At 64.9% G+C, this 112,585-nt stretch carries 103 protein-coding genes and 2 pseudogenes (1 of these 105 cut by a window edge); 43 read left to right on the top strand and 62 right to left on the bottom strand.

Features of this window, described 5'->3' with window-relative positions:
* Both betT and N7640_RS04880 read right to left on the bottom strand, forming a co-directional pair.
* Positions 1-1,073, bottom strand: partial view of a choline BCCT transporter BetT gene (gene betT / locus N7640_RS04885; protein ID WP_220812531.1) — the 5' portion only. It extends 904 nt beyond the left edge of the window; only the first 1,073 of its 1,977 coding nucleotides appear in the window; it begins with the start codon at positions 1,071-1,073; its stop codon lies off the left edge, out of view.
* Between the two features lie 113 nt (positions 1,074-1,186).
* Positions 1,187-1,834: pseudogene (locus tag N7640_RS04880) on the bottom strand (ATP-binding protein); the annotation flags it as partial.
* 260 nt (positions 1,835-2,094) lie between these two features.
* Here N7640_RS04880 and N7640_RS04875 point away from each other — a divergent pair.
* The 4 genes from N7640_RS04875 to N7640_RS04860 all read left to right on the top strand — a co-directional run bounded on the left by N7640_RS04875 (position 2,095) and on the right by N7640_RS04860 (position 7,993).
* A complete protein-coding gene (locus N7640_RS04875; RefSeq protein WP_347815581.1) occupies positions 2,095-2,640 on the top strand; it encodes a TnsA endonuclease N-terminal domain-containing protein in 546 nt (181 codons plus the stop codon).
* Positions 2,637-4,559: a Mu transposase C-terminal domain-containing protein gene (locus tag N7640_RS04870; RefSeq protein ID WP_279902944.1), complete on the top strand. Its 1,923-nt coding sequence runs from the start codon at positions 2,637-2,639 to the stop codon at positions 4,557-4,559. Before N7640_RS04875 ends, N7640_RS04870 begins: the two co-directional genes overlap by 4 nt.
* The gene (locus N7640_RS04865; protein ID WP_279902943.1) at positions 4,556-5,446 is read left to right on the top strand and encodes a TniB family NTP-binding protein; all 891 of its coding nucleotides are present in this window, start codon (positions 4,556-4,558) and stop codon (positions 5,444-5,446) included. The genes N7640_RS04870 and N7640_RS04865 overlap by 4 nt, the downstream gene beginning before the upstream one ends.
* A 1,584-nt stretch (positions 5,447-7,030) precedes the next feature.
* A complete protein-coding gene (locus N7640_RS04860) occupies positions 7,031-7,993 on the top strand; it encodes a hypothetical protein (RefSeq protein ID WP_279902942.1) in 963 nt (320 codons plus the stop codon).
* On the opposite strand, the gene N7640_RS04855 is transcribed toward N7640_RS04860, so the two are convergent.
* From N7640_RS04855 to N7640_RS04815, 9 genes and pseudogenes are all read right to left on the bottom strand, one after another.
* Positions 7,965-9,707, bottom strand: a complete 1,743-nt coding sequence (locus N7640_RS04855; RefSeq protein ID WP_279902941.1) for a hypothetical protein — start codon at positions 9,705-9,707, stop codon at positions 7,965-7,967. The two genes, N7640_RS04860 and N7640_RS04855, sit on opposite strands and share 29 nt — an antisense overlap.
* Positions 9,704-9,946, bottom strand: coding sequence for a DUF6527 family protein (locus N7640_RS04850; protein WP_279903089.1), 243 nt, complete (start codon positions 9,944-9,946; stop codon positions 9,704-9,706). The genes N7640_RS04855 and N7640_RS04850 overlap by 4 nt, the downstream gene beginning before the upstream one ends.
* A 111-nt stretch (positions 9,947-10,057) precedes the next feature.
* Positions 10,058-11,434, bottom strand: coding sequence for a ThiF family adenylyltransferase (locus tag N7640_RS04845; protein WP_279902940.1), 1,377 nt, complete (start codon positions 11,432-11,434; stop codon positions 10,058-10,060).
* Entirely contained in the window at positions 11,434-12,522 is a 1,089-nt protein-coding gene (locus N7640_RS04840) for a multiubiquitin domain-containing protein (RefSeq protein ID WP_279902939.1), read from the bottom strand. Before N7640_RS04840 ends, N7640_RS04845 begins: the two co-directional genes overlap by 1 nt.
* A gap of 684 nt (positions 12,523-13,206) precedes the next feature.
* The gene (locus tag N7640_RS04835) at positions 13,207-13,767 is read right to left on the bottom strand and encodes a winged helix-turn-helix transcriptional regulator (RefSeq protein ID WP_279902938.1); all 561 of its coding nucleotides are present in this window, start codon (positions 13,765-13,767) and stop codon (positions 13,207-13,209) included.
* Positions 13,768-13,787: 20 nt separating this feature from the next.
* Positions 13,788-14,906: an ATP-binding protein gene (locus N7640_RS04830; RefSeq protein ID WP_279902937.1), complete on the bottom strand. Its 1,119-nt coding sequence runs from the start codon at positions 14,904-14,906 to the stop codon at positions 13,788-13,790.
* A 147-nt stretch (positions 14,907-15,053) separates the two neighbouring features.
* Positions 15,054-15,551, bottom strand: coding sequence for a hypothetical protein (locus N7640_RS04825; RefSeq protein ID WP_279902936.1), 498 nt, complete (start codon positions 15,549-15,551; stop codon positions 15,054-15,056).
* 138 nt (positions 15,552-15,689) lie between these two features.
* Positions 15,690-16,541 (bottom strand): annotated as a pseudogene (locus N7640_RS04820) (magnesium chelatase domain-containing protein); the annotation flags it as partial.
* Between the two features lie 34 nt (positions 16,542-16,575).
* Positions 16,576-16,839, bottom strand: coding sequence for an accessory factor UbiK family protein (locus N7640_RS04815; protein ID WP_279902935.1), 264 nt, complete (start codon positions 16,837-16,839; stop codon positions 16,576-16,578).
* Between the two features lie 409 nt (positions 16,840-17,248).
* Between N7640_RS04815 and glnK the strand changes: the two genes are divergently transcribed.
* The 5 genes from glnK (at position 17,249) to sutA (ending at position 21,286) form a co-directional block, all read left to right on the top strand.
* Positions 17,249-17,587 (top strand): P-II family nitrogen regulator, encoded by a 339-nt coding sequence (glnK, locus tag N7640_RS04810; RefSeq protein WP_021700071.1) that lies wholly within the window; start codon positions 17,249-17,251, stop codon positions 17,585-17,587.
* A gap of 37 nt (positions 17,588-17,624) precedes the next feature.
* A complete protein-coding gene (locus N7640_RS04805) occupies positions 17,625-18,941 on the top strand; it encodes an ammonium transporter (RefSeq protein ID WP_279902933.1) in 1,317 nt (438 codons plus the stop codon).
* A 95-nt stretch (positions 18,942-19,036) separates the two neighbouring features.
* Complete coding sequence (locus N7640_RS04800; protein ID WP_279902931.1) at positions 19,037-20,287, top strand: ammonium transporter; 1,251 nt, start codon at positions 19,037-19,039, stop codon at positions 20,285-20,287.
* A gap of 145 nt (positions 20,288-20,432) precedes the next feature.
* Positions 20,433-20,858: a secondary thiamine-phosphate synthase enzyme YjbQ gene (locus N7640_RS04795; protein ID WP_279902929.1), complete on the top strand. Its 426-nt coding sequence runs from the start codon at positions 20,433-20,435 to the stop codon at positions 20,856-20,858.
* Positions 20,859-20,956: 98 nt separating this feature from the next.
* Positions 20,957-21,286, top strand: coding sequence for a transcriptional regulator SutA (sutA, locus tag N7640_RS04790; RefSeq protein ID WP_279902928.1), 330 nt, complete (start codon positions 20,957-20,959; stop codon positions 21,284-21,286).
* Positions 21,287-21,330: 44 nt separating this feature from the next.
* Here sutA and N7640_RS04785 read toward each other — a convergent pair whose 3' ends face one another.
* From N7640_RS04785 to N7640_RS04695, 19 genes are all read right to left on the bottom strand, one after another.
* Complete coding sequence (locus tag N7640_RS04785; RefSeq protein ID WP_279902926.1) at positions 21,331-22,590, bottom strand: glycosyltransferase family 4 protein; 1,260 nt, start codon at positions 22,588-22,590, stop codon at positions 21,331-21,333.
* Positions 22,587-23,786: a glycosyltransferase gene (locus N7640_RS04780; RefSeq protein ID WP_279902924.1), complete on the bottom strand. Its 1,200-nt coding sequence runs from the start codon at positions 23,784-23,786 to the stop codon at positions 22,587-22,589. The genes N7640_RS04785 and N7640_RS04780 overlap by 4 nt, the downstream gene beginning before the upstream one ends.
* A 28-nt stretch (positions 23,787-23,814) precedes the next feature.
* Positions 23,815-25,731: an asparagine synthase (glutamine-hydrolyzing) gene (asnB, locus tag N7640_RS04775; protein ID WP_279902922.1), complete on the bottom strand. Its 1,917-nt coding sequence runs from the start codon at positions 25,729-25,731 to the stop codon at positions 23,815-23,817.
* A 91-nt stretch (positions 25,732-25,822) separates the two neighbouring features.
* Positions 25,823-30,028, bottom strand: coding sequence for a D-glucuronyl C5-epimerase family protein (locus N7640_RS04770; protein WP_279902920.1), 4,206 nt, complete (start codon positions 30,026-30,028; stop codon positions 25,823-25,825).
* Positions 30,028-31,371 (bottom strand): glycosyltransferase, encoded by a 1,344-nt coding sequence (locus tag N7640_RS04765; RefSeq protein WP_279902918.1) that lies wholly within the window; start codon positions 31,369-31,371, stop codon positions 30,028-30,030. The genes N7640_RS04770 and N7640_RS04765 overlap by 1 nt, the downstream gene beginning before the upstream one ends.
* Before the next feature lie 29 nt (positions 31,372-31,400).
* Positions 31,401-34,193: a methyltransferase domain-containing protein gene (locus N7640_RS04760; protein ID WP_279902917.1), complete on the bottom strand. Its 2,793-nt coding sequence runs from the start codon at positions 34,191-34,193 to the stop codon at positions 31,401-31,403.
* Positions 34,190-35,959 carry an ABC transporter ATP-binding protein gene (locus N7640_RS04755; protein WP_279902915.1) on the bottom strand — a complete coding sequence of 590 codons (1,770 nt, stop codon included), beginning with the start codon at positions 35,957-35,959 and terminating at the stop codon, positions 34,190-34,192. Before N7640_RS04755 ends, N7640_RS04760 begins: the two co-directional genes overlap by 4 nt.
* Entirely contained in the window at positions 35,952-36,734 is a 783-nt protein-coding gene (locus tag N7640_RS04750) for an ABC transporter permease (RefSeq protein ID WP_279906182.1), read from the bottom strand. Before N7640_RS04750 ends, N7640_RS04755 begins: the two co-directional genes overlap by 8 nt.
* Before the next feature lies 1 nt (position 36,735).
* The gene (gene wecB / locus N7640_RS04745; RefSeq protein WP_279902912.1) at positions 36,736-37,824 is read right to left on the bottom strand and encodes a UDP-N-acetylglucosamine 2-epimerase (non-hydrolyzing); all 1,089 of its coding nucleotides are present in this window, start codon (positions 37,822-37,824) and stop codon (positions 36,736-36,738) included.
* Positions 37,821-38,909 (bottom strand): DegT/DnrJ/EryC1/StrS family aminotransferase, encoded by a 1,089-nt coding sequence (locus tag N7640_RS04740; RefSeq protein ID WP_279902911.1) that lies wholly within the window; start codon positions 38,907-38,909, stop codon positions 37,821-37,823. Before N7640_RS04740 ends, wecB begins: the two co-directional genes overlap by 4 nt.
* Positions 38,906-39,490 carry a UDP-2-acetamido-3-amino-2,3-dideoxy-D-glucuronate N-acetyltransferase gene (gene wbpD / locus N7640_RS04735; protein WP_220812514.1) on the bottom strand — a complete coding sequence of 195 codons (585 nt, stop codon included), beginning with the start codon at positions 39,488-39,490 and terminating at the stop codon, positions 38,906-38,908. The genes N7640_RS04740 and wbpD overlap by 4 nt, the downstream gene beginning before the upstream one ends.
* 3 nt (positions 39,491-39,493) lie before the next feature.
* Complete coding sequence (locus N7640_RS04730; protein WP_279902910.1) at positions 39,494-40,444, bottom strand: Gfo/Idh/MocA family oxidoreductase; 951 nt, start codon at positions 40,442-40,444, stop codon at positions 39,494-39,496.
* A gap of 56 nt (positions 40,445-40,500) precedes the next feature.
* Positions 40,501-41,814, bottom strand: a complete 1,314-nt coding sequence (gene wbpA, locus N7640_RS04725; protein ID WP_279902908.1) for a UDP-N-acetyl-D-glucosamine 6-dehydrogenase — start codon at positions 41,812-41,814, stop codon at positions 40,501-40,503.
* Between the two features lie 301 nt (positions 41,815-42,115).
* Positions 42,116-42,808, bottom strand: coding sequence for an HAD family hydrolase (locus tag N7640_RS04720; protein WP_279902906.1), 693 nt, complete (start codon positions 42,806-42,808; stop codon positions 42,116-42,118).
* On the bottom strand, positions 42,805-43,707 hold the full coding sequence (gene xerC, locus N7640_RS04715; protein WP_279902904.1) for a tyrosine recombinase XerC: 903 nt from the start codon (positions 43,705-43,707) through the stop codon (positions 42,805-42,807). Before xerC ends, N7640_RS04720 begins: the two co-directional genes overlap by 4 nt.
* Positions 43,708-43,776: 69 nt before the next feature.
* Entirely contained in the window at positions 43,777-44,469 is a 693-nt protein-coding gene (locus N7640_RS04710; RefSeq protein WP_279902903.1) for a DUF484 family protein, read from the bottom strand.
* Positions 44,466-45,296, bottom strand: coding sequence for a diaminopimelate epimerase (gene dapF / locus N7640_RS04705; RefSeq protein ID WP_279902901.1), 831 nt, complete (start codon positions 45,294-45,296; stop codon positions 44,466-44,468). Before dapF ends, N7640_RS04710 begins: the two co-directional genes overlap by 4 nt.
* Before the next feature lie 10 nt (positions 45,297-45,306).
* Positions 45,307-46,554, bottom strand: a complete 1,248-nt coding sequence (lysA, locus tag N7640_RS04700; RefSeq protein ID WP_279902899.1) for a diaminopimelate decarboxylase — start codon at positions 46,552-46,554, stop codon at positions 45,307-45,309.
* Between the two features lie 9 nt (positions 46,555-46,563).
* Positions 46,564-46,701: a lipoprotein gene (locus tag N7640_RS04695; RefSeq protein ID WP_220812506.1), complete on the bottom strand. Its 138-nt coding sequence runs from the start codon at positions 46,699-46,701 to the stop codon at positions 46,564-46,566.
* Between the two features lie 162 nt (positions 46,702-46,863).
* Here N7640_RS04695 and N7640_RS04690 point away from each other — a divergent pair, with 162 nt between their 5' ends.
* From N7640_RS04690 to rnk, 4 genes are all read left to right on the top strand, one after another.
* Positions 46,864-47,916: an AraC family transcriptional regulator gene (locus tag N7640_RS04690; protein ID WP_279902898.1), complete on the top strand. Its 1,053-nt coding sequence runs from the start codon at positions 46,864-46,866 to the stop codon at positions 47,914-47,916.
* A gap of 10 nt (positions 47,917-47,926) precedes the next feature.
* Positions 47,927-48,259, top strand: a complete 333-nt coding sequence (gene cyaY, locus N7640_RS04685; protein WP_279902897.1) for an iron donor protein CyaY — start codon at positions 47,927-47,929, stop codon at positions 48,257-48,259.
* Positions 48,231-48,434, top strand: coding sequence for a DUF1289 domain-containing protein (locus tag N7640_RS04680; RefSeq protein WP_279902896.1), 204 nt, complete (start codon positions 48,231-48,233; stop codon positions 48,432-48,434). The genes cyaY and N7640_RS04680 overlap by 29 nt, the downstream gene beginning before the upstream one ends.
* A gap of 126 nt (positions 48,435-48,560) precedes the next feature.
* Positions 48,561-48,968 carry a nucleoside diphosphate kinase regulator gene (gene rnk, locus N7640_RS04675; RefSeq protein WP_220812502.1) on the top strand — a complete coding sequence of 136 codons (408 nt, stop codon included), beginning with the start codon at positions 48,561-48,563 and terminating at the stop codon, positions 48,966-48,968.
* A gap of 113 nt (positions 48,969-49,081) precedes the next feature.
* Here rnk and N7640_RS04670 read toward each other — a convergent pair whose 3' ends face one another.
* From N7640_RS04670 to N7640_RS04655, 4 genes are all read right to left on the bottom strand, one after another.
* Positions 49,082-49,531, bottom strand: a complete 450-nt coding sequence (locus N7640_RS04670) for a YaiI/YqxD family protein (protein WP_279902894.1) — start codon at positions 49,529-49,531, stop codon at positions 49,082-49,084.
* A gap of 1 nt (position 49,532) precedes the next feature.
* The gene (gene rhtB, locus N7640_RS04665) at positions 49,533-50,165 is read right to left on the bottom strand and encodes a homoserine/homoserine lactone efflux protein (RefSeq protein WP_279902893.1); all 633 of its coding nucleotides are present in this window, start codon (positions 50,163-50,165) and stop codon (positions 49,533-49,535) included.
* A 75-nt stretch (positions 50,166-50,240) separates the two neighbouring features.
* Positions 50,241-50,786, bottom strand: a complete 546-nt coding sequence (locus tag N7640_RS04660; RefSeq protein WP_279902892.1) for a mechanosensitive ion channel family protein — start codon at positions 50,784-50,786, stop codon at positions 50,241-50,243.
* Entirely contained in the window at positions 50,786-52,708 is a 1,923-nt protein-coding gene (locus N7640_RS04655) for an ATP-binding cassette domain-containing protein (RefSeq protein WP_279902891.1), read from the bottom strand. Before N7640_RS04655 ends, N7640_RS04660 begins: the two co-directional genes overlap by 1 nt.
* A gap of 50 nt (positions 52,709-52,758) precedes the next feature.
* Between N7640_RS04655 and N7640_RS04650 the strand changes: the two genes are divergently transcribed.
* Complete coding sequence (locus tag N7640_RS04650) at positions 52,759-53,196, top strand: TIGR02444 family protein (protein WP_279902890.1); 438 nt, start codon at positions 52,759-52,761, stop codon at positions 53,194-53,196.
* Here N7640_RS04650 and N7640_RS04645 read toward each other — a convergent pair.
* Entirely contained in the window at positions 53,193-54,254 is a 1,062-nt protein-coding gene (locus tag N7640_RS04645; RefSeq protein WP_279902889.1) for an AlgP family protein, read from the bottom strand. The genes N7640_RS04650 and N7640_RS04645 overlap by 4 nt on opposite strands.
* Before the next feature lie 115 nt (positions 54,255-54,369).
* On the opposite strand from N7640_RS04645, the gene N7640_RS04640 reads away from it, so the two are divergent.
* Positions 54,370-55,008, top strand: coding sequence for an FKBP-type peptidyl-prolyl cis-trans isomerase (locus N7640_RS04640; RefSeq protein ID WP_279902888.1), 639 nt, complete (start codon positions 54,370-54,372; stop codon positions 55,006-55,008).
* A gap of 122 nt (positions 55,009-55,130) precedes the next feature.
* Here the strand turns inward: N7640_RS04640 and rsd are convergent, their stop codons facing one another.
* The 8 genes from rsd to N7640_RS04600 all read right to left on the bottom strand — a co-directional run bounded on the left by rsd (position 55,131) and on the right by N7640_RS04600 (position 62,415).
* On the bottom strand, positions 55,131-55,607 hold the full coding sequence (gene rsd / locus N7640_RS04635; RefSeq protein WP_279902887.1) for a sigma D regulator: 477 nt from the start codon (positions 55,605-55,607) through the stop codon (positions 55,131-55,133).
* Between the two features lie 176 nt (positions 55,608-55,783).
* Positions 55,784-56,275, bottom strand: coding sequence for a disulfide bond formation protein B (locus N7640_RS04630; RefSeq protein WP_220812493.1), 492 nt, complete (start codon positions 56,273-56,275; stop codon positions 55,784-55,786).
* Between the two features lie 155 nt (positions 56,276-56,430).
* Positions 56,431-57,663: a heme biosynthesis HemY N-terminal domain-containing protein gene (locus tag N7640_RS04625; RefSeq protein WP_279902886.1), complete on the bottom strand. Its 1,233-nt coding sequence runs from the start codon at positions 57,661-57,663 to the stop codon at positions 56,431-56,433.
* The gene (locus N7640_RS04620) at positions 57,660-58,778 is read right to left on the bottom strand and encodes a uroporphyrinogen-III C-methyltransferase (RefSeq protein WP_279902885.1); all 1,119 of its coding nucleotides are present in this window, start codon (positions 58,776-58,778) and stop codon (positions 57,660-57,662) included. The genes N7640_RS04625 and N7640_RS04620 overlap by 4 nt, the downstream gene beginning before the upstream one ends.
* Before the next feature lie 15 nt (positions 58,779-58,793).
* Complete coding sequence (locus N7640_RS04615; RefSeq protein WP_279902883.1) at positions 58,794-59,576, bottom strand: uroporphyrinogen-III synthase; 783 nt, start codon at positions 59,574-59,576, stop codon at positions 58,794-58,796.
* Positions 59,573-60,493, bottom strand: coding sequence for a hydroxymethylbilane synthase (gene hemC, locus N7640_RS04610; protein ID WP_279902881.1), 921 nt, complete (start codon positions 60,491-60,493; stop codon positions 59,573-59,575). Before hemC ends, N7640_RS04615 begins: the two co-directional genes overlap by 4 nt.
* A gap of 93 nt (positions 60,494-60,586) precedes the next feature.
* Positions 60,587-61,336, bottom strand: a complete 750-nt coding sequence (locus N7640_RS04605) for a LytTR family DNA-binding domain-containing protein (protein ID WP_220812488.1) — start codon at positions 61,334-61,336, stop codon at positions 60,587-60,589.
* Positions 61,333-62,415 carry a sensor histidine kinase gene (locus N7640_RS04600; RefSeq protein ID WP_279902880.1) on the bottom strand — a complete coding sequence of 361 codons (1,083 nt, stop codon included), beginning with the start codon at positions 62,413-62,415 and terminating at the stop codon, positions 61,333-61,335. The genes N7640_RS04605 and N7640_RS04600 overlap by 4 nt, the downstream gene beginning before the upstream one ends.
* A 205-nt stretch (positions 62,416-62,620) precedes the next feature.
* On the opposite strand from N7640_RS04600, the gene argH reads away from it, so the two are divergent.
* From argH to N7640_RS04585, 3 genes are read left to right on the top strand one after another with little or no spacing between them, the layout of a single operon-like run.
* Positions 62,621-64,015 (top strand): argininosuccinate lyase, encoded by a 1,395-nt coding sequence (argH, locus tag N7640_RS04595; RefSeq protein ID WP_279902878.1) that lies wholly within the window; start codon positions 62,621-62,623, stop codon positions 64,013-64,015.
* 1 nt (position 64,016) lies between these two features.
* Entirely contained in the window at positions 64,017-64,571 is a 555-nt protein-coding gene (locus N7640_RS04590; RefSeq protein WP_279902877.1) for an AAA family ATPase, read from the top strand.
* 32 nt (positions 64,572-64,603) lie between these two features.
* On the top strand, positions 64,604-65,083 hold the full coding sequence (locus N7640_RS04585; protein WP_279902875.1) for a GNAT family N-acetyltransferase: 480 nt from the start codon (positions 64,604-64,606) through the stop codon (positions 65,081-65,083).
* A 7-nt stretch (positions 65,084-65,090) separates the two neighbouring features.
* Here N7640_RS04585 and N7640_RS04580 read toward each other — a convergent pair whose 3' ends face one another.
* Positions 65,091-65,750, bottom strand: coding sequence for a glutathione S-transferase (locus N7640_RS04580; RefSeq protein ID WP_279902873.1), 660 nt, complete (start codon positions 65,748-65,750; stop codon positions 65,091-65,093).
* A gap of 130 nt (positions 65,751-65,880) precedes the next feature.
* Between N7640_RS04580 and N7640_RS04575 the strand changes: the two genes are divergently transcribed.
* The 4 genes from N7640_RS04575 (at position 65,881) to N7640_RS04560 (ending at position 70,314) form a co-directional block, all read left to right on the top strand.
* A complete protein-coding gene (locus tag N7640_RS04575; protein WP_279902872.1) occupies positions 65,881-66,153 on the top strand; it encodes a hypothetical protein in 273 nt (90 codons plus the stop codon).
* 78 nt (positions 66,154-66,231) lie between these two features.
* Positions 66,232-67,077 (top strand): transporter substrate-binding domain-containing protein, encoded by an 846-nt coding sequence (locus N7640_RS04570; protein ID WP_279902871.1) that lies wholly within the window; start codon positions 66,232-66,234, stop codon positions 67,075-67,077.
* Complete coding sequence (locus N7640_RS04565) at positions 67,056-67,298, top strand: TIGR02647 family protein (protein ID WP_220812481.1); 243 nt, start codon at positions 67,056-67,058, stop codon at positions 67,296-67,298. Before N7640_RS04570 ends, N7640_RS04565 begins: the two co-directional genes overlap by 22 nt.
* A gap of 151 nt (positions 67,299-67,449) precedes the next feature.
* On the top strand, positions 67,450-70,314 hold the full coding sequence (locus N7640_RS04560) for a class I adenylate cyclase (protein ID WP_279902870.1): 2,865 nt from the start codon (positions 67,450-67,452) through the stop codon (positions 70,312-70,314).
* A gap of 183 nt (positions 70,315-70,497) precedes the next feature.
* On the opposite strand, the gene N7640_RS04555 is transcribed toward N7640_RS04560, so the two are convergent.
* On the bottom strand, positions 70,498-70,872 hold the full coding sequence (locus N7640_RS04555) for a hypothetical protein (protein WP_279902869.1): 375 nt from the start codon (positions 70,870-70,872) through the stop codon (positions 70,498-70,500).
* 258 nt (positions 70,873-71,130) lie between these two features.
* On the opposite strand from N7640_RS04555, the gene N7640_RS04550 reads away from it, so the two are divergent.
* Complete coding sequence (locus N7640_RS04550; RefSeq protein WP_279902868.1) at positions 71,131-71,367, top strand: helix-turn-helix transcriptional regulator; 237 nt, start codon at positions 71,131-71,133, stop codon at positions 71,365-71,367.
* A gap of 164 nt (positions 71,368-71,531) precedes the next feature.
* Here N7640_RS04550 and elbB read toward each other — a convergent pair whose 3' ends face one another.
* Complete coding sequence (gene elbB, locus N7640_RS04545; protein ID WP_279902867.1) at positions 71,532-72,197, bottom strand: isoprenoid biosynthesis glyoxalase ElbB; 666 nt, start codon at positions 72,195-72,197, stop codon at positions 71,532-71,534.
* Between the two features lie 162 nt (positions 72,198-72,359).
* Here elbB and N7640_RS04540 point away from each other — a divergent pair, with 162 nt between their 5' ends.
* From N7640_RS04540 to ppk1, 3 genes are all read left to right on the top strand, one after another.
* Positions 72,360-73,589: a sterol desaturase family protein gene (locus N7640_RS04540; RefSeq protein ID WP_279902866.1), complete on the top strand. Its 1,230-nt coding sequence runs from the start codon at positions 72,360-72,362 to the stop codon at positions 73,587-73,589.
* Positions 73,590-73,705: 116 nt separating this feature from the next.
* The gene (hemB, locus tag N7640_RS04535) at positions 73,706-74,719 is read left to right on the top strand and encodes a porphobilinogen synthase (protein ID WP_220812477.1); all 1,014 of its coding nucleotides are present in this window, start codon (positions 73,706-73,708) and stop codon (positions 74,717-74,719) included.
* Positions 74,720-74,741: 22 nt separating this feature from the next.
* On the top strand, positions 74,742-76,955 hold the full coding sequence (ppk1, locus tag N7640_RS04530) for a polyphosphate kinase 1 (protein ID WP_279902865.1): 2,214 nt from the start codon (positions 74,742-74,744) through the stop codon (positions 76,953-76,955).
* A gap of 203 nt (positions 76,956-77,158) precedes the next feature.
* On the opposite strand, the gene N7640_RS04525 is transcribed toward ppk1, so the two are convergent.
* Positions 77,159-77,650: a DUF523 domain-containing protein gene (locus N7640_RS04525; RefSeq protein ID WP_279902864.1), complete on the bottom strand. Its 492-nt coding sequence runs from the start codon at positions 77,648-77,650 to the stop codon at positions 77,159-77,161.
* 46 nt (positions 77,651-77,696) lie between these two features.
* Complete coding sequence (locus N7640_RS04520) at positions 77,697-78,305, bottom strand: 2OG-Fe(II) oxygenase (protein WP_279902863.1); 609 nt, start codon at positions 78,303-78,305, stop codon at positions 77,697-77,699.
* Between the two features lie 61 nt (positions 78,306-78,366).
* On the opposite strand from N7640_RS04520, the gene N7640_RS04515 reads away from it, so the two are divergent.
* Positions 78,367-79,122: a hypothetical protein gene (locus tag N7640_RS04515; protein WP_279902862.1), complete on the top strand. Its 756-nt coding sequence runs from the start codon at positions 78,367-78,369 to the stop codon at positions 79,120-79,122.
* Between the two features lie 66 nt (positions 79,123-79,188).
* Here N7640_RS04515 and N7640_RS04510 read toward each other — a convergent pair whose 3' ends face one another.
* On the bottom strand, positions 79,189-80,148 hold the full coding sequence (locus tag N7640_RS04510) for an alpha/beta hydrolase (protein WP_279902861.1): 960 nt from the start codon (positions 80,146-80,148) through the stop codon (positions 79,189-79,191).
* A 91-nt stretch (positions 80,149-80,239) separates the two neighbouring features.
* Between N7640_RS04510 and N7640_RS04505 the strand changes: the two genes are divergently transcribed.
* Positions 80,240-80,806: a DUF6436 domain-containing protein gene (locus tag N7640_RS04505; protein ID WP_279902860.1), complete on the top strand. Its 567-nt coding sequence runs from the start codon at positions 80,240-80,242 to the stop codon at positions 80,804-80,806.
* Between the two features lie 4 nt (positions 80,807-80,810).
* Here N7640_RS04505 and N7640_RS04500 read toward each other — a convergent pair whose 3' ends face one another.
* Positions 80,811-81,563 (bottom strand): NRDE family protein, encoded by a 753-nt coding sequence (locus N7640_RS04500; protein WP_279902859.1) that lies wholly within the window; start codon positions 81,561-81,563, stop codon positions 80,811-80,813.
* Between the two features lie 107 nt (positions 81,564-81,670).
* Here N7640_RS04500 and N7640_RS04495 point away from each other — a divergent pair, with 107 nt between their 5' ends.
* From N7640_RS04495 to N7640_RS04480, 4 genes are all read left to right on the top strand, one after another.
* Positions 81,671-82,453 carry a sulfite exporter TauE/SafE family protein gene (locus N7640_RS04495; protein WP_220812470.1) on the top strand — a complete coding sequence of 261 codons (783 nt, stop codon included), beginning with the start codon at positions 81,671-81,673 and terminating at the stop codon, positions 82,451-82,453.
* A 9-nt stretch (positions 82,454-82,462) separates the two neighbouring features.
* A complete protein-coding gene (gene lgt / locus N7640_RS04490; protein ID WP_279902857.1) occupies positions 82,463-83,251 on the top strand; it encodes a prolipoprotein diacylglyceryl transferase in 789 nt (262 codons plus the stop codon).
* A 141-nt stretch (positions 83,252-83,392) separates the two neighbouring features.
* Positions 83,393-84,187, top strand: coding sequence for a thymidylate synthase (locus N7640_RS04485; protein ID WP_279902856.1), 795 nt, complete (start codon positions 83,393-83,395; stop codon positions 84,185-84,187).
* A 32-nt stretch (positions 84,188-84,219) separates the two neighbouring features.
* Entirely contained in the window at positions 84,220-84,495 is a 276-nt protein-coding gene (locus N7640_RS04480; RefSeq protein WP_279902855.1) for a hypothetical protein, read from the top strand.
* A 139-nt stretch (positions 84,496-84,634) separates the two neighbouring features.
* Here the strand turns inward: N7640_RS04480 and N7640_RS04475 are convergent, their stop codons facing one another.
* The 6 genes from N7640_RS04475 to N7640_RS04450 form a co-directional block, all read right to left on the bottom strand.
* Positions 84,635-87,679 carry a type I restriction endonuclease gene (locus N7640_RS04475; RefSeq protein WP_279902854.1) on the bottom strand — a complete coding sequence of 1,015 codons (3,045 nt, stop codon included), beginning with the start codon at positions 87,677-87,679 and terminating at the stop codon, positions 84,635-84,637.
* A gap of 154 nt (positions 87,680-87,833) precedes the next feature.
* A complete protein-coding gene (locus N7640_RS04470; RefSeq protein ID WP_279902853.1) occupies positions 87,834-88,967 on the bottom strand; it encodes a Fic family protein in 1,134 nt (377 codons plus the stop codon).
* A 12-nt stretch (positions 88,968-88,979) separates the two neighbouring features.
* Positions 88,980-89,579, bottom strand: a complete 600-nt coding sequence (locus tag N7640_RS04465; RefSeq protein WP_279902851.1) for a hypothetical protein — start codon at positions 89,577-89,579, stop codon at positions 88,980-88,982.
* Positions 89,570-90,841 (bottom strand): restriction endonuclease subunit S, encoded by a 1,272-nt coding sequence (locus N7640_RS04460; protein ID WP_279902850.1) that lies wholly within the window; start codon positions 90,839-90,841, stop codon positions 89,570-89,572. Before N7640_RS04460 ends, N7640_RS04465 begins: the two co-directional genes overlap by 10 nt.
* Positions 90,841-93,129 carry a class I SAM-dependent DNA methyltransferase gene (locus N7640_RS04455; RefSeq protein WP_279902849.1) on the bottom strand — a complete coding sequence of 763 codons (2,289 nt, stop codon included), beginning with the start codon at positions 93,127-93,129 and terminating at the stop codon, positions 90,841-90,843. The genes N7640_RS04460 and N7640_RS04455 overlap by 1 nt, the downstream gene beginning before the upstream one ends.
* 71 nt (positions 93,130-93,200) lie before the next feature.
* Positions 93,201-94,103 carry a LysR family transcriptional regulator gene (locus N7640_RS04450; RefSeq protein ID WP_279902848.1) on the bottom strand — a complete coding sequence of 301 codons (903 nt, stop codon included), beginning with the start codon at positions 94,101-94,103 and terminating at the stop codon, positions 93,201-93,203.
* An 88-nt stretch (positions 94,104-94,191) separates the two neighbouring features.
* Between N7640_RS04450 and N7640_RS04445 the strand changes: the two genes are divergently transcribed.
* Complete coding sequence (locus N7640_RS04445; RefSeq protein ID WP_279902847.1) at positions 94,192-95,070, top strand: EamA family transporter; 879 nt, start codon at positions 94,192-94,194, stop codon at positions 95,068-95,070.
* On the opposite strand, the gene N7640_RS04440 is transcribed toward N7640_RS04445, so the two are convergent.
* A complete protein-coding gene (locus tag N7640_RS04440) occupies positions 95,059-96,432 on the bottom strand; it encodes a DUF3482 domain-containing protein (protein WP_279902846.1) in 1,374 nt (457 codons plus the stop codon). The genes N7640_RS04445 and N7640_RS04440 overlap by 12 nt on opposite strands.
* A complete protein-coding gene (locus N7640_RS04435) occupies positions 96,425-97,810 on the bottom strand; it encodes a DUF2868 domain-containing protein (RefSeq protein ID WP_279902845.1) in 1,386 nt (461 codons plus the stop codon). The genes N7640_RS04440 and N7640_RS04435 overlap by 8 nt, the downstream gene beginning before the upstream one ends.
* A 122-nt stretch (positions 97,811-97,932) precedes the next feature.
* On the opposite strand from N7640_RS04435, the gene N7640_RS04430 reads away from it, so the two are divergent.
* The 6 genes from N7640_RS04430 (at position 97,933) to N7640_RS04405 (ending at position 104,552) form a co-directional block, all read left to right on the top strand.
* Positions 97,933-99,117: a GGDEF domain-containing protein gene (locus N7640_RS04430; protein WP_279902844.1), complete on the top strand. Its 1,185-nt coding sequence runs from the start codon at positions 97,933-97,935 to the stop codon at positions 99,115-99,117.
* Positions 99,118-99,166: 49 nt separating this feature from the next.
* Positions 99,167-99,679, top strand: a complete 513-nt coding sequence (locus N7640_RS04425; RefSeq protein WP_279902843.1) for a dihydrofolate reductase — start codon at positions 99,167-99,169, stop codon at positions 99,677-99,679.
* Between the two features lie 83 nt (positions 99,680-99,762).
* A complete protein-coding gene (locus N7640_RS04420; RefSeq protein WP_279902842.1) occupies positions 99,763-100,410 on the top strand; it encodes a YitT family protein in 648 nt (215 codons plus the stop codon).
* A gap of 70 nt (positions 100,411-100,480) precedes the next feature.
* The gene (locus N7640_RS04415) at positions 100,481-101,020 is read left to right on the top strand and encodes an RNA polymerase sigma factor (RefSeq protein ID WP_279902841.1); all 540 of its coding nucleotides are present in this window, start codon (positions 100,481-100,483) and stop codon (positions 101,018-101,020) included.
* The gene (locus N7640_RS04410) at positions 101,017-101,940 is read left to right on the top strand and encodes a FecR family protein (RefSeq protein WP_279902840.1); all 924 of its coding nucleotides are present in this window, start codon (positions 101,017-101,019) and stop codon (positions 101,938-101,940) included. Before N7640_RS04415 ends, N7640_RS04410 begins: the two co-directional genes overlap by 4 nt.
* A gap of 170 nt (positions 101,941-102,110) precedes the next feature.
* The gene (locus tag N7640_RS04405) at positions 102,111-104,552 is read left to right on the top strand and encodes a TonB-dependent siderophore receptor (RefSeq protein WP_279902839.1); all 2,442 of its coding nucleotides are present in this window, start codon (positions 102,111-102,113) and stop codon (positions 104,550-104,552) included.
* A 22-nt stretch (positions 104,553-104,574) separates the two neighbouring features.
* On the opposite strand, the gene N7640_RS04400 is transcribed toward N7640_RS04405, so the two are convergent.
* Together N7640_RS04400 and ilvD are read right to left on the bottom strand one after the other, a co-directional pair.
* Positions 104,575-105,036 carry a metallophosphoesterase family protein gene (locus N7640_RS04400; protein ID WP_279902838.1) on the bottom strand — a complete coding sequence of 154 codons (462 nt, stop codon included), beginning with the start codon at positions 105,034-105,036 and terminating at the stop codon, positions 104,575-104,577.
* 116 nt (positions 105,037-105,152) lie between these two features.
* Complete coding sequence (gene ilvD / locus N7640_RS04395) at positions 105,153-106,991, bottom strand: dihydroxy-acid dehydratase (protein WP_279902837.1); 1,839 nt, start codon at positions 106,989-106,991, stop codon at positions 105,153-105,155.
* Between the two features lie 451 nt (positions 106,992-107,442).
* Between ilvD and N7640_RS04390 the strand changes: the two genes are divergently transcribed.
* The gene (locus N7640_RS04390) at positions 107,443-108,285 is read left to right on the top strand and encodes an alpha/beta hydrolase (protein WP_279902836.1); all 843 of its coding nucleotides are present in this window, start codon (positions 107,443-107,445) and stop codon (positions 108,283-108,285) included.
* Positions 108,286-108,321: 36 nt separating this feature from the next.
* Here N7640_RS04390 and N7640_RS04385 read toward each other — a convergent pair whose 3' ends face one another.
* Complete coding sequence (locus tag N7640_RS04385; protein WP_220812454.1) at positions 108,322-109,518, bottom strand: class I SAM-dependent rRNA methyltransferase; 1,197 nt, start codon at positions 109,516-109,518, stop codon at positions 108,322-108,324.
* 59 nt (positions 109,519-109,577) lie between these two features.
* A complete protein-coding gene (locus N7640_RS04380) occupies positions 109,578-110,117 on the bottom strand; it encodes a type 1 glutamine amidotransferase domain-containing protein (RefSeq protein ID WP_220812453.1) in 540 nt (179 codons plus the stop codon).
* A 195-nt stretch (positions 110,118-110,312) separates the two neighbouring features.
* On the opposite strand from N7640_RS04380, the gene N7640_RS04375 reads away from it, so the two are divergent.
* The 3 genes from N7640_RS04375 (at position 110,313) to N7640_RS04365 (ending at position 112,488) form a co-directional block, all read left to right on the top strand.
* On the top strand, positions 110,313-111,125 hold the full coding sequence (locus N7640_RS04375) for an HDOD domain-containing protein (RefSeq protein WP_279903088.1): 813 nt from the start codon (positions 110,313-110,315) through the stop codon (positions 111,123-111,125).
* Between the two features lie 44 nt (positions 111,126-111,169).
* A complete protein-coding gene (mutM, locus tag N7640_RS04370) occupies positions 111,170-111,982 on the top strand; it encodes a bifunctional DNA-formamidopyrimidine glycosylase/DNA-(apurinic or apyrimidinic site) lyase (protein ID WP_279902833.1) in 813 nt (270 codons plus the stop codon).
* A gap of 173 nt (positions 111,983-112,155) precedes the next feature.
* Positions 112,156-112,488 carry a multidrug transporter gene (locus N7640_RS04365; protein ID WP_220812451.1) on the top strand — a complete coding sequence of 111 codons (333 nt, stop codon included), beginning with the start codon at positions 112,156-112,158 and terminating at the stop codon, positions 112,486-112,488.
* The last annotated feature ends 97 nt before the right edge of the window (positions 112,489-112,585 follow it).

Genomic DNA, 112,585 nt, shown 5'->3' with positions numbered 1-112,585 from the left:
AAGGCGGTCGGCACCAGCATCACCCCGGTGACGAACTCGCGCACCGTGCGCCCGCGCGAGATGCGCGCGATGAACAGCCCGACGAAGGGCGACCAGGCCAGCCACCAGCCCCAGTAGAACAGGGTCCAGCCGCCGATCCAGTCGTTTGGCTCGTAGGCGTACAGGTTGAAGGTGGTGTTGACCAGGTTGGACAGGTAGCCGCCGGTGTTCTGCACGAAGGTCTGCAGGATGAACACGGTCGGGCCGAGCACCAGGATCAGCAGCAGGAGCAGCACCGCCAGGCCCAGGTTGAGTTCGGACAGGCGGCGGATGCCGACGTCCAGGCCACTGACTACCGAAATGGTGGCCAGCGCGGTGGTGCCGACGATCAGCGCGATCTGCACCGGCACGTTGATCGGTACGTCGAACAGGTGGTTGAGGCCGGTGTTGATCTGGGTGACGCCGACGCCCAGCGAGGTAGCGACGCCGAGCACGGTGCCGAGGATGGCGAAGATGTCCACGGCATGGCCGATGGGGCCATGGATGCGCTCGCCGATCAGCGGATAGAGCGCCGAGCGCAGGGTCAGCGGCAGGCCGTGGCGGAAGGAGAAGTAGGCGAGCACCAGCGCAACGATGGCGTAGATCGACCAGGCGTGCAGGCCCCAGTGGAAGAAGGTGATGCGCATCGCCTCGCGGGCGGCGGCGATGGTGCCGCCGTCGCCCACCGGCGGTTCGATGAAGTGCATCACCGGCTCGGCGACGCCGAAGAACATCAGGCCGATGCCCATGCCGGCAGAGAACAGCATGGCGAACCAGGTGGTGCGGCTGTAGTCGGGTTCGCTGTGGTCGGGGCCGAGCTTGATGTCGCCGTAGCGGCTTACGGCGAGGAACACCACGGCGATGAGGATCAGTGCGACCGAGAGGATGTAGACCCAGCTGAGGTTGCCGATGATCCAGCCTTGCAGGCGGGTGAAGAGGTTCTGGGTGGCTTCCTGGAACAGCACGCTGAACAGCACCAGGGCCAGGACGAGAATCGCGGAGCCGTAGAAGACCGGCGGGTTGAGGGTGGAACGCGAAGACGAAGATGCCTCCATTGAGCTAGCTCTCCTTGTGATCGGATGGCCGCCAAGGGCGGGAGGCGGCGCATTCTAGCACGGTTCGATAGCATAAATCTCTGGTTGGTTCAGGTTCGATAGATTCGCTTGTGTCACGCGTCGCTGGCGGGGCGGTACTGCAGCGCCTCGGCCAGGTGCGGACGGGCGATGCGCTCGGCGCCTTCCAGGTCGGTCAGGGTGCGCGCCACCTTGAGCAGGCGGTGAGTGGCGCGCAGGGACAGGCGCAGGCGCTCGGCGGCCTGTTCCAGCCAGCGTTCGTCCGCCGCCTCCAGCGCGCAGTGCCGACGCAGGCCGGCCAGATCGAGGAAGGCGTTGGCGCAGCCCTGGCGCCGTTGCTGGCGCTCGCGCGCCTCGGCTACCCGTTGAGCGACCCGGGCGCTGGCGTGCGAGTGGTCGGGCCCGGCGCCGAGCGAGGTGCTCTCCCGTGCCACCGTGAGGTGCAAGTCGATGCGGTCGAGCAACGGGCCGGACAGCTTGTTGCGGTAGCGTTGGATCTGCTCCGGCGTGCAGCGACAGTGGCCGCCGGGGTCGCCCAGGTAGCCGCAGGGGCAGGGGTTCATCGCGGCGACCAACTGGAAGCGGGCAGGGAAGCGCACCTTGTCCCGCGCCCGGGCGATCACGATGCTGCCGGACTCCAGCGGTTCGCGCAGGACCTCCAGTACCTTGCGGTCGAACTCCGGCAGCTCGTCGAGGAACAGCACGCCCTGGTGCGCCAGGGTGATCTCGCCGGGCTGTGGTTGTCCGCCGCTGTCGGCTTTCGAAATAGCTGCAATGGCCTATTTTAGAGCTATCGATGAGGCGTCTAGCTTTTCTGAAATGGATGCGAATTATTTATCAAATAACTGCGACAGGATTTTTTATGAGCAGTAATAGCTGCGACCAGCCTAAACAAGTAAGGCGCATCAAGCCGACCCGACGCAGTGTTTCAGGGCTCCTGCCGTTTCGAGGAGTAGGAGGCGTGCCTTTTGAGTCGCTGCTTGAGCGCGATTTCCTCAAAAGGATGAGGTTCTCGCATCGCGTGTTGTCAGTAGTCGCTCAGCCTGTTGCGATTGACTTCCTCGACTCGCTGGGACGTGCTCAGACCTATACACCGGATTACTTGGTGTACTACCACCAAGGCGATGCGGGCTATCAGGACTACATCAAGCCGATGTTGGTGGAGGTCAAGCCTGCTTACGAGTGGCGTGAGCACTGGCGGAGTTGGGCGCGAAAGTGGAAAGCTGCCCGCCGCTATGCACGTCAGGAGGGGTGGAGTTTTAGCATCTACGACGAGTCACGTATCCGTGGTTTGCCGCTGGAAAACATAGTGTTCTTGGAGCGATTCGAGCGCCTAGTTTTTGATCCGGAAGACATCGAAATGGTGTTGAGTACCTTGAAAGGCATGGAGGTCGCTCCTGTGCACTACCTTCTCGCCAGGCACTTCAAAGGCATTTATCGCGAGCGAGGCGTCGCGTTGCTCTGGCATCTCATTGCAACGGGCCGCGTTGAATGCGACATCACCGAACCCCTGGACCAATACCTTGAGCTTTGGGTGGCTGCACCATGAACCTATATGAAGTCGATACTGAGGCGCACCTGATTCCGTTCGAGCCAACCAGGGCTCGAGTCGCCATCGAGGTTGGTGCCGTGGTGTGTCGAGGAAAACAGATTTTTAGGATCGTCCAGCTCTTGGACTTCCAGAGCGTTATCGGGGTTGAGGTCGAGTCGGGACAAAGTGCCTCGCTGCGTGTCTCCGAGCTGAGTGCTGTGGAGCAAGAGAAGGTCGATGGTCTTTACGCGAACTACGACATTTCGACCATCAGCTCGGATGAATGGGCGATTGCGCAGCAACGATTCTCTGCAATCAAGCCGTTTATCAATAATGTGGTGACGCCCAAAGACAGTGTTGAGAAGCGGGCCAAGGAAGTTGGCGTTGATACAGCCACTCTCTATCGATGGTTGGAGAGATACCGAAATTGGAATGAGGTGCTTGCGCTTGTGCCGCGGAAGCGAGGTTGGAAGGCGGGAAGCAGTCGGTTGACGATCGAGGCTGAAAAACTCATCCAGGAGGTTATCGATCAGCACTACCTCAGCATACAACGGCCTACTGTCCAGTCCGCGATCGCGGAGGTCGAGCGGCGTGCTAGAGTCTTGGGGATCAAGCCGCCTGGAGCGTCAGCAATCCGAGCTCGCATCCAGCGAATACCTGAGAAGCACTCCTTGCGGAAAAGGGGATTCTCTGAAAAGGCGAAGAACAGGCACACCCCTTCAGTCGGCAAGTTCCCAGGAGCTGATTACCCTCTCGCAGTCGTCCAGATCGACCATACGCCGATAGACCTGATTATTGTTGATGACCAGCATCGCAAGCCGATCGGGCGGCTGTGGTTGACCCTAGCGATCGACGTTCACTCTCGGATGATCGTCGGCTACTACCTATCGCTAGAAGAGCCTTCGGAGATTTCAGTCGGTATGTGCATTGCGCACTCTGTCCTTCCGAAAGAGGCCTGGCTGCATATTCACCATGTCGAGGGTGAGTGGCCGATATGGGGTTTTCCCCGAGTTATCCACTCCGATAACGGACCCGACTTTCGGGCTGAAAATATCCGTCGCGCATGCTCGAACTACAACATCGAGAATGTCTTCAGGCCCGTGAAGGTGCCCAAGTACGGCGGTCACATCGAGCGGATGCTCGGATCCTTCATGCGCATGGTCCATGAACTTCCTGGAACGACCTTCAGCAACACGTTCGCCCGAGACGGCTACGACTCTGAGAAGAATGCTGCTCTGACTATGGGCGAGTTCGAAAAATGGTTGGTAAGGGCAATTCTTCGGTATCACCAAGAGCCTCACTCTGCGCTCTACATGAGCCCTGCACGTAAATGGCAGCTTGGTTTCTTCGGAAACCGAGAGCTGGATCCTCTGGTCAGCATTCCCCCTAGGCCGACGGACCCGCTGACGGTGCAGCTTGATTTCATGCCTTCGTTCGCTAGAACGATCCAGCACTATGGTGTGCAGATCGACGTGTTCTACTACTCCGAGGCACTCCGGCATTGGATCAATACGAAGGACCCGGAGACTGGGTTGGCGAGGAAATTCATCTTCCGACGGGATCCGCGGGACATCAGCGTTGTATGGTTCTATGACCCTGTGCTGAAGCAGTATTTTCGCGTTCCAGTCGCCAACCAGGCATTTCCGGCCGCTACCGTTTGGGAGTTTAGGGCGGCCAAGCGGAAGGCAATTGATGAGGGGCGTAAACACATCGACGATGTCTTGATCGCGAAGCTGATCATGGAAAATCGACAGCTAGTGCAGAGCGCTTCTGAGCGGACCAAGAAGGCGCGCCGAGACGCTCAGCGCCACCGTGTCCATAGCAAGAATGTGACCCCGGCGGTGCCCAAAAAGCCCATTCTCAAGCCGCTCGAGGAAATACCGTCCACCGATGGGCTGCTGCTCGATGACGTTGATCTGATCGGTGATATCAAATGAGTGACTATTCGCACCTTCTTGCTGATTTCAGGCCTGTATTGCAGCTATCTGATCGTGAGCGGATTCGTTTCCTGAGTGAGCCGCGTTGGATTGGCTATCAGGCTGCGCACAACATTCTCGATACGCTTGAGTGCCTCTTTGACGCCCCCAAGCGGCCGAGAATGCCCAACTTGCTGATTGTGGGTGAACCCAACAACGGGAAAACCACCATCGTTCGGCAGTTCATGAAAACTCACGGCGAGGGCTACGTCGATGACAACGCTGATCCAAACAGGCCAGTGATTCTGGCGGAGGCTCCTCCTTCTGCTGACGAGAAGGATCTCTACGTAGCGATTCTCGAAACCCTCTGGATGCCCTATAGAACGACAGATTCGAAATTGACTCTGCGGTATCAGGTCATTCATTCGTTGCGCGAGCTCAAGGTTCGCATGCTGATCATTGACGAGATCCACTCAATGCTGACGGGGTCTGCAATCAAACAGCGTGAGGTCATGAACGCGCTCAAGAAGCTTTGCAATGAGTTGGTGATTCCCATCGTTGGTGTCGGCACACCGGATGCGGTTCAGATACTCCATCTCGACCCCCAGCATGCCAGTCGTTTCGATGTTGTTAAGCTGGACACGTGGAAATTGAATGCCGATTTTCAACGGCTGTTGAAGGCATTTGAAGCGGTGCTTCCACTGAAGCGTGCCTCCGGGTTGTTCAAGCCAGAGCTGGCACAGCTCATCTACTCGATATGCGGAGGCAATACAGGTGATCTTCATGGTTTGCTGATCGAGTGTGCAAAGGAGGCAATTGTCTCTGGTAAGGAATCTATCGACCGACAACTCATCGAGAGTAAATCGTGGGTTCGCCCTACTCGTGGCATCCGGGAGCGCGTTGTCTAGCGCCACACTGGCCGCTCTCGAAACCTTTGTTGGCTGATGAGCTGTTCTCATCTTGGTTGGTGAGAACGGCTCTGGCCCATGGGTGTTCACCTTCGGCCCTAACCTATGCCGCTTGGCCGGGCTTTCGTGCATGGACTCGCGATCTTGATCGAGGGCCAGGCCAATGCCGGCTTATGGCATTGGCTAAAACTACTGGCATTTCAGTTCAAGAATTGTCAGCAAGCACGCTCAGGCCTGTCGCCCAGTCATTGCTCACAGCTGCGGAGACTCTTCCTGTTGGAGTTTGGCCTTGGATTTTGCCGTTGGGCTGTCGCAACCGATCACATGCAGGGGGGCTTCAGTGCTGTCCTGATTGTATAGGGCAGTCAGATCCGCATTACTTAATTCAGAGCCGATTGGCATGGCATACCTCTTGCCAAAGACATGGTGTGCAGCTGATCGACCGTTGCCATTCTTGTTTCGCACCACTCCAGCCAGCCTTGTTGCGTCCTGGGGGCAGTCTTGCTCATTGTCACCGCTGCGGGAGGCCTCTTGGTTCATGCCAACGGGTGGCGCTCTCACCTCATGCGCTTGCTTTTCAATTGTTCGCTGACGACTCCCGCCACGGACCTGTAGCCTTTGGCCAGACCAAGCTGAGCTTTTCCGAGTGGATGTTAATCGCTCGCGTCATGATTGGGTTTCTACAAGCGGCAGCACGCTACTTATCTGCCGGTGCACTCCACTTTTTTCAGTCGATGGGGGTGGATGTTGCTGCGCTTCGCCCTACATCACTAGGGCTGCCGTTTGAATACTTGGGGCCTGGTGAGCGCGCGGGGTTGCTTGGAAGCGTCTGGGTAATAATGCTGGCCGGACCGGAGCAGTTTATGGACTTGGCGGCTGCCGCTTCTCTTCCAGCCTCCTCTTTAGAGATCCCAGCGAAGGGGGGACCCGAGGTTTTAATCCGTATGGCCTCTGTCCTTACGTCACACGCAAGAATCACACCCGACCGACATCCCCGAGAGCACTCTCGTAATCAGCTTGAGGTATTGCAAATGTGGCGGCGGTTGCAAAGAAGGATGCGTAGAAATGGCATTGCATGAGCACGTCGAAGATTGTGGATGTCATTCGTGTGGGCGGGCGATGGGCAAGGCCTCGAAGATCCACAAGGGTAAGCGCTATTGCGCTACTTGTTACTCGCGCCTTTTCAAAAAGCGTATATGCACGGGATGTGGAAACCTTGCCAGGTTGCCCGTTTTCGATTTGGCAGCGCAATGCGGTGCATGCGAACGCAATGGTCCTTGTGTTCGGTGCGGAAAAACGGAATTCAAGATTGGCATGCGCTCGCCCTTTGGTCCGGTGTGCAAGACGTGCCTACCTTACTTTCGGGAACCGACACCTTGTGAGGTATGCGGGGTGCTTTCCCAGCGGCTGGCTCGCAACACAAAGACGGGATTACGCACCTGTCCTAAATGCAATAGTCCTGCCGCCGCCACATGCCCGAGCTGTAAACACTATCGGGTGTTGGTTGTCGGGCAGGATGGTATCCAGCGTTGCCGAGCTTGTTCCATTCAGGGGCCTCGCTCGTGTGGAGTATGTGGCGAAGAAATGCCTGCAGGTCGTGGCCATGAGTGCGAGAAGTGCTACTGGACCAAGACCTTCGAGAAACGTCTAGCGATCAACCTCAAGGGCTTCAGCTCGGCTCAGTTCGAACAGCTCTTCGAGCGTTTTGGGCAATGGCTTTTTGAAAAGAACGGGCCGTCGAAGGCCGCGATGAGAATCAATCGTTATTACACATTTTTTCGGTCGATTGAGACCCGGTGGGGAGGTATCCCATCCTACGGTGAGTTGCTCGAATACTTTACCGTTATCGGCTTGCGACGGGCTGAAACCCCTATGCGGTGGTTATCAGAAGTGAAGGCAATTAGCGTCAATGCTGAGCTTCGGGAGCAGAGTTCCGAGGAGCGCCGGCTTCGGTCGATTTTGGTTGAGGTTGGTGAGCCTTGGTCGCAGCAACTGCTGAAGGGCTATTTCGCCATGTTGAACGCTCGGATGGAAAAGGGTGGAACGGATCTTCGCTCAATCAGGCTGGCGATCCGTGCGGCAGCCAATATGTTACAGAGTGCTCAACTCGCAGTAGGTGCGTTACCCACGCAGAAATCCCTCGAATTGTTTTGGCGCAGTTCGCCTGGACAGGTCGCCGCACTGGCTGGGTTCGTTGGTTATCTGAACAAAAGCTTCAAGCTTCAATTGGAGTGGCGGCCGAATGACCGCTGGCTAATGAAAGCGAGAAAGGACAAGGCAGAGCGAGAGCTGGTTGCACTACTTGGGGAGGGGGCGCAGGCACCTGATTTCGAGGCTAGGTGGATAGTGAAAGGCCTTGCCTACTTCCACAGCATCCGGCGGGTTAGTCGCAAGGGTTTGGTCTACCACGAAGAGAGCTATCAGGGCGTTAATGGTTTCAGAATTGAGTATGGTGGCGAAACACTATGGGTTCCTGGTGTAACCAGCTACGAAGGTGGGGTTGCAGAGTGCGACAATCTCACTTTAGCTCAACCTCCAGGCTCTTGAATACGTTGATTAATCTGTTTTTGTATAACACTTTCTGGTCTTTCTGAGTGTGCTTAAAGATCTTGGTTTTTACTGGGAAGCTTGATCGCATATTTTTAAACCTGCCCATTGCGTAGCGCACTCTGGAGCAGATTTTTTTAACAAAATCCTCAAATTCTTTTGGAGTTAAAAAGTCGTCTTTCATGAGTACGCCAGAGTAGCCAGGGACTGCTTTTTCGCCATCAGGCTCTTCACGTTGAACTTCAAAGCAGAAGTAATTTTTTCCATCCACTTTGATTCGTAGCACCATGAGGCCACGTCGCTGGACGGTTTCGCGACCTAGGTAAACCCATGCCTTAACTGTGTTTGCAATAGATGTATCTACTATTGGGGTGAGTAGGATTATTTTTGGGCTGCCATGAATGTTAAAGCCGTGATCTGGCGTGTACCAACTTACTTCCGACACCCTTTCTGGGTTGTCCTCTTGTATTGATTTGAACGCATTCCAGATGTCACGCAGGAAGCCCTGAGATTCGAGCTCGGCTTCTGAGACATGCTCAAGCTTGCCGGTATTCTTGCCAGCACCCGTACCGTCTCCATTGGAGTGGGTCTCAGCACTCGGTGGCTGGGGACCCACTCGGCTGCGGTCTGCTTCGACAGTGTGTTTGGTTTTCTTGACCTTGCGCTCTTTGCCGAGAAGTCTGAACGGAGGAGCCTTCACCACTGTGATTTCAGCGTGATTATCGGGTTCGGCATGGGACGTTTCGGTTAATAATTCATCTGCAGCTGCTGTCCTCACTGGTCTAGGGAGTACTAGCCGTCCTGCCCCATCCACGCCGCCGGAGCTATCAAACTTTAATCTCTGCCATTCGATCTCTTGCCCGTCGGGCTGGTTGGAACCGATCAGGTCTAAGCCTAAAAAAGTATTGCCCTGGTTAATCCATTTTCCACGGCACAGAATTTGACCTGATCCAGTAAACCAAGGCTCTGCCTCCAAGAGGATCTTGTCTCGTGGGGATTTAGATATGAACTGTGCGTTGATACGCTTGACGCGCATTGCTGCGTAGTCATCGTACAGAAGGTGGGCGAGGAAGACTGCATCATAGTTGCGCATCCTAGGCGTTGGCCTGACCAGCCAGCTGTATTCACTGCGCACAGGATTTTCGAATAATACAGACAGCACATCTGGCCACGTTAGCGTTGCTAACGCTCGGCAGACATCCATATTTCTGGCATAGGCACGAACGAAGTACTCAGTGCAGGGGATAAGCAGATTCTTATTTTGGGGAAGGTGGAAGTTAATTAGCTTGCATTGGTCTCGGTTTCCCCATTTCAGAGGATAGTCATCATCGGGAAAAATATGAGACATTCCTTCGTCATGGAGTTGTGCCCTAGATGTTAGAGACCAACCATCCGGCGAAAAATTGACCTCGAACTTTTCCTCTTCCAGTTCGGTGTCAGAAATACACTGACCTTCACGCCAGATGGTGCCCTTGCGGTAATGAGGTAGGCTGCTTAAGGGTACGTCTACATAGGAAATTGCCCCAGGGATATCACCGTACAGCCGTCGAAAACTCACCGTCACCAATGGAATGGATTTGGCGTAGGGGCTTTTCTGAATGGGGCCGTACCACCAGACCAAATTGTCACCCTTGAGTCGTTGGACCCCGCTGTCAGGGTGTCTCAAGTCGGAGCGTTGATACGAGAATTCGATGCGCTTTACTGGTTTGGTCAAACTGAAGTCTCCGTCCAGTAGATCCTGCCTTTTCTCAACCAAAAATGGGATTTACAGCCGGTCTGAAGCCATACCGATGGATACAGGGAGGGGCGGCCTTGGTCGTCGACACGATAATCCCAGCGAGGCCTAGCCTCCTTGATCAGAAGGAGCTCGATCGTGCGACCACAGCCACAGGGGCATTGGAAACCGACGCACCAGTCTTCTTGGCCATCTCTGGCCAAGACAACGGTGCGCATTGGAATTTCTGCGGGTAATGAATCGCCCTCGATAACAACCAGCTTTCTCGGGGGGAGTAGCGGCTCGGCTTTGCGCTGGAGATATCGGTACAGCTTTTCTAGCATCTGCATTTACCTTGCTCCCAAGTCGGGGATGCCTAAGAGAGGCTCTTTGCAGCCAGTCGCGATCCTTTGGTTTGGGGATTTTGTGAAGCGGCTTTCGGAGAAATAATCCTCTTCACAGCCGGCGAGGCTAAAGATCGTTTGTGCGTAATGACTGTTGTCGTCCTCACGGAACGGAAAGGTTCTGGCGATGAGTTCCGAAACGCATGCCGAAGCTGCGCGCATGTTCAGAGTGATCACTGAGGGAGCTTCCTCCTGGATGCCGGAAATGTAGCCTCGCTCCAGTTGATCGGCATACGCCCCAGGATCTGACTCATGCAGAGCTTCTTGTTGCAGGGACTCGGGCGTGTAAATGCCCCGGTCACTGAGGGTCGACCCGCCTGGTTTCACGTAATCAATGCGCCCCACTACGTCGGTGATGACTCGCCCCGCACTGCCCTTGACGTGCGTGGGAATCCTTACCCCAACATCGAAGAGTGGTATGAGGAATGCGGAGGAGATGAGGTCTGCCAGCAATCGGCCCCGATGGGTGTCGACGCACGAAAAGATCAGGTCGGCTTCGGCTACCGCAAGAATCGCCTCTCGCGATCGAAGAGTGTTGTGAATGGGGCGTGCAATCTGGTCGCCGCGGATGCGCTCGACAGCGGCGGAGAACATCTCGACTTTCGAACGGGCAGCTAGGGCATCCGCAAATGTTGAGTTGAGAATCCTATTGAGGTTCTTCTCTTCCACATGGTCGTGATCAACCAAGATAAGCTCGCCAAAACCAAGCCTGGTGAGTTGCTCTGCCACAATCGAGCCTGTTCCAGAGACACCAATCACGGCCACCGTGAGGCGGCCGAAGGTTTCGGTCATCCCTGAAGTGAAGGCCATGGTTGGTTGCTGAGGCTCATCCGTGCCATTCCACCAGTAGTGGATGTCATCACCGGCGACTGTCACTAGCTCGAGCGGTCGACAATGTTTGCCCTTCTCGTAGAGCCGAGCCCGCATCTCACCCGTCGAGACCATGATGGCTGAGCCGTGGATGGCTTCGACTCCCAAGTACAACGACAACATGGTCTGCTCATCACTCTGGTCATCCAAGTCAGAGAAGGCCAGGAAGCCTCCTGGGTGCGAATGCACTAGGATGATCGACATTGAGTCCGGCTCAGCCTGGTCGATAGCCTTTTCCAAGTAGCTGCCCGGCCAGGTAATGGAGTTGATGGTGCGTGATTTGCATTCGTCGTGCGGAACGAGGATCAGTTCCTTAGCCAGCAGCTTGAGGCGCGATCCTTCAACGCGGTTGCAAAGTAGGATCGCTGCCGCCTCTTTACCGTCGCCCGGGAACAAATGTTCCCGGAGCATGGCATGGACTGCCTCTGTCAGTACCAAGCGTGAGCCGGCCATCACTGGCCGACCTCTTTGAGGAGGCAACCATCGACCATGGCCAACTGCGAGATGATGGTATCGGTCGCAGGGTTCCAGGGGCGATGACGGGACCAGCCTTGAAAGGTAACGTTGTCGACGTTACCCGTAACTTGGGTAGCTGGGATGCCAGCCCCATTGGCTAGGCTCAGTGGCGGATAGACGTAGAACATGTCCACCTGAGCCATGGGGTAGTCCGAGGGAACCAGCAGCGCCATCTCCACTTTGTCGTGGCTGTACCCTTCAGGCAGCTCGTAGTCGTGAATGAGCAGCCAGCGGTTCGTACCATTCAGAACCGTTTCCCAACGGTAGCCGCGAGCGCTCAGATACTGCTCATCACCAGGCAGCAGGCTGAAGCCCCGGCGGGGCGCCTGAGGAGCCTCGCCGTTACCTACATCACGAGTGGTGAGGCGAAGTTTCTCGATGCCCGGCGTGCGCAGGTTGATAACATCATTGATGCTCAGCTCCTGCTTCGGCTGGCCCGCTACCTTGAGGTAGATATGCCACGGCTGGTCGGGGTTCATGCCAGCCTTGATGATGGCATCGCGCACAGGGACATCTGGAGTGTCGAACTCGTAGTTGTCGCCCTGCACGTTAAGCTTCCACTTGCGGCTGCGAGAAATGAAGCGCTCGATCTGTGGCTGGTCGAGGTCTACGAACTGGTCGTCCTGAATTTCCAGGTCGGCTTCATCCTCCTGTTCCAGCAGGAGCTTTTTGTCCTCAGCGACACCGGCTAGCTTCCGCAAGGTTTGCCCGGTGATTAGGCTACACGGCCACTCCAGACGGGCACCGTCAACGGTGATCAGGTAGTTGCGATCGGACTCGATGACGATGAAGCGGTTCACTCCTGCTTGGAGGGTAACTACCTCATCTGGACGGATGTCCTCCAGAGATCCCGTTGCCAGGACTTGAAGTACCACTGGTAGCTGGTCGGGGCTGAATCCGGCAGCTGCTGCGATTTGGGCGCCGGTGGGCGTATTGTCGACTACGGATACCTGACGGTAGGCGAGGGTCTGATTAGCCACTTCCACCGAGGATTGGCTAGGGTGTTGCGAGTTGGTGTGTTGCATTGAAAATATCTCCGTAACGTTCCGCGAGCGTGCGGGTACATGGGCTTCAAAAGTCGCCCCGTTTGTCGTTGAGGGAGAGGGTTCCCAAGTCAGCTGTTGACTGGGGAGGTGCGTGCGAAGATACTTTCGGTTCCACAGGCATCTTCGGCCTCAAACCGTGCGCAACGGCCATTGCGCTGGTTTCCCCCCAACGATGAATTGCATGCGCTTTCATCTGCGTTTCTCTGTTTTTTCTTATCTCCTCTTTACTGGGTGTGGTCTTGAATGACTGCAGTCGGTGCGTATTTCTTGATTGCCTGAATCCTCGACTCGCGCAGCTCCGCAGAGCAGCAAGGCATGCTTTGCCCGAGAACCCGGTTATTCGCGGCCTTCAGTTGGAAGGCCTGCTGGGCGCTGCCTGCTATCCCTCGCACATAAAACCGGTCAAAGGGTGCGTGCTCTCTGCAGGATGCAATCCCGTTCATGCACCCGGCGGGCGTCTGGTAGGTCTCGCTCTGCAGTAGAACCTGGCCGTCCGGGGCCTTCAGCTGAAATCTCCGCCCGCCATCCCTGCTCCAGCTGATTTCGTATCGTGCTCCCATGGCTGCCTCCTTGATTTTCTTCTTAACTGAAGCCGTTTAACAGGATGCGTAAAAAAAGGACCTGCACACAGTGTAGATCCTTTTTCTCGTTCATGGAAGGGGTTTAAGCGGACTGACCTATGACCTGGTACACGAACTCCTTTCCGCCGGTCTCTGCGGCGGCCTCGGATCGCAGGAGGAAGCCTTCGTCAGAGAGGCGTTTCAGTCTGGTGCTAGCATTTTGGACGCTGATGTCGAGGGCTGCGGCTGCCTCGGCGGTCGTTGCCTCTCGATTGTCGATCACCAGCTCCAGGAGGGCCTTACTAGATGCTGAGGGTTTAGGGCCGACGAATCTACATTCCTTTCCGACCCAGCAGGTGAGGCGAAAATCGCCAGAGTCGGCTGCGCCATCTAAGTTATCGAAGATGTCCTCATCCTCAATCCCGCAAACAAAGAACGAAATCTGTTTGCTGTAGCGTTTGGCTGTATAAATAACGGCCTCTCGGAAGAAGGAGATATCTGCTGACTCAATATTCGAAAGTGAAATACCGATAACTGGAATATTGGGAATTGAGTCGATATGGGCTAGAAGTCTGGAATGAGCTTTACGCCCTTTGGCTGCGCCGTAAGGGTGTTTTTCGCCCACAAACTTGAAGAGGTCAAGGATGTGAATTTTCTCGTTCATAGTTCCAGTTTAACCAGAAGTTAGTTTTTTGTCAAGTTGAACTCAAACACAATATGAGTTCCATGGAGCTTAGGCAGGTCTAATGTAAATTTAGAGCCTTCCAGAGTGCCTGCTCGATAAACCATTAGAACCGAAAAGTTTTCCTGTCTAATTGTAACTTTGGCATCTAATTTTTCTGCTATTCCATGGCTCGCATGAAGGCCTGCTCCCTGACCCTTTCCGAGCCTGCTTAGGCCTCGGTGCAGCATGATATGACGGATAAGTTTAGGATCAGCTGCTTCAACTGAAGGTTCAAATTTCTTTGCAATCTCAGGGAAATGCTTATGGAGGCCAGGGCGCAAGGTCGCGCAGATGCCTTTTCCGGAGTCGGAGATCACAAGCACTACTGTCTGATTGGAGTCACGGCCGTATGCCTGAAGACCTGCAAATCCAGGAATGGCAGTCTCAGAGTGTTCTTGAACATTTCCAACAAGCTCTCCAGCAACAGTGAATAGCTTGTTGGCATTCTTGCTTCCGAATACTTCAGAAAAACTCTCTTTGATGCGGTGTGGAACGCTCGGTCCCACGTCGAAGGTGTCGTCGTTTTTAGGAAGGGCTTCTATTTCAAGAAGTTCAACTAAGCCAATGTTGTTAGCCATGAAACGCTGCGCGGCTGAACTTGATGGGCGCTGGGGCACAACACTTACAGATTTCTCAAGGCGGTCAAAGAAACCTGCACGGTCCAAGTAGGAAATCGTGCCCTCATTGTTCGTGAAATCTAGCCCCACCTTCTTGCCGGATGCAGCCAGCTGGTTGGCTAGTGAGAGGATCCTGGCTGCAGCGCATAGTAGGACCTTGCGCTCATCAGTGACTTTGATAACTACATTGCTATGGTCCGTATCTAACGGCGAGCCAGATTTTAAAAGAATCTTTTCGAAGTGATCTTGCGTGAGCCACGTTCGGCTTGAGGTCAGCTCAAGTACAAAATGCGTATTGGCCAAAAGTGACCACCCGAACGTCTCGGGATCTTGGACGAAGGTGTCTAGGTTCTTATAAAGGAAGCTGCTAACCGCTTTTCGGTCGAGTTCGAGCTCGCGAGCTATCTCGCGCCCTTTCAAACCAGGGTTCTCATCCAGAAGTCGAGTGATCCGATTCTTCATGTCTGTCGATGCGGTTGCCTGGGCCTTGAACCCGAGGTGCACGCTAAATGAATGTCTGTTGATGGTGCATTTAGATTCTACAAGGCTGCAGCCTGATGATGGAATCATATCGCCATCTCGTGCTCTGTGACTTATGGATAGACTGGCTTACAGCGGATCACCTACCAGCACGGCGTCACCTACATCTCCGTCGCAACCTGCTTCGGCTGGACCAGGCCCCCACTTTAGGCGAGCCTGCTTAGCTGGGAGATCCACGAGAAGATGCCGAGTTAGGCAGCCCATGGTTCGATCAGCTACTGCCTCAACCTCAAGCTCTGTCCAAGTTTGCACTGCGTAATCGAACACTTGGGCTTCCAAATCTTCGCCCTCACTGTGGTGGAGTATGGAGGCATAAGCCTCGGTGCAGCGACCGCTCGCTTGATCGCAGCGAATCTCGATGGCATTGGTTCCTGGTGCCTCATACCCCTTTTGGGTTTCCCACGCACCCCAGATCAGCAGTAGCCCGTTCTGCTGCTCCACTTTTAATGGCGGACGCACAACGGTATGCGGAGCTTCAATGGTGCGGGGGGCTACGAGCCAGCAAGCTGCGTAAGCAGAAAGCAAAGCAGATGCGAGGGCAATGCCGAGATATTTAAGAAAACGCATGATCGAGCTCCATTCGTATGAGATGCCATCCTGGCGGGCGAGAGTGTAGGAGAGGATGCAGCGCTTGTGGGGTGGGGTGTCTACAAGGCTGGGCGATTTTTCGCATTAATTCTAAAAAAATCGCAGCTATTTCGAGATCCTACAGCCGCCACCGACCAGCGCCGCGGCGGAGGCGCTGTGGTGCGGCGTCCTGAACGGCCGCTGCGGCCAGCGTTCCAGCGGCGCCAGGCTGGCCACCGACTGGATGGAGGCGACCTCCAGGGCCTCGTCTTCGCCGAGCGGCGGCAGCAGGCCGGGCAGACGGCTGGCCAACAGGGTCTTGCCGGTGCCGGGCGGGCCGCTGAGCAGCAGGTTGTGGCCGCCGCTGGCGGCGATCAGCAGGGCGCGCTTGGCCGCCAGCTGGCCCTGTACGTCGGCCAGGTCGGGGTAGTCGGGCGCGGCGCGCAGCAAGCCGCCGGCCTGGTAGGGCGGCAGCGGCGTGTGGCCATTGAGATGGGCGGCGATTTCCAGCAGGTGGTCGGCGGCCAGTACGACCAGCCCGGAGGCCAGGCAGGCTTCCTCGGCGTTGGCCCTCGGCACCACCAGGGTGCGTCCGGCGGCGCGAGCGGCCAGCGCCGCCGGCAGCACGCCGCGTACCGGCCGCAGTTCGCCCGACAGGGCCAGCTCGCCGAGGCACTCCAGCGTGATCAGGGTTTCAGCCGGCACCTGTCCGTTGGCGGCGAGGATGCCCAGGGCGATAGCCAGGTCGAAGCGCCCGCCATCCTTGGGCAGGTCGGCGGGCGCCAGGTTGAGGGTGATCCTGCGGGCGGGAAAATCGAACCCGGAATTCTGGATCGCGCTGCGCACGCGGTCCTTGCTTTCCTTGACGGCGGTCTCCGGCAGGCCGACCAGGGCCATGCCTGGCAGGCCGTTGGCCAGGTGCGCCTCGACCGAGACGGCCGGCGCTTCGACGCCCACCTGGGCGCGGCTGTGGACGATGGCCAGGGACATGGATCACTCCTTGATCGCATGCCCGCCGATGGGCTTATTCGGCGGGGGGTGTTGTCTGTTGGGCTTCCAGTTCCGCCAGCCGGGCTTCCAGCGCCTCCAGGCGGGCGCGGGTGCGGGCGAGCACGGCCATCTGGCTGTCGAATTCCTCGCGGCTGACCAGGTCCAGCTTGCCGAATGCGCTCTGCAGCAGGGCCTTGAGCTGGGCCTCGATCTCGCCGCGCGGCAGCGGGATGTCGCCGCTGAACAGGCGCGAGGCATGGCTGGCAAGGGTGTCGAGGATGGCTTTGGGCGGCAGCATGGCGGATTCCGTTGGTAAACGGCGGCCAGTGTAGCACGCCCTCCCCGAGCCCCTTCGCCAGGGGGCGGTGCACGATTTTTGATCACCTTGGTGGTTGGCAATGCACCAATGTGGCGCACGGTGCGCCCGCCCGGTTTTCCCGGATTCCTCGCTGGAGCCGCCTAAACTCCTGAAAAAGTGGCCTTTTGGCATAGCTGGCAAGCTTTCTGCTTTACACCCCGTGACGCGTGCACCGATGCAGTACCGGTGGACAGGATGAGGCGGGGGAGTGCCTCACCGGATGCGGTTGGTGGCATCGCTCGGGCCGGACGCCGGTGCGGATGATGCGTTTCAAAAGCCAGACACTGCGCTTAGACTTGAGCCGGGTTCGTTTTCCTGGGGCGAGTCCATCAAAACGGGAGAGAGTTTCATGAAACTAGTCACTGCCATCATCAAGCCGTTCAAGCTGGACGACGTGCGCGAGTCGCTGTCGGAGATCGGCGTGCAGGGCATCACCGTGACCGAAGTCAAAGGCTTCGGTCGGCAGAAGGGCCACACCGAGCTGTATCGCGGCGCGGAGTACGTGGTCGATTTCCTGCCCAAGGTGAAGATCGACGTGGCCATCGCCGACGACCAGCTGGACCGTGTCATCGAGGCGATCACCAAGGCGGCCAACACCGGCAAGATCGGTGACGGCAAGATCTTCGTCGTCAATCTGGAACAGGCCATCCGCATCCGTACCGGCGAAACCGGCACCGACGCAGTTTAAGCCTCAGAACCCCCAACACGCCCCAGGAGAAAAACACATGACTCTGCGTAAGATCGCAGGGCTAGGAGCCCTTTTGTCCCTCGTAACCCCTGGCCTGGCCATGGCTGACGAGGCCGTCCTCAACTCCGGCGACACCGCGTGGATGCTGACCGCCACCGCGCTGGTGCTGTTCATGACCATCCCCGGCCTGGCGCTGTTCTACGGCGGCATGGTGCGTTCCAAGAACATTCTCTCGGTGATGATGCAGTGTTTCGCCATCACCGGCCTGATGAGCATCCTCTGGTTCGTCTACGGCTACAGCCTGGCCTTCGACACCACCGGCATGGAGCAGGGCGTCACCAACCTGAACTCCTTCGTCGGCACCCTGAACAATGCCTTCCTGAGCAACCTGACCAAGGACAGCCTGGTCGGTGCCTTCCCGGAAAGCGTGTTCATCACCTTCCAGATGACCTTCGCGATCATCACCCCGGCGCTGATCGTGGGTGCCTTCGCCGAGCGCATGAAGTTCTCCGCGATGCTGATCTTCATGACCGTCTGGTTCACCATCGTCTACGCCCCCATGTGCCACATGGTCTGGTCCGGCGACGGCGCGTTCCTGTGGGATGAAGGCGTGATCGACTTCGCCGGCGGCACCGTGGTGCACATCAACGCCGGTATCGCCGGCCTGGTGGCCTGCCTGGTGCTGGGCAAGCGCAAGGGCTACCCGACCACCCCGATGGCCCCGCACAACCTGGGCTACACCCTGATCGGCGCCGCCATGCTGTGGGTCGGCTGGTTCGGCTTCAACGCCGGCTCCGCCGCCGCCGCCGACGACACCGCGGGCATGGCCATGCTGGTCACCCAGATCGCCACCGCCGCCGCCGCCCTGTCCTGGATGTTCGCCGAGTGGATCACCCACGGTAAGCCGAGCGCCCTGGGCATCGCCTCCGGCGTGGTCGCCGGCCTGGTTGCCATCACCCCGGCCGCTGGCGCCGTGGGCCCGGTGGGCGCCCTGGTGATCGGCCTGGCCGCTGGCGTGATCTGCTTCTTCTGCGCCACCAGCCTGAAGCGCAAGCTGGGCTACGACGATTCCCTCGACGTGTTCGGCGTGCACTGCATCGGCGGCATCGTCGGCGCCATCCTGGTGGGCGCCTTCGGCTCCCCGGCCCTGGGTGGCTTCGGCGAGTTCGAGAGCATCGCCAGCCAACTGTGGATCCAGACCGAGAGCGTGCTGTTCACCATCGTCTACACCACCGTCCTGACCTACGTCATCCTCAAGGTCATCGACCTGGTGATGGGCCTGCGTGTCAGCGAGGAGTCCGAGACCGTCGGCCTCGACCTCTCCGAGCACAACGAGCGCGGCTACAACCTGTAAGCCCTGCTGCTGTACCAGACGCCCGGTTCGCCGGGCGTTTTTCTTTCCGCGCCAACGGCGGCGCACCTTGTGCAACCGGTACAACGGAGTACTCGATGGAAAGCACGGCTCTGATTCCCCTGCAGTATGCGCTGGATACCTTCTATCTCCTGATCTGTGGTGCCCTGGTGATGTGGATGGCGGCTGGCTTCGCCATGCTCGAATCCGGCCTGGTACGGGCCAAGAACACCGCGGAGATTCTCACCAAGAACATCGTGCTCTATGCCCTGGCCGCCGTGATGTACCTGCTGATCGGCTACTACGTGATGTATGGCGGGGCCGCTGGTGGCGTGCTGCCGCACTTCGGCTTCCTGATCGGTGCCGAGCACGCGGTGGACCTGGTGGCCGCCGGTGGCGAGGATGCGCCGGGATACTCGAAACGGGCCGACTTCTTCTTCCAAGTGGTGTTCACCGCCACCTGCATGTCCATCGTCTCCGGCGCGGTGGCCGAGCGCATGAAGCTGTGGGCCTTCCTCGCCTTTGCCGTGGTCATGTGCGGTTTGATCTACCCGATCGAGGGCTACTGGACCTGGGGCGGCGGCTTCCTCAAGCAGCTCGGCTTCAAGGACTTCGCCGGCTCCGGCATCGTCCACCTGGCCGGCGCCTCCGCGGCCCTGGCCGGGGTCATCCTGCTCGGCGCGCGCAAGGGCAAGTACGGCAGCCAGGGGCAGATCAACGCGATCCCCGGCGCCAACCTGCCGCTGGCGACGCTCGGCACCCTGATCCTCTGGTTCGGCTGGTTCGGCTTCAACGGCGGCTCCCAGCTCAAGGTCAGTAGCATCGAGGACGCCAATGCCGTCGCCAGCGTGTTCGTGAACACCAACATGGCCGCCGCCGGCGGCCTGCTGGCGGCGCTGGTGGTGGCCCGCGTGCTGTTCGGCAAGGCGGACCTGACCATGATCCTCAACGGCGCCCTGGCCGGGTTGGTGTCCATCACCGCCGAGCCGTCCACCCCTACGGCGGTGCAGGCGACCCTGATCGGCGCGGTGGGCGGTGTGCTGGTGGTGTTCAGCATCCTGATGCTGGAGCGCCTGCGCATCGACGACCCGGTTGGCGCCATCTCGGTGCATGGCACCAGCGGCGTCTGGGGCCTGATGGCGGTGCCCCTGACCAATGGCGGCGCCAGTCTCAGCGTGCAGATGCTCGGCGCGGCCTGCATCTTCGCGTGGGTGTTCGTGGCCAGCCTGGTGGTATGGGGCCTGATCAAGCTGGCCATGGGGCTGCGGGTCAGCGAGGAAGACGAGTACGAAGGCGTCGACATCGCCGAGTGCGGCATGGAGGCCTACCCGGAGTTCACCCGCAAGTGAACATCCGCAAGGGGCGCTTCGGCGCCCTTTCTTCATGTCCTCTGCGAGCGCTGCGGCAGATTGCAAATTTCCCGCTCGGGCCAGGTGAAAACGCCGCGCACAGTCACTAGAATGCGCCGCCAGTGATGACTGCAGGGAGCGGCCTATGTGGCTGCAACGCACGATCCAGTTGCGCGCCCGGGCGCGGGGCTTCCACCTGGTGACCGACGAGCTGGTGGCGGCGCTGCCCGAACTGGCGGGCTACCGGGTCGGCCTGCTGCACCTCTGGCTGCAGCACACGTCCGCCTCGCTGACCATCAACGAGAACGCCGATGGTGCGGTGCGACGTGACTTCGAGCGTTTCTTCAACCGTCTCGTGCCCCAGGGCGAAGGCGGCTACGAACACGACTACGAAGGGCCGGACGACCTGCCGGCGCACTTCAAGTCCAGCCTGCTGGGATGCCAGCTGAGCCTGCCGATCGGCGAAGGTCGGTTGAACCTCGGCACCTGGCAGGGCATCTATCTCGGCGAGCATCGCGATCATGGTGGTGCCCGTCGGGTGCTGGCGACCCTGCAGGGCGAGCTGCGCTGATGGCGCGGCCGCCGATGACGTTTTTTTCCAGCGGCATTTTTGCAATGAATGCGGCTGGTCTATAAGTAACCTGCTCTGCGCAAGTCATGAGGTAGAACATGAGCGACGAAGAACTGGAACAGGACGAGCTGGAAGGCGCCGACGAGGAAGAAGGCGATGAGCTGGAGGCGGCCGATTCCGGCGATGACGCCGAGGCCGACAGCGGCGAAGCCGGCGAGTCCGGTGGCAAATCGGGCAAGAAGGCCAAGGCGGCCGACGAGGTCGAGGAGCTGCCCAGCGTAGAAGCCAAGCAGAAGGAGCGCGACGCCCTGGCCATGGCCATGGAGGAGTTCCTCTCCCGTGGCGGCAAGGTCCAGGAGATCGAGCCCAACGTGGTGGCCGACCCGCCCAAGAAGCCGGACAGCAAATACGGCAGCCGCCCCATCTGAGGACGGCCGCCGCCATGAAAGAGCCCGCCATTCGGCGGGCTTTTTCATGACGCTGTGGGTCCTGCCGTGCCGGGCGTGTCGCCCGCTGCTACCCGTGCCAGCAGGCGCTCCATCGCCATGCGGTTGCCGATGGCGTCGAAATGGCTGCGTACATGGGCCACGCCGCCTTCGCCCATGCGCGAACGTGTCGGGCCGTCGGCAAGCATTTCTTCGACCATGCGAGCGAGGCGCTCGGCATCGTTGGCCGGGAAGATCCAGCCCGCGCCCGATCTTTCCAGAATCTCGCCAGCCTCGCCGGCAACCCCGCAGAGCACGGGACGACCACAGGCCATGTAATCCAGCAGCTTGGTGGGAATGGCGCCCTTGAACAGGGGGATGTCCATCAGCGTGACCAGGCAGATGTCCGCCGCATTGATGTAGCCCCGAACCTCCTCCTTGGGAATCGGCGGCAGGATGCGCACATTGCCCAGCCCCAGCGCGTCGAGGCGCGCCTCCAGATGAGGGCGCTTCATGCCGTCGCCTATCAGCAGGAACAGCACGTTCTCCCGCTGGCAGCGGCGTGCGGCCTCCAGTATCACTTCAAGATTGTTGGCTTCTCCCATGGCACCCAGGTAGAGCACCAGTTCGCGTCCCTGCCAGCCATGCGCACGGCGCACTTCCGCGCCGGCCGCTGCGTCCGGGAAGAGCATTCCGGTATCGATGCCGCAGGTGATGACCTCCAGCTTCTCGGCGGGCCAGCCGCGTCGGTGAATGTCGTCGCGGATGCCATGCGTCAAGGCGACTATGTGGGCCGCGTTGTCGTAGAGCACCCGCTCCATCCAGGACATGATGGCGATCAACTGCCGGTTGTGCAGGATGCCCATCTGCACGGCCGACTCCGGCCACAGGTCGCGGACCTCGAAGACCATGGGGATGCGGAGCAGCTTGCACACCAGCCAGATGGGAAACATCGGGAAGATGGGCGGAGAGGAGGCGAGCACCACATCCGGTCTCGGGGCGACCAGCAGACCGACCGGGGCCGTCAGCGAGAACGAGATGAAGCCGAGCAGCCTGCCCAGGTAGCTGCGGTGCAGCTGCGAGTAGGTGTAGGTACGGATGACCTGGACCGCACCGTCGCGCTCGCGCCGCAGCAGGCGCTTGTACCAGGGGCGGCCGGACTGCGCGGGCCGCATGTAGCCGGTCTCCCCGGACACCACAGAGACCTCGTGTCCGTTGCCGGCGAGGTGCTGGGTCAGTTCGTAGATCAGCGAATGGCCGGGCGAGGCGTGGCCCTGGTAGTACTGATAGATGACCGCCACCTTCATCTGAACGCCCCATAGATCCGCTTGAGCCGCTCGCCTTCGCGTTCCCAGCTCAATTCCCGGCGTACCTCGAGCAGGTTGTCCCGCCAGCGCTGCAGGCGTTGCTCATCGGCGAAGAAGTCCTCGATGGCCGTCGCGATGGTGGCGGGGGTGCCCAGGTCGGCCACGCGGCCGACCTGCCGATCCTCCACCAGACGGCGCAGCTCTGGCAGATCGCTGGCGAGAATCGGCAGCCCGGCGGCCACGAATTCGAACAGCTTGTTCGGCGTGCAGTAGTAGTTGTTCAGGCAGATGCCCTGATAGGGGATCACGCCGGCGTCCGCGGCGGCGGTGACGGCCAGCAGCTCGGCCTGGGCTACCGCCGGGTGCAGGTGGACCTGTTCCTGCAAGCCCCGCTGTGCGACCAGTCGCTGCAGGCTGCGCCACAGCTGACCATCGCCCAGCAGGACCAGGTGGATGCTCCTATCGCTCAGCCGTGCCATCGCCTCGACCAGCTCGACCAGATTTCGTGTGGCGGAAAGACCCCCCTGAAAGAGCAGGATCCGATGCGCGGCGGGAATGCCGAAGTGCTTGTGCAGGTACGTCGAGCGTGGCGGCAATTGTCCTACGCGCTCGGCATTGAGAATTACCTCGACCTCGGCCAACCCGTACCGGGTCTGCAGTTCCTTCGCGATCGACGGGTTGACGGTGATCACCCGGTCGCAGGCGTGGATGTGCCGGCGCTCTATCTTCGCCCAGGCCGCCCGCTGGCCCGGAGAAAACTCCTGCTCGCTATAGAGCTCGTGGCTGTCGTAGACCAGGCGCGCACCGAATTCATCGGCCAGGACTCTGCCGACCGCCAGCATGGGCAGGTCGTGCGCCACCACGATCTCCGCCGGGTGGTGGCGTCCGTCGGCGAGAAACAGGTTGAGATAGAAACGTTCCTGATCCACCAGGAAGCGCCAGGCGAACGACTTCAGCAGGCGCATGAGCCGGCCGTTCATCGGCAGATGGCGGCGTACTACACGGTAGATCGCCAGGACCCGGCCTTCCCGGCGCGCCTGCATGCCGGCCGCGCCTAGGCGGACCACGCGCGGGTCCGATTCCGGGGCGGGCTGGTCGAGTGGCAGGGCCAGGATCGTTACCTGCCAGCCGTCTTCCTCCAGGCTGTCCGCCTGGAGCGATATCCGGCGGTCGATCCGGCGGTCGGTGCACAGCATCAGTATTCGCCGCGAGAACGGCCGGAAATCAGATGCCACCGGGCTGCATGTCCTTGTCGATGAAGATGCGATGCCAGAGTTCCAGGCACAGCAGGCCCCAGACGATACGGCCGAACTCTCGCTCGTCCGTCAGCGCCTTCTCGACCGCTTCCGGGTTGTACAGGCCACGCTGCCGGGCCCGCCCGGAGAGCAGCGTGTCGCGGGCTACACCCTTGGTCCACTGCGTCAGCGGGGTGGGGAAGCCCATCTTGTCCTTGCGCTCGAAGATCGTCTGGGGGACCGCGCTGCGTACCGACTCCTTGAACAGGTGCTTCATGCGGCCGCCAGCGAACTTGATGTTGGGCGGGATGCTGGCCATGAACTCGACGATGCGGTGATCCAGCAGCGGCACGCGTGATTCGATGGAGGCCGCCATGCTGGTGCGATCCTCGACGTGCAGCAACGCCGGCAGGGAGCCTTTCAGGTCGAAGTAGGTCATCTGGTTGACCAGGGAATGCAGTTCGTCGCGGTTGAAGATGCGCTGGAAGGACTCGAACGGCGAATAGTTGCCGGCACCGCGCAATGCCTCGGGGTTGAACAGCTGGCTCATGCCCTCGCTGCGATCCGTCAGGCGGAAGTAGCGCTGGTCGTGCGAATTGAACAGTCCATCCATCCACAGGTTCTGCAGCATGGGCTGGTAGGTCGCCAGCAACGGCAGGTTCGGCACGATGGATTCGAGGGAAACCGCGTAGCGCCGCTGGTTTGCCGTCTGGTAGATGGCGCCCGACAGGCATTTCTCCAGGTAGACGGCCATGTAGCGCGCATAGCCGATGAACAGCTCGTCGCCGCCCTGTCCGCCCATCACCACCTTCACATGCTCGCTGGCGAGACGGGAGACGTAGTACTGGGGAATCACGCCGGGGCCGGCCAGCGGCTCGTCCATGTAATACATCAGCCGCGGCAGCACATCGGGCAGTTCATGCCCGGCCGGAATGAAGATTTCGTGGTAGGCCGTACCGGCGAAGGACGAGACCTCCTTGGCATAGGCGGTCTCATCGAATTGGGGCCCCTCGCTGAAGGCCCCGGTGAAGGTCTTCAGCTGCTCGCCCCCGAGCATGCGCGACGCCAGGCAGACGATGGAGCTGGAATCCAGCCCGCCGGAAAGGTGCGCTCCCAGCGGCACATCGGAACGCAGGTGAAGGCGGATGGAGTCGTCGATCAGGCCGGACAGCGTGTCGATGAAGTAGCGCTCGTCGTGCTCCTCGTCGATCTCGTAGCGCAGGTCCCAGTACTGGCGGGTGGTGACCTTGAGCACGTCGCCCTCGTAATGGGCGCTCAGGCAGTGTCCCGGCTCCAGCTTGTCGATGCCCTTGAACAGGGTCTTCTGGTCCAGGCAGAACTGGAAGGTCAGGTAGTCCTGCAGTCCTTCGAAGTTCGCGGCGGCCTCGACACCGGGATCGGCCAGGATCGCCTTGATCTCCGAGGCGAACAGCAGGCGCTGCCCGTCGAAATGGTAGTAGAACGGCTTGATGCCGATCCGGTCGCGCGCACAGAACAGCCGCTGCTCGTGCTTGTCCCAGATGGCGAAGGCGAACATGCCGATCAGGCGGTCGACGAACTGTTCTCCCCACTCCCGGTAGGCATAGAGAAGAACCTCGGTATCCGAATAGCTGTGGATCGGATGCCCTTTGCCCGTCAGCTCCCGGCGCAACTCCAGATAGTTGTAGATGGCGCCGTTGAACACCACGACATAGCGGCCATCCTCGGTCGTCATCGGCTGCTTGCCGTGCTCCGGGTCGATGATGGCCAGGCGTACGTGTCCCAGACCGACAGGGCGTTTCTCATCCAGCCAGATACCGTCGCCATCCGGGCCGCGATGGCGGATGGCGTGCATCATGCTGGTCAGCGAGGCGCCCAGCGCATCTTTGGTTCCCTGCATCGCAAGGACGCCGGTTATTCCACACATTTAAATCTCTGCTCCCTTCACGAACTGGCGCCTTGCAGACCACTCTGCTTTCGACGACTGCGCGTAAGCGCTTCTATGCATTCCGGCCATGTCAGCGTTTGCGCACTTCATAGCTTTCCATGTTTATGTATCTGTGCAGTGGCCCGGTGTAGTCGTGCTGGACGACAACTTCCTGGGTCTGGGACTTGGCGGTGAAGGGAATTTCCCAAGACTGCACCTCGCCCTGGGAAAAGTCGAAGGTGTGCACAAGGATCTGCGAGGCATCGTCAGGCAGTGTCGCGCGCACCTTGAACGTGCGATCCGAGGTCAGGATGTCGCCGCCCAGGCCCTTGGCTTTCAGCGCGAAGACATAGTCGGCACCCGGTGTGAGGCCTTCGAGAGTCCAGCGCTGTTGCTGATTGGTGCTCGCGGCTCCGATGAAGTTGGCACCTTGCCAGCTTGGACCGAATTCGCTCGAGCGCAGCGAATTGCGTTCTTTCAGGTTCATGAGCAACGAGAACACGAAGGGTTTGTCCGGTCCCGCGACACCTGCCGGATTGGCTCGGGTGAAAATGTCCTTGCCCGTGTAGGCGGCGGCGCCTTTTCTCTGGGAGTCCTGGTGGACTACTACTTCCAGACCTTTCTCGTAGGCAGACTTGACCTCCGCGAACGACAGCAGGGCGTCGCTCCCGGCAAGCGTGTAGTAGACGCCGTATGTGGGGTCGTACAGCTGCCACTTGTCACCAATCTTTATTTCGGCCAGGGCATGCCCATCGCTATCGGGATAATTGAGCATGCTCACTACCCGTCCCTCCAGGCCCTGGGCGGTCGCCAGAGCGAGCAGCGTGTTGGTGAACGAGCCGCAGGCGCCGATGTGCTCGAGCACAGTGGTTTCTGGAGTGGTATCGCTGGCGACGCCGACATCGAACTGATCGATGAAGCCCATGAATGCCAGTACCTTTTCGTGATCCGTATTGAGACCGCGCACCAGATAGTCGGAGAGCGCCTTTATTTTCAGCGACACCGGCTGCCGGTAGATCCGCAACGGATTGCGGATATCCGCCAAACCCAGAAAGTCCCCTTCGGGCTGTCGTTCGAAGATCGCTGTTGCCTCGGCAGCCGTTCCTACCCGTGGCGGCAGGGCTGCCTCCAGTTCGATCTGCCTCAGCAGGAGCCTGGGCTGACCGACGAAATCGGAGAACTCGACCCTGAGATTCTTGAAGGGCTTGTCGGTTTCGAAGGGGATTTCCACTTCTTTCTCGCTCGGCAGCGAGGCTTCTGCAATTTTCTCGTATGTCTCGCCTGGCGCGCGCAGCGCCGAAATCGAGACCGCCCGGGCATGGTTGGTCTCGTTTTCCCAGACGAGTTTCAGGACGCCCTTCTTGATGGGCGAGCCCACCTTGAGCGTTACAAAGTCCTGAGCGGAGTTTTCCAGCCCCGCAACGTAGTCATCATTGGGGTCTCCATCCAGAGCATTCTCGAAGCCGAATCCTTCGTACATGTTCGAGGCTTCGACGAGTTCGAGCTTGACGGCCGTGAGCACCGGTTGGAAGACCGGTTCGATAATCACAGCTTTTCCGGTTTTCTTGCTGTCGAGATAGTAGCGCTGGCGCTCCGTGTACTGTTCGAAGAACCAGTCTCCGGTCAGTTTGGCAATTTGCTCGAGCTGTTCCACCTCGAAGATCTGATAGTCCGCTCCTTTGAACCACCCCATGTCTTGCGGGCGAACCTCAATCACGGCTTCCTTCCATTGCTGATCGCCAGTGGTCGTGATTACGGAATTCCTGAGCGGTGTGAAGTCCAGTGCATTCCCTTCACTAATCGACTGGACCTTGACCACAAACTGCCCGGCCGATACGTCTTTGTATCGAATCACCAGTCGCTGTGGTTGTACGTCGAAATAGTCGGAGAACGTTGCCTCGGGCAGCTGCATCAGGGTGTATGCATTATGTCGAGTGCCTCCCTGTACCGCTTCCTTGTGGCTCAGATAGCCGTTGGCAAAAGAGCGAGCTTGCTTACCATCCACTTGCTGTACCGGTGACCATTCCAGTCCGCTGATACGAGATGTGCCATCAAATGCCTGCTCGCTGCCGACGTATAGTTGAGTCTGTTTGGCAAACTGGGGAGCCTCAAGGGCAATGCTTTCTATGAGCGGAGACGTTTCTCCGGCCAGCCAGTCCAGTTGGAACAGCAATTCTTTCTTGGGGTTGAGGTCATAGCGCAGCCAGTAGCCTGTATCGAACTGTGAAAGCTTGGCGCGTAATGTCTCGATGCCAGTCTCCTTCAAAGACCTGATGCGGGCGTCATTCAGCCGATCTGCCGTTGAAGCCAGTGCTGGCAAACTCGCTAAGTGAGCGTTCAAGACATGTGTTGCGTTGGGAACTTCTTCGAAGTGGACCAGCCCGGATCGAGTGACGCTGGATATACCTCCCTTCGAGACGGGAATCTCATAGGCGTAGGCGGATTTCTTCAGAAGGCTCCGAATATCGGCACTTTTATCTATATTATCCAGAGTGTATTCGAGCGCCTTGAGTATATATGCCTGGCTGAATGCCGAGGGCCAGGGGGGCGAGGTGGTTACGTCGTTATACACATTGGGGAAGGGGAATTCGAATGTTACCGCATCGCCCAGCTTTACCTGGTTCTTCGGGTTCTTGAGCCAGTTCAGTGCTGGGGCGCGTTGAATATCGGAGTTTTTGATTTCTGAATAGACTCCGCCAGCAGTATCAGGGCCATCAAGCAGTTGAGTGGCTATGATGTATGGCGAATACATCGGGGTGCCCCTGTCGGACGAGGGGTCATACAATCCATTGCTATCGAATCTGCTCTTGGCGGTGGCGGCGTGCTGCATCAACACCCCGCTCTTGTCCAGAGAATATATCGGCAGCATGGGTGTTTGTTGTGGAAGTTCGATTTTCTTGGGGGAAACTTTCTGGAATGCTTTTCCTGGCTCCAGTGTGTTCTGATAGCCGGTTGCCATATCCGCCCAGGATGAAAGTCTATTATCCGAGTGTGCCAGTAACTTCAGATATGTAGTGTGTTTCTGAGCGTACAGGCGGCCAACCCAATAGCCGAGATCGTTAGGATTCACGTTGATTTTCCACTGGCGCCAGACATTGGCACCCGAAATCAACAGATCACTGTCTTTCAGCTTCTTGAACGTTTCATTGGCCGGCGATATGGAGCGCATCTGGACTTCCAGATTCCCCGGTTTCTCGTCCAGGTATTCGATGCTCAGTTCGTATGGTGTTTTGCGGAGATTGTTCTTCCATGCTCCGGGCAGCTTCAGGTAGATATAACTGAAAGGTGCAACCATCTGCCCTTCGCTGTCCGGCGCTTCCCGCCCGCTTTCGACCGGACGCAGGCGCCGAACGCTGCGGCCGCCCACCTCCTCTATCTGCCCCCAGTCGTTACCGGCGATACGCAACGGGCCCTCGGCATCGTTGGCGCCGCCGACATCCAGCACGGACTCTTCACCCGACTCCGGGTCACGCAACACGATGCGGTCGATGGCCAGTTCGGGGTTGGCGAAGCCGTAGGGGTTGGCCAGGCGGAACAGCAGTTCGTCCTTGCGTGGATTCAGGTCGTACCGGAGCCAGTACCCGGCGTCGTATAGCGGCAACCAGCGCAGAAGAGTGTCGCTGCCCTTGCCGAACCATTTCTGGTACAGGTCTGCGCCGGTGGCTTCCCTGAGTTCGTTCAGGGCGAGCAGGGCGCGCATGTGTCCGTTGAGAATGTGCGAGGGGTTTTCGACGGGGGACGGGATTTCCTCGAACCAGATGTCATCGCCGGCGCTGAACAGGAAGCCGCCTTCGCTGAGGGGGACGAACAGCGATTCGGCCGCTTTCCGGGCAAGTTCCAGACTGCTCGGGTCCTGGGTCTTGCGCCAGTGTGCCAGCAGGGCCTGGATACCGGTCGCCTGTGCGAAGGCACTGCTCCAGGGCGCCTTGATGGAGACGTCGTTGTAGGTGCTGTCGAAGTTGTAGGTCCAGACCCAGAGGCCACGCTCGTTCTGCGCGAGGTTTGCCTTGAGCCAGGCGATGCTGGCCTCGAAGCGCTGGGGATCGGCCTTCAGGCCCAACCCGGGGTCGTAGTCCTCCACCCCTGCGTAGGCGAGCGCATACAGGGCCGTCCACGCCGGATGGTCGACCTTGCCCACTCCGCTGATGGTCAAGTGCGGCACTCCTGCATCGTCGGTGCTGTGCCGGGCCTGGTCGACATTGGTTTGTACGGCCGCAGTATCTGCATGGGCGATCAAGCACCAGAGGCTGGTGAATATCAGGAGAAGCGCCGCAAAGCGCGGCTCGGCACGGTTCATCAAACGACTCCGCTCAGACTGTCTGACTCTGGATTGGTGGCGGCATTCAGGAATTTGCTCATTTCCAGGGCGTAGATGGCCCCTTGACCCTTCCAGGCGAGCTCACTTCTTTTGCTCTTGATATTGCTGCGCCACGAGGAATAACGCGGCGAGCCAAAGGCTGCGTCGATGGCTTCCGCAATCTTTCTCGGATTGTCCATCCGGTGCGAATAGCCGAGGTCGTTCTTCTGGACGAAGCGGTTCAGCTCCGGCGAGTCGTTGGCAAGGATCGGCAGGCCCGCCTGGATGAACTCGAACAGCTTGTTGGGCGTGCAGTAGTAGGAGTTCAGGTCCACGTGGGGATAGGGAATGATCCCGATGTCCGCCGAGGCGCTGTGCTGGAGAAGCTCGCTCTGGGGCACGGCGGGCAGGAAGTGGATGCGCGAGCCGAGCAGCTTCAGGCTGGCGGCCTGTTCCTTGAGCAGTTCTCCGAAGTCGCCGAAGCCCATCATCACCAGGTCCACGTCCGGGGTATGGACATGGGCCATTGCCTGCATCAGGTTTTCCAGGTTCCGGTAGGGTGAGAAGCCGCCCTGGAACAGCAGGATGCGTCGTTGCGGCGAGATGCCGAGCTTTTCGCGCAGCAGATCGTAGTGGGCGTCGGGGTCGAACGTCTCGTGGGGATCTATGGCGTTGAGCAGGGTGACCGGCTTGGCTATGCGGTAGCGGCGCGCCATCTCTTCGCCGATGGACTCGTTGACGGCAAAGACCAGGTCGGCCTTCTGGATCAATCGATCTTCCGCTTTCGAGCAGATGTTTCTCTGTGCCCGGGAGAACGACTTCTGCTCCGGGTACAGTTCGTGGGCGTCATAGACCAGCGGCACCTGCCAGGTGGCTGCGAGCTCCGTGCCGGCTTCCAGCGCCGGCAGGTCATGTACCTGAACCAGATCGCTCGGGAACTGGAGCCCGTGCTGGAAGAAGGCCTGGCGGAATGGCAGGGGGTCGTGGAGTCTGCGATTGCGGTAGCGCAACAGCAGCAGCGCCTTGTACAGGTTCCAGTTCAGCTTGCTGCCGTAGTTGAACAGGCGCTGGAACAGGCCCAGGCGGTGCGGGTAGCGATTGGCTGCCCGGTTCAGCAGATCGTTCAGCTTGTGCTGCCGCGCCATGTACCCTGTGTAGGTCGGGTTTTCCGGAATGATGTGGTTCAGCCCGATACGGGTGAGCTGGATCCCTTCCTCCAGCAGTTCATGGCTGGTTTCACCCTCGAATGACAGTGCGAGCAGGCGAACCTGGTGGCCGCCCTCGATCAAGGTAACTGCCTGTGCCACCACCCTGCGGTCAAGATGCTGGTCGTGGCAGAGCATCAGTACATGAGCCATCTGGCTCGCCTCCCTTATGGCTTTCCTGGCAACTTGGCCAGGGCATGCCTGGCCATCGTTCCGAGTCGGTTCTCGATATGTTGGCTGAGTTGTTCGAGCCGAGCCTTGCAGGCATTCAACTCATCGTTGCGCCGCTCCAGTTGTTCTTCCGTTTCCCGGAGGCGGCCTGACAGTTGGGCGTATTTTTCTTCGAGCGTGGCGATGGTTGCATCCAGCTCGTTCCGCGTCCTGTCGTGCATGGCCTCGCGTGCCTGCACGTCGGCATGCTCGGCTGCCAGGTTCTGCAGCTGCACGGCCAGCCGGTCGGCTTCCCGGGCGCGTTCGAGAAGGGCGTCGCGCTCGGCGCTCAGGTTCTGCAGCTGTACGGAGCTCGCATCTGCTGCCCGTACCCGCTCCAGCAGCAAATCGCGCTCGGCAGCGAGGTTCTGCAATTGGACGGATTGCGCATCCGCCGCCCGTACGCGTTCCAGCAGCGTATCGTGCTCGGCAGCGAGATTCTGCAGCTGTACGGCCAGCCGGTCGGCCTCCCTGGTCCGTTCGAGAAGCGCGTCGCGCTCGGCGATCAGGTTCTGCAGCTGGACAGACTGTGCATCTACCGCCCGTACTCGCTCCAGCAGCGTATCGCGCTCGGCAGCGAGATTCTGCAGCTGTACGGCCAACCGGTCGGTCTCGCGGGTCCGTTCGAGAAGCGCGTCACGCTCGACAGCCAGGTTCTGCAACTGGACGGACAGGGAATCTGCCGCCTGTATCCGCTCCAGCAGTGTATCGCGCTCGGCAGAGAGGTTCTGCAGCTGTACGGCCAGCCGGTCGGCTTCCCGGGCACGCTCGACAAGAGCGTCGCGTTCGACGCCCAGGTTTTGCAGCTGGACGGATTGGGCATCTGCCGTCCGTGCTTTTTCCAGCAGCGTATCGCGTTCGGCAGACAGGTTCTGGATCTGGACGGCGAGCTGGTCGGCTTCCCGGGCGCGCTCCAGGAGAGCATCGCGTTCGGCAAAGAGGTTCTGCAGCTGGACTGCCTGAAACTCTGCCAGCCGTGCCTTTTCCCGCAGCACGTGATGTTCTGCCGTGAAGTTCTGATGCTGCACGGCGAGGCGATCGGCTTCCCGCGCGCGCGCGACGAGCATGTCGCGTTCGGCGGTCAGGTTCTGCAGCTGGACGGCCTGGGCCTCTGCCCGTTGCGCCTTTTCCAGCAAGACCTCGTATTCGGCCGCGAGGTTCTGGTTCTGCACGGCGAGCCGGTCGGCTTCCCGGGCTCGGGCGAGGAGAGCATCACGCTCGGCGGTGAGGTTCTGCAACTGGACGGACATCGTCTCCGCCTGCTGCGCCTTCTTCAGCAGGGAATCGCGTTCCGCGCCGAGATTCTGGAGCCTTGCCTGCAGTTCACCCACTTGCGCTGAGGTGTCTTCCGTTGCCGGCGTCGGCATCTGGCTCAGCGCTTCCTCGAAGCAGTTCTGGAGGTCTCCGATGACTGCTCCAGGCGTGGGCTCGAGGGGGGACGGCGCAGCGGTCAGGGTGCGGGCGTCCAGCCAGGTGGGGGCAGTGACCTGGGCGAAGAGAGGATGGTCGGCCTCTTCGCAGCGCCAGTAGGCATGCGTCTCCGACTCTGCGGGTTGCGCCCATGCGACGACCGGGCCTTCTCCCAGGCGGACGGATGCAAAGGCCTCCGGCTCGCAGGAGGCCAGTATTCCGTAGTAGCCGGCGACGGGTGCGCGCGGCAAGGCCAGTGTTGCATGGTCCTGCCCGGCTTCCAGCACGCAGCCTTCCAGCAGCAGCCCTGCCGCGTCCTCCAGCGATAGATGCAGCTCGCCCTGGCTGCCAGGCCGGCGTCGGACCTCGAGCAGCGGAGCTGCCTCATACAGGGGGAATTGCAGGCGCCATCCGCCATCGGCCGCCGCGACATACTGGGCAACCTGGCAGAAGGGGGCCAGGTTCGACGCCATTGGCTGGTTCGCGAAGTCCACGCAGGTCGCTGTTTGCAGGTGCTGCGTGGACTTCGCCGGAGACTGGCCGAAGGTCAGCGGCTGGCGCTGGAAGACGACCAGGATCTCGCTGTGGCTGCGGCAGTAGCGTTGCTCGAGGAGGGTGCGATACAGCTGTCTCCCCAGCGCCCGGGCCAGGAGCGGAGAGAGCGGTTCCAGTGGGGCGGCGGGCTGCCCGCTGGTACCGCATTCGGGACAGATGGCGGCGCTCCAGCCTGCCCACTGATCCAGCGCCGAGCGGCGCAGGTGCGTCTCGGGCGGCAACATGGCGCTCCACGGCTCCCCTGCCAGCACCGTGGAGTGGACGCTCCAGCCGATGGGCGCGCGGCGGTGAAGGTCGGCGAAGTCGTAGCTGCGCTGGTGCCAGTTGACGTGATAGCGATGTCCGCAGCTCGCGCAGCGGGTGGTCGCGTCCAGCAGCTCCTCGCGGAAGGGCACGGCGACCATGACGGCTTTGCCGGCGACCCGGAACAGTTCGCTCCAGGCGGCGGCTTCCGTCGCCTCGGGCATGTGTTCGAGGGCGTCGGTGCTCATGACGAGGTCGAACGCCGCATCGGCGAACGGCAGCGCCTGCGCATCTCCCTTTACGCCGGTGAAAGGCAGGCGCGACAGGGCTTCGTCGCTGCTGTCCAGGCCGACGAAGAGGGCGTCGCGATGTTGTTTGGCGAGCGACGAAGTCAGCTTGCCGTCGCCGCAGCCGATGTCGAGCACGGAGGCGATGCCGGCGGGCCAGAAGTCGCGGATGGCCTGCAACAGGTTGCGCTGCCCGGCCTGCAGTGGCTGGTCCCAGACCTCCGCCGAGCCGTAGAGACGGATGTCCTGGCTCATGGCAGCAGCTCCCAGCGTGCCGGCTGGTTCACCACGCCGATCTGCACCTGGATGCCGGGCGGCGGGAGGACCTTGAGGGCGTGGCAGCGATCGTGCAGGTCGTAGGCGGAAGGCTCGATCGACGATGCCGGATTGAGTTCGTGGAACAGCGCCACCGAGACCAGATAGTCGCCGGGGCCGAGCAGGAGCGGTGCGAAGTCGACCCGAATCCCGCCCTTGCCTTCGAGCTTGGCGAAGCGCTGCCCGCTCAGGCTGGCGATCACCTGCATCGCACAGGTGCCGTCGGGGCGGTAGACCGCGATCACCGGCACCGGGTCCGGCACGGTCGCGTTGGCCTCGAAGGCCATCACGGCGAAGGCGGGCTCGCCGCTGATCAGGGTGTGCCGCCTGTTGTCTTCCGCATCGAAGAAGCCGAAGCCCGTGATGCGGATTTCTCCGCTGCCGTACCGATCGTGCACCTCCAGCTCCTGCAGCTCGGCGATCAGGCCGGCGCTGCGCTGTTCGCCGAGCGCCTGGTTTTCCTGGAGCGCGACGTGCAGGGTCTGCCAGGCAGGCGATGCATCCGGAGCGATCTCGGCCAGACCGCAGTAGGCGTCCTGCTCCGGCGCGTACTGTTCGAGCTGCACGGGGTCGCTGGTGCTGGCGCGGTAGTCCAGTCTTACCCAGGCACCGCTGGGGACGTCGGCGGGCCAGGCGATCTGCAGCGGGGCATGCTTGTAGCGACCACCGAAGTCGCCGAAGGCCCAGCTGGGGTCGTCCTCGCCCTGCTGCTTGACCCGCTGCCAGTTCATGAAGCGAGGGTCCACGATCAGTCGGGAGGCCCCTGCCTGGGCGCCCGCCATGTCTATCCCGCCCAGGGTCCCGTTAGCATCCCCGTATTCCACGGCGCGTACCAGCAGAGGGCTGGAAGGCGGTGCGCCGTCCTGCCCGACCAAGCGGAGGAGGGTCGTCTGGCTGTCGCCTCCGGTCAGGGCGGAGACCTGGCCTTTGGTCAGCGACATGCTCCTGGCCCGTACCCGGCGCTCTTCCTCCTCGCGGACGCTGGCGAGGTAGGCCTTGCTGACCGGCAGCAATGGTCCGTCCTGGCGGATTCGCCCGCCTTCGAGCCAGACGCCCCTGTCGCAGAGCATCTGTACCGAGGCGATATCGTGGGAGACGAACAGCAGGGTCGCCCCCTGGCTGGTGAGTGCCTTCATGCGCTGGATGCACTTGCCCAGGAAGTAGGCGTCGCCGGCGCCGAGGATCTCATCGATGATCAGCACTTCCGGCGTCAGGGTGGTGGCGACCGCGAAGGCCAGGCGGGCGTACATCCCGGCCGAGTATTCCTTGACCGGGCGTTGCAGGAAGCCTTCCAGCTCGGTGAAGTCGGCGATTTCCTCGATGCAGTCGGCCATTCGCGAGGGTGGAATGCCCTGGTAGGAAAGCGCGGAGCGGATGTTTTCCAGCCCGGTGAAGTCCGGGTGGAAGCCGGTGCCGAGGGTCATCAGCGCCTGTACCTTGCCGTTGACCGCGATCGTTCCCTGATCGGCGCGCATCTGCCCCGAGACCAGGCGCAGCAGGGTGCTCTTGCCAGCGCCGTTGCGACCGATCAGCGCCACTTTCTCGCCGCGGGCGATGTCCAGGTCGATGTCCGCCAGTGCCTGGAAGGTGTCGTAGCGCTTGCGCGACACGGGCAAGCCCAGTGCGTCCAGCGCTCTCCAGCCGGGGTGCTGGAAGCGCCGGAAGCTCTTGCTCACGGACGAGATGGAGATCGCGATGTCAGACATAGTCGGCGAACAAGGGTTTGAGCCTCAGGATCAGACTGCCCCCGAGCATGAACAGGGCGAGGGAGAAGGCCGCGAATGCGCCGAGCTGTTCGAGCGGCACGACGCCCTGCATCAGGCATGCCCGGTAAAGCTCCATCAGCCAGGCCAAGGGGTTGAGGAAGAGGATGGCCTGCAGCCCGTCGGGCACCATGTCGGCGGTGTAGCCGATGGGGGAAATCATCATCAGGAAGAGCACCAGGATGGGGATGGCCTGCTGCAGGTCGCGGAAGAACACCGTCAGGGTCGCCGTGATCCACACGAAGCCCAGCACCATCATGATCTGCAGCAGGTAGATCAGCGGCACCAGCAGATGGGTCCAGTGGACGCCATGGAAATGGATCACTGTGCCCCATAGCAGCAGCATGCCCATGCCCATGGTGACGTGCCCGACGAACACTTCCCTGGCCACTACCAGCTCTATGGGAAAGAGCGTGTTCATGAGCAGGTCGCGATTGGCGACGATGCTGGTCGTGCCGTTGCCGAAGGCCTCCGCGAAGGCCAGGAACGGCACCAGTCCGGAGAACACCACCAGAATGTAGTCGGTGGTGGCCAGCCCCGGAATCCGGACCTGCAGGATCTGCACGAACACCAGGCTGTACATGCCCAGGAACAGCAGCGGGTAGAGCAGGAGCCAGAACATGCCCAGCGCGTTGGCGCTGGTTCGCTTGCGCAACCCCTGGACTACCGTCGAGTAGAGGATATGGCGATGCTGCAGAAGGCTCGCTAAGGCTCCCATCTCAACCTGCGCTCAGTATCTTTTCGAGGATCGCCCGACTGGCGAAGCCATCGCCATAAGGCGCGTGCGAGTCGCTCGATCGGCCGCCGGCGGCTTTCGCGAATGCCTCGAGAATGCGTTGCCGGGAAGCCCCCACGATCTGGTTCCAGCCCAGTTCCACCGTTTCCACCCACTCCGTTTCGTCACGCATGGTGATGCAGGGCACCCGATAGAAGAAGGCCTCCTTCTGCACACCGCCGGAGTCGGTGAGTATGACCCGCGCCGCCTGCTCGAGTGCCACCATATCGAGGAACGACAGCGGCTCTACCACGGTCAGCGCCTCCAGCAGGCGTTCCAGCCCGTGGTCGCCGATCAGCTTGCGGGTGCGCGGATGCAGCGGCAGGACCACCGGCAGTTCGCGGCCGATCTCGGCCAGCGCGGAAAGGATTTCGGTCAGGCGCTGTGGATCGTCGGTATTCTCGGCGCGGTGGCAGGTTGCCAGCGCGAAGCCGCCTGGTGCCAGCCCCAGCGTGGCGAGGATCCGGCTGTCCGTCCTGGCGCGTTCGCGGTAGTGCAGAGCCACGTCGTACATCACGTCGCCCACGTTATAGACGCCTTCGGTGACGCCTTCCCGGGCAAGGTTCTCCACGGCCATGGCCGTGGGACACAGCAACAGGGTCGAGACGCGGTCGGCGAGGATGCGATTCACCTCCTCCGGCATGCGCATGTTGAAGGAGCGCAACCCGGCCTCGACATGCGCCACGGGAATGTGCAGCTTCGCCGCCGCCAGCGCGCCGGCCAGGGTGGAGTTGGTGTCGCCGTAGATCAGCACCCAGTCCGGCCGCTCGTCCAGCAGTATCCGCTCGATGCCTTCGAGCATGCGGCCCGTCATCGCGCCGTGGCCGCCGCCTGCGATTTCCAGGTTGTAGCGCGGGGCCGGGATCTCCAGTTCGTCGAAAAACACCTGGGACATGTTCGGGTCGTAGTGCTGCCCGGTGTGAACCATCACCTCTACGGCCTTGCCCGGATGCCGGAGAATCTCCCGTGATACCGCCGCCGCCTTGATGAACTGCGGGCGGGCGCCGACGATGGTCAGGATCTTGCGGCTCATGCGAGGCTTCCTTTCAGGGTGCTGACGACGTGGTGCTGGGCGCTCTCGTCCAGGTACGGGTGCATCGGCAGGCTCATTACCCGCTCGGCCACGGCATCGCCGAACGGCAGGCTGGCCAGGTCGTCCCGGACCGCCGGCTGGCGGTTCAGGGGAATCGGATAATGCACCGCGGTAGGAACGCCGGCTGCCTTGAGGCTTTCCTGGACCTGGTCCCGACCCTCCACCTGCACCGAATACTGCGCCCAGGCGCTCTGGTTGTGAGGCTCGACGAAGGGGGCCGCGATGCCGGCGTCTTCGAGAAGCTGGGCATAACGACCGGCCACTGCCTGCCGCAGTTCCAGTTCTCGCGGGAAAATCTCCAGCTTCGGTAGCAGGATGGCCGCCTGCAGGCTGTCCAGGCGGCTGTTCACGCCGACGCGGATGTGGTGGTAGCGGCGATCCTGGCCGTGGCGGGCAATCTGGCGCAGGACCCTGGCCAGCTCCTCGTCGTTGGTGAAGATCGCGCCGCCATCGCCGTAGCAGCCCAATGGCTTGCTCGGGAAGAAGCTGGTGCAGGCGATGGTGGTCAGGTTGCAGGAGCGCTTGCCCCTGTAGGTCGCGCCGAAGCTCTGCGCGGCGTCCTCGATCACCGGAATGCCATGCCGGGCGGCGATGGCGTTGATGGCGTCGAAGTCGGCGCACTGGCCATACAACGAAACCGGGATGATCGCTTTGGTTCGCGGGGTGATGGCCGCTTCCAGCAGTTGCGGATCGAGGTTGTAGGTGCGCGAGTCGATGTCCACGTACACCGGCTTCGCCCCCAGCAGGGCGACGGTCTCGGCGGTGGCGATATAGGTGAAGCCGGGGGTGATGACTTCGTCGCCCGGGCCGATACCCAGCGCCATCTGGGCGATCTGCAGCGCGTCGGTGCCATTGGCGACGCTGATGCAGAACCTGGCGCCGACGAAGGCGGCGAGCCTTTCTTCCAGCTCGCTCACTTCCGGTCCCAGGATGTACTGTCCATGTTCCAGCACACGCTGGATACCGGCATCGATTTTTCCCTTGATCAGCGCCTGCTGCGCCTTGAGGTCGATGAACTCGATCATTGCGCCTCCTCCTTGGTCAACGCCTTGCCCCTAAGCACATAGCGGGCACCGGTGTGGATGCATGGTGCGCTACCCTCACCCTCCAGCGGCAGCTCGAGCTGTTCGCCGAACTCGCTCATCCAGCCGATCTGCCGCGCCGGCACGCCAACCATCAGGGCGTAGGCCGACACGTCCTTGTTGATCACCGCGCCGGCCCCGACGAAGGCGAACTCGCCGATGGTCACGCCGCAGACGATGGTGCAGTTGGCGCCCAGGGTGGCCCCTTTCTTCACCAGGGTGTCGCGGTACTCGTCCTTGCGTTCGATCAGCGAGCGCGGGTTGTAGACATTGGTGAAGACCATGCTCGGCCCGCAGAACACGCCTTCTTCGAGCGTGACGTTGTCGTAGACCGAGACGTTGTTCTGGATCTTGCAGTGGTCGCCGATGACAACCTTGTTGCCGACGAACACGTTCTGCCCGAGCGACACGCCCCGCCCGATGCGGGCGCCGCCGCAGACATGCACGAAATGCCAAACGCGCGAGCCTTCGCCGATCTGCGCGCCGTCGTCGACGATGGCGCTGGGGTGCTGGTAATGGCTCATGGCTCAGCCCAGCAGACGCGCGAGGAACGGGTGGTCTTCGCCGTCCTGCGGGCGACTGGGGGCCAGGGTGCGGATAGTCTCGACAGTCTCCACGCAGTGGCGGGCGTCCTCGATACCGTAGCCCTGGCCGTCGAGGATGGCCTGGTAGCTGACCGTATGCAGGTCGGTGAAGCCTTCGGAGAACTCGATCTCGCTGCCGTCGCAGGTGATCGAGCGATAGGTCGGCTTCTTGCCCTTCACCGAATCAGGCAGATCGCCTGCGTCGATGGAGAGGAACCAGCGCACCCGGGCCTTCTCGTACTCCAGGTAACCCGCTGCCTTGAACTCGTTGGCGAAGTGGACCACGTTGCGCTGCAGCTTGCCGAAGATGAAGTGCAGCATGTCGTAGAAGTGCACACCGATGTTGGTGGCCACGCCGAAGGATTTGCGCGGGTCGCCCTTCCAGCTCTCCATGTACCACTTGCCGCGACTGGTGATGTAGGTCAGCTCGACCTCGTGCTTGTGCGCCTGGCCACCCGTCTCGACCTTCTGCTTGAGGTCGATGATCGCCTGGTGATGGCGCAGTTGCAGGATGTTGTAGAGGCGCTTGCCGGTTTCACGTTCGACCAGAGCCAGGTCGTCGAGCATGGCGGCATTGGGTACCAGCGGTTTCTCGCAGATCACGTCGCAACCCAGGCGCAGGCCGGCGGTGATGTGCGGATGGTGCAGGTAGTTAGGCGAACACACCGACACGATGTCCAGCGCGGTGGCCGGATCGCGTTTCTGGCGCCAGGCATAGTCGTAGAAACGCTCGAACTCGGTGAAGAACTCGCTCTGGGGCGAGAGGCTGTCGATGATGCCGACCGAATCGTTGATGTCGTAGGCGCAGGCCAGCTCGTTGCCGGTGTCTTTGATGGCGCGCATGTGGCGTGGCGCGATATAGCCGGCAGCGCCGATGAGAGCGAAGCGTTTCATGAAGCGAGTCCCGTGAGTCGGTGATGGAAAGGCCGGCGTTCGCCGGCCCCCGATGGTCAGGCCTTGATGACGTTGTCCGCCGGCGCCCGGTATTTGCCGCGGCTGTCGACGATCAGACGGGCATGACTGCGGATCAGCTCATAGTCGAAGCGGTCGTGATCGGTAGCCAGCACGACCGCATCGAAGGATGCCAGGTTCTCGGCGGTCAGCGCTTCGCTGGACAGCTCGAAGTGATGCTCGCGCATCTTCGGGAACACCGGAACGTGCGGATCGCTGTAGGCCACGATGCCGCCCTTGGCCTCGATCAATTCCATGATCTCCACCGAAGGTGACTCGCGCATGTCGTCGACGTTCTTCTTGTAGGCGATGCCCAGCACCAGCACGCGACTGCCCTTGAGCGCGCGCCCCTGGTCGTTCAGGCCATCCATCAGCTTGCCCAGCACGTATTCGGGCATGGCCTTGTTCACTTCGCCGGACAGCTCGATGAAGCGGGTATGCAGGCCGTACTCCCGCGCCTTCCAGGTCAGGTAGAACGGGTCGATGGGAATGCAGTGGCCACCCAGGCCGGGGCCGGGGTAGTAGGGCGTGAAGCCGAACGGCTTGGTCGCGGCGGCATCGACCACCTCGAAGATGTCGATGCCCATGCGGTCGGCCACCACCTTCATCTCGTTGACCAGGCCGATGTTCACCGCGCGGTGGATGTTCTCCAGCAGCTTGGTCATTTCCGCCGCCTTGGTCGAGCTGACCGGCACCACCTTGTCGATGGCCTGCTCGTAGAGCGCGATGCCGACCTGCAGGCAATCCGGCGTGTGTCCGCCGATCACCTTGGGGATGGTGCGCGTCTCGAAGTTCGGATTGCCCGGGTCTTCGCGCTCCGGCGAGTAGACCAGGAAGAGGTCTTCGCCCACCTTCAGGCCGCCTTCCTGTACGCGGGGCAGCAGTTCTTCCTCGGTGGTCCCGGGATACGTGGTGCTCTCCAGCGAGACCACCTGCCCGGGGCGCAGGTAGGGCTTGATGGCATCGGTGGTGTTGATCACGAAGCTCATGTCCGGCTCGCGATACTTGTTCAGCGGAGTGGGTACGCATAGGATCAGGGCGTCGCATTCGGCGGCGCGGGCGAACTCGGTGGTCGCTTCGAAACCCGATGCGCGAGCCTGGGCGATGTGCTCGCAGGCAATGTGCTCGATGTAGCTCTGGCCGGCATTGAGCCGGTCGACCTTGGCCGTGTCGATATCGATGCCGAGCACGCGGAATCCTATGGCGTTATAGCGCAGCATCAGCGGCAGGCCGACGTAGCCCAGGCCCACGATTCCGATGATGGCTTCCTTGCTTTTGAATCTGGCAACTGTCGCTTGGGTCCTTTCAGACATCCATTACTCCAAATACGGCGCTCATGGCTCAACGAGGGATAGATAGGTAGCGATGACGGGGAACTTGTGACGAGACAGATATTCGGAGCGATTCAGGGTGTCGCGCCAGGGTTCTTCGTCGGTTTTCCCGAAAGTGGAGGCAAGTGCTACGAAAGCGGAGCGAGATTCTTTAGGCGGTCTAGCGCCCGGGAGCCTCGCTGAAATGTCTTGTTATGGTGGCGGGCGATTGTATGGGCATTGCCCGGAAATGTGAATTTCAGCCGATATTCTGACGTCAACTTCCGTGACGGGTGCCCCTGACCTACCACTCATGCAGCAGTGCCGGAAGCTCGCCGAGGCTGCGGATTTCCCTGTCCGGCGCCTCGTCACCTTCCCAGGTCCGGCCGTTCGGGTTGAACCAGATGGCATGCATTCCGGCGGCCTTGGCGCCGGCGATGTCGTCGCCGGGGTGATCGCCGATGTGCACGGCCTGTCCTGCCTCGACTCCGGCGTGTTGCAGCGCGGTTCGGAACGGATGCGGATCGGGCTTGCCGATGCCCAGTTCCTCGGCGCACAGGGCAAAGCGGAAGTAGTCGGCCAAACCCAGGCGGCGCACGTCGGCGTTGCCGTTGGTGATCACCCCGAGGGTGTAGCGCATGGCCAGGCGTTCGAGGGTCGGATGGACCTCGGGGTACAGCTGGACCTGGTGACGCGCGGCGAGGAACACCTGGAAGCCCAGTTCGGCCAGATCATCGGCCTCGCCCTGTGGGTAGCCGGCATCGAGCAGGGCGTGCAGCAGGATGCGTCGGCGCAGTTCGCTGAGGCGGTGCCTGAGGCCAGGGTCGGTCTCCATCAGGCGGGCGCGGATCGCCCACAGGTGTTCGATCGGCACCGGGCCGAGGCGCGGCGCCTCGGTGGCCAGCCAGTCGCGCAGCGCGGCCTCGGCGCTGTGCATCACCGGGGCCACGTCCCACAGGGTGTCGTCGAGGTCGAAGGTGATCAGGCGGATGCTCATGAGGTTTCGCTCTTGCGCTTGGCGCGTGGGTGGGCGCCGTCGTAGACCTTGGCCAGGTGCTGGAAGTCCAGGTGGGTGTAGATCTGGGTGGTGGCGATGTCGGCGTGGCCGAGCAGTTCCTGCACGGCGCGCAGGTCCTGGCTGGACTCCAGCATATGGCTGGCAAAGGAGTGCCTGAGCATGTGCGGGTGCAGGTGCTGGCCCAGCTCGCGCACGCCGGCCTCGCGCACCCGCAGCTGGATGGCGCGTGGGGTCAGGCGTCGGCCCTGGCGGCCGACGAACACGGCGCCGTCCTGCGGGTTGCTCAGGGCGCGCAATGGCAGCCAGGCCTCCAGGGCTTCGCGGGCCTTGCGCCCGACCGGCAGCTCGCGGGCCTTGTTGCCCTTGCCGCGCACGCGCACCAGGCCGGCGGGCAGGTCGAGGCCATCGAGATCGAGGCCGACCAGTTCGGACAGGCGCAGGCCGGAGGAATAGAAGAGTTCGAGCATGGCCTGGTCGCGGCGGGCGATGAAGTCGTCTTCCACCGCGCCGTCGAGCAGCTGGGCCGCGCGGTCGGCGTCCAGCGCGCGGGGCAGGCGGCGCTCGCCCTTGGGCGCGGACAGCCCGGCGGCCGGATCGTGGCGGCACAGGCCCTCGCGGCCGAGGTACTGGTAGAAGCCGCGCACTGCCGAGAGCAGGCGCGCCAGGGAGCGGCTGGACTGGCCCTGGGCGTGCAGGCGGGCGACGAAGCTGCGCAGGCTGCGGGTGTCGAGGTCGGCCCAGCTGGCAATGCCGTTCTTCTCGCACAGGGCGAGCACTTTCAGCAGGTCGCGGCGGTAGCCGTCGAGGGTGTGCGGCGAGACCTGGCGCTCGCTGCGCAGGTGTTCGAGGAAGGCGTCGAGGTCGGCTGCAAGCTTCAAGCGACAAGCTCCAAGTAAGAGCGTCCGGCCGTTCTCTTGCAGCGCGAAGCTTGTGGCTTATAGCTGCTCTTAACGTACCGAGCGCAGCGGCGCGGCGAAGCGTGGCAGCATGCGGGCCAGCACTTCGGCAATGTAGCCGAGGAACAGGGTGCCGAGGCTGCTCTTGTAGTGTTGCGGGTCCGGGCTGCCGATGGCCAGCACGCCGTGCAGGCCCTGGTGGCTGAGGCTGACCACGGCGGCCGAGCCGACCTGGGTGTGCTCGGCCTCGCCGAAGAGGAACGCCAGTTCGTTGGGGCGCAGCACGCCGCAGGTGGTCTTGCCGCCGCCGAGCAGGCCGCCGATGGCCTGGTGGGCCTCGGCCGAGCTGACCGAGCGGCCGACGCCCAGCGGCGTGTCGCTGAACAGGATCAGGCTGGCGAAGGGCACCTGGAACTCGTGGCGCAGGCTGTCTTCCACCGCGCCGATCACCTCTTCCAGGCTGGCGGCGTCGAGCAGGTCGAGGACCAGGCGGCGGGTCTTGTCGAACAGGCGGTCATTGTCGCGGGCCACGTCCATCAGCTGCGACAGGCGATGGCGCATCTCGATGTTGCGCTCGCGCAGCAGCTTGACCTGGCGCTCCACCAGCGACACGGCGGTGCCGGGCTGGTGCGGAATGCGCAGTTCGGGGATCAGTTCCTCGTGGTCGACGAAGAATTCCGGGTGCTGCCGCAGGTAGGCGGCGACGCTCTCGGCATCCAGCGGAATCTGATCCTGCGTACTCATAGGCGAACCTGTCCTTCGTACACGCGAACGGCGGGTCCGGTCATCATAACCGGCTCACCCGGCCCTGCCCACTCGATGGAGAGCTTGCCGCCCGGCAGTTCCAGCTGCACGGGCGAATCCATCCAGCCCTGGCGGATGGCGGCGACGGCGGCGGCGCAGGCGCCGGTGCCGCAGGCGCGGGTCTCGCCGGCACCGCGTTCCCACACGCGCAGGCGCGCCTGCTTGCGGTCGACGATCTGCAGGAAGCCGACGTTGACCCGCTGCGGGAAGCGCGGATGGTGCTCCAGCTTCGGCCCCAACTGATGTACGGGGGCCGTGTCGACGTTATCGACGCGCAGCACGGCGTGCGGGTTGCCCATGGACACGGCGGCCAGCTCATGGCGCTGCCCATCCACTTCGACCGGGTAGCTCAGTGCCTCGGCCTCGGCCTGGAACGGAATCTGTGCCGGCGCCAGGCGCGGCGGGCCCATGTCCACGGTGACCTGGCCGTCCGGGCGCAGGTTGAGTTCGATGATGCCGCCCTTGGTCTCGACCCTGACCTGCTTCTTCACGGTCAGGCGCTTGTCCACCACGAAGCGGGCGAAGCAGCGCGCGCCGTTGCCGCACTGCTCCACTTCCGAGCCGTCGGAATTGAAGATGCGGTAGCGGAAGTCCACGTCCGGGCTGGTCGGCGCCTCCACCAGCAGCAGTTGGTCGAAGCCGACGCCGGTGTGGCGGTCGCCCCACTGCTTGGCGTGCTTGGGCTGGATGTGCGCGTGCTGGCTGATCAGGTCGAGGACCATGAAGTCGTTGCCGAGGCCGTGCATCTTGGTGAAGCGCAATAGCATGATCGCGCCCTCACTGCGGCAGCAGGCTTTCGCCGGCGTAGAGTTCCTCGAGGGTCTCGCGGCGGCGTACCTCGAAGGCCTGCTCGCCATCCACCAGCACCTCGGCGGCGCGGCCGCGGGTGTTGTAGTTGGAACTCATGACGAAGCCGTAGGCGCCGGCCGAGCGCACGGCCAGCAGGTCGCCCTCGGCCAGCGCCAGTTCGCGGCCCTTGGCCAGGAAGTCGCCGGTCTCGCAGATCGGCCCGACCAGGTCGTAGGCGCGCGCCTCGCCCTGGCGCGGCTGCACCGGGGTGACGTCCATCCACGCCTGGTACAGGGCCGGGCGGATCAGATCGTTCATGGCCGCATCGATGATGGCGAAGTCCTTGTGCGCGGTGTGCTTGAGGTATTCCACGCGGGTCAGCAGCACGCCGGCGTTGGCGACGATGGAGCGGCCCGGCTCGAACACCAGGGCCAGATCGCGGCCTTCGAGGCGCTTGCGCACGGCGGCGATGTAGTCGCTGGCCAGCGGCGGCTGTTCGTCGCGGTACTGCACGCCGAGGCCGCCGCCGAGGTCCAGGTGCTTGATCCGGATACCTTGCTCGGCCAGCTGGTCGACCAGCAGCAGCAGGCGTTCGAGGGCGTCGAGGAAAGGCGGCAGGCTGGTCAGCTGGGAGCCGATGTGGCAGTCCACGCCGACGACTTCCAGGTTCGGCAGCGCGGCGGCGCGGGCATACACCTCGGGCGCCTGCTCGATGTCGATGCCGAACTTGTTCTCCTTCAGGCCGGTGGAGATGTAGGGGTGGGTGCCGGCGTCCACGTCCGGGTTGACCCGCAGCGAGATGCTGGCGGTCTTGCCGGCTTGCGCGGCGACCTGCTGCAGGCGTTCCAGCTCGTCCACCGACTCGACGTTGAAGCAGTGCACGCCGACTTCCAGGGCGCGGCGCATGTCGTCGCGGGTCTTGCCGACGCCGGAGAACACGATCTTCGCGGCATCGCCGCCGGCGGCCAGCACACGCTCCAGTTCGCCGCGGGACACGATGTCGAAGCCGGCGCCGAGGCGCGCCAGGACGTTCAGCACGCCCAGGTTGGAGTTGGCCTTGACCGCGAAGCAGACCAGGTGCGGCATGCCGGAAAGGGCATCGGCGTAGGCCCGGTACTGGGCCTCGATGTGGGCGCGGGAATAGACGTAGGTGGGCGTGCCGAAGCGTTCGGCGATGGCGGACAGGGCCACGCCCTCCGCGAACAGTTGCCCGTCGCGGCTGGTAAAGGCTTGCATGGAACCCCCTTAGAGGAAGACGTCTTTGTCGCGTTCTTTGACGGTCTTGTCGTCGTCGGGCAGGTACAGCGGGCCTTTCTGGCCACAGCCGGCGAGGGCGGAGGCGAGCACGGCGAGCGCGATGAAGGGCAGCAACAGGCGCTTCATGGTGGAGTCCTTTGCGAAATCGAGAATGAGCCGGAGTATACCGACCCCCCGCCGGCTTGCCTATGCGCGTCCGGCGGGCCCGCCAGGACGGTCGCACTGGCGTCTCCGGCTTGCCCGCGGCGGTGTTTTTGCGGCTAGCATGGACGAAAAAACGGAGCCCCGATGGACGCCCCCGCCACACTCGCCAGCTCGGTTTCGGTCGCCTACCTGCAGGGCCTGCTGGACCATCTCGCCCGCCAGGGCTTCGCCAGCGAGCCGCTGCTGGCCAAGGTGCACCTGAGCCCGGCCATCCTCGCCCAGCGCGACCAGCGCATCGCCGTCAGCGCCTACCTGGAGCTGCTCGCCGAGGGCGTGCGGCTGACTGGCGACCAGCACCTCGGCCTGCACCTGGGCGAGGCCATGCGTCCCGGCTACTACGGCGTGCTCGGCTACCTGATCATGAGCTGCGCGACCCTGGCCGACGCCCTGCACCGCCAGGCCCGCTACGCCACCCTGGTGGGCAACCTCGGCCGGGTCGACCTGGCCGACGAACCGCCCCGCGATGGCCTCGAACCGCAAGTGGCGCACAGCTGGCAGCCGCTGGTGCGCGAGCAGCAGCGCCAGCACAGCGAGGAAACGCTGGCCGGCTGGCTGACCTTCGGCCGCTGGATCACCGGGCTGCAGATCCCGCCGACCGAGGTGCGCTTCCAGCATCCGGCGCCCGCCGACACCTCCGAGCACCGGCGCATCTTCGGCTGCCCGGTGCTGTTCGGCCAGGCCGACAACGCCCTGGTCTTCCCCCGACTCCTGCTGTCCGTGCCGCTGGCCCAGGCCGACGCCCAGCTGCGCCGGTTGCTCGACGCCCACGCCGACCGTCTGCTCGGCCAGCTCGACCAGGGTCACAGCGTGCTCGACCGCGCCCGCCGCGAACTGGCGCGCCAGCTGCCGGAGCAGGGTGCCGACTTGGAGCGCCTGGCACAGAGCCTCGACCTCAGCGCGCGCACCCTGCAACGGCGCCTGCGCGAGGCCGGCCTGTCGTTCAGCGGATTGCTCGACGAGACCCGCCACCAGCTGGTGCTGCACTACCTGCGCGACCCGGCGCTGGAGCTGGCGGAGATCGCCTTCCTCGTCGGCTTCAGCGAATCCGGCTCGCTGGCCCGCGCCTTTCGCCGCTGGACCGGGCAGAGCCCCGGCGCCTACCGGCAAAGTCTGCTAGATTCCGCACCCCATCCCTGAGGACGTTGCCATGAGTTTGAGCGAAGCCCGTTTCCATGACCTGGTCGATGCCGCCCAGCAGGCCGTGGAGGACATTTTCGACGACAGCGACCTGGACCTCGACCTGGAAAACTCCGCCGGCGTGCTGACCGTGCGCTTCGACAACGGCACCCAGGTGATCCTCAGCCGCCAGGAGCCGCTGCGCCAGCTGTGGGTGGCGGCGCGTTCCGGCGGCTTCCACTTCGACTACGACGAGGACCAGGGCCTGTGGATCTGCGACACCAGCGACGAGCCGCTGGGCGAGCTGCTCGCCCGGGTGACCCGCGAGCAGGCCGGTGAAGAACTCGACTTCGACGAGCTCTGACGCCGTCGACTCGCCCTGCCGCCGCCAGTGCTGCCTGGACGACCGGGACGTGTGCCTGGGCTGTGGCCGCACCCTGGCCGAGATACTCGAATGGGGCCAGGCCGACAACGACCGCCGCCGGCGGATTCGCGACGACGCGCGTCGGCGCCTGGAGGCTCCGGCAGATCCCGCCTGATCGGGTGGCCTTGCTTCTTGGCCGGCTTGTGGTAGCTTCAATCAAAGCTGACTAACCGACCAAAACCCCGCCTTCGGGCGGGGTTTTGCTTTATCTGGATCTGGCCCAGGGAGGAAGACCCACGTCATGAGCAGTACACCCGCGATCATCATCACCCGCCTCGACCTGCAGCGCCTGGAGCGCCTGCTCGACAGCCTGGAGGAGTACGGCCCCGGCGCCGAGGCGCTGGAAAAGGAACTGGCGCGCGCCCAGGTGGTGGGGCGTGACGAGGTGCCGGCCGGGGTGGTGACGATGAATTCGCGCGTGCATTGCCGCGAGGAAGGCAGCGGCAAGGACTGGCACCTGACCCTGGTGTTCCCCGAGGACGCCGGCGGCGAAGGCCGTGTGTCGATCCTGGCGCCGGTGGGCAGCGCCCTGCTGGGGCTGTCGGTCGGCCAGCAGATCGACTGGCCGGGCCCGGGCGGCAAATCGCTGAAGCTCACGCTGCTGGCCGTCGAGTACCAGCCGGAGGCGGCTGGCGAGTACCAGCGCTGAGACCTGTCCAAATCCGCTGCGCGGCGTGCCTGCCGCGTTGAAGGCAATCCCGGGATGCCCTTTATCGCTTGTCTCCAGCTCGCAAGCCTTTGAACGGGTTCTGAGCGTGCTCGCTACCTGGCCAGCCGGGTGAGGATGCGGTCGAGGGCGTTGGCGAAGGCCTGGCGGTCCTTGTCCGAATAGGCGGCCTGGCCGCCGCCCATCTGGCCCTGGTCGCGCAGGTCGGTGAACAGGTTGCGCACGGCCAGGCGCTCGCCCATGTTGCGCTCGTCGAACTCCCGGCCGCGCGGGTCGAGCGCGGCGACGCCCTTCTTCACCAGCCGGTCGGCCAGCGGCACGTCGCTGCAGATCACCAGTTCGCCGGGCTCGGCCTGTTCCACCAGGTGATCGTCGGCGGCGTCCGGGCCGCTCGGCACCACCACCAGCTTCACGCAGGCGAAGTTCGGCCGGGCCACTGGCTGGCCGGCCACCAGCACCACTTCGAAACCGCGCTTGAGGGCGAACTTCACCACCTGGTCGCGGGCCAGGCGCGGACAGGCGTCCGCGTCGATCCACACACGCATGTCAGACCGTCGCGCGGCGCACTGTGGCGAGCAGCGCGGCGGCGCCGACGAACAGGCCGGCGAAGGTACGGTTCATCAGGCGCTGCTGGCGCGGCGTGCGCAGGGCACGCAGCACGCGGGCGGCCAGGCCGGTGTAGCCGGCCATGACGATCAGGTCGACGACGATCATGGTCGCGCCCATGATCAGGTACTGCATCAGCAGCGGCTGGTGCGGGTCGATGAACTGCGGCAGCACCGCGAGCATGAAGACGATGGCCTTGGGGTTACTGGCGTTCACCAGGAAACCGCGCAGCACCAGGGTCAGCGGACGACCGAGGGGGCGCACGCCGGAGCCGGCATCGAGGTCGCCGGGCAGCGCCTGCCACTGCTTGATCGCCAGCCACACCAGGTAGGCCACGCCGAACCACTTGATCGCCGCGAAGGCGGTGGCCGAGGCCGAGAGGATGGCGCCGACGCCGGCGGCGACGATGGCGATCTGCAGGGCCAGGCCGATCTGCAGGCCGAGGGCGTTCCAGTAGCCGCGCCAGAAGCCGTACTGCAGGCCGCTGGACATGGAGGCGATGGCGCCGGCGCCGGGTGACAGGCTGATCACCCAGCAGGCGACGAAGAAAGCGAGCCAGGTCTCGAGCGCCATGGCGAATACCTCGGAGGAGCGGGAAGGGGCAGGCGCAACAGCCTACGCCTCCGCCGCGTCAGCGGCCAGCCCCGCTCAGCGCCAGCGCCGCACCGAGCGCTGGAAGAACAGGCTGTTGGGTACCTGCAGCATAGCGCCGTGCGCGCCTTCGTCGTTGGTCAGGTCTTCCAGCGTGGTGTAGAACAGGTTGATGGAAAGCACGCGCCCCTTCACGCCCGGCTTGTCGGCGCTCTCGATCAGCTCCACGATGTCGCCCAGGCGGAACGGCCCCATGCTGAAGATCAGCAGGGCGCAGAACATGTTGGACAGCACGCTCCAGATGGCGAAGAAGGCCACCGCCGCCACGGCGGCGAAGCCGGTGAGGGCGGTCCACAGCACCTCCGCAGACACGCCCAGGCGCTCCAGCACCAACATCAGCGCGCTGCCCATGATCAGCCAGCGCAGCAGACCGCGAAGGGGCAGTAACACCTCCCGCGGCAGCATGGAATAACGCGTGCCGAGGCGGGTGATGCCGCGGGTCACCAGGCGTTGGGCCAGCCACGCCAGGAGCAGGATCAGCAGCACCTGGCCGGCCAGGATCAGGGGCTCGCGCCAGGCGGTGAGCAGTTGCAGTTCTTCCATCAGTCGGCCTCCTCCAGCTGGCGCTGCAGGTCTTCCAGGGTCTCGAGCGCCAGCAGCCAGCGTTCCTCCAGCTCACCTTCGGCGCTCTTCAGGCGCGCCTGCTCGGCCAGCAGGTCGCGCAGCTCGTCCTTGCGGGCGGCCTCGTACAGGCCGCTGTCGCCGAGCCTTTCCTCGACGCCGGCGAGCTTCTCCTGGACCTTGCCCAGTTCCTTCTCCAGCTTCTCCGCCTCGCGCCGGTGCGGTGCCAGTTGCTGGCGCAGGGCGGCGGCGGCCTGGCGCTGGGCGCGCTTGTCGGTCTTGTCCGCAGCCGGTGCGCTGGCGGCCTGGGGCTGGGGCTGGGGCTGCTGGCGCGCGCGGTAGTCGATCAGCCAGCGGGCGTAGTCGTCGAGGTCGCCCTCGAACGGCTGGATGCGTCCGTCGGCCACCAGCAGGAACTCGTCGGTGGTGCTCTTCAGCAGGTGGCGGTCGTGGGACACCACCAGCACGGCGCCGGCGAAGTCCTGCAGGGCCATGGTCAGGGCCAGGCGCATTTCCAGGTCGAGGTGGTTGGTCGGTTCGTCGAGCAGCAGCAGGTTGGGCTTCTGCCAGGCGATCAGGGCCAGCGCCAGGCGGGCTTTCTCGCCGCCGGAGAAGTTCAGCACCGGCTCGTCGCAGCGGTTGCCGCGGAAGTCGAAGCCGCCGAGGAAGTCGCGCAGGGTCTGTTCGCGCTCGCCCGGGGCGATGCGTTGCAGGTGCAGCAGCGGGCTGGCCTTGGGGTCGAGGGCGTCGAGCTGGTGCTGGGCGAAGTAGCCGATGGCCAGGTTCTCGCCGCGCGCCAGGCTGCCGCCGAGCACCGTGAGGTCGCCGGCCAGGGTCTTGATCAGGGTCGACTTGCCCGCGCCGTTGGGGCCGAGCAGGCCGATCCGCGCGCCGGGGGCGAGGCTCAGCTTGACCTTGTCCAGCACCGTTTTGTCGCCATAGCCGAGGCGCGCCTCGGACAGGTTTAGCAGTGGGCTGGAGACCTTGTCCGCCTCGCGGAAGGCGAAGTCGAAGGGCGAATCAACGTGGGCCGGCGCCAGTTCCTCCAGGCGCTCCAGCGCCTTGATCCGGCTCTGCGCCTGGCGGGCCTTGGTCGCCTTGGCCTTGAAGCGGCGGATGAAGTCTTCCATGTGGGCGCGCTGCGCCTGCTGCTTCTCGTAGGCCTGCTGCTGCTGCGCCAGGCGCTCGACGCGGGTGCGCTCGAAGGCCGAGTAGCCGCCACGGTAGAGGGTCAGCTTCTGCTGTTCCAGATGGGCCACGTTGTCGACCACGGCGTCGAGGAAGTCGCGGTCGTGGGAGATCAGCAACAGGGTGCCGGGGTAGCTCTTCAGCCACTCTTCCAGCCAGAGGATGGCGTCGAGGTCGAGGTGGTTGGTCGGCTCGTCGAGCAGCAGCAGTTCGGACGGGCACATCAGCGCCTGGGCCAGGTTCAGGCGCATCCGCCAGCCGCCGGAGAAGTCGCCGACGCGCTTGTCCATCTGCTCATTGGTGAAGCCGAGGCCGGCCAGCAGCTTGCGCGCGCGGGCGTCGGCCGTGTAGCCCTGGGCGTTGTCGAGTTCGGTGTGCAGGCGGGCGATGGCGCCGCCGTCGTGGGCCTGCTCGGCCCGGGCCAGTTCGGCCTGGATGGCGCGCAGGTGGGCATCGCCGTCGAGCACGTAGTCGACGGCCAGGCGTTCGAGGTCGTCCACTTCCTGGCGCATGTGGGCGATGCGCCAGTCGGCCGGCAGCTGGCAGTCGCCGGCGTCGGGGCCGAGTTCGCCGCGCAGCAGGGCGAACAGGCTGGATTTGCCGGCGCCGTTGGCGCCGATGAGACCGACCTTCTGGCCGGCGTGCAGAGTCAGTTCGGCGCCTTCGAGCAGGCGTTGCGGACCGCGCTGTAGAGTGAGGTTCAGGAGTCGGATCATAATGGCCGCGGAGTCTACCAGCTTCCCCCCGTCGCCGCCCGGAGAGCCGCATGCCGACTGATCTGTGGAGTTTCGCGCTCGCCACCTACGCCCGCCCGGACGTGGAGCCGACCTGCCTGCGCCTGCAGGAAGGCGGCGCCGATGTCTGCCTGCTGCTCTGCGCCCTGTGGCTGGAGCGGCGTGGGGTGGCCTGCGGCGAGGAGCGTATTGGGCAGCTGCGCGCCATCGCCGAACCCTGGCAGCGCCAAGTGGTGCAGCCGCTGCGCGAGTTGCGCCGTGGCTGGAAGACGGCGGCGGACGACCCGCAGTGGACGCGGCTGCGCGAGCAGGTCAAGGCGCTGGAGCTGGAGGCCGAGCGCGAGTTGCTCGGGCGACTGGAAGCGGCGACCCGGAAATGGCAGGCCACGGACGAAGCTGTGGCCTGGTTGGAGCGCCTGGTGAGCGAAGGCGACGCGCGCAAGCTGCGCGCCGCCATCGACCCGGATTAAGCGCTGGGCGGAGTGCTGCCGTTGCCGCTGGTTGCGGCAGCGGTGGTCGCGGGTGCCGGGGTGGTGGTGTTGGCGGGAGTCGCCGGCTTGGCTGCCGCAGGTGTGGCGGGCTTGGCCGCGGGTTTGGCGACCGGCTTGGTGGCTGCCGGTTTGGCCGCTGCAGGTTTCTTCGCGACGGGCTTCGCCGCCGTCGGTTTGTCGGCTGCCTTGGTGGCTGGCTTGGCTGCGGCCTTGGTCGCCGGTTTCGCGGCTGGCTTGGCGGCCGGTTTTGCCGCGGGCTTGGAAGCCGGCTTGGCGGTGGTGGCCTTGGCCGGCGCTTTGGCTGCAGCCGGTTTGGCCGTGGTCTTGGCAGCGGGTTTTGCGGCTGGTTTCGCTACGGGCTTGGACGCCGGCTTGGCGGCGGTGGCCTTGGCCGGTGCCTTGGCTGCAGCGGGTTTGGCAGCACTCTTGGCTGCGGGCTTAGCCACCGGTTTGGCGGCTGCCTTCGTGGCCGGCTTGGCCGCCACGCTCTTGGCGGCAGGTTTGGCTGCGGCCTTGGTCGCGGGTTTCGCGGCTGGTTTGGTGGTCGCCTTGGCAGCGGGTTTCGCCGCTGGCTTGGTGGCGGCCTTCTTCGCGGCCGGTTTGCTGGCCGGCGTCGCGGCGGGTTTTTCCGTGGTGCGGCTGTCGAGGGCCTTGGCCGCGGCTTCGCGCACCTTGCCCACGCCCTGCGCCAGTTTCAGGCTCTGCTGGGCATCGCGCTTGAGCTGGACGATGTAGGTGCGGGTCTCGGCCTGGCGGGTCTTGACGCTGGCGAGCAGGTCTTCCAGTTCGGCCACCGCATCCTTCGCCTTGCTCTGGGCCTTGGCCTTGCCGGCCTTGACCGCGTCCTGCAGTTTGGTCCGGGATTCGTGGAGTTTTTCCTGCGCCTTGCCGCGCTGTTTTTCCAGCTTGGTCAGCAGTTCTTCGGCGTCGACCAGAGCCTGGGTGCAGGCCTTTTCCAAATGTTCGAGCAGGCTATGGGACAGTTGCTGAAGCAGATGCAAAGGGGTACTGACGGACTTCTTGTTCTTCGCCGGCATGATATGCCTCCTAACGGACGTTGGTGCCCCCATACTAGACGGCCGCCATCGCCGTCGCTAGGGCCTGTGAGGGCATCGGGCATAATCGCCGGCAAATTCCGCGGAGACTTCCACCATGCTGCGTCTTTCCCTGTTGTTGCTGTGCCTGTTTCCCGCCCTGTCGCCGGCCGCGAATCAGGACGAGGATCTGGCCTACAGCCTGGGTGCGCGTCTGGGCGAAAGGCTGCGCGGCGAGGTGCCCGAACTGCCGCTGGAGGCACTGCTCGAAGGGCTGCGCCAGGCCTATCGTGGCGAGGCCCTGCGTCTGTCGCCGGAGCGTATCGATGCGCTGCTCGATGCCCATGAACGACATCTTTCCGAGAGCCGCGACGAGCAGGCGCGGATGGCCGAGGGCCGCTTCCTGGCCACGGAGAAATCCCGCCATGGCGTGCGCGAACTCGAAGGCGGCGTGCTGGTACGCGAGCTGCGTCCCGGCAGCGGCAGAAAGCCGCAGGCGAACAGCCGGGTGAAGGTCAGCTATCGCGGCGAGCTGGCCGACGGCAGCCTGTTCGACCAGAGCGAAGGGCCGCAGTGGTTCCGTCTCGGCGCGCTGATTCCCGGCTGGCAGACCGCGTTGCGGCAGATGCCGGTGGGCGCTCGCTGGCGCGTGGTCATTCCGGCGGCGCAGGCGTACGGCGAGGAGGGCGCCGGCGATCTGATCCCGCCGAACGCGCCGCTGGTGTTCGAGGTCGAGCTGCTGGATGCGGCCGACTGAGTACCCATGAAAAAGGGCCGCGGGTAGGGCGGGTGAAACCCGCGTACTATCCCGCGGGTTTCACCCGCCCTACATGAAAAAGCCGCCTCGGAAGGCGGCTTTTTTCTGTGCATGCGCAGCGCTCAGAGCGGTGCGGCCATGGCCTGGTGCTGGTGGGCGTTGTGCAGCACTTCGATGAGGCAGTCTTCCAGTTCGAAGCGCTCGTGCAGCAGTTGCCCCAGTCGCTTGAGTTCTCCATCGAGAGCGGCGCCATCGCGGTAGTCGCCACTGTCGCAACGGTCGTTGAACGCCAGCGCCACTTCGGTGATGGCCTCGATGCGCGGGTAGATCTGCTTGGCCAGTTCCAGGCCGCGCTGGTCGCCGAAGGCCTTGGCCTCGACCGTGAGCTGTTCGTAGACCTCGAAGTGACCGGCCGACACGTAGTCGACCAGAATCTGGCAGAAGCGCTGTACGTCCTCGTTGTGGGCCGCGGCGCTCCCGGAGGCATCGCTGAGCGAGCCGAAGGCGCTCACCAGTTCGTGGCGTTCCTGCAGCCAGCGGTCGATCAGCTGGTGTACACCGCCCCAGCGTTCCTGGGCGTTCTGGCAGCTCTCGAGCATGATGTCCCTCACTTCCCTACTGGTGAATGCTGAATACGCCAGCCCCGAGGCATTTTATTGTCAGCTCGTGGATCCTCGGGGATCACCTCGTCGAGAACGGCGGATTACTGGCGAGGCGTCGGGCCAGAGTATGCCCACTCGGCGCGGGCATCAAGTCATCCCGGTCGGGAAAGGATTCAGCCGCGGCGTAGCAGCTGGAACAGGGCAAACAGGATCATGCCGATGAAGGCCAGCAGGCTCCATTCCGGCACGCTGAGGCCGAACAGGGTCCAGGTCACTTCGGCGCAGTCGGCGGTGCCGTGGAACACCAAGCGCACGATCTCCTGCAGCGGCAGGGCCTCCATCATGAACTCCAGGCTCGGCAGGCAGGCTTCCAGCTGGTCGGCCGGCACATTCTGCAGCCACACCTGGCGCGCCGCGGTGCCCGCGCCACCGGCGGCGAACAGCAGCGCCAGCACGGCGTACACCCGGCGGCCAATGCGCTGCGGACCGTGGATGGCGGCGATCAGGCAGACCAGGGCGAAGAGGATGACGAAGATGCGCTGGACGACGCACATCGGGCAGGGATTCAGGCCGACCACATGTTCCAGGTAGAGGGCTCCGCCCATCAGGGCCAGGCAGCCGAGGAAGGCGAGCAGGAACAGGGAACGCGGGGTGGCGAGCGCCATGATGACTCCAAGCGGTACGGGAAAGGCGCCTACGGTAGAGGAAAGCCGGCCGGCCTTTCAAGGCGCGGGAGGGCTCTCCGTCAGCGGCAGGGCGCCGCATGTCAGGCTGCCGGCACGCTGCGGCCGCGCCATTGGGGGATGGCGCGGCCGCGCGATCAGTGGGCCGGTTGCGGCAGGGAGGGCAGGTGCTGCCCCTGCAGGACGAGCATTTCCTGCAACAGGCGGTTGCTCTCTTGCAAGTGGCCCTGGCTGGCCAGCAGGCGTGCCAGTTCGGCGCAGGTCTCGGGGCTGCGGGAGAACTCCAGGCTGATCTCCAAGTACTCGCGGGCCTTGCCCCACAGTTCGTTCTGCAGGCACAGGCGGCCCAGGCTGAGCAGCAGCACCGGGTCCTGTGGATGCTGCTTGAGCAGGTCCTCGGCGGTCTGCAACTGGCGCCCCGGGTCGCGGCCGCGGACCTGGCCGTAGAGGCGCACCAGACGGGTGTCGTAGTGGTTCTTGAGCGCCTTGCGCAGCGCTTCCTCGGCTTCTTCCTGGGCACCCAGCGCGCGCAGCTGGCCGGCGTAGGCGGCCAGCAGCTCCGGGTTCTGGCGCTGCGACGAGGACAGCTGCTGCCAGGCCGAGGTGAGCGGCTGCAGGGCCAGTTCGCCTTGGTCCAGGCCGTGTTCTCCGGCGGTCTGCAACCGGGCGATCCAGACCTTGCGTTCTAGCTCGGCCAGCGTCTCGGCATCCAACACCTTGGCCTTCTTCAGTTCCGGCAGCAGGTCGAGCAGCGCCGCCCAGTCGCCGCGCTCGGCCAGGACGCTTTGCAGCTGTTCCAGCACCAGGTGATGGTGGGGATGGCGCTCGCGCATGGCCTGCAGGGTGTCCAGCGCCCCGGCCAGGTCGCCGCGCTCGCGCTGCAGTTCGGCATGGGTCAGTGCGATCGCCAGTTCGGCCTGGGGCTGGCGCTGCAGGGCGCTTTCCAGCAGGGCCTCGCTCTCCTCGGTGCGCCCCAGCTTCTGCGCGGCGCGTGCCGCGCCGAGGTAGTACATCAGCGGCTGACGGTCGCCTTCGGCGGCCAAGCGCAGGTGCCGGATGGCGCGCTCCCAGCGGCCCTCGATCAGGTCGAGCAGGCCCTTTTCTGCCGCCAGCCGGCTACGCCGACCGCGCTGGCGCCGCGACCAGGGATTGACCAGCGAGCCGGACACCAGCAACAGCCGGCTCAGCCAGCGCAGCGCCCACACCAGCAGCACGACGAGCGCTATCAGCAGCAGAAACACCCACAGGCTGGATTCGTAGCGCAGGCCCTTCCAGGCGATCAGCACGTAGCCGCTGTGTTCGGCGATGGCCAGGCCGAGCAGGGTGGCCGCGGCCACCACCAGGATCAGGAGCAGGACGGCGCGGATCATTGTCCGTCCCCTTCGCTGGTGGCCTCGGCTTCGCCTTCGGGCGCGAGTTCGGCGGCTTCGCGGCGCTTGATGTAGGCCTGCAGGGTGCCAAGCGCGTCGTCCAGCCCGGGCAGGCGGGTCACCACCTGTTGCCCGGTCAGTTCGCCGATGCGTTTCTGCATCGCCTGCACGGCCTGGTTGTCGCGGTCGAAGTAGGTGTCCAGCACCTCGTTGGCCGAGGCCAGGGCGTGACGATAGACCTCCTGGTCGCCGTTGAGAGCGCCCCACTGCGCCTGTTCCAGCGCCAGCGCTAGGGTCAGGCGCACCTGGGCCAGGCTCTGCCCGGCCAGTTGCGGGCGCACGTCCTGGTCAGCGTGCAGGTCGATGCGCACGTAGCGCGACAGCTCTTGCCACAGCCTTTCCCAGCGGCTGCTGTCGCTGGCGTTGGCCGTGTCGGTGGTTTCCACCGGCAGGATGTATTCGGGCGCCAGCATCTGCAGCTGGGCAACCTGGTCGCGCAGCGCCGCCAGTTGCAGGAACAGGCCGGAGCGATCCACCTGCGGCAGGCCGCGCAGCGCTTCCAGTACCTTGATCAGCTCGCCGCGGGCGGCGAAGGCCTGCGGGTCGTTCTGTGCCCGCAGGATGTCGTCGGCGCCCTGCACCAGCGCCACCGCGCTGTCCACGTCCTGCAGGGCGGAGAGCCGCAGCATGGCCAGGCGCAGGAGGTGCTCGGCCTCGGCCAGGCGCCAGTCCTCGCGGCTCTTGCCGAGCAGGCCGGACAGGCTCTGGGACAGGCGCTGCTGCTCGCCCTGCAGGCTCACCAGCAGGTCGCGCTGAGTCGCCAGGTCGTCGGCGGTGGGCAGGCCGGCCAGGCGCTTGGCGACCCGGTCCTCGGTGTCCTTGACCCGGGCCTGGGCGGCGTCGCCGGCCTGCTGGAACTGGGTCAGTTGCTGCGCCGCCTGATCCCGCTGCTGGTGCAGCTGCCAGGCGCTCCAGCCGGCCAGGCCCAGGGCGCCCAGGCCGATCAGCAGCGCCAGCCAGGCCGGGCCGCGGCCCTTGGCGCTGGGTGCGGCGGGCGGGGGAAGCGTCGGGGTTTGCGGATTCTGTTCGCTGATCTGGGGGGCTGTCTCGCTCACATGTCCTTCCTTTGCTTAGTGGGCCGGCGCCGGGTGGGCGCGCAGGGCCTCCAGAACCGCCGCGGCGCTGGCGCCGCGACAATCGATGACCTGCCGGGCGCCGGCCGCGCGGGCCATGTCGGCCACGCGCGGGCTGGGCACCAGCAAGGGTAGCTCAGTCAGCTCCGGCCAGGCTTCTGCAGCCAGCTGGCGGAGGTTGTCCAGGCCCTGTGCGCTGCTGACCAGCAGGGCGTTCAGGCGGGCCTCCTCGATCACCCGCACCAGCGTACCGGCAGGGTATTGAGGCTGCACACGGCGATAGAGTTCCAGATAGTCGACCGTCGCGCCAAGCCCGCGCAGGGTGTCGGCGATCAGTTCGCGGCCGCCTTCGCCGCGCATGATCAGCACCCGCGGGGTCGGCCCTGCGAGGGCTTCGGCCAGTTGCGGCAAGGCCAGCAGGGCCTCGCTGTCGTCGCCGCTGTCCGGGCAGCAGGCGGCCAGGCCGTGGGGCACCAGGTAGTCGTCGAGAATCTGCGCGGTGGCGGCGCCCACGCTGAACCAGCGCGGGTTGGTCGGCGGGCGTGACCAGTGGCGCTCCAGCAGCGCCAGGCCCAGGCGCGCGGCCGGCTTGCTGACCACGACCACGGCGTCGTAGCGCTCCAGTTCGAGGAGGGTGGCGTGCTGCTCGGGCGACTCCGCCAGGGGCTCGGTCTCCAGCAGCGGCAGGCTGCGGCTGAACACGCCGGCCGCGGCCAGGGTGGCGGCCAGCGCCGCGCACTCGGCGGCCGGACGGGTCAGCAGCAGGCGCCAGCCGGTCACTCGCCGTACACCTCCCTGAGGATGGCCTCGGCGCCTTGGGCCAGGAGTTGTTCGGCCACCTGTTCTCCGAGGGCTTCGGCGTCGGCGCCACGGCCTTCGGCGCGCAGCAGCAGGCCGCCGTCGGGCTGGCCGACCAGGCCGCGCAGCCACAGTTGCTCGCCTTCGAGCAGGGCGTAGCAGGCGATGGGCACCTGGCAGCCGCCGTTGAGGCGCTTGTTCAGCGCGCGCTCGGCGGTGACGCGGGCGGCGGTCTCGGCGTGGTGCAGCGGTGCCAGCAGGGCGTGGATCTCGCTGTCGGCGCTGCGGCACTCGATGCCCACGGCGCCCTGGCCGCCGGCCGGCAGGCTGTCGTCGACGCTGATCGAGGCGCGGATGCGCTCCTCGAAGCCGAGGCGGATCAGGCCGGCGGCGGCGAGGATGATGGCGTCGTATTCGCCGGCATCCAGCTTGGCCAGGCGGGTATTCACGTTGCCGCGCAGGAACTGGATCTTTAGGTCCGGCCGGCGCGCCAGCAGCTGGGCCTGGCGACGCAGGCTGGAGGTGCCGACCACGCTGCCGGCCGGCAGGGCATCAAGGCTGTCGTAGGTGTTGGAGACGAAGGCGTCGCGCGGGTCCTCGCGCTCGCAGATGCAGAACAGGCCCAGCCCCTCGGGGAAGTCCATCGGCACGTCCTTCATGGAGTGCACGGCGATGTCGGCCTCGTTGTCCAGCAGGGCGGTTTCCAGTTCCTTGACGAACAGGCCCTTGCCGCCGATCTTCGCCAGCGGCGCGTCGAGCAGTTTGTCGCCCCGGCTGACCATGGGCACCAGGCTGACCACGAGGCCGGGGTGGGCCTGTTCCAGGCGGGCTTTGACGTATTCGGCCTGCCACAGGGCCAGGGCACTCTTACGGGTGGCGATGCGGATTTCGCGGGGCATGGGCAATTCCAGGAAACGGACTGCCGGCGATGATAGCAGGATGGCCGCCGGAAGCCGGCAGGCGGAACGCCGCAGGGACGTCCGCCGCTCTCCTCAGAGGCTGTGCATCAGCTTGCGCACGCCGGCCACGTGGCGTCGGCTGACGGTCAGGGCGTCGCCGCCCAGGCCCTTCAGGTAGAGCTGGAAATGGCCCAGCGGGGTGCGCTGCAGGCGCTCAATGCGCTCGCGGGCGACCAGGGCGTTGCGGTGGATGCGCACGAAGCGGTCGCCGAATTCGTCCTCCAGCGCCTTGAGCGGTTCGTCCAGCAGCACCTCGCCGCCTTCGTGGCGCAGGGTCACGTACTTGTGGTCGGCGATGAAGAATATCACCTGTTCCAGCGGGATCAGCTCGATGCCCTTGCGGGTGCGCGCGCTGATGTGGCTGCGCGGTCCGGCGCCGTTGCCGCCGGCGGCCGGCCGGGTGAGGGCGGCGAGTTGCACGCGGTTGGGCCGCTCGGCCTTCTTCAGCGCGGCGGCCAGCGCCTCGGGGCGCACCGGCTTGACCAGGTAGCCGACGGCGCTGACGTCGAAGGCCTCCAGGGCGAATTCATCATGGGCGGTGCAGAAGATCACCGCGGGCGGTGCCTCGCGCTCGCAGAGTCTGGCCGCTACCTGCAGGCCGTCGAGGCCGGGCATGCGGATATCCAGCAGAATCACGTCCGGTCGCAGGCTGTCGACCAGCGCCAGCGCCTCTTCGCCATTGCTGGCCGAGGGCTCGAGGACACGGTAGCCGTCGAGTTCGCCGACCATGCGGGCCAGGCGCTCGCGGGCAAGGGGTTCGTCATCGACGATCAGCACATTCATATTGCTCGGGCTTCCTGCATGGGTCTCGAACAAGGATAGCGTAGACAGGTGAAGTGGCGCCCGTCACGGCGGTCCACGCTGAGACTCGCGCCAGGGCCGAAAAGTGCCGCCAGTCGCGCGTCGATGTTCACCAGGGCCTGCCGGGTGCCGCGCGACGGTTGCCGCTCGGCTTCTTCCTCGAAGGGGTTGCTCACGCAGAGCTGGAACACCCCGTTGCGGTACTCCGCTTCTATTCGCACCAGGCCCCCTTCGATGCGTGGCTGGATGCCGTAGATCAGCGCGTTCTCCAGCAGCGGCTGCAACGTCAGCTGGGGAATCGGCAGGTCCGGCGGCACGTCGTCCACCTGCCATTCCAACTGTAGCCGGTCGCCGAGGCGGTAGTGCTCGATCGACAGGTAGCGCCGCGCCAGTTCCAGTTCGTCGCTCCAGGCGACCAGGTTGCCGGGCTTGGCCAGGCTGGCGCGGAACAGGTCGGAGAGATCGAGCACCGCCTGCTCGGCCTTGACCGGGTCGATGGCCACCAGGCTGGCGATGCTGTTCAGGCTGTTGAACAGGAAGTGCGGGCGGATGCGCGCCTGCAGCGATTCGATGCGTGCCTGCAGTTCGGCCTGCTGCTGCCGGCGCCACTGGCTCTGCAGGTAGAAGTAGCGCAGCAGCAGCGCCGACATGATCAGGCTGATCAGCGCATGGCGCAGGTACAGGTTGACCTCGCCGTCGCGCGGCAGCGGCCCGCCCAGTTCGTAGTGGTCGGCTACCGCCGTGCAGCCCAGCGTCAGCGCCACCACCAGGGCGCAGCACAGGCCGCCGGCCAGCGCCGCGCGCAGGCGTGCCAGTAGCGGCCGCAGGCTGCACAGCAGGGCGGCGGAGAGCAGCACGATCCATTGCACGAACAGCGAGGTCAGGGCCAGGCGCACCCAGTTGAAGCCCTGTACCATCGGCTCGGAAAGCACCAGCACGAGCACCAGCAGTTCGGCCAGCAGCACCAGGCTGAGCAGCGCCTCGGGCTCGCACAGTTCCGGCAGGAAGAAGTCGTCGTGCGGGGCCTTGGTTCGTCCCCGGTTGAACCATTGAATTTTCATCCGCGCAGTTTCCTTCCGCGCCAGCGAGGCGACAAGCCGGATCGCTCCGGCCGGAGCAAAACCGGCACCCAAATGCCGTTCGTCGCCGAAAACTGTGACGGAGCATGCAGATCGACCCGGCCTCGGTTTTCCCGGCAAGGCTGTTATCATCGGCATCCTGTCCGTTCCGCAGGCGCCGCGCCTGCCCAGTCCCGCGAGTTCTGCCATGAGCCTTGAGAAGACCAACCAGTCCTGGGGCGGCCGCTTCAGCGAGCCCGTCGACGCCTTCGTCGCCCGCTTCACCGCCTCCGTCGACTTCGACAAGCGCCTCTACCGCCACGACATCATGGGCTCCATCGCCCACGCCACCATGCTGGCCAGGGTCGGCGTGCTGAGCAATGAGGAGCGCGACGCCATCGAGGCCGGCCTGAAGCAGATCCAGGCCGAGATCGAGGCCGGCCAGTTCGACTGGCGCGTGGACCTGGAAGACGTGCACATGAACATTGAGGCGCGCCTGACCGACCGCATCGGCGTCACCGGCAAGAAGCTGCACACCGGCCGCTCGCGCAACGACCAGGTGGCCACCGACATCCGCCTGTGGCTGCGCGACGAGATCGACATCATCCTGGCCGAGATCACCCGCCTGCAGCAGGGCCTGCTCGGCCTGGCCGAGGCCGAGGCCGACACCATCATGCCCGGCTTCACCCACCTGCAGACCGCCCAGCCGGTGACCTTCGGCCACCACCTGCTGGCCTGGTTCGAGATGCTCAGCCGCGACCATGAGCGCCTGGTCGACTGCCGCAAGCGGGTCAACCGCATGCCGCTGGGCTCCGCCGCCCTGGCCGGCACCACCTACCCGATCGCCCGCGAGATCACCGCCGAACTGCTCGGTTTCGACGCCGTTGGCGGCAACTCGCTGGACGGCGTGTCGGACCGCGACTTCGCCATCGAATTCTGCGCCGCCGCCTCGCTGGCGATGATGCACCTGTCGCGCTTCTCCGAGGAGCTGGTGCTGTGGACTTCGGCCCAGTTCCAGTTCATCGACCTGCCGGACCGCTTCTGCACCGGTTCCTCGATCATGCCGCAGAAGAAAAACCCGGACGTGCCGGAGCTGGTGCGTGGCAAGAGCGGCCGCGTGTTCGGCGCCCTGACCGGCCTGCTGACCCTGATGAAAGGCCAGCCGCTGGCCTACAACAAGGACAACCAGGAGGACAAGGAGCCGCTGTTCGACGCCGCCGACACCCTGCGCGACTCGTTGCGCGCCTTCGCCGACATGGTTCCGGCGATCAAACCCCGGCGCGAGATCATGCGTGAGGCGGCCCGCCGCGGCTTCTCCACCGCCACCGACCTGGCTGACTACCTGGTGCGCAAGGGCCTGCCGTTCCGCGACTGCCACGAGATCGTTGGTCATGCTGTGAAGTACGGCGTCGAGAGCGGCAAGGACCTGGCCGAGATGAGCCTGGAAGAACTGCGCCGGTTCAGCGACCAGATCGGCGACGACGTGTTCGCCGTGCTGACCCTGGAAGGCTCGGTCAACGCCCGCGACCACATCGGCGGTACCGCGCCCAATCAGGTGCGTGCCGCCGTGGCGCGTGGCAAGGAGCTGCTGGCGCAGCACTGAGATGAGCGAGGCGCTGGCGCCGGGTCGGCGCATCTCGGTGGTCGGCTGCTCGGGCTCGGGCAAGACCACCCTGTCGCGCCGGCTGGCCCGGCAGCTGGGTTACCGCCACGTGGAGCTGGACGCCCTGTACCACCAGCCCGGCTGGCAGCCGCTGCCCACCGATCAGTTCAGGCAGGTGGTCGGCGAGGCCCTGGAGGGCGAGGGCTGGGTAGTGGAAGGCAGCTATTCCGCGGTGCGCCCGCAGGTGCTGGAGCGGGCGGATATGGTGATCTGGCTGGACCTGCCGCGGGCGGCGGTGATGCGCCAGCTGATCCCGCGCACGCTCAAGCGCCTGCTGCTGCGCCAGACCCTGTGGAACGGCAACCGCGAGCGCTGGGCCAACCTGTTCCGCCTCACCCCCGAGCAGTCGATCCTGGCCTGGGCCTGGACCCGCCACCCGATCTACCGGCAGCGCTACGGCGAGGAAATGCGCACGTCACCGCCGTCCCGGCGCTACGTGCGGCTGGACTCGCGCCGGGCCGTTGAACGCTTCCTGGCGAGCCTGCCGAGCCGCTAGCGGCCCCTTCATCCATCTTCGGGAGACCCCGCATGTCCCTGCACATCCGTCCCGCAACGGCCGCGGACGCCGAGCTGATCCTGCGCTTCATCATCGACCTGGCCATCTACGAGAAGGCTGAGCACGAGGTGAAGACCGACGCCGCCGGCCTGCGCGACAGCCTGTTCGGCGAGGGCAGCACCAGCCACGCGCTGATCTGCGAGCGCGACGGCGAGCCGATCGGCTACGCCGTGTACTTCTTCAACTATTCCACCTGGCTGGGCAAACACGGCCTGTACCTGGAAGACCTCTACGTCGACCCGGCCCAGCGCGGCTGCGGAGCCGGCAAGGCGCTGCTGCGACACCTGGCGCGGATCGCCGTGGAGCGCGGCTGCGGCCGCTTCGAGTGGTCGGTGCTGGACTGGAACCAGCCGGCCATCGACTTCTACCGCTCCTTCGGCGCCCGCCCGCAGGACGAGTGGACCACCTACCGGCTGACCGGCCAGGCCCTGGTCGACTTCGCCGCAGGTTAGGGGCCGCTCAGGCCTTGCTCTTGAGGAAGGCCATGAAGCCGGCCATGCCGGCCGCCTTCTCCGCCGCGATGGCCTGCACATGCGGGTTCTCCTGTAGCCGGGCGAGCAGGTCGCGGGCGGCGGGAAAGTCCTCCAGCAACTCGAAGCCGAGCACGCGGCTCGCCACCGCCTCGGCCAGGTCGACGCTGTAGAGGAAGTACAGGTCTGCCAGGCTGAACCGCTCGCCCGCGACGTAGGGCGCGAAGCGGCCGTGGCGCTTGAGCGTGGCGATGCCGGCCTGCAGCTCGGCGCGCGCCTTGTCCTTGATCGCCGCATCCACCGGGTTGCGGAAGAACGCCTCCGGGTAGCAGGTGCGCGCCGGCAGTTCGATGTACAGCTCGATCTCCTTGACCAGCGCGCGCACCTGGGCCCGTTCGTAGGGCGTGTCCGGCAGCAGCGGGCGGCCTTCGCCGAGTTCTTCCAGGTAGTCGAGGATGGCGCTGGTCTCGCTGATGTAGCCGTGCTCGGTCTCCAGCACCGGCACCTTGCCGCGCGGGCTGATGGCGAGGAAGGCCTCGTCCTGGTTGCCGTAGACGGTGGCCGTCTCGAATGCGAGCCCCTTCTCCAGCAGGGCCAGGTGAACCATGTTGTAGTAGTTGCTGACGGCGAAGCCGTGGAGTCTGAGCATGAGTCCGTACCGGGCAGGGAAAGGCTCTTTATAGCCCGGCCGGCTTCCGCCCGGCGCTCCATCAGACGGCTGAATGGCGCGACCTTCACCCGGCCGTGGCACACTGCCGGCCTGCTATCGAGGAGCCGCCATGAGCGAACACGACGACAACGACGAAGAAGCCTTCGCCGAGGCCACCCTGGTCCAGGCCATCGAGAACCAGCTTGAGGCGGACGATCCGCCGGCGGCCAAGGCCGTCTACAACAAGCTGACCCTGGTCGGCTACGAGCGCGAGGACATCCTCGAACTGATGGCCCTGGTGCTTGCCCACGAGATCGACACGATGCTGCGCGAGGACCGTCCCTTCGACCGCGACGGCTACGAGCAGATGCTGCGGGCCCTGCCGACCCTGCCGGAGGAATGATCCTCGTTTGACCAAGGTCTATTCCGTCGGCGCGATGCGGCTGCTAAGTTGACCGCATCCAGTTCCGGCGGGTGCATCTTGGACTTACGCGTATGGACTCTTTCTCCGGCGGCCTGCCTGCTGGCCCTGCTGCTCCTGGCCCCGGCGGTTCGGGCGGAGGAGGTCTACAACATCGGCGCCGAGGATGACTGGTATCCCTTCACCGCCTACCGCGACGGCCAGGTCCAGGGACTGTCGGTCGACATCGTGCGCGCCGCCTTCGCCGCCAGCGATACCCGCATCGAGTTGCTGCCCTATCCCTACGCCCGCTGTATGGAGCTGACCCGCACCGGCCAGCTGGCCGGCTGCTTCAACACCTCTCCCGATGCCCGCATCGTCGCCGAATACCGGCTGCCCAGCGAAGCGCTGTTCAGCGATGACATCCTGCTCTGGGCAAGGGCCGGCGCTGCGCCGGTCGAAACGCCCGAGGCCCTGGCCGGCCAGCGGGTGGCGGTGACCATCGGCTACGAGTACGGCAGTCGCTTCGACAACGACCAGCGCCCCGTGCGCGTGCCGGTGCGCCGCGATCTCAACGGCTTCCTCATGCTGGAGCGGGGGCGGGTGGACTACACCGTGGCCTTCCGCGGCACCGCCCAGGCGCTGTTCCAGCAGCACGCCGAGCTGCAGGGGCGCTTCGTGCCCGTCGCCACCGTCCACCAGCCGCAGCTGTACCTCAGTTTCTCCCGCCATCACCCGAGCGCGGAGCTGCTGCAGCAGCGCTTCGACGAGGGCATGCGGCGCATCCGCGCCGACGACCGCTACCGGCGGATTCTCGAACGCTGGCACCACGACGGCGCGGCGAACCGCGCCTCGGACGCTACACTCTGGAACACCCACTCCCATAACAAGAAAGCGGAGCAGACATGGCCTACACCCCGGAACTGATCGCGGAACTGGAAATCCTCGCCCTGTACAACCTCGACAACCATCAAGAGGGGCTCAAGGTGCACAACAATGCCTCCTCGCGCGCGCAGGCGGCCATCACCCGCCTGCACGAGAAGGGCCTGGTCACCCAGGCAGACGGCGGCTACCTGACCAGTTTGGGGCTGGACGCCGCCGAGCATGCTCAGGCGCTGCTGACCATCCTCTGCCCGCAGCCCGCCTGATCCCCCGCGAGGGTCGTCCCGCCCGACGGCGGACGGCCCTCGGCCGCTTCCCTTCAGCGGCAGCCGGCAGCCGCCGATACACTGGTCATGAACAGCTGCCAGGCGCCCTGCGCGCTGGTAGTCTTGCTGCCAATCACGCTTCGAGCAGTACATGACGCGCACCCAGGAAATCCGCCCGGACATTGCAGACGGCATCGACCGCAAGGTCATGGCGCAGCTGCGCGCGCGCTTCCTGAAGATCAACGGCGGGCGCCTGGACCGGGCCATGCAGGGGCTGTCGACGCGCCAGCAACTGGTGCTCAAGCTGCTGCCGCTGCTGTTCCATGTGAACCACCCGCTGCTGCCGGGCTACGTCTCGGCCAGCGCACCGGCGGGGCTGTCCGGCTTCGAGCCGAGCGACGAGCTGCTCGCCGAGGCCCAGCGCCTTACCCGCTCCTTCACCTACAAGGCGCGCCGCGGCGGTCCGCTGGTCGGCAAGCCGCCGACGCCGATCCACGGCCTGTTCCTGATGGGCAGCCTGGGCACCGTGGCCCAGGCCGAACAGAGCGACATGGACCTGTGGGTGTGCCACGACCCTGAACTGGATGCCCGCGCCCTGGCCGAGCTGCGCCGCAAGTGCGACCTGCTGGAAGCCTGGGCCGCCACCCAGGGCGCCGAGGTGCACTGCTTCCTGATCGACCCGGCGCGCTACACCCAGGGCGACCGCGAGGCGCAGCTGACCTCCGACGACTGCGGCACCACCCAGCACTACCTGCTGCTCGACGAGTTCTACCGCACCGCCATCTGGCTCGGCGGGCGCACACCGCTGTGGTGGCTGGTGCCGGTGTACGAGGAGGCCAACTACCGCGGCTATACCCACGCCCTGCTGAGCAAGCGCTTCGTCCGCGCCGACGAGGTGCTGGACCTGGGCCACCTGGCGCGCATCCCGCCGGGCGAGTTCATCGGCGCCGGCATGTGGCAGCTGTTCAAGGGCATCGACTCGCCCTACAAGTCGGTGCTCAAGCTGCTGCTGACGGAGGTCTACGCCAGCGAGCACCCGCAGGTCGAGTGCCTGAGCCTGCGCTTCAAGAAGGCGGTGTACGCCAATCGCCTGGACCTGGACGAGCTGGACCCCTACATCGTGGTGTACCGCCGGCTGGAGGAATACCTCACCGCCCGGGGCGAGCTGGAACGCCTGGAGCTGATCCGCCGCTGCCTCTACCTCAAGGTCGGCAAGAAGCTCAGCGTGCCGCCGCGGCAGCGCGCCAAGAGCTGGCAGCGCCTGCTGTTCGAGCGCCTCACCGGCGAGTGGCATTGGAGCCAGCGCGAACTGGCCATGCTCGACAGCCGCAGCCAGTGGAAGGTGCGCCAGGTCAGCGCCGAGCGCCGGGCGCTGGTCAACGAGCTGACCTACAGCTACCGCTTCCTGTCCCAGTTCGCCCGCAACGAACAGGCCGCCAGCCCGCTCAACAACCGCGACCTCGGCGTGCTCGGCCGGCGCCTGTACGCCGCCTTCGAGCGCAAGGCGGGCAAGATCGAGTTCATCAACCCGGGCATCGCCCCGGACCTGGCCGAGGACACCCTGACCCTGGTGCGCAGCCCCAGCCCGGAGGCGGAAGGGGAGACCCAGTGGGGGCTCTACCAGGGCAGCCTGAACAACCAGGAGTGGCCGGACTTCGCGCCGCTCAAGCGCGCCCGCCACCTGGTCGAACTGCTCGCCTGGTGCCACCGCAACGGCGTGATCGACCCCAGCACGCGGCTGTCGCTGCACCCCGGCGACAGCGACCTGACCGAGTTCGAGCTGTCCAGCCTGCTCGGCAGCCTGCAGCAGAGCGTGCCGCTGCCGCTGCCGCCGGTGAACGAGGACTCCCTGCTGCACGCCGCCGAGCCCGCCGAGGTGCTGCTGCTGGTCAACGTCGGTATCGACCCGCTCAAGGCCCACAGCCAGCTCAACGTGCACCTGACCACCGGGCGCACCGACTCGCTGGGCTACTCCGGCGTGCGCGAGAATCTGGTGCTGACCCTCGACCAGATCAGCCTGAACAGCTGGAACGAGCTGATGGTCAGCCGCTACGACGGGCCGCATGCCCTGCTCGACTGCCTGCGTGACTACCTCAATGCGCTGCCGGAGGGCGGCCGTCGCCCCAGCCTGAAGGTGCGCTGCTTCTGCCGCAACCGCGCCCAGGCCATCGCCCAGCGGGTCGAGGAACTGTTCCAGGACGCCCTGTCCAGCCTGGGCGACGTGCCCAACAGCCGCTACCTGCTGCAGGTGCAGCAGCGTTATCACGTCCTTGAACTGCTGCCGGGTCAGGTCAGCCACGCCGCCCTGAGCGACCTGCCGAGTCTGATCGAGCACCTGGGCGAGGAGCAGGCCGCCTACAGCCCGCTGCACCTGGACCGCCACGCCCTGGAGGGCGAGGACCTGGCGCTGATCCTGCCGCTGGGCCGGCCGCAGTGCATCCAGGTGTTCTACCGGGTGGACGGCGAGCAGGCCGAGCTGACGTTGCTGGACGAGTTCAACGCCCTGTGGCGCCAGCGCCTGCCGTTCCGCGACGAGCAGAGCCTGCTGACGCCGCTGCAGCGCTTCCTGCAGTCGGTACTGTACCGGCGCAACGCGCTGCTGCCGCTGGACAGTCCGCTGCCGTCGGCGCCGCTGGAGGTGCTGTTCTACGAGGTGCTGCCGGCGCCGCCGCAGCGTGCCCGCCATCTGGAACGCCGCGCGCCGCCGCCGGCGACCGCCAGCCACTCGTTCTACGACGTGCAGGCCATCGTCGAGCCGGCGGATGGCGGGCGGGCGCATGTCACCCTGTACTGCAACCACCGGGAGTTTTCCGAGCTGGAATACGGCGCCGAACTGTTCGGCGCCGTGGCCCGCCACATCCTGGCCCAGCGCCGGGGCGCGGAGCGCTACCCCTGCTACATCACCGACCTCGACCTGTCGCGGGTGCTGGGCGACGGCCAGGCACAGACCATCCACTACCTGCGCTACAAGGCGGAACTGGAAGGGGCGTTGAACAGTGCTCTGCAAAAGGCCTGAGAACCTTGGCTACGGGGCCTTGCACTTGAGATCCATGTCGGTAGTGGTCTTCTTCAGCTCCATGCGGGCGGAAGTGAGCCAGATATTTAGCCTTAGTTAGTTGGTCATGGTCATAGGGCCATCGATGGGCATGAATGCCTGAGTTAAGCCGCGCCACGAAGTGGCGTCGGCTTGAATGAGTTGTTAGGCATTCTTGGTCTTGAATTTGGCCTCTAACTCTTTCGCCAGAGTCCATCCAGCTGCCTCAAGCATTACAACGGATATGCTTGGTGCAACTACTTGCCCAAGGAAAGGAATGAATTTTGATAGTTCCTTGGTGAGCGTTTTTATTGGCTGCTTCAGCATTGTGTTCTTGATTGTTGCTATGGCTAAGGTCTTTGCCGCCTCCTCGGTAAGGTTCCCGCCAAAGACAGCGCAAAGGCTCATTGTCATGGAGGTCATTGTTACTATGTCTGCGGCGATGCCCAAGCCTGGTACGGGTACGGCATTTCCTGCGGCGGCTGCCACCGCGTGAGAGTGGATGATGGCATGACACTTAGTTTCTTGATCTTCAGTCATTCTTAGCTCCTGCGTTGGTTGGACTGCCTGACAGTGCATAGGCGCCGCCGCTATCTGCCTCGTCGTCCCGCTCCGAGCAGCCCGTGATTCTCGTGGCAGAGCGTGTGATGGCTGCGATCTTCTTGTGATGGTTTGTTGGCTGCGGGCTCCCTTTCATGTGGCGGGGGGAGTTCTAGCCATCATACAGAAAAACCTGTTTTGGGATAAACCTGAAACGGGTTTATTTAGGCGGTCGGTTTTCAACCCGACGCGCCCTTCGTGAAAACGATCCATTCCGAGCCATATCAGGCACTGCTGACCCTGTTGATTCAGGCACGCCAGGATGCGCAACTGACCCAGCAACAATTGGCACGGCAACTGGAGCGGCCACAATCCTACGTATCCAAGTACGAGCGCGGCGAACGCCGCCTGGATGTGATTGAGCTCCTGCGGATATGCCGAGAAATGGAAGCCAATCCCTACGATCTGCTGCGCAAGATCGAGCCGTGGTTATAGAGCGCCGCCGCTACATAAGGCGTAAATGGAAGGGGTGTTGAACAGGGCGCTGTAGAGCGCCTGAGGTGGTGAGGCTGCGGTGCGCATGGCGCACCCTACAGGCCAGGTAGGGTGCGCCGTGCGCACCGCGCTTGACGCAAACGCTTCGCGAGCAGCGCCCGCGGTTACTGCGGCTGGGTCAGTTCCAGCACGCGGTCGACCAGCTTGTTGATGCCGGACGCGGCCTGGGCGATGGATTCGGCCAGCATGTAGGCCGGGGTGCTGACCAGCTTGCGCTCGGGGTCCTCGACGATGTCTTCCACCACGCACTCGACATGGCGGCCGCCCATGGCCTTGAGGCCCTCCACGGCCGGGTCGTCCTCGGCACCCAGGGTGCAGACCACGCCTTCGCCGTAGATCTTCGCTGCCAGGGCGGGGGAGATGCAGATCAGCCCCACCGGCTTGCCGGCCTGGGCGAAGGCCTGGGCGGCGGCCAGCACGTCCGGCTGGACGCTGCAGTTGGCGCCTTCCACGGCGAAGTTGGAGAGGTTCTTGGCGACGCCGAAGCCGCCCGGCAGGATCAGCGCGTCGAACTGGTCGACCTTCAGTTCGCGCACGTCCAGCACGTCGCCGCGGGCGATGCGCGCGGCCTCGGTGAGCGCGTTGCGGGTCTCCGGCATTTCCTCGCCGGTGAGGTGGTTGATCACATGCATCTGCGCGATGTTGGGGGCGAAGCACTGGACCTGGGCGCCGCGCTGGTCCAGGCGCAGCAGGGTGATGACGCTTTCGTGGATTTCCGCGCCGTCGTAGACGCCACAGCCGGAAAGGATGACCGCGACTCGTTTGTGCATGCTTTTCTCCAGAGGGACTCGATGCTTCATTGTGTCCGATAGCCCGTGACAGCGTCGAGCGACTGCCTGTCGCCAAATGCCACCCGGGCTGGCACCCGCCGCCGCGAACGGCGGGGCGGGCGGGTCTAGGATCAGCTTAGGTCAACCGCACCGTGCCGAACCATGAACCTGATCCTGCTTGCCGTACCCTTCTTCTTCCTGCTCATCGCCGCCGAGCTGCTCGCCGACCGCCTGCGCGGGGTCAGCACCTATCGCCTGGCCGACTCGCTGAACAGCCTCAGCGCCGGCGTGCTGTCCCAGGCCAGCGGCCTGCTGAGCAAGGCCATCGCCGTGCTCGGTTACGCCTTCGCCTACGAGCACCTGCACCTGACCGAGCTGCCCGACGAACTCTGGGTCTGGGTGCTGGCGTTCGTGTTCTACGACTTCTGCTACTACTGGAACCACCGTCTCGGCCACGAACGCAACGTGCTCTGGGCGTCCCACGTGGTGCACCACCAGAGCGAGGACTACAACCTCACCACCGCGCTGCGCCAGACCAGCACCGGATTCCTCCTGGGCTGGGTGTTCTACCTGCCGATGGCCGTGGCCGGCGTGCCGCCGCTGGTGTTCGTCACCGTCGCCGCGCTCAACCTGCTGTACCAGTTCTGGGTGCACACCCGGCACGTGCCCAAGCTGGGCTGGTTCGAGTGGTTCTTCGTCAGCCCCTCCAACCACCGGGTTCATCATGCGCAGAATCCTGTCTACATGGACCGTAACTACGGTGGCGTGTTCATCCTTTGGGATCGCCTGTTCGGCACCTTTCAGGAGGAGCTGGACGAGCATCCGGTGGTGTTCGGCGTGACCGTGCCGCTGCGCAGCTGGAACCCGCTGTGGGCCAACCTGCAGTTCTACGCGCAGCTGTGGCGCGATGCCGTGCGTGCCGGCTCCTGGTGGGACAGGCTGCGCATCTGGTTCATGCCCACCGGCTGGCGCCCGGCCGACGTGGTGGAACGCTGGCCCGTGGAGAAACCGGACCTGGCCGCGTTCCGCAAGTTCGAGGTGCCGCTGTCGCGCGGCCAGAAGCTCTACGCCGCACTGCAGTTCGTCTCCTACGTGGCCGGCACCAGCGGCCTGCTCGCCGTGGCGCCGCAGCAGGGCCTGGGTGTGCTGGCCGGCGCGTGGCTGTGGGTGGCCTTCGGCCTCTACTGCATCGGCGCCTGGCTGGAGAACCGGCCGTTCGCCCGCGCGCTGGAGGCGCTACGCCTGGTCCTCAACCTGCCGGCCCTGCTCTGGGCCCAGCAGGTCGGCCTGGTCGAGGCCGGCGGTTTGCCCTGGGCGCTACTGGCGGCCTGGAGCCTGTTCAGCCTCGCCTGGCTGGCGTGGCCGCGTAGGGCGCAGCCGCAGATGGCCTGACCGGCGCCAGGGAACTGCGGCCCCCCGTCGCAGTCTGGGTGTGGCAGTCATTATTTGGTCATAATGGCCGGGTACAACTGTCACACTCGCCCGCTGTGCGGGTTCTGGAGTCCGCCGTGAGTTTTACCCCCGCCAATCGCCTGTTCCCCGCCACCCGCCTGCGTCGCAACCGCCGTGACGAGTTTTCCCGTCGCCTGGTGCGCGAGAACGTGTTGACCACCGACGACCTGATCCTGCCGGTGTTCGTCCTCGACGGCGAGAACCGCCGCGAGGCGGTCCCGTCCATGCCGGGCGTCGAGCGCCTGTCCATCGACCTGCTGCTCGAGGCGGCCGAACGCTGGGTGGCGCTGGGCATCCCGGCCCTGGCGCTGTTCCCGGTGACCCCGCTGGAGAAGAAGTCGCTCGATGGCGCCGAGGCCTGGAACCCGGACGGCATCGCCCAGCGCGCCATCCGCGCTCTGCGTGCCCGGTTCCCGGAACTGGGGGTGATCAGCGACGTGGCTCTGGACCCCTTCACCACCCACGGCCAGGACGGCATCCTCGACGACGACGGCTACGTGATGAACGACGTGACCGTGGACGCCCTGGTCAGGCAGGCGCTGTCCCACGCCGAGGCGGGGGCCCAGGTGGTGGCGCCGTCGGACATGATGGACGGGCGCATCCAGGCCATCCGCGAGGCCCTGGAACTGGCCGACCAGCACAACGTGCGCATCATGGCCTACTCGGCCAAGTACGCCAGCGCCTACTACGGCCCGTTCCGCGACGCGGTCGGCTCGGCCGCCAACCTCGGCAAGGCCAACAAGGCCAGCTACCAGATGGACCCGGCCAACGGCGACGAGGCGCTGCACGAAGTGGCGGCGGACCTGGCCGAAGGCGCCGACATGGTCATGGTCAAGCCGGGCATGCCCTACCTGGACATCGTCTGGCGGGTGAAGGACACCTACCGGGTGCCGACCTTCGCCTACCAGGTCAGCGGCGAGTACGCCATGCACATGGCCGCGATCCAGAACGGCTGGCTGTCCGAGGCGGTGATCCTCGAATCGCTGACCGCCTTCAAACGCGCGGGCGCCGATGGCATCCTCACCTATTTCGCCGTACGTGCGGCAGAACTCTTGAACGAGGGGCGCTGAAGCCGCCCCAGGGAAGCAAGGCATGAATACCGAGGGACTCAGCAAGACCCAGATCGCCGACGCCCAGCTCGAGGTCGAGCCCCAGGCGCCGGAGGAAGTCGTGGCCGAGGTGGTCGCCCCCGCGCCCGAGCCGGAGCCGGCCCCCGCACCGCCGCCGCCGATCCCGGGCCTGGACGACAGCAGCCTGTACATCCATCGCGAGCTGTCCCAGCTGCAGTTCAACATCCGCGTGCTGGAGCAGGCGCTGGACGAGTCCTATCCGCTGCTCGAGCGGCTCAAGTTCCTGCTGATCTTCTCCAGCAACCTCGACGAGTTCTTCGAGATCCGCGTCGCCGGCCTGAAGAAACAGATCAATTTCGCCCGCGAACAGGCCGGCGCCGACGGCCTGCTGCCCAGCCAGGTGCTGTCGCGCATCTCCGAGATCGCCCACGAGCAGGTCGAGCGCCAGTACGCGCTGCTCAACGACGTGCTGCTGCCGGCGCTGGCCAAGCACCAGATCAACTTCATCCGCCGCCGCCACTGGACCACCAAGCTGAAGACCTGGGTGCGCCGCTACTTCCGCGACGAGATCGCGCCGATCATCACGCCGATCGGCCTCGACCCGACCCACCCGTTCCCGCTGCTGGTGAACAAGAGCCTCAACTTCATCGTCGAGCTGGAAGGCGTCGATGCCTTCGGCCGCGACTCCGGCCTGGCCATCATCCCGGCGCCGCGCCTGCTGCCGCGCATCATCCGGGTGCCCGAGGAAGTGGGCGGGGCGGGGGACAACTACGTGTTCCTGTCGTCGATGATCCATGCCCACGCCGACGACCTGTTCCACGGCATGAGCGTCAAGGGCTGCTACCAGTTCCGCCTGACCCGCAACGCCGACCTCTCGGTGGACGCCGAGGACGTCGAGGACCTGGCCCGCGCCCTGCGCGGCGAGCTGTTCAGCCGCCGCTACGGCGACGCCGTGCGCCTGGAAGTGGCCGACACCTGTCCCAAGCACCTGTCGGACTTCCTGCTCAAGCAGTTCAACCTCAGCGAGAACGAGCTGTACCGGGTCAACGGCCCGGTCAACCTGACCCGCCTGTTCTCCATCACCGGGCTGGAGAGCCACCCGGAGCTGCAGCACACCTCCTTCACCCCGGTGATTCCCAAGCTGCTGCAGAACGCCGAAAACATCTTCAGCGTGGTCGGCAAGCAGGACATCCTGCTGATGCACCCGTTCGAGTCCTTCACCCCGGTGATCGACCTGCTGCGCCAGGCCGCCAAGGACCCCAGCGTCCTGGCGATCAAGCAGACCCTGTACCGCTCCGGGGCCAACTCGGAAATCGTCGACGCCCTGGTGGAAGCGGCGCGCAACGGCAAGGAGGTCACCGCGGTGATCGAGCTGCGCGCGCGCTTCGACGAGGAATCCAACCTGCAGCTGGCCAGCCGCCTGCAGGCCGCCGGCGCCGTGGTGATCTACGGCGTGGTCGGCTTCAAGACCCACGCCAAGATGATGCTGATCCTGCGCCGCGAGAACGGCGAGCTGCGCCGCTACGCCCACCTCGGCACCGGCAACTACCACGCCGGCAACGCCAAGCTGTACACCGACTACAGCCTGCTGACCGCCGACGAGGCGCTGGGCGAGGACGTGTCCAAGCTGTTCAACCAGCTGATCGGCATGGGCAAGACCTTGCGCATGAAGAAGCTGCTGCACGCGCCCTTCACCCTGAAGAAGACCCTGCTCGACATGATCGCCCGCGAGGCGCAGTTCGCCAGCGAGGGCAAGCCGGCGCATATCATGGCCAAGGTCAACTCGCTGACCGACCCGAAGATCATCCGCGCCCTGTACAAGGCCAGCCAGATGGGCGTGCGCATCGACCTGGTGGTGCGTGGCATGTGCTGCCTGCGGCCGGGCGTGCACGGCGTGTCGCACAACATCCACGTGCGCTCTATCGTCGGCCGCTTCCTCGAACACAGCCGCATCTACTACTTCCTCAACGGCGGCGACGAGCAGCTGTACCTGTCCAGCGCCGACTGGATGGAGCGCAACCTCGACAAGCGGGTGGAGACCTGCTTCCCGATGGAAGGCAAGAAGCTGATCACCCGGGTCAAGAAGGAGCTGGAGAGCTACCTGTCCGACAACACCCAGGCCTGGGTGCTGCAGCCGGACGGCCGCTACCAGCGCATCAGCCCTACCGGCAACGCCAACCCGCGCAACGCCCAGGCGGCGCTGCTGGAGAAGCTGACCGCGCCGCAGGTGCGCTGAGCCAGGCGGGTAGGATGGAAAGGGGAGGCATTGCCTCCCCTTTTTTCATGAGATGTCTCGTGTCTGCCTTTGTGGGAGCGGATTTATCCGCGAATTTCGCGGCCAAGGCCGCTCCCACAGTCGTAGGGCGGGTGTAACCCGCGTCCGGCCGCGGGTTTCACCCGCCCTACCTGAGCGTGCAATCCGGGGCGGGGCACACGCAATTACGCGCCCTCCAACCTGCCCAGCTCGGCGGCTGCCTCGGCCAGTTGCTGTTCGTTGAACACCTTCACCCCGGCGCGCCGCAGCAGGGCGGCGGTGACGCCTTCGCCCTCGACCAGGCGGCCGCCGAAGCTGCCGTCGTAGTTGTGGGTGTTGCCGCAGGACGGGCTGCGTGCCTTGAGCACGGCCACGCGCAGGCCGTGTCGCCGGACCAGCGCCAGGGCGGCCTCGGCACCGGCTACGAAGGCGGCGGTGACGTCGTCGCCGGCGTCGGTCAGCACCGGCAGCGTGCCGTCCAGCACGCCGCCGCCCTGGCCGCCGGGAATCTCCGCCGGCGGGCGCGGGGTCGGCAGGCCGCCGGCCACCTCCGGGCACAGCGGCACGATGCGGCCTTCCTCCTGCCAGCGCTGCAGCAGACCGTAGGGCCCGTGGGCGCCACCGTCGTAGCGCACCTTGTGGCCGAGCAGACAGCGGCTGACCAGCAGCTTCTCCATCACTCCTCCTGTAGGGCGGGTGCAACCCGCGTCGCCGACCCTGGGTTCAGCGCCGCCGGAACCAGCCGGTGATCGACAGGCGTTCGCGGCTGGCCGGCAGCACCTCGTGGGGCAGCTCGGCGGACATGAACAGCACCAGGGTGCCGGCGGCCGGCAGAACGTCCAGCTCGGCCTCGTCCGGCAGGTACAGGCGCAGGGCGCCGCCGTGCTCGGCCCGCCAGTCGTCGTTGAGGTAGTACACGGCGCTGACGGTGCGCCGGTCGTCGTCGCGGAAGCGGTCCAGGTGCTTCTGGTAGAAGGCCCTGGGCGGGTAGCAGGCGAAGTGGCACTCGAAGTCTTCCAGGCCGAGGAAGAAGGCCTGGTTGAGCGCCTGGCGCAGTTCGTCCAGCGCCTGCAGGTAGCGGTCGCCGGGGGCGCTCTGGCCGTGTTCCAGCCACTGGATGCTGTCGCCGCGGATGCCCTCGCGCACCGCCAGACCCTGGCCGCGGCCGACCCCGGCCGGCGTCAATGCGCCTTCGCGGGCCCGCTTGCGGCACTCGGCGGCCAGTTCGTGGGTCAGAGTCTCCGGCAGGACATGGATCTGCCGCGACCAGCCTTGGCCGGCGAGGTCATCGATGATTTGCGGCAGGAGCCGCTGCAGGGGGGTATCGGTCATGCGCCGATTCTACCAGCGCCGCCTGCGGCCCCCTACAATAGCCGCCAGACAGGAGTTCTTCATGCGCGCCGTTTTCGCTCTGTTCATGCTGCTGTGCAGCTTCGCCGTTTCCGCCGACGACTACGCCAGGCTCTACCAGAGCGCCGGCTGGCCGGACCAGCGCGCCCACTTCGGCGACGCCCTCAAGGCAGCCCAGCAGCGCTACCAGGCCAGCCTGCCGCCGGCGGTGTTCCAGGCCCTGGTGCACAACAGCAACCGCCGCTTCGAGCCGACCGGGATGGACCAGCGCGCCCTGGCCACCCTGCGCACGGAGCTGGCGGACCCGCAGCCGGCGCTGCAGTTCTTCGAATCCGCGCTGGGCCGGCGCATCGTCGCCGCCGAGACCCTCGCCACCTCCCGCGAACAGCTGGCCGCCCACGCCAACGGCCTGCCGGCGGTGGAGGCCGATGCCACCCGCCGCCTGCTGATCCGCCACCTGGCCCGCGAGCTGCCGGCCACCGAGGCCGCCGCCGAGGTCAGCCTGGCCCTGGCCGGGGTCGCGGCCGACAGCCTGAGTTCGATGGTGCCGGGGCTGTTCGGCGGCGACCAGACGCAGATGCTGGTGCAGAGCCAGCGCGAACGCCTGATGCAGCAGATCGAGGGCGACATCGACAACACCCTGCTGCACGTCTACCGCGACCTGTCCGACCCGGAGCTGGACGAGTTCGTGGCCTTCGCCCAGTCCCCCGGCGGCAAGGCCTACTACCAGGCCGCCGTGGCCGCCCTGCGGGCCGGCCTGGCGGCGAGCGGCCAGGGCGGCCAGCCGCAGGGCATCTGATGTAGCCCGCATGCGATCCGGGGCGGGAGTTGCCTGGGACCCGGATGGCATCCGGGCTACGGGGTTCTAGCGCAGCCGTTCGCCGAGGAAGTCGAAGTATTCGCGGCGGATGCCTTCACTCTCGTTGACCAGGTGATGGCGGGCGCCGGGGATGCGCAGGATTTCCGGCTGGTCGAACTTGGCCTGCAGCACCCGCAGGTTGTGCCGCCAGTCCACTGTCATGTCCGCCTCGCCCTGCACCACCAGCGGGCGCAGCGGCCGGGGCGCGGCCCGTTCGATGCGCGGAATCCACTTGGCCAGGGCGCCGACCCAGGCGGTCGGCAGGTGGCGCGGCTGCAGCGGGTCGCGGTGGCGCAGGAAGTCGAGGAATTCGGCGTCGCCGGAGTTCTCCGAGAAGCGTCGGGGAATCTCGCTGCGGAACGGCCCGATCAGGTGGTAGCTGATCTTCGACAGGCCCCAGGCCCGCGGCCGCACCAGCGGCGCCAGGAGGATGGTGGCGCCGGGCTCCGGGCGGGGTGCGCCGAGCAGCAGGAAGTCGATCAGGATGGCGCCACCGGTGCTCTGCCCGCACAGGTGCCAGGGTTGCGGCAGGTCGAGGCCGGCGGCCTCGGCGAACAGGCACTGCAGGGTGCGCTGGTAGGCGGCGAAGTCGTCGATGCTGGCCCGCGCGCCGGCGGACAGGCCGTGGCCGGGCAGGTCGCAGGCCAGCACCGCGAGGTTCTGCCCCAGTGCCCAGTCCACCACGTGGCGGTACAAGCCCATGTGATCGTAGTAGCCATGCAGCAGGATCAGGGTCGCCCGGGGCTCCGGCGGCAGCCACAGCTGGGCCACCAGGTCGAGGCCGTCGCACTGGAAGCGCCCCAGGCGGCTGCGCATGCCGGCGTGCTGCGGCAGGTCCAGGCCGTAGTAGCGCTGGTAGGCCAGCGCTTCGGCATCCATGGGCAGGGCCGCGGCCAAGGGTCGCAGGCCGGCGCGCAGGCGCGCGGGCTGGAAGGGCTCTGGCAGGGGCTGGGGCATGGCGGTCATGGCGTTTCGGCGAGCGATGGAGAGAGCGCCGATATTCAGCTGTCGGGCGCGGCGTGGCAAGCTAGGCGCCCGTTTCCCCGTGCCCGCGATCATGCCCGTCCGCCGCAAGACCCTCCTCGTCAGTCTGGTCGTCATCCTCTGGCTGGCCGCCATGGCGACCGCCCTGTGGTGGTTCCAGACGCGCTACATCCGCCCGTTCGAGCCGCGCACCGAGCTGTTCTCGGGCGCCGAGCTGCGCCTGCCGGCCGAGCTGGCCGGGCCGGGGGCGATCCGCCTGGTGCATTTCTGGGACCCGGGCTGCCCGTGCAACGTCGGCAACCAGCAGCACCTCGGCGAGCTGGTGCAGGCCTACGCGCCGCGCGGCGTGCAGTTCTATGCGGTGCAGAAGGCCGGCAGCCACGGCCGCCTGCCGGGCAACCTGCAGGCGCTGCAGCCGCTGGACGCGCTGCCGGGCAGCGAGGGCCTGCCGGCCAGCCCGGCGGTGGCGATCTGGGATCGGGAGGGCCGCCTGGCCTACTTCGGCCCCTACAGCGAGGGCGCGCTGTGCACGTCCAGCAACAGCTTCATCGAGCCGATCCTGGAGGCGCTGGTGGCCGGCCGGCCGGTGCGCGCCGACAGCAGCCTGGCGGTGGGCTGCTTCTGCGACTGGCAGGATTGACCGGTCAGGTCTCGAAGCGCAGGTCCACGTCGCCGATGGCACGGCCCTCGTCGCCGAAGCTGCGCTCCACCAGGCGCACGCCGCCGTCTCCGGCCATCACCAGCGCGGTGCTGGCCCGGGTGCCGTAGCCGGGGCCGACGATGAACACCGTGGCCAGCAGCATTTCCCAGTCCAGCCCGACGCCGGTATCCGGCAGCAGGACCCGGGGCGGTTGCTGGCGGTCGCCGAGCAGGTCCAGCAGGCGCTCCGGTCGCGGGTCGTCCAGGGTCGCGGCGAGCGCCGCGGTGGCCCGCAGCACCTTGGGCCAGGGCGTGTCCAGCCCCGCGTTGGACAGCCCGTAGAGCCCGGGCAGCAGACGGCGGATCTCGCCTTCCTCGGAATTGAAGTAGTACAGCGCGTGACGGTCGCCGAGCAGCAGGTTGAAGCCGCTGTATTCGTCCACCCGCAGCGCCAGCTCGGCCAGGAACGCCGGCGCCGAGGCTTCGCCGCGCAGGTAGTCCAACGGCAGCTCGCCGCGCGAACGGGCGCCGCGTGGCTGGCGCGGGTCGCGGATGTTGGTCAGGGCGGCGAAGCGACCCCCGATCGTCATCCCCAGCCAGGTGCCGCCGGCCTGCAGGTCGCGCCCGGCGTACAGGCCGGGGATGTCGGCCCACTCGCCCAGCGGCGTGGCGGCGCGGTCGTAGAACTCGTCACGGTTGGCGGCCAGCACCAGCGGTAGCGGGTGGCCGGGGCGCCAGGCGAAGGCGATCAGGCACATGGTAGGTGGTCCTGTGTAGGGTAGGACCGAGCCTACTGCATCCGTCGCGCCAAGTGGAGGCCGGGAGCGCCTTCCGTTACCATGCCGCTTCGATTTCGGGGGGCTCCATGGAATTCCTGCTCTATCTGGTGTTGGGCGCGGCGGCCGGGGTACTGGCCGGACTGTTCGGCGTGGGTGGCGGCATCATCATCGTCCCGGTGCTGGTCTTCAGCTTCACCGCCCAGGGCTTCGACCCCTCGGTGCTGACCCACCTGGCCGTGGGCACCTCGCTGGCCACCATCATCTTCACCTCGATCAACTCGGTGCTGGAGCACCAGCGCAAGGGCGCCGTGCTGTGGCCGGTGTTCGCCTGGATGAGCCTGGGCATCCTGCTCGGCGCCGCGCTCGGCTCGGTCACCGCGGCGGCCATCCAGGGCCCGATGCTGCAGAAGATCATCGGCGTGTTCGCCATCGTCATCGCCATCCAGATGGGCCTGGGGCTGAAGCCCAGGGCCAGCCGCGCGGTGCCGGGCAAGCCCGGGCTGACCTCGGCAGGCGCGGTGATCGGCTGGGCCTCGGCGATCTTCGGCATCGGCGGCGGCTCGCTGACCGTGCCCTTCCTGACCTGGCGCAGCGTGCCCATGCAGCAGGCGGTGGCGACCTCCTCGGCCTGCGGCCTGCCCATCGCCGTGGCCAGCGCCCTGAGCTTCATGGCGCTGGGCTGGAACGAGACCCACCTGCCGCCGTGGAGCCTGGGCTACGTGTACCTGCCGGCGGTGGCCGGCATCGCCATCACCAGCATGTTCTTCGCCCGCTTCGGCGCGCGCCTGGCACACCGCCTGCCGGCGCTGGTGCTCAAACGTCTGTTCGCCCTGCTGCTGCTCTGCGTGGGCACGAGCTTCCTGATCTAAGGAGTCGCAATGCTGACTTACCCCCAGATAAACCCGGTCGCCCTAGATCTCGGCGTCATCAAGGTCCACTGGTACGGCCTGATGTACCTGGTCGGCATCGGCGGCGCCTGGTTCCTCGCCAGTCGCCGGCTGAAGGACTTCGACCCCGCCTGGACCAGGGAGAAGCTCTCCGACCTGGTGTTCTGGGTGGCGATGGGCGTGATCCTCGGCGGCCGCCTGGGCTATGCCCTGTTCTACGACCTGCCGGCCTACCTGGCCGACCCGCTGAAGATCCTCCGGGTATGGGAGGGCGGCATGTCCTTCCATGGCGGCCTGATCGGCGTGATGCTGGCCACTTGGTGGTTCGGCCGGCGCAACGGCAAGAGCTTCTTCGAGCTGATGGACTTCATCGCCCCGCTGGTGCCCATCGGCCTGGGCGCCGGGCGCATCGGCAACTTCATCAACGCCGAGCTGTGGGGCAAGGTCACCGACGTGCCCTGGGCCATGGTCTTCCCCAACGGCGGGCCGGACCCGCGCCACCCGTCGCAGCTGTACCAGTTCGCCCTGGAGGGCGTGGCGCTGTTCGCCATCCTCTGGGTCTATTCGCGCAAGCCGCGCCCGACCATGGCGGTGTCCGGCCTGTTCGCGATCTGCTATGGGGTGTTCCGCTTCATCGTCGAGTTCGTCCGCGTGCCGGACGCCCAGCTCGGCTACCTGGCCTTCGGCTGGCTGACCATGGGCCAGGTGCTGTGCGTGCCGATGATTCTCGCCGGCGCCGGCCTGATGGTCTGGGCCTACCGTCGCCAAGCCGCCCAATAACTGCTGCGCTCGGTCGGGCTGCGTTGGATGCGCGCTCAAAATGCTCATTTACTTGAGTAAACTGCGCTTTTTCGCCCGCATCCGCCTTGCCCGACCTTCGCTCGCGACGTTCTTGGGAATGCTTTTTTCACTGGAGCTGAGATGAAACAGTACCTCGACCTGATGCGCCGGGTGCGCGAGACCGGCACCTTCAAGAGCGACCGCACCGGCACCGGCACCTACAGCGTGTTCGGCCACCAGATGCGCTTCGACCTGGCCGACGGCTTCCCCCTGGTGACCACCAAGAAGTGCCACCTGAAATCCATCATTCACGAGCTGCTGTGGTTCCTGCAGGGCGATACCAACATCCGCTATCTGAAGGAAAACGGCGTGCGCATCTGGGACGAGTGGGCCGACGAGAACGGCGACCTCGGCCCGGTGTACGGCTACCAGTGGCGTAGCTGGCCGGCGCCGGACGGCGAGTCGATCGACCAGATTTCCAAGCTGGTGGAGATGATCAGGAAGAATCCGGACTCGCGCCGCCTGATCGTCTCCGCCTGGAACCCGGCGCTGGTCGACGAAATGGCCCTGCCGCCGTGCCACGCCCTGTTCCAGTTCTACGTCGCCGATGGCAAGTTGAGCTGCCAGCTGTACCAGCGCTCGGCCGACATTTTCCTCGGCGTGCCCTTCAACATCGCCAGCTACGCCCTGCTGACCCTGATGATCGCCCAGGTCTGCGACCTGCAGCCGGGTGACTTCGTCTGGACCGGCGGCGACTGCCACCTGTACGCCAACCACCTGGAACAGGCCGACCTGCAGCTCACCCGCGAGCCGCTGCCGCTGCCGACCATGAAGCTCAACCCCGAGGTGAAGGACCTGTTCGCCTTCCGCTTCGAGGACTTCGAGCTGCAGAACTACCAGGCCCACCCGCACATCGCCGCGCCGGTCGCCGTCTAGGGCGCCGGTCGCGACCAGGCCAGGGGTTCGCCATGACGACCATGATCCTGTTCAACGTCCTTCTCGTGGCGGTGCTGGCCTGCCTGATCAAGCCGGGCCTGCTGGCCAGGTATACGGGCGGCGAGCCGTGGCCCCGCTGGATATTCCTAGTGGTACTGCTGGTGTTGAGCTACCTGAGTCCCTACGGCCCGCAGCAGGAGGTTCAGCAAGTCCAGAACCGCCCAAGCACGCCTGTTGATACAGGTCCGTCAGTTGTTGAAGCTGCGGCAGCCACAACGCCCGTGGAGGTGGCGGCAGAGATTCCATGAGTACCCCCGTAGCCTGGGTTGAGCGTAGCGATACCCAGGACAGTCGATGGGTATTGCTGAATTCAACCCATCCTATAGTTCTGGCCGACCTACTAGGTGTGTCCGAATATCAAGGCGCTGGTGGGTAGGGTAAAGGGCGTTATTTGCGTAGCGCCCTGTACACTTTTCGCAGCAGGTGCTCGGAGGCCAGGTCGCGGAAGTCGCCATCGGCCATCAGCCGGGTGAAGATTTCCTCGTTGCCCTCCATGCGGTCGATCACCAGCCCCTCGAAGGCCTTGCGGAACACATAGCCGAAGTCTTCCAGCGAGTTGGCGTTGACCGCCTTCTCCAGGTCCTCGTTGGCGATGGCCTCGGCCTCGATCTGATCGAAGAACAGCTGATCCGCCTCGGTAAAGTTGGTGCCGAAGCGTTCGTTCAGCGCTTTGACCAGCTCCGACAGCGGTACTTCCTCGTCGCCCGGCCGGCCGGTGCCGACATCGCTGGGGCCCTTCAGCGCGGTGGCTTCCCCTTGCGTTAGGTCGATACTGCCCTCGCTGATCTTCTGCAGCCGGTAGTACTCCAGGGTGACCTCGTCATCCACCTGGTAGCCCGGACCGCTGGCGTCGCGCGGCAGCTTGGTCAGCAGGAAACGCAGATAGGTGTAAAGACGCTCCAGCTCTGAGTCCTGGTAGGGCATCACCTGGGAGAGGAAGCCATACAGGTTACGGAAATTGACCAGCAGCCCCTTGCATTCCAGCTGCTCTTCTTCGTCTAGCTGCTTGAAGCGCTCCACCGCCAGATCGAGGATGCCGTTCATCCTGGCCTGGTCGTGCACGCTCTCCTTGCGCTTGCCGGCGAAGTACAGCATGCAGTAGTCACGCACTTCATCGGCGTATATCAGCTGCAGCTCCTCGATCTGGTGCTGCAGGCGATACAGGTGCTGCGGGTCGGTCAGTTCCTCGTAGGGCGTCTCGCCGTAATAGGGCTTGAAGGCTTTGAAGATCTCCTCGGGCTTGTTACGGAAATCCAGCACGAAGGTGTCTTCCTTACCCGCCGCCATGCGGTTGAGGCGCGACAGGGTCTGCACTGCCTGGATGCCGGCGAGCTTCTTGTCCACGTACATGGTGTGCAGCAGCGGCTGATCGAAGCCAGTCTGGTACTTCTCCGCCACCAGTAGCACGCGGTACTCCTCGCCGGCGAAGGTTTCCGGCAGCTCGCGCTCGGAGATGCCGCCGTTCATGCCGACTTCCGTGTAGGTCTTGTCCTTGAAGTCCGGGTCTTCCACGCTGCCGGAAAAGGCCACCAGCGACTTCACGTCGGTGTAGCCCTTACTGGCGATATAGGCATCGAAGGCCAGCTTGTAGCGCACCGTATGCAGGCGCGACTCGGTGACGACCATGGCCTTGGCCCGCTGGCCGATCTTGTGCCGCACGTGAGTGCGGAAGTGCTCCACCATCACCTCGGTCTTCTGGTTGATGTTGTGTGGGTTCAGGGTCAGGAAGCGCGCCAGGGCCAGCGCCGCTTTCTTGCGTTGCACCTGCGGGTCGTTGGCGGCGGACTGGGTCAGCTTGTAGTAGGTCTGGTAGGTGGTGTAGTGCGCCAGCACGTCGAGGATGAAGCGCTCCTCGATGGCCTGGCGCATGCCGTACTTGTGAAACGGAGCCATGCCGGTCGGCCCCGGCTCGTCGAACACATGCTTGGTCTTGTACTTGGGCGTGGCGGTGAAGGCGAAGAAGCTGATATTGGCCTGCCGCCCGCGCTTGAGCATCTCGCGCAGCACGCCGTCACTCTCCTCGTCGGGGTTGTCCGCACGGTACTGCGCGGCGGCTTCCTCGATGCCGTGCTGGTTGAGCACGTACTTCATGTCCATCGCCGTTTCGCCGGACTGCGAGCTGTGCGCCTCGTCGATGATCACCGCATAGCGCTTGCCCTGGGTGCTGATCGCCAGCGCGTTCGGATTGCCCTGCTGGTTGAGCTTGTCCAGTGTTTCGGTGACGAAGGGAAACTTCTGCAGCGTGGTGATGATGATCGGCGTGCCGCCGGCCAGTGCCTGCACCAGCTGCTTGGTGTCCTGGTCGATCTTCTGCACCACGCCCTGCTTGTGCTCGAACTGATAGATGGTGTCTTGCAGCTGTTGATCCAGCACACGCCGGTCGGTGATCACCACCACCGAGTCGAACACCTTGGTGTCGCCGGCATCGTGCAGGCTGGACAGGCGGTGGGCCAGCCAGGCGATGGAGTTGGACTTGCCCGAGCCCGCCGAGTGTTCCACCAGGTAGTTGCGGCCGCTGCCATGAGCGCGGCTGTGGTCGATCAACCGGCGCACTGCGTCGAGCTGGTGGTAGCGCGGGAAGATCATGGTTTCCTTGCGAATCTTCTTGACCACGCCGTCGACCACGATGCGTTTCTCGTCTTCCTGCAGGTGCATGAACTGGCCGACGATATCCAGCAGGCTGTCGCGCTGCCACACCTTGCGCCACAGGTAGCTGGTGCGGTAGCCGCCGTCGGCGGCCGGAGGGTTGCCGGCGCCGGTTTCCGTCGGGGTGATCGGGAAGCCCAGGTTGAACGGCAGAAATACCGTCTTGCCGCCGGACAGGCGAGTGGTCATGAAGGCCAGGTCCTGGTCCACGGCGAAATGCACCAGGGCGCGCTTCTTGAACTCGAACAGCTTCTCCTGCGGGTCGCGCTGGGTCTTGTACTGCAGCTTGGCGTCTTCCACCGTCTGCCCGGACAGCGAGTTCTTCAGCTCGGCGGTGACAATCGGCAGGCCATTGATGAACAGCACCAGGTCCAGCGACTTGTTGTCCTTGTCGGAGAAGTACAGCTGGCGGGTCACCGACACGCGGTTCTGCGCGTAGAGCGCCAGGGTGTCCGGGTTGAGGCCGTTGCTCGGCGCGAAGAAGGCCACCCGCAGCAGCTTGCCGTAGCACTTGAAACCATGGCGCAGCACCTTGAGCATGCCCTTGGTGTCCAGCTCCTTGCACAGGCTGTCGAGCACCAGCGCGCCGGCGCCTTCACCCTGAATGGCCTGCAGCGCCTGCCACAGCTTGGGCTGGGTGCGCTGGATAAAGTCCAGCACGCTGCCCGATTCCAACGCGCGGGTAGGGTCATAGTCCTGGCTATGGCCCTGGCTCAACCCGCCCTCGTGCAACAGGGAATACTCGATGGCGTCCTCGAACTGCGCTTCGCTGTGCTTCTTGGCCACGGTCGATCCTTCTGTGAGCGGCGACGGCGCTGTCTTACATAGCGCCTTTTATGTGTAAGGGTGGTTCGATGAATCTTACAGACAAAGATCCATATGTAATCTTATAGAGGCAAGCTTACATATGGATTTTCTTATGTAAGCCGGCCACGGCCTTTCAGGCCATGAACAGATCGAAATAGCGGTGGAACAGGTAGAGCCGGTTGCGCCCATAGCCGGTGGTTTCCACCAGGATGTCCAGGCCTTCCAGCTGCTTCACCAAGGCCGCAGCGCTCGGATGCGTCACGTCGAGTATCTCCGAGACGTCGCCAATGCTGACCATGGGCCGCTGGTACAGGTGCAGCAGCAGTTTCTTGGCGTTTTCCGCCCGCTTGCCCAGGGTGAGAATCTGGTGCTCCACCTCATGGCGCAGGGTCATGATCGCCATAAAGGTGTTCTTGCTGCTGGTGGCGGTCTCCACCACGGCGGTGAGGAAGAAGCGCAACCAATGCAGCAGGTCGTTGGAGCTGCGCACCACGGTCAGCGCGTCGTAGTAGGCTCCACGGTTGCGCTCGAAGAAGTCCGACAGGTACAGCGCCGGCTTGTGCAGCAGGCCCTTGTCCACCAGATACAGGGTGATCAGCAGGCGGCCGATGCGCCCATTGCCGTCGAGAAAGGGGTGAATGGTCTCGAACTGGTAATGGCTGAGGGCGATGCGGATCAGGTCCGGCACCTGCACCTGCTCGTTGTGCCAGAACTTCTCCAGGTCGCCCATCAGCTCCGCCACCTCATCCGGGTGCGGCGGCACGAACACCGCGTTGTTCAGGTTGCTGCCGCCGATCCAGTTCTGCGAAGTACGAAATTCCCCCGGCATCTTGTGATCGCCGCGCACGCCCTGCATCAGCACCGCATGGGTTTGCTTGAGCACGCGGATGGACAGCGGCAGCTGCGCGAGGTCTGCGACGGCGGTATTGATCGCCTCGATATAGTTCTGCACCTCCTGCCAGTCGTCACGCTTCTCCGGTGCCACCTGCTCCTTGCGCATGATGGCTTCGTCCATCTGCGTCTGGGTGCCCTCGATGCGGCTGGAGGTGTTGGCCTCCTTGGCGATATGCATGCGGATAAACAGATCCACGTCCGGCACCATCAGCGACAGCGCATTCAGCTCCGCCAGCGCCCGCGAGGCACGCTCCAGCAATGTATTGAGCTGCGGGTCGAGCCACTGCCATTCGCAGTTGATCGGCGTCGGCGAAAAGCTCTTGTACTGATACTGCTGCAGCCACTGGCCGGAGCGGAACTGTTCGACTTGCATCAAACGCACCACTCAGCGAAGGATTTCAGGATTCTCATGCTCAAGATCCTCAAGTTTTAGCCCTGTCAACTCGTCATAGTTGTAGTGGCGGATGGTGTGGTCCCTTTTGATGTATTTTCCTGCATCCAAGAATCTTGATGGGTCCGCCATGCTAGATAGAACAAATTTCTTCAGCGTCATCTGCTTTGTCTTGTTTGTGTAGAGCTTGATAATACTTTGCAAAGCCTTGCACCAAGCCACGCTTGCATTTAGCTGGTCAACCAGGCCTTCAGGCAATGAGGCGGACTTGAATTCGAAGCAATAAATATTTATCCGACTTTTATTAGATTGAAAAACAACGAAATCGCATCTCTTTGCCCATGGCTTCGCTTCATCTTCGAGGAAGTGGAAAAGTGGATCTGAATTGCCTTTGCTATTTTTCTTGTCAAGATTTACGACAATCACCTCGCCGTCAAAGCCAAATCTAACTTTATAAGTCGTCGGCCTTGTTTGCCCGGATAGGAAAATTTTCTCTTCTAGTACTATTCGTCCGTTGTCGCGAGTAGATATTTGGTAGTGAGAATTCAGGTAAGAGCGAATGCCATTAAAGTACTGCTTAGTGTCTACCGCCATTGTTGCTCCTTGCAGGAATTTCTCACATCTATCTGGCCGGTAACAGTGGCGGTGATTAGGGCTGTACGGTATTCCTGAAGACGACCGATAGTTTCTCGTGCTTTGGTGATAGAGCGATCTATTGTTTTAGTCGTACTTTCTATATACGAAACAATTCGGCTCTGCTCGGCCGGCGGTGGAACAGGGACCAGCATGCGGCCCACAATGGTTGGATTGAGGTTGAGCATCGTGGTGCCGACTGCATGAAGCTCCAGCTTCTTGCTAAAGCCTCCACTTGAAATGACGATGGAAAAGAAACGGCTATTGCCCGTGGCAAAGCGAATAATCAATGAACCAGTGCCACATAGCCAGCCAGCTTGCTCTTCTTCGACAAGCGCGCAACGGCCAATCTCGCCGCGCCGAGCCATGATGATGTCTGCAGGTCTTAATTTGTGGCGATTCAGTCTTTCCACCGTCTGAGCATCAATCGCCGATTGCTCATCTGGAATGATATTTCCAGAAACTAGATGGGCTGGATTGATTAGTGGCACTCCGCCTTCGACATAATCCGCCGCGTGCAGCTGGCTACCAAATGGTCCTGTTTGAATGGTTTCCGTAAGCAAAGATAGCTGGTGAACACCCCAGTGCTCAGGAACGCTGCCTAGCCATTCAACTCCCGAGTCTTTCATTGCCGCATTGCTATCCAGGCCTTTGGTGACGGCTTGTGTTGTGATCGCAATACGTTGCTCTTGGAGCTTTTCGATCAGCTCCTGTTTTTTCTCAATAAGTCGGTTGATTTGTGCGGTTTTATGGTCGAGAAAACTAGCAATTGATTTTTGCTCGTGGAGGGGGGGGTAGAAAAGCAGATGATTTCCGAGATCGTGCTGGGTGATGCTGGGGAGCGCTGTCTGAGTGGCTAGCTTTTCGTACTGAAAAATTGTCGAAAAAAAGTACAGGTAGCGCCCAGCAACATCTGAATGAATGATGCTGTAGAACATCGTATCCACTGTCCAGAACTTGCCGTCTATGTGGAGCGGTTTGTCGATGGTTCCTTTTCTGCCAAAGAGCACGGACTCTCCGTCGTATAAGAATTCAGAGGCCGATGTAAATTGGCCGCCAGAACCTATAACGGGAAATCCGTCATCGCTTTCAACCGCTTTGTAGTCGCACCCATTCTGGATAGTTGCCATGAACTTCAGGCGGCGAACCTCCCAGTGTTTAGGGATGGCTGACAGCCACTCAACCCCCGACTCCTTATATTCCGGATAGGCCCTATACCCCATCAAACCACCTCACTCAGCATGGCCATAATCTCGCCTTCCAGCGCCTTGATCTCGGCTTCAATCTCGGTCAGCGGGCGCGGTGCTTCGTATTCATAGAAGTGGCGGTTGAAAGGAATTTCGTAGCCGACCTTGGTCTTGTCGAAGTCGATCCAGGCATCCGGACGGTAGGGCAGTACTTCGCGGGCCAGGTAGTCCTCGCAATGCTGGCGCACCAGCCTGAGTAGCGCGCTTTTGTCCACCTTGCCCTTGTCGGCATTGCTTTCGTAAGCCAGGGGCAGGGGCAGCGGGATATCGGCGGGCAGGCTGACGTTTTCGGTATCGCGCAGATCGGCATCCGGCTCGGGATTGCCCTTGGCGTCCCGGCAGATATCCGCCTCGGGGTCCTGCTCGCCGAGGGCCCCTTTGCTGAGCAGGGCCTTTTTCAGCGGCGCACCCCAGCCGATAGCGCTGCCCTTGAAAGCGGACTTCAGCAACTTCTCGAATTGGTCGCGGTTGTGAACCAGTTCGCCGGCGGCGAACTGCGACTTGAGCCCTTCGAGAATGGCGAGAATTTCCGCCTGCTGAGCCTGGCCAGCGGCGATTTCGGCGGCGCTGCCGGCCAGGTCCTTGCGCTTCTTGCTGCTGGCCAGGCCGGTAAAGAAGCTGCCTTCCTTCACTTGCTCGATGCGCGCGTCGGTGATGGAGAAGTTAAGGCGCAGCGGGCGCTCGACGGTGATCTTCAGGTAGCCGAAGTCGCGGTTGTCGAAGATCTTGCTGACCAGCACGCTCTTGTCCTGGTCGCGCTTCTTCTTGCGGTCCGGCTCGATATTGGTCTGGATATCGGCGATGCGCAGGCGCTGCTCGTGCTGAAACGCGCCATGGATGCGGGTCAGCGCGTCGATATGGTTCGGCTCGAAACCGCCGTTCTCGGTTTCGCCTTCGCCGAGCTTCTTGCGCTTGTCGCCCAGGCTCTTCTTCATCTTCCAGGCGAAATCGGCGGCGTTGATCAATTGCACCTTGCCCTTGCGTTTGGTGCTCTTGCGGTTGGTCACTATCCAGATATAGGTGGAGATGCCGGTGTTGTAGAACAGCTGGTCGGGCAGGCCGACCACGGCCTCCAGCCAGTCGTTCTCGATGATCCAGCGGCGGATATTGCTCTCGCCACTGCCGGCGTCGCCGGTGAACAGCGGCGAGCCGTTGAACACCACGGCGATGCGCGAACCTTCGCCCGCTTTACCGCCTTCGGTCTCGCTGGGCACTCGCTTGCTAAGCATGTGCTGGAGGAACAGCAGGGCACCGTCGTTGATGCGCGGCAGGCCGGCGCCGAAGCGACCGTTGAAGCCGAGCTTGTTGTGCTCGTCGGTGACGTAGTCCTGCTCGGGCTTCCATTCCACACCAAACGGTGGGTTGGCCAGCATGTAGTGGAAGGTCTCGTCGGGGTGGCCGTCGCCGTCGACTACTCCTTCCTTGCCACGTCCGGTGCCGAGGGTGTCGCCGAACATGATCTGGTTGGTGTTTTCGCCCTTGATCATCAGGTCGGAGCCGCAGATGGCGTAGGACTCCGGGTTGTACTCCTGGCCGTAGAGCTCGACGTGGGCGCGCGGGTTTTCCTCGAGGATGTGCTTCTCCGATTCGGAGAGCATGCCGCCGGTGCCGCAGGTGGGGTCGTAGATGCGGATCACCTTGCCGGCGGTGTAGACATCCTCCTGGCCATTGAACAGCAGGTTGACCATCAACTTGATCACTTCGCGCGGGGTGAAGTGGTCACCGGCCTCTTCGTTGGCCTGCTCGTTGAAGCGCCGCACCAGGTCCTCGAAGATGTAGCCCATGGCCATGTTCGGCACGCGGCCGGGGTGCAGGTCGAGGGCGGCGACTGCCTTGATTACCTCGAACAGGCGGTTGGCGTCTTCGAGCCTCTCGATCTCGACCTCGAAGTTGAACTTATCGAGGATCTTGCGTGCCTTGTTGGAGAAGCCGGCGAGGTAATTAACCAGGTTGCGCGCCAGGTTGTTGGGGTCGGCCAGCAGGCTTTTGAAGGTGAATTCGCTGGTGTTGTAGAAGTTCAGCTCGAACTTGCGGCAGATCATCTTCTCAATCAGTTCGTCGTCGAACTTGTCGGTGGTCTTCAGCAGCTTGTACTCGGCCAGCACCTTGTCCTTGCTGGCCTCCAGTACGCAATCCAGGCGGCGCAGCACGGTCAGCGGAATCATCACCCGGCGGTATTGCGGCGGGCGGTAGGGGCCGCGCAGCAGGTTGGCGATATCCCAGATAAAGTCGCTGTGTTTTTTGAAGAGATCCTGGTGTTCCACTGCTGGTCCTTAAATGAGGCCATCTGCTCGATGGGTTGCGATTCTACTGTGCTTTGCCGCTGGCGGTCGCTTCAGCCGGTCAGCCCCGCCGCCAGATGATCGATCAGCACTCGCAGCTTCGGCGGCAGGTGGCGGTTGGGCGGGTAGAGCACCCAGGCGGTGCCCTGGTAGGAGCCGGTGTAGCGCCAGTTCGCCAGCACCTGCGCCAGGCGCCCCTCGGCCAGCGCCGCGGCGGCGGTGAAGCTCGGCAGGCAGGCGATGCCCAGGTGGTTCAGCGCGCCGTTCAGGCGCACCTCGCTGTGGTTGCTGGCCAGCCGGCCCTGCACCGTCACCACGCATTGCTCGATGCCATCGCTGAAATGCCAGCGGCGGTCGTCCGGGCGTTCGTCCAGATACAGGCACGCGTGCCGCACCAGTTCCTGCGGGTGCTGCGGCGTGCCGTGACGCGCCAGGTAGTCGGGGCTGGCGCACAGCAGTTGGCGCACCTCGCACAGCGGCCGTCCGGCCAGGTGCGGCGGCGGCTGGTCGGTGATGCACACCACCAGGTCGAACGGCTCGGCGATCGGGTCCGGGCTGCGGTCGCTGAGATTGAGGCTGACATCTACCTCCGGGTAGCGGGCGAGGAAGTCCGCCAACAGCGGGGCGATCAGGTACTTGCCGAACGCCTTGGGCGCCGACAGGCGCACCTGACCGCGCGGGTGGCTCATCAGCCGCTCGCCCACCGCCACGGCCGCCTGGGCCGCCGCGAGCATGTCCCGGCAGCGCTCGAACACCTCGGCGCCGGCCTCGGACAGGCGCAGCCGCCGGGTGGTGCGCTCCAGCAGGCGCAGGCCGAGGGCCGCCTCCAGCTGGGCGACCTGCCGGCTCAGTGCCGAGGCGCTGGTGTTCGACTGGCGGGCGGCGGCGGAGAAGCTGCCGCACTCCACCACGCGGACGAAGCCGGCCATCAGCGGCAGCAGATGATTCATGCTCATAGGGAACAGGTCTTGTACGGAATGACTGGATTATCACGCTAAGGGTGGCAATGGACAATCGCCGGGTCCGTTTCCCAAGTGCTCCGCTATGACCACCCTGACCGCCGCCAGCCGCCTCCGCCTGATCCACACCAGTGACCTGCTCCTGTTGCTGGTGGCGCTGGTCTGGGGTACCAGCTACGGGGTCGCCAAGCAGGCCCTGGATTTCTACCCGGTGCTCGGCTTCCTCGCCGTGCGCTTCTGCATCACCTTCCTCCTGCTCGCCCCACAGCTGCGTGGCGCCGGCCGCGCCGCGCTGCGTCCGGGGCTGCCGTCCGGCCTGGTGATGCTGGCGATCTTCCTCTGCGAGACCTACGGCGTCGCCCACACCAGCGCCAGCAACGCGGCCTTCCTGATCAGCCTGTGCGTGGTGTTCACCCCCTTCGTCGAATGGGCGCTGCTCGGCCAGCGGCCGGCCGCACGCCTGCTGCCGGCGGTGGTGCTGTCGCTGCTCGGCACCTGGCTGCTCAGTGGCGGGGTGGACCTGGACTTCGGCCTGGGCGACGCGCTGATGCTGGCCGCCGCCCTGGTGCGGGCCTTCGGCGTGTGCCTGATCCGCCGCCTGACTGCCGACAGCCAGGTACCGCCGCTGGCCTTCACCGCGGTGCAGACGGGCGTGGTGGGGTTCGGCTGCCTGCTCATCGGCAGCCTGTTGCCCGGCGGCCTGCCGCCGCTGCCGAGCGCGCCGGCGTTCTGGCTGGGCAGTCTGTACCTGGTGCTGTTCGCCACCCTGTTCGCCTTCTACGTGCAGAACTGGGCGCTCGGTCGCAGCAGCCCGACCCGGGTCAGCCTGCTGATGGGCAGCGAGCCGCTGTTCGGTGCGCTGTTCGCGGTGCTTTGGCTGAACGAGCAACTGAGCCTGCAGGCCTGGGTCGGCGGCCTGCTGATCGTCGTGGCGACGATGTGGACCGGGCTGTCACGGCGCTGACAGTTCTGCGGCCAGGCGCGTTACCTGCTCGTCGCGCTCGGTCTGTTCCAGGCGTGCCCTGGGGTTGAGCGACGACCACTCGGGGTGGGCGCGGGCCTTCTTCAGCGGCTCCGGCAGGGACCCCTGGCGCCAGGCTGCGTCCTGCGGCGAGTCCAGGCGGATCGCCGTGGTCGCCGCGTGGCCACGCGCGGCCAGGGCCGCCAGCAGCTGGCGCTGGCGCAGGGCGAGCAGGCGCAGCACGTTGTCGTCCACCGTCAGTTCGCGCTGGCCCTTGAGCTTGCCGAGCAGGCGGTCGCCGTAGTTGCGCGCGGTCTGCAGCCCGCCGCCGGCGAGCGCGCCGAGCAGCGCGGCGGCGCCCAGGGTGAGGCCGCCGACCAGCAGGTCGACGCCGGCGCCGGCCGCGGCCCCGGCGGCCATCCCTCCGCCGACGCGCAGGCCGAGCTGGCGCAGGGTCTCGGGGTTGAACAGGTCGTCGCCCCAGCGGCCCTCCTGCAGCGGCAGCTCGTCGGCGCGGGCGTCGCCTTCGCGGAAGGCGTACAACCGCAGCAGGGCCTCGACGCAGCGCTGCTCGCGCTGGCGCACGGCCTGGTGCAGGGCGGCGATCTCGCCCTGCTCGATCTGCGGCTGGGCGGCCACGCTGCGGCGGCAGGCGGCGCAGTCGATCAGCAGTTCGGCGATCAGCCGGGCGCCGGCCTGGCGGCGCACCTCGGCCTGCGCCTCGTGGTCGGCGATCAGCCGTTCCAGCCGCGGCCGCGCCGGCTCCACCAGCAGCGCCAGGCTCTCGTACAGGCGCCGTTCGCCGTCCAGCGGCGGCGCCACGCTGTCGAAACGCACCAGGGCGTGCAGGCCGAGGCGGGCCAGCGACTCGCGCCACTCGGCCTCGCGCTGGCGTTCGCTGGCGCTGAAGTTGAGCACCGGCAGCAGCGGCTTGCCGCAGCCGGCCAGCACCGCCAGTTCGTCGCGGTACTTGGCCAGCACCGGCTCGCGGGCGTCGATCACGTACAGGCCGGCGTCGCTGGCCAGCAGCTGGCGCAGCACCTTGGCCTCCTGCTCGAAGCGCTGGCGCGCCTCGGCGGTGTCGAGGAAGCGGGCGGTGCGGGCCGGGCCGTCCAGGCGCTCGCCGGGGCGTTCGAGGCGTTCCAGGTAGTCGAGCAGGGCGATGGCGTCTTCCAGGCCGGGGGTGTCGTACAGCTCCAGCAGCGCCTCGCCGCTCACCGACAGGCGCGCGCCCTCGACGTGGCGGGTGGTGCTGGGCCGGTGCGAGACTTCGCCGAAACCGACGTCGCGCAGCAGGGTGCGCAGCAGCGAGGTCTTGCCGACGTTGGTGTGGCCGACCACGGCCAGTTTCAGCGGCTTAGTCATGGCCGCTCTCCAGCCAGGTCAGCGGCGCGCCGTCGGAACAGGGCAGGTCGAGGCGCCCCAGGGCTTCGTGCCAGTCGCCCAGGCGCTGGCTGTCCAGCGCCTCGCCGGGGGGCGGCGGCAGCAGCCAGATGCGCGTGGCGGCGGCCATGCGCGACAGCTCGCCGAGCAGCGCCAGGGTGCCGCGGTCCGGCGAGCGGCGCGGGTCCACGGCCACCGCCAGGCGCGCCGGCGGGAAGCGGGTCAGTTGGTCGAGCAGGCGCAGGCGCTGTTCGCGGCTGTCGAGCACGCCGGCGTCGGCCACGTCCTTGCCCAGCGCGGGCGGCCAGGGGCGGCTGTCGTCCAGTTCCACCGCCACCAGCAGGGCGCCGTCGCGGGCGTGCGGCGCATGGCCGGCGCTGGCTTCGGGCAGCGCCGCGGGGGCCGCGTCGACCACGCCGAGGCGTTCGGCCGGCGGCTGCAGGCGCTCGGCCAGCAAGCGGTAGGCGGGCAACTGGAGGTCCAGCGCCAGGCGGGTGCTGCCGTGGTGCCAGCGCCACAGGCACAGCGCGAGGAACAGGGCGCGCGGCAGCAGGCCGAACACCAGCAGCACGCCGAGCAGCCAGCCGGCCCAGGCGTGGCGCGCCTGCTCTACGGCGAGGGCGGTCTCGCCGCTGGCGCGGATGGTGTCCACGTCCGGCAGCGGGAAGCCGAGCAGGGCCGGCAGGCCGCCGAGCAGGTGGGTGAGGGCGACGAAGGCGTCGCTGGAGAGCAGGGTGGTCTCCCAGACGAAGCCGTAGCGCCGGGTACTGAGCAGGAGCAGCAGCATCAGCGCCGCGCAGCCCAGGGCCAGCAGCCACAGGCCATGGACCAGGGCACCGAGCAGCCAGCGGTTGAGCCGGCGCCGGCGCAGCAACAACACCAGCGCCGGGCCGAGCTGGGCCGCCGCGGCGTCGCGCGCCAGCTTCTCGCTGAGCCACAGCCAGAGGCGGCCGAGCGCGGCCTGGTGCTCGCCGGCCAGGAGCAGGCCGAGCAGCCAGCCGAGCAGGGTCAGGGCGTGCAGGCCGAGCAGGCTGCCCAGGGCCCAGAACACGTTGACCGGGCGGCTGCCGTCGCCGAGCGCGGCGAAGGCCAGGCCGGCGCCGCTGAGCACGGCCAGCAGCGCCAGGGCCAGCAGCGCCAGGCGCGCACCCTGCAGCCAGTGTCGCAGGGCGCGGGTCTGGCCGTCGCGGCCGGCGAGGAACAGGGCGCGGGCCTGGATGCGGGTGGCCAGGTCGTCCCCGGCCAGGCGTGCCTGGCGGTTGGCCTCGGCGTCTTCCAGGGGGCCGGCGTGTTCCTCGCGCAGGCGCACGGCTTCGCACAGCCAGAGGCATTGCAGGTGGTTCGATCGGGCTTCGCTCACGCGCAGTTCCGTTGGCGGGTCGGGTTTGCAGCATAACCCCTGTTCCGCGCGGGAGGTAAAGCCGGGTTGTGGCGAGGCCCGCCGAACACTAGTCTGGATCGAAAAACAACAAGAGCGCGCGCATGCAACTGCCCCCGCTGGACCGGGTCCATCAGGACTCCCCCTACCTTCGCCAACACCGCGACGGCTTCCGGCTGCTCAGCTTCGACGGCGAGATGGAGGCGGCCTTCAACCGCTACCACCTCAGCGTGTTCCTGGTGCGCATGCGCTGGGCGCTGCTCGCGGGTGTGGTGCTCATTGCGCTGTTCGCGGTGCTGGACGTGCTGAGCCTGCCGGCAGAGGTGCACAAGCGCACGGTGGCGGTACGCCTCGGGCTGATGTTGCCGATGCTGCTGATCGCCTGGTTCTCCACCTATGTGCGCCGGATGCGCCCGCACCTGCAGCTGATCGGCGCCGGCGCGGCCCTGGCCTGCGGGCTCGGCGTCGACGGCATCATCTGGATCGCCCGGGTCTGGGACTTTCCGCTGCCCTACGAGGGCATCATCCTGGTCACGGTGTTCTGCTATTTCCTCCTCGGCCTGCGCTTCGTCACCGCGGCGCTGTGCGGCTGGCTGACCTTCTTCGCCTATCTGGCGGTGGAGGTGACGAGCGGCCTGCCCGCCGAGCAGTTGCTCTATAACGCGGTGTTCCTCGGCAGCGCCAATCTGATCGGCTGCTTCGGCTGCTACTTCCTCGAATACGCCACCCGGCAGAATTTCCTCGCCCAGGGCCTGTTGCAGGACCTGGCGGAGAAGGACTATCTCACCGGCCTGCTCAACCGCCGGGCATTCAGCGAGCGCGCCGGGCGCAGCTGGCGCCAGGCGGTGCGCGAGGCGCAGCCGATTGCCGTGGCGATGGCGGACGTGGACTACTTCAAGCGCTACAACGACCACTATGGCCATGCGGCCGGCGACGAGGCCCTGCGCGCCGTGGGCCAGGTCGTCGGGCGCCATGCGCGGCGGCCGCTGGACTCCACCGCGCGCTACGGCGGGGAGGAGTTCGTCGGCCTGTGGTTCGGGCTGGACGAAGCCGACATCCTGGCGATCCTCGAAGAGATGCGCGCGGAGATCGAGGCGCTCGGCCTGGCCCATGCGCATTCCGAGGTCGCGCCGGTGGTGACCATCAGCGTGGGCCTCGCCTGGCTGGTGCCTGAGCCGCACCAGAGCCTGGAGGACTGCCTGCGCCTGGCCGACGTGGCGCTGTACCTGGCCAAGGAGCAGGGGCGCAACCGGGTGGTGAGCAAGCGCTCGGGCAGCCGCGCGCCGTGATGCGCCACCGCGCTTCAATCCCGGCGGGCGAGCCGGTATCCTCGCGCCCATGAATACGACCCTGCCCCTCTGCCTGATCGCCGCCCTCGCCGAGAACCGCGTGATCGGCCGCGACAACCAGCTGCCCTGGCACCTGCCGGCGGACCTCAAGCACTTCAAGGCCAAGACCCTCGGCAAGCCGATCATCATGGGCCGCAAGACCTGGGACTCCCTCGGCCGGCCGCTGCCGGGCCGGCTCAACCTGGTGGTCAGCCGCCAGCCGGACCTGCGCCTGGAGGGCGCCGAGGTGTTCCCGTCGCTGGACGCCGCGCTGGCGCGGGCCGAGCAGTGGGCGCGCGAGCAGGGCGTGGATGAGCTGATGCTGATCGGCGGCGCCCAGCTCTACGAACAGGGCCTGGCGCGGGCCGAGCGGCTCTACCTGACCCGCGTGGCGCTGGCGCCGGAGGGCGATGCCTGGTTCCCGGCCTTCGACGAGGCCGCCTGGCAACGCAGCGAGTGCGACGAGCACGCCGCCGCCGAGAACAGCCCGGCCTACCGCTTCGAGACCTGGCAGCGCCGCTAGGACTTTTCTTCACTGCATTGACCGAGGTCGCCCGCCATCCGGGCCGGCGCCCTATGCTTTCGTCTTTTCGCCCGACACCGATCATGACCGACCAGACCGACACCCCCGCCCAGGCGGATACCATCGCCGCCCTCTTCGTCCGCCACCCGCTGTGGGAGGACGCCCTGGCCCTGCTGTTCGGCACCGCCCTGGTGGCCCTCGGCATCGCCTTCTACAGCCATGCCGGGCTGCTCACCGGCGGCACCGTGGGCATCGCCTTCCTCGCCAAGTACCTGGCCGGCTGGCCCTTCGGCCTGGTGTTCTGCCTGGTCAACCTGCCGTTCTACCTGCTCGGCATCTGGCGCCTGGGCTGGGGCTTCACCCTGCGCACCGGCTGCGCGGTGCTGCTGGTCTCGCTGCTGGCCGAACTGACCCCGGGCTGGGTCGCCTTCAGCCAGCTGAACGAACTCTACGCCGCGCTGTTCGGCGGCGCGGCCATGGGCCTGGGCCTGCTGATGCTGTTCCGCCACCGCGCCAGCCTGGGCGGGGTGAACATCCTCGCGCTGTTCCTCCAGGAGCGCTTCGGCCTGCGCGCCGGCGCGGTGCAGATGGGCATCGACGCCGTCATCGTGTTGGGGGCGATCTTCGTGGTGGCGCCGGAAAAGGTCGCCCTGTCGGTGCTGGGCGCGGTGATGCTCAACCTGGTGCTGGCGCTCAACCACCGCTCGGACCGCTACGTGGGCGTGAGCTGAAGAAGCAATTGCGAATTAATTGCATTAGCTGGTAGGGTGCGCGGCTTTCCCCCTCGCAGGTAGTCGCCGCGTGTCGACCTGGAACGCCCAGCTCGCCCGATTGTTTCTGGAGCAGAAGAAGGCCCTGGAAGCCTTCGTGTCGCGGCGCACCGGCAATCGCCAGGTCGCGGCGGACCTGACCCAGGAAGCCTTCCTGCGCCTGGCGCGCCTGCCCGGCGGCGAACGCATCGACAACCTGCGCGGCTTCCTCTTCACCGTCGCCGGCAACCTGGTGCTCGACCACCAGCGCCAGGCGGCGCGCCGCGGGCTGGTGGAAGGCGAGCTGCCGGAACACGAACCCACCTGCGCCGCCCCGGGCCTGCCCGAGCAACTGGCGGCCGAGCAGGAGCAGGCGCTGCTGCGCGATGCCATTGCCGCCCTGCCGCAGCCGCGCCGGCGCATCTTCCTGCTGTACCACGTCGAAGGGCTGGCCTACCGCGAGATCGCCGAGCGCGAGGCGACCAGCGCCCGCAGCGTGGAATATCATCTGCGCCAGGCCCTGATCGACTGCCGTGCCTTCGTCAAGGCGCGCCTGCACCCGAAACCGTTCACGAGGACGCCCCAGCCATGACCGACGACGAGCTGTTCGCCCAGGCCAGCGCCTGGCACTTTCGTCTGCAGGCCGAGGATGCCGGCGAGCGGGACCGCCACGATTTCGCGGCGTGGCTGGCGCAGTCCGACGAGCATGCCCGGGCCTGGGAAGAGGCCCGGCAGCTGCTCGCCGCCCTGCAACCGGCGGCGCGGGCGGTGCATCGCGCGGCGCCCGCGCGTCGCCGGCGCGCCTTGCCCTGGGCCGCGGCCGCGACGCTGCTGCTCGCGATCGGCCTGGGTGCCACGCAGACCCCCTGGCTCGACCGCCTGCGCGCCGACCAGGCCACCGGGGTGGGCGAGGTCAGGACGCTGGCGCTGGACGATGGTTCGCGCGTCCAGCTCAACACCGACAGCGCCGTGCAGATCGAGCTGGGGGATCACGAGCGGCGCGTGCGTCTGCTGCGCGGCGAAGCCTGGTTCGAGGTCAGCCGGGATGCCGGCCGGCCGTTCTTCGTCGAATCCGCTGGCGGCTGGGTGAAGGTGGTCGGCACCCGTTTCAGTGTGACCCGGCGCGGTGACGAAACCCAGGTGCGGCTGCAGAGTGGGCGGGTCGAGGTCGCGGCCGGCGGCGAGCCGATTCAGCTGACGCCGGGACAGGGTGTGGCGTTTTCCGCCGCCGGGCTGCAGGCGGTGGCGGCGTTCGACCCGCAGCAGGCGTTCGCCTGGCGCCATCGCCAGCTGGTGTTCCGCCAGCAGCCGCTGGGCGAGGTGGTGGCCGAACTCAATCGCTACTGGCCGGGGCGGCTGTTCGTGGTCGGCGCGGAACTCGAACGCAAGCAGGTCTCCGGCGTGTTCGATATCGACCGGCCCGAGGCCGTGCTCCGTGCCCTGCAACTGACCCTCGGGCTGCGTGCCGAGCATTACACCCGCTACCTGACGCTGTTGCACGCTGGTAGCTGACAGGCTCGACCGCCCATGTTCCCTGGGTACCGCCTCCAGATGATCGCTGCCGAGAAAAAATTTCAGGGTTTTTCCGGAGAGCGGCGTCCTTGATTACTGAGCGCAAATGACAAGCACTCTCAGCGAGTGCGATAGCGCCAGTCACGCCTTTCGATCATTGGGGAGTCACCATGCACCACGTCACCGCCGGCTGTCGCGCCGGCCTGCCATCCCTGCTGGCCCTGGCCATCGCCCTGGGCATCGCGCCGACCTCTCCGGCACTCGCTGCCGATGCCGCCCAGGCCCAGTCGAGCAGCTACCGTTTCGATATTCCCGCGCAGTCGCTGGACGGCGCGCTGGCCGCCTTCTCCGCGGTGACCCGCGTCCAGGTGCTGGCGCCCGCCGAGGTGAGCCAGGGCCTGCGCTCGTCCGGCTTGTCCGGCAGCTATCCGCGGGACGAGGCGCTGGCGCGTCTGTTGGCCGGCACCGGCCTCACGGCGCGTTTCGTCGACGGGGACACGGTGACGCTGGAAAAGCACGATGAACAATCGGGCGCGCTGACACTCGGCGCGACCGCCGTAACCGGCTCCCGGCTGGGCGCGACAACGGAGGGCTCGGCCTCGTACACCACGGGCAGCACCAGCGCCGCCACGGGGATGAGCCTCGCCCTTCGCGAGACACCGCAGTCGGTCACGGTGGTCACGCGCCAGCGCCTGGACGACCAGGCACTGAATACCCTGGGGGCGGTGCTCGATCAGACGGTCGGCATCACCCAGTCGAGCAACGTGAGTTACGGGGCGTATAACTACACCTATTCCCGCGGGTATCGGATAGCCAACTTCGCCATCGATGGCGTGCCGGGCACCGGGGCCGTGAGTGTGGGAGGAACGGGCGCGTGGAATGACATCAGCGCCGTGGAAACCGCACTCTACGACTCGGTCGCCGTGGTGCGCGGCGCCACTGGATTCTTGCAGGGGGCGGGCGATCCCAGCGGCAGCATCAGCCTGATGCGGAAACGACCGACCCATGACTTCCAGGCTTCGGTTGAAGCCGGCGTCGGCAGTTGGAACCGCTATCGGACCGTGGGCGATATCTCAGGCCCTCTGAGCCAGGGTGGAGCCGTGCGGGGTCGATTGGTCGCCGTCTACGATGAGGGCGAGTCGTGGAAGGACCGCTACGAGGGCGACAGGAATGTGGCCTATGGCGTGATCGAGGCCGACCTGACCGACAGCACATTGTTTCGCCTGACGCTGGATAACCAGAACATCGATTCAAGCGGCGATGCCCAGGGTGACTTTTTCCCGATCCTGATGACCGATGGCAGTCGCTCGCCTTTTTCAAGGTCCGACAGCGCGCTCACGGATTGGACGCGGTTCCGGAAAGAGAGCACCGGCATGTCCGCGCGCCTCGAGCACAGTTTCAACGAGAACTGGCAGGCGCTGCTGGACTACAGCCGGATGTGGGGCGAAAGCAAGAGCGTCTTCGGCAATATCGCCATCGCATTGAATCCCGATGGCACGGGGCGCACGCACCTCAGGAACGTGTCCTATGACCAGGACTGGGAGGGCATCAACTTCAAGCTGAATGGCCACTACACCCTGCTGGGCAGAAGCCACGAGCTGGTCGCGGGCATCACCCGGGACTCGACGCGATACGACTCGTCGTTCATCCGCGACATGTCCAAGCTGGGTTTCTGGCGGAACGAGGGTGGCCGGTATGTGCCCGAGCCCGACTGGTCGACTTACAAACCATCCCTCACGAACTACGAGCAGCGGCAGCAGGGGCTGTATCTGGCTACCCGCCTCAATCCGGTCGATCGTTTGTCCGTGATCGTCGGCGCTCGCCTGAGCGATTGGGAAACCCGTACGAAGAACAGCATGACCGGAGCGGTAACCGATGATCGCAAGGAGACGGGTGTACTGACCCCCTACACCGCGGTTACCTACGACCTGACCGATCACCTGACGGCCTATGCGAGTTACACGGAGATCTTCAACCCGCAGAGTTTCAGGGATGTGAACAACAGCATCCTCGACCCCGAGGAAGGGACCAACAAGGAACTGGGCCTGAAGGGCGAGTGGTTCGAGGGGCGCCTGAATGCCAGCGTGGCCGTATTCCAGTCCGGCAAGGACAACCTGGCCGTGCGTGACGGCGACAGGCTGACGCCGGAAGGCGAGTTCGCCTATACGGCCGCAGACGACACCGAAGGACGGGGCTGGGAACTGGAAGTCTCCGGTGAGCTGGCGCCAGGCTGGCAGATGCAGGGTGGTTATACCCGCATGGTGCTGGAAGACAGCGATGGCGACAGGCTGGCCACGCAATACCAGCCCAAGCACCAGATCAAGGTGTTTACCAGCTGGACGCCGGCATATATGGATCGCCTCACCCTGGGCGGCGGCGTGCGCTGGCAGAGCGAAATCTACGATGACTCGGCCCCCGCGTACCGCGAGGTCTATACCCAGGACAGTTATGCGGTGGTGGACCTGATGTCGCGTTATCGATTCAGCGACAATTTGAGCCTGACGGTGAACCTGAACAACGTGTTCGACAAAGGCTACCGGCATAGCTTGCCGGCCTACCATGACTACGGTCCGCCACGTAACTTCTACGCGACCCTGAAATACCAGTTCTGATGAGTTCCGCGCAGCGCGCGAGCTAGGCCAGGGCGAGTTCGACCAGTTCGGCGTCGGGCTCGCCATCGCGCACGTGCAGCAGTGCCAGCGTGATCGGCAGTTTGAAGCGCCGCGGCCCGGCGCTGCCGGGGTTGATCCACAGGCGTCCGTCGCGGGTCTCGATCAGCGGCTTGTGCGAGTGGCCGATCACCACGACGCGGATGGACTCCGGCAGGCGGGACGGCACCTGGTCCGCCTGGTGCACCAGATGGATACCGACGCCGCCCAGCTCCAGTTCGACCCGCTCCGGCAGCTCGGCCGCCCAGGCCAGCCCTTCGTCGTTGTTGCCGCGCACCGCCGTCAGCGGGGCGATCTGGCGCAGCGCGTCGAGTATCCCGGGCTTGCCGATGTCGCCGGCATGCAGGATGTGATCGCAGCCGGCCAGGGCCGCCAGCGCCTCGGGGCGCAGCAGGCCGTGGGTGTCGCTGATCAGACCGATCTTCATGCGGCTCTCCCGTAGGGCGGGTGAAACCCGCGAGTGGATGCGTGCGCGGGTTTCACCCGCCCTACAAAAGCATAAGCCCGGCGCGGGGCCGGGCTCATGGGGTGGTGCAGAGCGCCTTACTGGTCCAGCAGTGCCTTGTCGCGCACGGCGCCCTTGTCGGCGCTGGTGGCGAGCAGGGCGTAGGCCTTGAGCGCGGTGGTCACGCGGCGGGCGCGGGGCTGGGCCGGTTTCCAGCCCTTCTTGTCCTGCTCGGCGCGGCGTGCGGCCAGTTCTTCATCGCTGACCAGCAGGTTGATGCTGCGGTTGGGGATGTCGATCAGCACCTTGTCGCCGTCCCGCACCAGGCCGATGGCGCCGCCGGCGGCGGCTTCCGGCGAGGCGTGGCCGATGGACAGGCCGCTGGTGCCGCCGGAGAAGCGGCCGTCGGTGAGCAGGGCGCACTGTTTGCCCAGGCCCTTGGACTTCAGGTAGCTGGTCGGGTAGAGCATTTCCTGCATGCCCGGGCCGCCCTTCGGGCCTTCGTAGCGGATGATCACGATGTCGCCGGCCTTCACCTCGTCGGCGAGGATGCCCTTCACCGCGGCGTCCTGGCTCTCGAAGATCTTCGCGTTGCCCTCGAACACGTGGATGGACTCGTCCACCCCGGCGGTCTTCACCACGCAGCCGTCCAGCGCGATGTTGCCGTACAGCACGGCCAGGCCGCCCTCCTGGGAGTAGGCGTGCTCGACCGAGCGGATGCAGCCGTTCTCGCGGTCGTCGTCCAGGCTGTCCCAGCGGGTGCTCTGGCTGAACGCGGTCTGGGTCGGGATGCCGGCCGGACCGGCCTTGAAGAAGGTGTGCACGGCCTCGTCGTCGGTCTGGGTGATGTCCCAGCGGGCGATGGCCTCGCTCATGTTCGGGCTGTGCACGGTGTGCACGTCGGTGTGCAGCAGGCCGCCGCGGGCCAGCTCGCCGAGGATGGAGAAGATGCCACCGGCGCGGTGCACGTCTTCCATGTGGTACTTCTGGATGTTCGGCGCCACCTTGCACAGCTGCGGCACCTTGCGCGACAGGCGGTCGATGTCGCGCAGGTCGAACGGCACCTCGCCTTCCTGGGCCGCGGCCAGCAGGTGGAGGATGGTGTTGGTCGAGCCGCCCATGGCGATGTCCAGGGTCATGGCGTTCTCGAACGCCTTGATGGTGGCGATGTTGCGCGGCAGCACCGAGACGTCGCCCTCGCCGTAGTAGCGCTGGCACAGCTCGACGGCCAGGCGCCCGGCGCGCAGGAACAGCTGCTCGCGGTCGCTGTGGGTGGCCAGGGTCGAGCCGTTGCCCGGCAGCGACAGGCCCAGGGCCTCGGTCAGGCAGTTCATCGAGTTGGCGGTGAACATGCCGGAGCAACTGCCGCAGGTCGGGCAGGCGCTGCGCTCGTACTCGGCGACCTTCTCGTCGGAGCAGGAGTCGTCGGCGGCCACCACCATGGCGTCGACCAGGTCCAGGCCGTGGCTGGCCAGCTTGGTCTTGCCGGCTTCCATCGGCCCGCCGGAAACGAACACCACCGGGATGTTCAGGCGCAGGGCGGCCATCAGCATGCCGGGGGTGATCTTGTCGCAGTTGCTGATGCAGACGATGGCGTCGGCGCAGTGGGCGTTGACCATGTATTCCACGGAGTCGGCGATGATCTCGCGGCTCGGCAGGGAATAGAGCATGCCGTCGTGGCCCATGGCGATGCCGTCGTCCACGGCGATGGTATTGAATTCCTTGGCCACGCCGCCGTGCTTCTCGATCTCGCGGGCGACCAGCTGGCCCAGGTCCTTCAGGTGCACGTGGCCGGGCACGAACTGGGTGAAGGAGTTGGCGATGGCGATGATCGGCTTCTTGAAGTCTTCGTCCTTCATCCCGGTGGCGCGCCACAGGGCGCGGGCCCCGGCCATGTTGCGGCCGTGGGTGGATGTCTTCGAGCGGTAATCGGGCATGACACGGTTCCTGCGGCTAATCAGGTAAGCATTGGTATGTGATGAGCGGGTCGGCGGCAGATGACCGCGTCGGAAGGTGGACGTGGGGCGAGACGGGATCACCGTCCGCCCGGCCCGGGCTCATTAAGCCCGCCGGAGGATGCCTGGCGAGGAATGTGCCGATTCTACGCCCGCTGTCGCCGCCGAGCCAAGGCGATGGGGATCGCCGGTGTGACAGGGCGTCTTTGCGGCGGAGGGCTAAGCCCTTGGTGCGATGCCGTTCATCCGCTTTCGCCGTTCGGTCGATTGCGGGTATGACCGGTTGGTCATTTAGGGTTCTCCGTGGTGCAGCGGTCCCTTGGCCGCGCGCCGGCGGTCGCCAGCGTGTGTCGTACAGCCCGAGTCCGGCGCGGTGGGGCGGTAGGGAAATGGCGACTCGTATCTCAGGGAACAAGAACGAGGAAACCCTTCGATGCAAGATTTCAAACTCGGCGGCCTGATTGCCGCACTCCTGGCCGTATCGGCCTCTGTCCAGGCCGCTCCGTTGCCGGACACGCCCGGAACGGCGTTTCCGTCGGTCTCCAGCTTCGACAACAACGGCCCTTATGCGACGACCAACCAGAGCGAGGGGCCGAGCTGCCGCATCTACCGGCCCGCTACCCTCGGCCAGAATGGCGTGCGTCATCCGATCATCCTCTGGGGCAATGGCACGGGCGCGGGGCCGTCGACCTATGGTGCACTGCTCGGCCATTGGGCCAGTCATGGCTTCGTGGTGGCGGCGGCGGAGACCTCCAATGCCGGCACCGGCCAGGAGATGCTCGCTTGCCTGGACTATCTGGTGCAGCAGAACGCCGCGGCCTACGGGACCTATTCCGGCAAGCTCAATCCGGGTCGCGTCGGTACTTCCGGGCATTCCCAGGGCGGCGGCGGTTCGATCATGGCCGGGCAGGACGACCGGGTGCGGGTGACGGCGCCGATCCAGCCCTACACACTTGGCCTGGGCCACGACAATGCCTCGCAGCGCAACCAGAAGGGGCCGATGTTCCTGATGAGCGGTGGCGGCGACACCATCGCCTTCCCCTATCTCAACGCCCAGCCGGTCTACACCCGGGCCAATGTGCCGGTGTTCTGGGGCGAGCGGCGCATCGTCAGCCACTTCGAGCCGGTCGGCAATGGCGGCGCCTACCGCGGACCGTCCACAGCGTGGTTCCGCTATCAACTGATGAATGACCAGAACGCCCGCAGCACCTTCCTGGGGACCCTCTGCAGCCTGTGCACCAGCACCCTGTGGACGGTTCAGCGCAAGGGCTTCTGAGGCCTTGGCCCCGCCCTTGCGGCGGGGCCATGCCAATCAGCTGTTGGGCAGCAGGCGCACCGTCAGGCTCTTGATGTAGCGGGTCTCGGGGATTGCCGGATGCACAGGATGGTCCGGGCCCTGGCCGCCGCGTTCGAGCAGCTGGACGTTGCGGTCCAGGTGGCGGGCGCTGGAGAGCAGGATGTTCTGCAGGTCGTCCTCCGGCAGGTGCATGGAGCAGGAGGCGCTGACCAGGATGCCGTCCTTGTTGAGCAGGCGCATGGCCTGTTCGTTGAGGCGGCGGTAAGCGGCCTCGCCGTTCTTCAGGTCCTTCTTGCGCTTGATGAAGGCGGGCGGGTCGGCGACCACCACGTCGAAGCGCTCCTCGGCGGCCTTCAGCTCCTTCAGCGCCTCGAACACGTCGCCTTCCACGCAGGTGACCTTCTCGGCCACGCCGTTGAGGGTGGCGTTGCGCTCGACGCCGTCCAGCGCCAGGGCCGAGCCGTCCACGCAGAACACTTCGCTGGCGCCGAAGGCGGCGGCCTGCACGCCCCATCCACCGATGTAGCTGAACAGGTCGAGCACGCGCTTGCCCTGCACGTAGGGCGCCAGGCGTGCGCGGTTCATGCGGTGGTCGTAGAACCAGCCGGTCTTCTGCCCGCCCTGCACCGGGGCCTCGAACTTCACGCCGTTCTCTTCCAGCGCCACCCATTCCGGGACCACGCCGAAGGCGGTGTCGATGTAGCGCTCCAGGCCCTCGGCGTCGCGGGCGGCGGAGTCGTTCTTGAACAGGATGCCGCGCGGCTTGAGGACTTGCACCAGCGCCTCGATCACCGCGTCCTTCTGGCGTTCCATGGCGGCGGAGGCCAGCTGCACCACCAGATGATCGCCGAAGCGGTCCACCACCAGGCCCGGCAGCAGGTCGGAGTCGCCGTAGACCAGGCGGTAGTGCGGGGTATCGAACAGGCGCTCGCGCAGGCTCAGCGCCACGTTCAGGCGATGCACCAGCAGCGACTTGTCCAGCACGTGCTTGACGTCGCGCGACAGCAGGCGGGCGCAGATCAGGTTGTTCGGGCTGAGCGCGACGATGCCCAGCGGCTTGCCGCCAGCGGCCTCGAGGATCGCCTGGTCGCCCGGCTGGAACTGGTTCAGCGGGGTGGCGGCCACGTCGATCTCGTTGCTGTAGACCCACAGGTGGCCGGCGCGCAGGCGGCGTTCGGCGTTGGCTTTGAGGCGCAGGGCGGGCAGGGTCATGGGGACGCTCCGGGAAAAAGAGCGCGATTATACCCTGCCCACTTCCACCGGAACCGTCCTCAGGCGGCCAGCAGCTCCAGCAGCGTGCGGTTGAACGCCGGCAGGTCGTCGGGCTTGCGGCTGCTGATCAGGTTGCCGTCGCGGATCACTTCCTTGTCCTGCCAGTCGCCGCCGGCGTTGCGGATGTCGTCCTTGAGCGACGGCCAGCTGGTGATGGTCTTGCCCTTGACCAGCCCGGCCGACACCAGCAGCCAGGCGCCGTGGCAGATCACCGCGATCGGCTTGCCGGACTTCTCGGCGGCCTGCACCAGGGTCAGCGCGCCGGTGTCGGTGCGGATGGTGTCGGAGTTCATCACTCCGCCCGGCAGGATGATGGCGTCGTATGCCTCGACCTGGGCGGTGTCGAAGGTGCCGTCCACCGGGAAGCTGTCGCCCGGCTTGTCGTGGTGCCAGCCGCGCACCTCGCCCGGCTTGGCGGACAGGATCTCGGCGCGGGCGCCGGCCTGCTCCAGGGCCTTCTTCGGTTCGGTCATCTCGACCTGCTCGAAGCCGTCGGTGACCAGCAGGGCGATGCGTTTGCCTTTCAGGGAATACGACATGTTCGGTCTCCTCGAGGTTATGGGTGCCGTTCAAGGTCCGACCGGGAGGCGGCGAAAAAGATCAGGCAAAAGCATGGCTGTGCCGGCCGGACCAAAGGGGTAAACTGCCGCTTCCGCCCGTCCTCGCATTGCGCCACGACCATGAGCAACGAACTCTCCGCCGAACAGATCCAGCAGGTGCTGCAGGGCATCAGCGTGCCGCCGCAGCCACAGATCATGGTCGACCTGCAGATGGAGCAGATCATGCCCAACCCGGACCTGAGGAGCATCGCCAAGCTCATCAGCCAGGACCCGGGCCTGTCCGGCGCGCTGCTGAAGATCGTCAACTCGCCGTACTTCGGCCTGGCCAACAAGGTCAGCTCGATCCAGCGGGCGGTGAACCTGCTCGGCAGCCGCTCGGTGATCAACATGATCAACGCGCTGTCGATCAAGGGCGAGATGAGCGACGAGACCATCGTCACCCTCAACCGCTTCTGGGACACCGCCCAGGACGTGGCGATGACCTGCCTGACCCTGGCCAAGCGGATCGGCTGCGAGGCGCCCGACGAGGCCTACACCCTCGGCCTGTTCCACAACTGCGGCATCCCGCTGATGCTCAAGCGCTTCCCCAACTACATGACGGTGCTGGAGGAGGCCTACTACAACGCCGGCGGCGAGCGCCGCGTGGTGGACACCGAGAACCGCCTGCTCAACACCAACCACGCGGTGGTCGGCTACTTCACCGCCAAGTCGTGGAACCTGCCGCGCCACCTGTGCGAGACCATCGCCAACCACCACAACGCCCTGGCCATCTTCAGCGACGATTCCAGCCGCGACGTGCAGCTGAAGAACCTGCTCGCCATCCTCAAGATGGCCGAGCACATCTGCGGCTGCTCCCGCGTGCTGGGCAGCCAGGAGCAGGACCACGAGTGGGAAAGCATCCGCCGTCTGGTGCTGGACTACGTCGGGCTGTCCGAATACGACTTCGACACGCTCAAGGACACCATCCACGACCTCGGCGCCGGCTGAGCCGCGCCGCCGACCACCGCCTCTTTCGCCTCGTATACGACGCCATGCCCGAACTACCCGAAGTCGAGACCACACGCCGGGGCATCGCCCCCCATCTGGAAGGCCAGCGCGTCAGCCGTGTGCTGGTGCGCGAACGGCGCCTGCGCTGGCCGATCCCCGAAGACCTCGACGTGCGCCTGTCCGGCCAGCGCATCGAATGCGTGGAGCGGCGCGCGAAGTACCTGCTGATCAACGCCGAGGCCGGCACCCTGATCGGCCACCTGGGCATGTCCGGAAACCTGCGCCTGGTGCCGGTCGGGGCACCGGTGGCCAAGCACGAGCACGTCGACATCGAACTGGAGTCCGGCCTGGCCCTGCGCTACACCGACCCGCGCCGCTTCGGCGCGCTGCTGTGGAGCGCCGACCCGCTGAACCACGAGCTGCTGGCCCGGCTGGGGCCGGAGCCGCTGACCGACGCCTTCGACGGCGACCGCCTGTTCCGGCTGTCGCGCGGCCGCTCGATGGCGGTCAAGCCGTTCATCATGGACAACGCGGTGGTGGTGGGCGTGGGCAACATCTACGCCACCGAGGCGCTGTTCGCCGCCGGCATCGATCCGCGCCGCGAGGCCGGGCGCATCTCCCGTGCCCGCTACGCGGCGCTGGCGCTGGAGATCAAGCGCATCCTCGCCCATGCCATCGAGCGCGGCGGCACCACCCTGCGCGACTTCGTAGGCGGCGACGGCCAGCCCGGCTACTTCCAGCAGGAGCTGTTCGCCTACGGTCGTGGCGGCGAATTCTGCAAGAGCTGCGGCGCCACCCTGCGCGAGCTGAAGCTGGGCCAGCGCGCCAGCGTGTACTGCCCGAAGTGCCAGCGCTGAGGATCGTGGCAGGCCGATGATCCGCTCGCGGCTTCCATCCGGGCTAAGGGCGGCGACCTGCGTGGGCTGCGTAATGGCCGGCGATTGACGGCGTTCACGCTGACATTTGCCCGAGCGCTGTTATAGTTAACCGCACTGCTCTGTCAAAACTAAACAAAATGAAGGACCGCGCCATGAATCTGTTTCGCACCACCGCCGCTGTCTTGGCTCTGACCACTGGCCTGCTGGCACTGCCGGCGCAGGCGGAAAACCAGAACACCAGTGGCGACCCGCTCTACACCGTCGAAGCACCCAAGGGCTACGCCATGGCCGGCGATCTGCTGATCGCCCGTCCGCTGCTGATTGCCGGCACCGTGATCGGCGCTGGGCTGTTCGTGATCAGCGCGCCCTTCACACTGGCCGGCGGCAACTTCAAGGAATCCGCCAAGTCCCTGGTCGGCGAGCCGGCGATGGCCGCCTTCGTCCGCTGCCTGGGCTGCACCGAGAGCGGCTACAAGCGGGACTGATTCCCCCTCACGCCAAAAAAGCCTCCGGCACGCAAGTGCCGGGGGCTTTTTTATGGCTACGGGTTCCTGGCTTGCTCGTTGCTCAGGAGCCCCCGGC

Source organism: Pseudomonas sp. GD04015 (genome assembly GCF_029837675.1).
Classification (GTDB): domain Bacteria; phylum Pseudomonadota; class Gammaproteobacteria; order Pseudomonadales; family Pseudomonadaceae; genus Aquipseudomonas; species Aquipseudomonas paralcaligenes.
The sequence above is the reverse complement of the archived record's forward strand: the minus strand, read 5'-3'. Positions and strand labels throughout refer to the sequence as shown.

Bases quoted from the DNA above. Each gene is read 5' to 3' on its own strand.
- N7640_RS04875 (WP_347815581.1), top strand. From the start codon at position 2,095: ATGAGGTTCTCGCATCGCGTGTTGTCAGTAGTCGCTCAGCCTGTTGCG.
- N7640_RS04870 (WP_279902944.1), top strand. From the start codon at position 2,637: ATGAACCTATATGAAGTCGATACTGAGGCGCACCTGATTCCGTTCGAG.
- N7640_RS04865 (WP_279902943.1), top strand. From the start codon at position 4,556: ATGAGTGACTATTCGCACCTTCTTGCTGATTTCAGGCCTGTATTGCAG.
- N7640_RS04860 (WP_279902942.1), top strand. From the start codon at position 7,031: ATGCCTGCAGGTCGTGGCCATGAGTGCGAGAAGTGCTACTGGACCAAG.
- N7640_RS04850 (WP_279903089.1), bottom strand. From the start codon at position 9,946: ATGCGCACCGTTGTCTTGGCCAGAGATGGCCAAGAAGACTGGTGCGTC.
- N7640_RS04845 (WP_279902940.1), bottom strand. From the start codon at position 11,434: ATGGCCGGCTCACGCTTGGTACTGACAGAGGCAGTCCATGCCATGCTC.
- N7640_RS04840 (WP_279902939.1), bottom strand. From the start codon at position 12,522: ATGCAACACACCAACTCGCAACACCCTAGCCAATCCTCGGTGGAAGTG.
- N7640_RS04835 (WP_279902938.1), bottom strand. From the start codon at position 13,767: ATGAACGAGAAAATTCACATCCTTGACCTCTTCAAGTTTGTGGGCGAA.
- N7640_RS04830 (WP_279902937.1), bottom strand. From the start codon at position 14,906: ATGAAGAATCGGATCACTCGACTTCTGGATGAGAACCCTGGTTTGAAA.
- N7640_RS04825 (WP_279902936.1), bottom strand. From the start codon at position 15,551: ATGCGTTTTCTTAAATATCTCGGCATTGCCCTCGCATCTGCTTTGCTT.
- N7640_RS04815 (WP_279902935.1), bottom strand. From the start codon at position 16,839: ATGCTGCCGCCCAAAGCCATCCTCGACACCCTTGCCAGCCATGCCTCG.
- glnK (WP_021700071.1), top strand. From the start codon at position 17,249: ATGAAACTAGTCACTGCCATCATCAAGCCGTTCAAGCTGGACGACGTG.
- N7640_RS04805 (WP_279902933.1), top strand. From the start codon at position 17,625: ATGACTCTGCGTAAGATCGCAGGGCTAGGAGCCCTTTTGTCCCTCGTA.
- N7640_RS04800 (WP_279902931.1), top strand. From the start codon at position 19,037: ATGGAAAGCACGGCTCTGATTCCCCTGCAGTATGCGCTGGATACCTTC.
- N7640_RS04795 (WP_279902929.1), top strand. From the start codon at position 20,433: ATGTGGCTGCAACGCACGATCCAGTTGCGCGCCCGGGCGCGGGGCTTC.
- sutA (WP_279902928.1), top strand. From the start codon at position 20,957: ATGAGCGACGAAGAACTGGAACAGGACGAGCTGGAAGGCGCCGACGAG.
- N7640_RS04785 (WP_279902926.1), bottom strand. From the start codon at position 22,590: ATGAAGGTGGCGGTCATCTATCAGTACTACCAGGGCCACGCCTCGCCC.
- N7640_RS04780 (WP_279902924.1), bottom strand. From the start codon at position 23,786: ATGCTGTGCACCGACCGCCGGATCGACCGCCGGATATCGCTCCAGGCG.
- asnB (WP_279902922.1), bottom strand. From the start codon at position 25,731: ATGTGTGGAATAACCGGCGTCCTTGCGATGCAGGGAACCAAAGATGCG.
- N7640_RS04770 (WP_279902920.1), bottom strand. From the start codon at position 30,028: ATGAACCGTGCCGAGCCGCGCTTTGCGGCGCTTCTCCTGATATTCACC.
- N7640_RS04765 (WP_279902918.1), bottom strand. From the start codon at position 31,371: ATGCTCTGCCACGACCAGCATCTTGACCGCAGGGTGGTGGCACAGGCA.
- N7640_RS04760 (WP_279902917.1), bottom strand. From the start codon at position 34,193: ATGAGCCAGGACATCCGTCTCTACGGCTCGGCGGAGGTCTGGGACCAG.
- N7640_RS04755 (WP_279902915.1), bottom strand. From the start codon at position 35,959: ATGTCTGACATCGCGATCTCCATCTCGTCCGTGAGCAAGAGCTTCCGG.
- N7640_RS04750 (WP_279906182.1), bottom strand. From the start codon at position 36,734: ATGGGAGCCTTAGCGAGCCTTCTGCAGCATCGCCATATCCTCTACTCG.
- wecB (WP_279902912.1), bottom strand. From the start codon at position 37,824: ATGAGCCGCAAGATCCTGACCATCGTCGGCGCCCGCCCGCAGTTCATC.
- N7640_RS04740 (WP_279902911.1), bottom strand. From the start codon at position 38,909: ATGATCGAGTTCATCGACCTCAAGGCGCAGCAGGCGCTGATCAAGGGA.
- wbpD (WP_220812514.1), bottom strand. From the start codon at position 39,490: ATGAGCCATTACCAGCACCCCAGCGCCATCGTCGACGACGGCGCGCAG.
- N7640_RS04730 (WP_279902910.1), bottom strand. From the start codon at position 40,444: ATGAAACGCTTCGCTCTCATCGGCGCTGCCGGCTATATCGCGCCACGC.
- wbpA (WP_279902908.1), bottom strand. From the start codon at position 41,814: ATGTCTGAAAGGACCCAAGCGACAGTTGCCAGATTCAAAAGCAAGGAA.
- N7640_RS04720 (WP_279902906.1), bottom strand. From the start codon at position 42,808: ATGAGCATCCGCCTGATCACCTTCGACCTCGACGACACCCTGTGGGAC.
- N7640_RS04710 (WP_279902903.1), bottom strand. From the start codon at position 44,469: ATGAGTACGCAGGATCAGATTCCGCTGGATGCCGAGAGCGTCGCCGCC.
- dapF (WP_279902901.1), bottom strand. From the start codon at position 45,296: ATGCTATTGCGCTTCACCAAGATGCACGGCCTCGGCAACGACTTCATG.
- lysA (WP_279902899.1), bottom strand. From the start codon at position 46,554: ATGCAAGCCTTTACCAGCCGCGACGGGCAACTGTTCGCGGAGGGCGTG.
- N7640_RS04695 (WP_220812506.1), bottom strand. From the start codon at position 46,701: ATGAAGCGCCTGTTGCTGCCCTTCATCGCGCTCGCCGTGCTCGCCTCC.
- N7640_RS04690 (WP_279902898.1), top strand. From the start codon at position 46,864: ATGGACGCCCCCGCCACACTCGCCAGCTCGGTTTCGGTCGCCTACCTG.
- cyaY (WP_279902897.1), top strand. From the start codon at position 47,927: ATGAGTTTGAGCGAAGCCCGTTTCCATGACCTGGTCGATGCCGCCCAG.
- rnk (WP_220812502.1), top strand. From the start codon at position 48,561: ATGAGCAGTACACCCGCGATCATCATCACCCGCCTCGACCTGCAGCGC.
- N7640_RS04670 (WP_279902894.1), bottom strand. From the start codon at position 49,531: ATGCGTGTGTGGATCGACGCGGACGCCTGTCCGCGCCTGGCCCGCGAC.
- rhtB (WP_279902893.1), bottom strand. From the start codon at position 50,165: ATGGCGCTCGAGACCTGGCTCGCTTTCTTCGTCGCCTGCTGGGTGATC.
- N7640_RS04660 (WP_279902892.1), bottom strand. From the start codon at position 50,786: ATGGAAGAACTGCAACTGCTCACCGCCTGGCGCGAGCCCCTGATCCTG.
- N7640_RS04655 (WP_279902891.1), bottom strand. From the start codon at position 52,708: ATGATCCGACTCCTGAACCTCACTCTACAGCGCGGTCCGCAACGCCTG.
- N7640_RS04650 (WP_279902890.1), top strand. From the start codon at position 52,759: ATGCCGACTGATCTGTGGAGTTTCGCGCTCGCCACCTACGCCCGCCCG.
- N7640_RS04645 (WP_279902889.1), bottom strand. From the start codon at position 54,254: ATGCCGGCGAAGAACAAGAAGTCCGTCAGTACCCCTTTGCATCTGCTT.
- N7640_RS04640 (WP_279902888.1), top strand. From the start codon at position 54,370: ATGCTGCGTCTTTCCCTGTTGTTGCTGTGCCTGTTTCCCGCCCTGTCG.
- rsd (WP_279902887.1), bottom strand. From the start codon at position 55,607: ATGCTCGAGAGCTGCCAGAACGCCCAGGAACGCTGGGGCGGTGTACAC.
- N7640_RS04630 (WP_220812493.1), bottom strand. From the start codon at position 56,275: ATGGCGCTCGCCACCCCGCGTTCCCTGTTCCTGCTCGCCTTCCTCGGC.
- N7640_RS04625 (WP_279902886.1), bottom strand. From the start codon at position 57,663: ATGATCCGCGCCGTCCTGCTCCTGATCCTGGTGGTGGCCGCGGCCACC.
- hemC (WP_279902881.1), bottom strand. From the start codon at position 60,493: ATGCCCCGCGAAATCCGCATCGCCACCCGTAAGAGTGCCCTGGCCCTG.
- N7640_RS04605 (WP_220812488.1), bottom strand. From the start codon at position 61,336: ATGAATGTGCTGATCGTCGATGACGAACCCCTTGCCCGCGAGCGCCTG.
- N7640_RS04600 (WP_279902880.1), bottom strand. From the start codon at position 62,415: ATGAAAATTCAATGGTTCAACCGGGGACGAACCAAGGCCCCGCACGAC.
- argH (WP_279902878.1), top strand. From the start codon at position 62,621: ATGAGCCTTGAGAAGACCAACCAGTCCTGGGGCGGCCGCTTCAGCGAG.
- N7640_RS04590 (WP_279902877.1), top strand. From the start codon at position 64,017: ATGAGCGAGGCGCTGGCGCCGGGTCGGCGCATCTCGGTGGTCGGCTGC.
- N7640_RS04585 (WP_279902875.1), top strand. From the start codon at position 64,604: ATGTCCCTGCACATCCGTCCCGCAACGGCCGCGGACGCCGAGCTGATC.
- N7640_RS04580 (WP_279902873.1), bottom strand. From the start codon at position 65,750: ATGCTCAGACTCCACGGCTTCGCCGTCAGCAACTACTACAACATGGTT.
- N7640_RS04575 (WP_279902872.1), top strand. From the start codon at position 65,881: ATGAGCGAACACGACGACAACGACGAAGAAGCCTTCGCCGAGGCCACC.
- N7640_RS04565 (WP_220812481.1), top strand. From the start codon at position 67,056: ATGGCCTACACCCCGGAACTGATCGCGGAACTGGAAATCCTCGCCCTG.
- N7640_RS04560 (WP_279902870.1), top strand. From the start codon at position 67,450: ATGACGCGCACCCAGGAAATCCGCCCGGACATTGCAGACGGCATCGAC.
- N7640_RS04555 (WP_279902869.1), bottom strand. From the start codon at position 70,872: ATGACTGAAGATCAAGAAACTAAGTGTCATGCCATCATCCACTCTCAC.
- elbB (WP_279902867.1), bottom strand. From the start codon at position 72,197: ATGCACAAACGAGTCGCGGTCATCCTTTCCGGCTGTGGCGTCTACGAC.
- N7640_RS04540 (WP_279902866.1), top strand. From the start codon at position 72,360: ATGAACCTGATCCTGCTTGCCGTACCCTTCTTCTTCCTGCTCATCGCC.
- ppk1 (WP_279902865.1), top strand. From the start codon at position 74,742: ATGAATACCGAGGGACTCAGCAAGACCCAGATCGCCGACGCCCAGCTC.
- N7640_RS04525 (WP_279902864.1), bottom strand. From the start codon at position 77,650: ATGGAGAAGCTGCTGGTCAGCCGCTGTCTGCTCGGCCACAAGGTGCGC.
- N7640_RS04520 (WP_279902863.1), bottom strand. From the start codon at position 78,305: ATGACCGATACCCCCCTGCAGCGGCTCCTGCCGCAAATCATCGATGAC.
- N7640_RS04515 (WP_279902862.1), top strand. From the start codon at position 78,367: ATGCGCGCCGTTTTCGCTCTGTTCATGCTGCTGTGCAGCTTCGCCGTT.
- N7640_RS04510 (WP_279902861.1), bottom strand. From the start codon at position 80,148: ATGACCGCCATGCCCCAGCCCCTGCCAGAGCCCTTCCAGCCCGCGCGC.
- N7640_RS04505 (WP_279902860.1), top strand. From the start codon at position 80,240: ATGCCCGTCCGCCGCAAGACCCTCCTCGTCAGTCTGGTCGTCATCCTC.
- N7640_RS04500 (WP_279902859.1), bottom strand. From the start codon at position 81,563: ATGTGCCTGATCGCCTTCGCCTGGCGCCCCGGCCACCCGCTACCGCTG.
- N7640_RS04495 (WP_220812470.1), top strand. From the start codon at position 81,671: ATGGAATTCCTGCTCTATCTGGTGTTGGGCGCGGCGGCCGGGGTACTG.
- lgt (WP_279902857.1), top strand. From the start codon at position 82,463: ATGCTGACTTACCCCCAGATAAACCCGGTCGCCCTAGATCTCGGCGTC.
- N7640_RS04485 (WP_279902856.1), top strand. From the start codon at position 83,393: ATGAAACAGTACCTCGACCTGATGCGCCGGGTGCGCGAGACCGGCACC.
- N7640_RS04480 (WP_279902855.1), top strand. From the start codon at position 84,220: ATGACGACCATGATCCTGTTCAACGTCCTTCTCGTGGCGGTGCTGGCC.
- N7640_RS04470 (WP_279902853.1), bottom strand. From the start codon at position 88,967: ATGCAAGTCGAACAGTTCCGCTCCGGCCAGTGGCTGCAGCAGTATCAG.
- N7640_RS04465 (WP_279902851.1), bottom strand. From the start codon at position 89,579: ATGGCGGTAGACACTAAGCAGTACTTTAATGGCATTCGCTCTTACCTG.
- N7640_RS04460 (WP_279902850.1), bottom strand. From the start codon at position 90,841: ATGGGGTATAGGGCCTATCCGGAATATAAGGAGTCGGGGGTTGAGTGG.
- N7640_RS04450 (WP_279902848.1), bottom strand. From the start codon at position 94,103: ATGAGCATGAATCATCTGCTGCCGCTGATGGCCGGCTTCGTCCGCGTG.
- N7640_RS04445 (WP_279902847.1), top strand. From the start codon at position 94,192: ATGACCACCCTGACCGCCGCCAGCCGCCTCCGCCTGATCCACACCAGT.
- N7640_RS04440 (WP_279902846.1), bottom strand. From the start codon at position 96,432: ATGACTAAGCCGCTGAAACTGGCCGTGGTCGGCCACACCAACGTCGGC.
- N7640_RS04430 (WP_279902844.1), top strand. From the start codon at position 97,933: ATGCAACTGCCCCCGCTGGACCGGGTCCATCAGGACTCCCCCTACCTT.
- N7640_RS04425 (WP_279902843.1), top strand. From the start codon at position 99,167: ATGAATACGACCCTGCCCCTCTGCCTGATCGCCGCCCTCGCCGAGAAC.
- N7640_RS04420 (WP_279902842.1), top strand. From the start codon at position 99,763: ATGACCGACCAGACCGACACCCCCGCCCAGGCGGATACCATCGCCGCC.
- N7640_RS04410 (WP_279902840.1), top strand. From the start codon at position 101,017: ATGACCGACGACGAGCTGTTCGCCCAGGCCAGCGCCTGGCACTTTCGT.
- N7640_RS04405 (WP_279902839.1), top strand. From the start codon at position 102,111: ATGCACCACGTCACCGCCGGCTGTCGCGCCGGCCTGCCATCCCTGCTG.
- N7640_RS04400 (WP_279902838.1), bottom strand. From the start codon at position 105,036: ATGAAGATCGGTCTGATCAGCGACACCCACGGCCTGCTGCGCCCCGAG.
- ilvD (WP_279902837.1), bottom strand. From the start codon at position 106,991: ATGCCCGATTACCGCTCGAAGACATCCACCCACGGCCGCAACATGGCC.
- N7640_RS04390 (WP_279902836.1), top strand. From the start codon at position 107,443: ATGCAAGATTTCAAACTCGGCGGCCTGATTGCCGCACTCCTGGCCGTA.
- N7640_RS04385 (WP_220812454.1), bottom strand. From the start codon at position 109,518: ATGACCCTGCCCGCCCTGCGCCTCAAAGCCAACGCCGAACGCCGCCTG.
- N7640_RS04380 (WP_220812453.1), bottom strand. From the start codon at position 110,117: ATGTCGTATTCCCTGAAAGGCAAACGCATCGCCCTGCTGGTCACCGAC.
- mutM (WP_279902833.1), top strand. From the start codon at position 111,170: ATGCCCGAACTACCCGAAGTCGAGACCACACGCCGGGGCATCGCCCCC.
- N7640_RS04365 (WP_220812451.1), top strand. From the start codon at position 112,156: ATGAATCTGTTTCGCACCACCGCCGCTGTCTTGGCTCTGACCACTGGC.